The 115,343-nt window shown below is 56.6% G+C and carries 92 protein-coding genes and 1 tRNA gene (1 of these 93 only partly in view); 54 read left to right on the top strand and 39 right to left on the bottom strand.

Features of this window, described 5'->3' with window-relative positions:
• The 3 genes from fliS to DC28_RS12225 form a co-directional block, all read left to right on the top strand.
• Positions 1-203: the 3' end of a flagellar export chaperone FliS gene (gene fliS / locus DC28_RS12235; RefSeq protein ID WP_156104675.1), read on the top strand. Its footprint begins 223 nt before the window's first position; only the last 203 of its 426 coding nucleotides appear in the window; its start codon lies off the left edge, out of view; the stop codon is at positions 201-203.
• 19 nt (positions 204-222) lie between these two features.
• The gene (locus DC28_RS16555; RefSeq protein WP_037549026.1) at positions 223-681 is read left to right on the top strand and encodes a hypothetical protein; all 459 of its coding nucleotides are present in this window, start codon (positions 223-225) and stop codon (positions 679-681) included.
• A 99-nt stretch (positions 682-780) separates the two neighbouring features.
• Positions 781-1,800 (top strand): oxidoreductase, encoded by a 1,020-nt coding sequence (locus tag DC28_RS12225; RefSeq protein ID WP_037549024.1) that lies wholly within the window; start codon positions 781-783, stop codon positions 1,798-1,800.
• Between the two features lie 80 nt (positions 1,801-1,880).
• On the opposite strand, the gene DC28_RS12220 is transcribed toward DC28_RS12225, so the two are convergent.
• Complete coding sequence (locus DC28_RS12220) at positions 1,881-2,966, bottom strand: mechanosensitive ion channel family protein (RefSeq protein WP_052078851.1); 1,086 nt, start codon at positions 2,964-2,966, stop codon at positions 1,881-1,883.
• Positions 2,967-3,019: 53 nt separating this feature from the next.
• On the opposite strand from DC28_RS12220, the gene polA reads away from it, so the two are divergent.
• From polA to DC28_RS15800, 3 genes are read left to right on the top strand one after another with little or no spacing between them, the layout of a single operon-like run.
• Positions 3,020-6,013 (top strand): DNA polymerase I, encoded by a 2,994-nt coding sequence (polA, locus tag DC28_RS12215; RefSeq protein WP_037549022.1) that lies wholly within the window; start codon positions 3,020-3,022, stop codon positions 6,011-6,013.
• A complete protein-coding gene (gene coaE / locus DC28_RS12210) occupies positions 6,010-6,750 on the top strand; it encodes a dephospho-CoA kinase (protein ID WP_162180236.1) in 741 nt (246 codons plus the stop codon). Before polA ends, coaE begins: the two co-directional genes overlap by 4 nt.
• Positions 6,729-7,634: an SPOR domain-containing protein gene (locus DC28_RS15800; RefSeq protein WP_052078850.1), complete on the top strand. Its 906-nt coding sequence runs from the start codon at positions 6,729-6,731 to the stop codon at positions 7,632-7,634. The genes coaE and DC28_RS15800 overlap by 22 nt, the downstream gene beginning before the upstream one ends.
• A 3-nt stretch (positions 7,635-7,637) precedes the next feature.
• Here DC28_RS15800 and DC28_RS12200 read toward each other — a convergent pair whose 3' ends face one another.
• Positions 7,638-9,881, bottom strand: a complete 2,244-nt coding sequence (locus tag DC28_RS12200; RefSeq protein WP_037549017.1) for an LTA synthase family protein — start codon at positions 9,879-9,881, stop codon at positions 7,638-7,640.
• A gap of 153 nt (positions 9,882-10,034) precedes the next feature.
• On the opposite strand from DC28_RS12200, the gene DC28_RS12195 reads away from it, so the two are divergent.
• From DC28_RS12195 to DC28_RS12185, 3 genes are all read left to right on the top strand, one after another.
• Positions 10,035-11,279 (top strand): metal ABC transporter substrate-binding protein, encoded by a 1,245-nt coding sequence (locus DC28_RS12195; RefSeq protein WP_052078849.1) that lies wholly within the window; start codon positions 10,035-10,037, stop codon positions 11,277-11,279.
• Positions 11,280-11,310: 31 nt separating this feature from the next.
• Positions 11,311-12,120 (top strand): metal ABC transporter ATP-binding protein, encoded by an 810-nt coding sequence (locus DC28_RS12190; protein WP_081942181.1) that lies wholly within the window; start codon positions 11,311-11,313, stop codon positions 12,118-12,120.
• 66 nt (positions 12,121-12,186) lie between these two features.
• On the top strand, positions 12,187-13,053 hold the full coding sequence (locus DC28_RS12185) for a metal ABC transporter permease (RefSeq protein WP_202962975.1): 867 nt from the start codon (positions 12,187-12,189) through the stop codon (positions 13,051-13,053).
• 70 nt (positions 13,054-13,123) lie between these two features.
• Here the strand turns inward: DC28_RS12185 and DC28_RS12180 are convergent, their stop codons facing one another.
• Positions 13,124-14,962 (bottom strand): ATP-binding cassette domain-containing protein, encoded by a 1,839-nt coding sequence (locus DC28_RS12180; protein WP_037549014.1) that lies wholly within the window; start codon positions 14,960-14,962, stop codon positions 13,124-13,126.
• Positions 14,963-15,124: 162 nt separating this feature from the next.
• Between DC28_RS12180 and DC28_RS12175 the strand changes: the two genes are divergently transcribed.
• From DC28_RS12175 to DC28_RS12165, 3 genes are all read left to right on the top strand, one after another.
• Complete coding sequence (locus tag DC28_RS12175; RefSeq protein ID WP_037549012.1) at positions 15,125-15,853, top strand: TetR/AcrR family transcriptional regulator; 729 nt, start codon at positions 15,125-15,127, stop codon at positions 15,851-15,853.
• A 37-nt stretch (positions 15,854-15,890) separates the two neighbouring features.
• Positions 15,891-16,757 (top strand): hypothetical protein, encoded by an 867-nt coding sequence (locus tag DC28_RS12170; protein ID WP_037549010.1) that lies wholly within the window; start codon positions 15,891-15,893, stop codon positions 16,755-16,757.
• A 109-nt stretch (positions 16,758-16,866) separates the two neighbouring features.
• Entirely contained in the window at positions 16,867-17,703 is an 837-nt protein-coding gene (locus DC28_RS12165) for a TspO/MBR family protein (RefSeq protein WP_052078847.1), read from the top strand.
• A gap of 70 nt (positions 17,704-17,773) precedes the next feature.
• On the opposite strand, the gene DC28_RS12160 is transcribed toward DC28_RS12165, so the two are convergent.
• The 6 genes from DC28_RS12160 to DC28_RS15785 form a co-directional block, all read right to left on the bottom strand.
• Positions 17,774-18,292, bottom strand: coding sequence for an ASCH domain-containing protein (locus DC28_RS12160; protein WP_037549007.1), 519 nt, complete (start codon positions 18,290-18,292; stop codon positions 17,774-17,776).
• The gene (locus DC28_RS15795; protein WP_081942175.1) at positions 18,289-19,341 is read right to left on the bottom strand and encodes a GNAT family N-acetyltransferase; all 1,053 of its coding nucleotides are present in this window, start codon (positions 19,339-19,341) and stop codon (positions 18,289-18,291) included. Before DC28_RS15795 ends, DC28_RS12160 begins: the two co-directional genes overlap by 4 nt.
• A gap of 142 nt (positions 19,342-19,483) precedes the next feature.
• Entirely contained in the window at positions 19,484-20,473 is a 990-nt protein-coding gene (gene epsC, locus DC28_RS12150; protein ID WP_238565818.1) for a serine O-acetyltransferase EpsC, read from the bottom strand.
• Between the two features lie 9 nt (positions 20,474-20,482).
• Positions 20,483-21,931 carry a VWA domain-containing protein gene (locus DC28_RS12145; protein WP_037549005.1) on the bottom strand — a complete coding sequence of 483 codons (1,449 nt, stop codon included), beginning with the start codon at positions 21,929-21,931 and terminating at the stop codon, positions 20,483-20,485.
• Between the two features lies 1 nt (position 21,932).
• Positions 21,933-23,537 carry an AAA family ATPase gene (locus DC28_RS15790; protein WP_162180235.1) on the bottom strand — a complete coding sequence of 535 codons (1,605 nt, stop codon included), beginning with the start codon at positions 23,535-23,537 and terminating at the stop codon, positions 21,933-21,935.
• A 75-nt stretch (positions 23,538-23,612) separates the two neighbouring features.
• Positions 23,613-25,598 carry a methyl-accepting chemotaxis protein gene (locus tag DC28_RS15785; RefSeq protein ID WP_081942174.1) on the bottom strand — a complete coding sequence of 662 codons (1,986 nt, stop codon included), beginning with the start codon at positions 25,596-25,598 and terminating at the stop codon, positions 23,613-23,615.
• 120 nt (positions 25,599-25,718) lie between these two features.
• On the opposite strand from DC28_RS15785, the gene DC28_RS12130 reads away from it, so the two are divergent.
• Both DC28_RS12130 and DC28_RS12125 read left to right on the top strand, forming a co-directional pair.
• On the top strand, positions 25,719-26,291 hold the full coding sequence (locus DC28_RS12130) for an NUDIX hydrolase (RefSeq protein ID WP_037549136.1): 573 nt from the start codon (positions 25,719-25,721) through the stop codon (positions 26,289-26,291).
• A 64-nt stretch (positions 26,292-26,355) separates the two neighbouring features.
• On the top strand, positions 26,356-26,796 hold the full coding sequence (locus DC28_RS12125) for an acyl-CoA thioesterase (RefSeq protein ID WP_238565817.1): 441 nt from the start codon (positions 26,356-26,358) through the stop codon (positions 26,794-26,796).
• 206 nt (positions 26,797-27,002) lie between these two features.
• Here the strand turns inward: DC28_RS12125 and DC28_RS12120 are convergent.
• Positions 27,003-27,074, bottom strand: a tRNA-Cys gene (locus tag DC28_RS12120).
• 180 nt (positions 27,075-27,254) lie between these two features.
• On the opposite strand from DC28_RS12120, the gene DC28_RS16025 reads away from it, so the two are divergent.
• Positions 27,255-28,322, top strand: coding sequence for an NAD-dependent epimerase/dehydratase family protein (locus tag DC28_RS16025; protein ID WP_063135621.1), 1,068 nt, complete (start codon positions 27,255-27,257; stop codon positions 28,320-28,322).
• Here DC28_RS16025 and DC28_RS15780 read toward each other — a convergent pair.
• The 4 genes from DC28_RS15780 to ndk all read right to left on the bottom strand — a co-directional run bounded on the left by DC28_RS15780 (position 28,319) and on the right by ndk (position 32,969).
• Positions 28,319-28,903 (bottom strand): TetR/AcrR family transcriptional regulator, encoded by a 585-nt coding sequence (locus DC28_RS15780; protein WP_052078842.1) that lies wholly within the window; start codon positions 28,901-28,903, stop codon positions 28,319-28,321. The genes DC28_RS16025 and DC28_RS15780 overlap by 4 nt on opposite strands.
• A 112-nt stretch (positions 28,904-29,015) precedes the next feature.
• Positions 29,016-30,098: an NAD(P)H-dependent glycerol-3-phosphate dehydrogenase gene (locus DC28_RS12105; RefSeq protein WP_037548999.1), complete on the bottom strand. Its 1,083-nt coding sequence runs from the start codon at positions 30,096-30,098 to the stop codon at positions 29,016-29,018.
• The gene (locus DC28_RS12100; protein WP_052078841.1) at positions 30,095-32,536 is read right to left on the bottom strand and encodes a M3 family oligoendopeptidase; all 2,442 of its coding nucleotides are present in this window, start codon (positions 32,534-32,536) and stop codon (positions 30,095-30,097) included. The genes DC28_RS12105 and DC28_RS12100 overlap by 4 nt, the downstream gene beginning before the upstream one ends.
• Complete coding sequence (gene ndk / locus DC28_RS12090) at positions 32,517-32,969, bottom strand: nucleoside-diphosphate kinase (RefSeq protein WP_037548996.1); 453 nt, start codon at positions 32,967-32,969, stop codon at positions 32,517-32,519. The genes DC28_RS12100 and ndk overlap by 20 nt, the downstream gene beginning before the upstream one ends.
• Positions 32,970-33,041: 72 nt before the next feature.
• Between ndk and DC28_RS12085 the strand changes: the two genes are divergently transcribed.
• The gene (locus tag DC28_RS12085) at positions 33,042-34,541 is read left to right on the top strand and encodes a S1C family serine protease (protein ID WP_037548995.1); all 1,500 of its coding nucleotides are present in this window, start codon (positions 33,042-33,044) and stop codon (positions 34,539-34,541) included.
• A gap of 67 nt (positions 34,542-34,608) precedes the next feature.
• Here DC28_RS12085 and DC28_RS12080 read toward each other — a convergent pair whose 3' ends face one another.
• The 6 genes from DC28_RS12080 to pyp all read right to left on the bottom strand — a co-directional run bounded on the left by DC28_RS12080 (position 34,609) and on the right by pyp (position 41,829).
• Positions 34,609-35,655, bottom strand: coding sequence for a patatin-like phospholipase family protein (locus DC28_RS12080; protein WP_037548992.1), 1,047 nt, complete (start codon positions 35,653-35,655; stop codon positions 34,609-34,611).
• Between the two features lie 17 nt (positions 35,656-35,672).
• A complete protein-coding gene (locus DC28_RS12075) occupies positions 35,673-36,113 on the bottom strand; it encodes a Crp/Fnr family transcriptional regulator (protein WP_037548989.1) in 441 nt (146 codons plus the stop codon).
• 12 nt (positions 36,114-36,125) lie between these two features.
• Positions 36,126-39,143: an adenylate/guanylate cyclase domain-containing protein gene (locus DC28_RS12070; RefSeq protein ID WP_037548986.1), complete on the bottom strand. Its 3,018-nt coding sequence runs from the start codon at positions 39,141-39,143 to the stop codon at positions 36,126-36,128.
• A gap of 47 nt (positions 39,144-39,190) precedes the next feature.
• A complete protein-coding gene (locus tag DC28_RS12065) occupies positions 39,191-39,778 on the bottom strand; it encodes a DUF6657 family protein (RefSeq protein ID WP_037548984.1) in 588 nt (195 codons plus the stop codon).
• 361 nt (positions 39,779-40,139) lie between these two features.
• On the bottom strand, positions 40,140-41,375 hold the full coding sequence (locus DC28_RS12055) for an AMP-binding protein (RefSeq protein ID WP_052078839.1): 1,236 nt from the start codon (positions 41,373-41,375) through the stop codon (positions 40,140-40,142).
• A gap of 76 nt (positions 41,376-41,451) precedes the next feature.
• Positions 41,452-41,829, bottom strand: a complete 378-nt coding sequence (pyp, locus tag DC28_RS12050; protein ID WP_037548978.1) for a photoactive yellow protein — start codon at positions 41,827-41,829, stop codon at positions 41,452-41,454.
• A 65-nt stretch (positions 41,830-41,894) separates the two neighbouring features.
• Here pyp and DC28_RS12045 point away from each other — a divergent pair, with 65 nt between their 5' ends.
• Positions 41,895-43,556, top strand: a complete 1,662-nt coding sequence (locus DC28_RS12045; RefSeq protein ID WP_052078838.1) for an HAL/PAL/TAL family ammonia-lyase — start codon at positions 41,895-41,897, stop codon at positions 43,554-43,556.
• Between the two features lie 101 nt (positions 43,557-43,657).
• Here DC28_RS12045 and DC28_RS12040 read toward each other — a convergent pair whose 3' ends face one another.
• The 8 genes from DC28_RS12040 to DC28_RS12005 form a co-directional block, all read right to left on the bottom strand.
• Positions 43,658-44,317: a 5-formyltetrahydrofolate cyclo-ligase gene (locus DC28_RS12040; protein ID WP_037548976.1), complete on the bottom strand. Its 660-nt coding sequence runs from the start codon at positions 44,315-44,317 to the stop codon at positions 43,658-43,660.
• A complete protein-coding gene (locus DC28_RS12035) occupies positions 44,307-45,887 on the bottom strand; it encodes a hypothetical protein (protein ID WP_037548974.1) in 1,581 nt (526 codons plus the stop codon). Before DC28_RS12035 ends, DC28_RS12040 begins: the two co-directional genes overlap by 11 nt.
• Entirely contained in the window at positions 45,881-46,669 is a 789-nt protein-coding gene (locus DC28_RS12030) for an outer membrane lipoprotein-sorting protein (protein ID WP_037548971.1), read from the bottom strand. The genes DC28_RS12035 and DC28_RS12030 overlap by 7 nt, the downstream gene beginning before the upstream one ends.
• 68 nt (positions 46,670-46,737) lie before the next feature.
• Positions 46,738-48,012 (bottom strand): ABC transporter permease, encoded by a 1,275-nt coding sequence (locus DC28_RS12025; protein WP_037548969.1) that lies wholly within the window; start codon positions 48,010-48,012, stop codon positions 46,738-46,740.
• Between the two features lie 18 nt (positions 48,013-48,030).
• Complete coding sequence (locus DC28_RS12020) at positions 48,031-49,392, bottom strand: ABC transporter permease (protein ID WP_052078837.1); 1,362 nt, start codon at positions 49,390-49,392, stop codon at positions 48,031-48,033.
• 9 nt (positions 49,393-49,401) lie between these two features.
• Positions 49,402-50,106, bottom strand: a complete 705-nt coding sequence (locus DC28_RS12015) for an ABC transporter ATP-binding protein (RefSeq protein ID WP_037548966.1) — start codon at positions 50,104-50,106, stop codon at positions 49,402-49,404.
• A gap of 139 nt (positions 50,107-50,245) precedes the next feature.
• Entirely contained in the window at positions 50,246-51,520 is a 1,275-nt protein-coding gene (locus DC28_RS15775; RefSeq protein ID WP_052078836.1) for a slipin family protein, read from the bottom strand.
• Positions 51,521-51,529: 9 nt separating this feature from the next.
• The gene (locus DC28_RS12005) at positions 51,530-51,997 is read right to left on the bottom strand and encodes a GntR family transcriptional regulator (RefSeq protein ID WP_238565816.1); all 468 of its coding nucleotides are present in this window, start codon (positions 51,995-51,997) and stop codon (positions 51,530-51,532) included.
• Positions 51,998-52,492: 495 nt separating this feature from the next.
• On the opposite strand from DC28_RS12005, the gene DC28_RS15770 reads away from it, so the two are divergent.
• Both DC28_RS15770 and DC28_RS11995 read left to right on the top strand, forming a co-directional pair.
• The gene (locus DC28_RS15770; RefSeq protein ID WP_052078835.1) at positions 52,493-53,440 is read left to right on the top strand and encodes a hypothetical protein; all 948 of its coding nucleotides are present in this window, start codon (positions 52,493-52,495) and stop codon (positions 53,438-53,440) included.
• Positions 53,437-53,961: a zinc ribbon domain-containing protein gene (locus DC28_RS11995; RefSeq protein WP_037548964.1), complete on the top strand. Its 525-nt coding sequence runs from the start codon at positions 53,437-53,439 to the stop codon at positions 53,959-53,961. The genes DC28_RS15770 and DC28_RS11995 overlap by 4 nt, the downstream gene beginning before the upstream one ends.
• Positions 53,962-54,000: 39 nt before the next feature.
• Here the strand turns inward: DC28_RS11995 and DC28_RS11990 are convergent, their stop codons facing one another.
• On the bottom strand, positions 54,001-55,719 hold the full coding sequence (locus DC28_RS11990) for an alpha-amylase family glycosyl hydrolase (protein ID WP_052078834.1): 1,719 nt from the start codon (positions 55,717-55,719) through the stop codon (positions 54,001-54,003).
• Positions 55,720-55,856: 137 nt separating this feature from the next.
• On the opposite strand from DC28_RS11990, the gene DC28_RS11985 reads away from it, so the two are divergent.
• The 5 genes from DC28_RS11985 (at position 55,857) to DC28_RS11965 (ending at position 62,608) form a co-directional block, all read left to right on the top strand.
• Positions 55,857-56,855 carry a LacI family DNA-binding transcriptional regulator gene (locus tag DC28_RS11985; RefSeq protein ID WP_037548962.1) on the top strand — a complete coding sequence of 333 codons (999 nt, stop codon included), beginning with the start codon at positions 55,857-55,859 and terminating at the stop codon, positions 56,853-56,855.
• Positions 56,856-56,897: 42 nt separating this feature from the next.
• On the top strand, positions 56,898-58,199 hold the full coding sequence (locus DC28_RS11980) for an ABC transporter substrate-binding protein (RefSeq protein ID WP_037548959.1): 1,302 nt from the start codon (positions 56,898-56,900) through the stop codon (positions 58,197-58,199).
• Positions 58,200-58,352: 153 nt separating this feature from the next.
• Positions 58,353-59,465 (top strand): carbohydrate ABC transporter permease, encoded by a 1,113-nt coding sequence (locus DC28_RS11975; protein WP_238565815.1) that lies wholly within the window; start codon positions 58,353-58,355, stop codon positions 59,463-59,465.
• Positions 59,465-60,463 (top strand): carbohydrate ABC transporter permease, encoded by a 999-nt coding sequence (locus DC28_RS11970; protein WP_238565814.1) that lies wholly within the window; start codon positions 59,465-59,467, stop codon positions 60,461-60,463. Before DC28_RS11975 ends, DC28_RS11970 begins: the two co-directional genes overlap by 1 nt.
• Positions 60,464-60,475: 12 nt before the next feature.
• A complete protein-coding gene (locus DC28_RS11965; RefSeq protein ID WP_052078833.1) occupies positions 60,476-62,608 on the top strand; it encodes an alpha-amylase family glycosyl hydrolase in 2,133 nt (710 codons plus the stop codon).
• Between the two features lie 399 nt (positions 62,609-63,007).
• On the opposite strand, the gene DC28_RS11960 is transcribed toward DC28_RS11965, so the two are convergent.
• The gene (locus tag DC28_RS11960) at positions 63,008-64,132 is read right to left on the bottom strand and encodes a GntR family transcriptional regulator (protein ID WP_037548957.1); all 1,125 of its coding nucleotides are present in this window, start codon (positions 64,130-64,132) and stop codon (positions 63,008-63,010) included.
• Positions 64,133-64,436: 304 nt separating this feature from the next.
• On the opposite strand from DC28_RS11960, the gene DC28_RS11950 reads away from it, so the two are divergent.
• The 5 genes from DC28_RS11950 to DC28_RS11930 all read left to right on the top strand — a co-directional run bounded on the left by DC28_RS11950 (position 64,437) and on the right by DC28_RS11930 (position 70,533).
• Positions 64,437-65,765, top strand: coding sequence for an ABC transporter substrate-binding protein (locus tag DC28_RS11950; protein ID WP_052078832.1), 1,329 nt, complete (start codon positions 64,437-64,439; stop codon positions 65,763-65,765).
• 66 nt (positions 65,766-65,831) lie between these two features.
• A complete protein-coding gene (locus DC28_RS11945) occupies positions 65,832-66,797 on the top strand; it encodes a carbohydrate ABC transporter permease (protein ID WP_081942171.1) in 966 nt (321 codons plus the stop codon).
• Positions 66,794-67,627 carry a carbohydrate ABC transporter permease gene (locus tag DC28_RS11940; protein ID WP_037548951.1) on the top strand — a complete coding sequence of 278 codons (834 nt, stop codon included), beginning with the start codon at positions 66,794-66,796 and terminating at the stop codon, positions 67,625-67,627. Before DC28_RS11945 ends, DC28_RS11940 begins: the two co-directional genes overlap by 4 nt.
• Before the next feature lie 4 nt (positions 67,628-67,631).
• Positions 67,632-69,338, top strand: coding sequence for a glycoside hydrolase family 43 protein (locus DC28_RS11935; protein WP_037548948.1), 1,707 nt, complete (start codon positions 67,632-67,634; stop codon positions 69,336-69,338).
• Entirely contained in the window at positions 69,331-70,533 is a 1,203-nt protein-coding gene (locus tag DC28_RS11930; RefSeq protein ID WP_202962974.1) for an endo-1,4-beta-xylanase, read from the top strand. Before DC28_RS11935 ends, DC28_RS11930 begins: the two co-directional genes overlap by 8 nt.
• Positions 70,534-70,738: 205 nt before the next feature.
• On the opposite strand, the gene DC28_RS15765 is transcribed toward DC28_RS11930, so the two are convergent.
• A complete protein-coding gene (locus tag DC28_RS15765; RefSeq protein ID WP_193382282.1) occupies positions 70,739-71,260 on the bottom strand; it encodes a GNAT family N-acetyltransferase in 522 nt (173 codons plus the stop codon).
• A gap of 231 nt (positions 71,261-71,491) precedes the next feature.
• On the opposite strand from DC28_RS15765, the gene tkt reads away from it, so the two are divergent.
• The 8 genes from tkt to DC28_RS11880 all read left to right on the top strand — a co-directional run bounded on the left by tkt (position 71,492) and on the right by DC28_RS11880 (position 82,457).
• Entirely contained in the window at positions 71,492-73,474 is a 1,983-nt protein-coding gene (gene tkt / locus DC28_RS11920; protein WP_037548946.1) for a transketolase, read from the top strand.
• A gap of 370 nt (positions 73,475-73,844) precedes the next feature.
• Complete coding sequence (locus DC28_RS11915) at positions 73,845-74,624, top strand: alpha/beta fold hydrolase (protein ID WP_037548944.1); 780 nt, start codon at positions 73,845-73,847, stop codon at positions 74,622-74,624.
• Complete coding sequence (locus DC28_RS11910; RefSeq protein WP_037548943.1) at positions 74,621-75,310, top strand: response regulator transcription factor; 690 nt, start codon at positions 74,621-74,623, stop codon at positions 75,308-75,310. Before DC28_RS11915 ends, DC28_RS11910 begins: the two co-directional genes overlap by 4 nt.
• Positions 75,307-76,461, top strand: coding sequence for a sensor histidine kinase (locus DC28_RS11905; RefSeq protein WP_037548940.1), 1,155 nt, complete (start codon positions 75,307-75,309; stop codon positions 76,459-76,461). The genes DC28_RS11910 and DC28_RS11905 overlap by 4 nt, the downstream gene beginning before the upstream one ends.
• Positions 76,462-76,553: 92 nt before the next feature.
• Complete coding sequence (locus DC28_RS11900; protein ID WP_037548937.1) at positions 76,554-77,351, top strand: ABC transporter ATP-binding protein; 798 nt, start codon at positions 76,554-76,556, stop codon at positions 77,349-77,351.
• Entirely contained in the window at positions 77,351-79,363 is a 2,013-nt protein-coding gene (locus tag DC28_RS11895; RefSeq protein ID WP_037548935.1) for an FtsX-like permease family protein, read from the top strand. Before DC28_RS11900 ends, DC28_RS11895 begins: the two co-directional genes overlap by 1 nt.
• A 58-nt stretch (positions 79,364-79,421) precedes the next feature.
• Positions 79,422-80,900: a hypothetical protein gene (locus DC28_RS11890; protein WP_037548933.1), complete on the top strand. Its 1,479-nt coding sequence runs from the start codon at positions 79,422-79,424 to the stop codon at positions 80,898-80,900.
• 402 nt (positions 80,901-81,302) lie between these two features.
• Positions 81,303-82,457 (top strand): glycosyltransferase, encoded by a 1,155-nt coding sequence (locus DC28_RS11880; RefSeq protein ID WP_037548927.1) that lies wholly within the window; start codon positions 81,303-81,305, stop codon positions 82,455-82,457.
• Between the two features lie 69 nt (positions 82,458-82,526).
• On the opposite strand, the gene DC28_RS11875 is transcribed toward DC28_RS11880, so the two are convergent.
• Complete coding sequence (locus tag DC28_RS11875) at positions 82,527-86,801, bottom strand: PKD domain-containing protein (RefSeq protein WP_037548924.1); 4,275 nt, start codon at positions 86,799-86,801, stop codon at positions 82,527-82,529.
• Between the two features lie 97 nt (positions 86,802-86,898).
• Here DC28_RS11875 and DC28_RS11870 point away from each other — a divergent pair, with 97 nt between their 5' ends.
• The 9 genes from DC28_RS11870 (at position 86,899) to DC28_RS11830 (ending at position 96,633) form a co-directional block, all read left to right on the top strand.
• Positions 86,899-87,621 carry an outer membrane lipoprotein-sorting protein gene (locus tag DC28_RS11870; RefSeq protein WP_156104674.1) on the top strand — a complete coding sequence of 241 codons (723 nt, stop codon included), beginning with the start codon at positions 86,899-86,901 and terminating at the stop codon, positions 87,619-87,621.
• 418 nt (positions 87,622-88,039) lie between these two features.
• On the top strand, positions 88,040-89,068 hold the full coding sequence (locus DC28_RS11865) for an ABC transporter ATP-binding protein (protein WP_037548919.1): 1,029 nt from the start codon (positions 88,040-88,042) through the stop codon (positions 89,066-89,068).
• Positions 89,043-89,915, top strand: coding sequence for an ABC transporter permease (locus DC28_RS11860; RefSeq protein ID WP_037548916.1), 873 nt, complete (start codon positions 89,043-89,045; stop codon positions 89,913-89,915). The genes DC28_RS11865 and DC28_RS11860 overlap by 26 nt, the downstream gene beginning before the upstream one ends.
• Before the next feature lie 3 nt (positions 89,916-89,918).
• Positions 89,919-90,770 (top strand): ABC transporter permease, encoded by an 852-nt coding sequence (locus DC28_RS11855; RefSeq protein WP_052078830.1) that lies wholly within the window; start codon positions 89,919-89,921, stop codon positions 90,768-90,770.
• A gap of 185 nt (positions 90,771-90,955) precedes the next feature.
• Positions 90,956-92,290 carry a sensor histidine kinase gene (locus tag DC28_RS11850; RefSeq protein ID WP_156104673.1) on the top strand — a complete coding sequence of 445 codons (1,335 nt, stop codon included), beginning with the start codon at positions 90,956-90,958 and terminating at the stop codon, positions 92,288-92,290.
• Positions 92,291-92,314: 24 nt separating this feature from the next.
• The gene (locus DC28_RS11845; RefSeq protein ID WP_037548913.1) at positions 92,315-93,004 is read left to right on the top strand and encodes a response regulator; all 690 of its coding nucleotides are present in this window, start codon (positions 92,315-92,317) and stop codon (positions 93,002-93,004) included.
• 194 nt (positions 93,005-93,198) lie between these two features.
• On the top strand, positions 93,199-94,503 hold the full coding sequence (locus DC28_RS11840) for an ABC transporter substrate-binding protein (RefSeq protein WP_238565812.1): 1,305 nt from the start codon (positions 93,199-93,201) through the stop codon (positions 94,501-94,503).
• Positions 94,504-94,593: 90 nt separating this feature from the next.
• A complete protein-coding gene (locus DC28_RS11835; protein WP_037548911.1) occupies positions 94,594-95,502 on the top strand; it encodes a carbohydrate ABC transporter permease in 909 nt (302 codons plus the stop codon).
• 3 nt (positions 95,503-95,505) lie between these two features.
• Complete coding sequence (locus DC28_RS11830; RefSeq protein WP_037548909.1) at positions 95,506-96,633, top strand: carbohydrate ABC transporter permease; 1,128 nt, start codon at positions 95,506-95,508, stop codon at positions 96,631-96,633.
• A gap of 393 nt (positions 96,634-97,026) precedes the next feature.
• Here DC28_RS11830 and DC28_RS11825 read toward each other — a convergent pair whose 3' ends face one another.
• The gene (locus DC28_RS11825; RefSeq protein WP_037548906.1) at positions 97,027-98,214 is read right to left on the bottom strand and encodes an ROK family transcriptional regulator; all 1,188 of its coding nucleotides are present in this window, start codon (positions 98,212-98,214) and stop codon (positions 97,027-97,029) included.
• 267 nt (positions 98,215-98,481) lie between these two features.
• Between DC28_RS11825 and DC28_RS11820 the strand changes: the two genes are divergently transcribed.
• A complete protein-coding gene (locus DC28_RS11820; protein ID WP_037548903.1) occupies positions 98,482-100,785 on the top strand; it encodes a substrate-binding domain-containing protein in 2,304 nt (767 codons plus the stop codon).
• Here the strand turns inward: DC28_RS11820 and DC28_RS11815 are convergent.
• Together DC28_RS11815 and DC28_RS11810 are read right to left on the bottom strand one after the other, a co-directional pair.
• The gene (locus DC28_RS11815) at positions 100,763-101,620 is read right to left on the bottom strand and encodes a M14 family metallopeptidase (protein ID WP_037548900.1); all 858 of its coding nucleotides are present in this window, start codon (positions 101,618-101,620) and stop codon (positions 100,763-100,765) included. The genes DC28_RS11820 and DC28_RS11815 overlap by 23 nt on opposite strands.
• Positions 101,621-101,635: 15 nt before the next feature.
• Positions 101,636-101,920, bottom strand: coding sequence for a metal-sensitive transcriptional regulator (locus tag DC28_RS11810; protein ID WP_037548897.1), 285 nt, complete (start codon positions 101,918-101,920; stop codon positions 101,636-101,638).
• A 71-nt stretch (positions 101,921-101,991) separates the two neighbouring features.
• On the opposite strand from DC28_RS11810, the gene DC28_RS11805 reads away from it, so the two are divergent.
• The 3 genes from DC28_RS11805 to DC28_RS11795 all read left to right on the top strand — a co-directional run bounded on the left by DC28_RS11805 (position 101,992) and on the right by DC28_RS11795 (position 106,014).
• On the top strand, positions 101,992-102,720 hold the full coding sequence (locus tag DC28_RS11805; protein ID WP_037548895.1) for a type 1 glutamine amidotransferase: 729 nt from the start codon (positions 101,992-101,994) through the stop codon (positions 102,718-102,720).
• Between the two features lie 167 nt (positions 102,721-102,887).
• Positions 102,888-104,291, top strand: a complete 1,404-nt coding sequence (locus tag DC28_RS11800) for an MATE family efflux transporter (RefSeq protein ID WP_081942169.1) — start codon at positions 102,888-102,890, stop codon at positions 104,289-104,291.
• Positions 104,292-104,379: 88 nt separating this feature from the next.
• The gene (locus DC28_RS11795) at positions 104,380-106,014 is read left to right on the top strand and encodes a methyl-accepting chemotaxis protein (protein WP_052078829.1); all 1,635 of its coding nucleotides are present in this window, start codon (positions 104,380-104,382) and stop codon (positions 106,012-106,014) included.
• Between the two features lie 139 nt (positions 106,015-106,153).
• On the opposite strand, the gene mvk is transcribed toward DC28_RS11795, so the two are convergent.
• The 4 genes from mvk to DC28_RS11775 all read right to left on the bottom strand — a co-directional run bounded on the left by mvk (position 106,154) and on the right by DC28_RS11775 (position 110,889).
• Positions 106,154-107,173 carry a mevalonate kinase gene (mvk, locus tag DC28_RS11790; RefSeq protein ID WP_037548890.1) on the bottom strand — a complete coding sequence of 340 codons (1,020 nt, stop codon included), beginning with the start codon at positions 107,171-107,173 and terminating at the stop codon, positions 106,154-106,156.
• Positions 107,174-107,236: 63 nt separating this feature from the next.
• On the bottom strand, positions 107,237-108,229 hold the full coding sequence (locus DC28_RS11785) for a GHMP family kinase ATP-binding protein (RefSeq protein ID WP_037548888.1): 993 nt from the start codon (positions 108,227-108,229) through the stop codon (positions 107,237-107,239).
• Positions 108,219-109,508, bottom strand: coding sequence for a diphosphomevalonate/mevalonate 3,5-bisphosphate decarboxylase family protein (locus DC28_RS16465; RefSeq protein WP_037548886.1), 1,290 nt, complete (start codon positions 109,506-109,508; stop codon positions 108,219-108,221). The genes DC28_RS11785 and DC28_RS16465 overlap by 11 nt, the downstream gene beginning before the upstream one ends.
• A 1-nt stretch (position 109,509) precedes the next feature.
• Positions 109,510-110,889: a hydroxymethylglutaryl-CoA reductase, degradative gene (locus DC28_RS11775; protein WP_081942165.1), complete on the bottom strand. Its 1,380-nt coding sequence runs from the start codon at positions 110,887-110,889 to the stop codon at positions 109,510-109,512.
• Positions 110,890-110,952: 63 nt separating this feature from the next.
• Here DC28_RS11775 and DC28_RS15760 point away from each other — a divergent pair, with 63 nt between their 5' ends.
• From DC28_RS15760 to DC28_RS16550, 4 genes are all read left to right on the top strand, one after another.
• The gene (locus tag DC28_RS15760) at positions 110,953-112,095 is read left to right on the top strand and encodes an SDR family NAD(P)-dependent oxidoreductase (protein ID WP_052078827.1); all 1,143 of its coding nucleotides are present in this window, start codon (positions 110,953-110,955) and stop codon (positions 112,093-112,095) included.
• Positions 112,095-113,471 (top strand): hypothetical protein, encoded by a 1,377-nt coding sequence (locus tag DC28_RS15755; protein WP_052078826.1) that lies wholly within the window; start codon positions 112,095-112,097, stop codon positions 113,469-113,471. The genes DC28_RS15760 and DC28_RS15755 overlap by 1 nt, the downstream gene beginning before the upstream one ends.
• 224 nt (positions 113,472-113,695) lie before the next feature.
• Positions 113,696-114,586: a VIT1/CCC1 transporter family protein gene (locus tag DC28_RS11760; protein WP_037548884.1), complete on the top strand. Its 891-nt coding sequence runs from the start codon at positions 113,696-113,698 to the stop codon at positions 114,584-114,586.
• A 134-nt stretch (positions 114,587-114,720) separates the two neighbouring features.
• The coding region (locus DC28_RS16550; RefSeq protein WP_238565811.1) for a hypothetical protein at positions 114,721-115,343 on the top strand (623 nt) is incomplete at its 3' end.

Here is a 115,343-nt window from a genome sequence, read left to right as displayed (position 1 = left end):
AGGGGGGCGATTTCGCCCAGGGAATGTTCAGCCTGTATGTTTGGTTCAATGAGCAGCTTCTTGAGGCGAATATCCAGAAGGATCCGAAACCGGTACAGGTTGTGGTAAACCATCTTACCGAGATACGGGAAGCCTGGGCGCAGATTGCCGGAAAGGTAGATGTGAAACCCCAGGAACGACCCGGGGTAAGCATTCGGGGGTAGGCTGAAACGAGGAGGAACCATGACCTTGACGGATAGACAGATTGATCAGCGTATTGCCCTGTTGAAGCGTTTCCGCAAGATGCTGGAACAGCAGCGCGAAAAATTCTCCCAGTATTTAGGCGTGTTGGATCAGCAAGAGGCTGCTGTTCAAACCGGAGATACCGAGAAGGTAGCCCAGCATGCCATGATTGAGCAGGAAATACTCCGGGATATCCTATCCCTGCAAAAGGTTATTGATCCCCTTCAGGATATGTATCATCAAGCCTTCCCCGGGGGGGATGAGCAGATACACCAGCTTCAGAACGGGCTTGAGCGCCTACGGGATCAAGTTCTCCAACGAAATGAGGAGACCAGAGCCTTTCTTCACAGGAAAAAACAAGAACTTCAAGAAAGAATCGCTTCCCTGACCATTCCCAAGACCAAGCGGTCGGTGTATGCAGCCCAGTCGACGCCAAACCTCATAGATATTTCCCTCTAGGTTCGAAAAAAATCTTCCGAGCAAGGTTATTGCAAACATCATTTGCCATTGTCATCCGCGAGAATGGAAAAAAGGAACTACTTTTGAAGAGGAGTACACATGCCCACCTTGTTTGAACCAGTTTCACTTGGAACCATGAAATTACGGAACCGCGTTATTATGGCCCCCATGTGTATGTATTCCTGTCCTGAAAAGGACGGAAAAGCCGGGGATTTTCATGTGATGCACTATGCAGCTCGGTCATACGGCGGTGTTGGTCTCGTCCTTCTTGAGGCAACGGGGGTTCATCCCCAGGGCCGGATATCCGAGGAGGATTTAGGACTCTGGCAGGAAGATCAGATTCCCGGACTTCAACGGGTTGTCCGGGCAATCCATGCAGGCGGTGCCAAGGCAGGCATTCAGCTAGGCCATGCTGGACGGAAAAGTCGGGCCACTCCTGACCCGGTTGCACCGAGCGCCCTCGCATTTAACGCTTCCTACCCACAACCCAGGGAGCTCAGTCCCGGAGAGATTGAGCAGATTGCCGGAGATTTCGGTTCTGCAGCGCGCAGAGCGGTGGAAGCCGGGTTTGATTGTGTGGAGATTCACGGTGCCCATGGCTACCTCATTAGCGAATTCTTATCCCCTCTATGCAATCGTCGCCACGATGATTACGGCAGAGATAGGCTGCTATTCCTGGAACGGGTACTGGATAACGTCCGCAGATCGGTGCCCGAGGGCTTTCCCCTTATCCTGCGGATCAGTGCCGAGGATTACGCCCCGGGGGGAAACAACCCAGAGACCCTTGGAGAGCTTCTTGGGCAGGGGATCTTAGACCGCTACGGGATTTCTGCCCTCCATGTGTCCAGCGGCGGTGTTGTAGACAGCTCCATTCAACCCTACCCCGGTTATCAAATTCCCATGGCAGAAACGATTCAGGAATGCACCGGCGCGCCGGTTATTGCCGGTGGACTGATCCAGAGTCCTGAACACGCTGAATCTATTGTGGCCCAGGGCCGCGGTGAATTTATATTTCTCGGCAGGGCCCTGCTTCGGGACCCCCATTGGTGTTTGAGGGCTGCCCACGAACTCGGAGCCGAGATACCCTGGCCTACTCCATACCGGCGTGGTCGGTTCTAGTCGAACGTCTTCGGTAAAAACCGGTAAGCCGCGCCGGAGATTACTGAGCCATCCGGGTGATGAATGAACTCAGTGTGCTGTCACTGGCGGGATTGTTCATCCTGGCGTGCATCAATTCTCTCCTGAAGAAGCGATTGTTGTTTTGATTTGGTCTTTAGTTTCTCATCAATTTTTTGGCGTTCATCGGGAGATTCTGCCTGCTTTTTTTTCTCCTTCAAGGCTTCAATGTTCTTGTCGAGTTCCTGGTAGTCTTCCTTGAGCTCCTCTAAATCCGCGGCTTCCTCGGCCTTATCAAAGGTTTTTTCTTCTATGGACTCTTCCTTTTTCTGGGGTGATTCAACTGTCTTTTCCTTCCTGGAGGTATCCTGGGGAAGAATTCGGGTATGTTCCTCCTGGAGCCGTCTGGTGACGAAGCTCGGAGATACAATCTCGATACCACGATTGTGCAAGGAATCAAGCATAGCCTTTTTCAGGTCGGATTTTGCAGTCAGAATCCGGGTATAGTCCTCTAAAAAACCGTATACCCGGTATACCACCGCATGGTCCAAAAGCTCTTCAACATACACAAAACGTTCCTTGAGCCCGCATGATTGGGCAGCATGCTTCAGGGCCTCTTCTACCGTCAGATGATGGCAATCGTACCCCAATGATACCGGTGCGGAGATAAAGCTCCCCTCCTTATTCACTACCCGGAGGCTGTTCTGTATCAGGTAGAGGTTGGGTAGATTGATAACATCTCTGGTGATTATCTGGATCTGGGTGGTAAATAACCCCTGCTGGAAGACTCGGCCCCGGGTCTGTTCTACCTCGATAAAATCACCGGGCCGGAAGGACCGGGAAAGACGCAACATAATTCCCGCCATAGCGTTTCCCATTAGGTTAGTGGAGGAGAGCGCTATTACCGCGCTTACCAGTATACCCAACAGGCTCAGAATCTGACCTCGGGCTTCGCTGCTAACCGGAAGGACCAAAACGGCTATAAAAAAACCCAGAAGAACCATGGCTCCAGTAATTACCTGCCGGCTATAAGGACTGATCTGTTTTTTCCTGCCAATCCGCCGGGTTACCAGAATAAGAACCATGGTGAGCAGAGCGGTGATGAGCAATCCGAGGTAGGGAAGCAGGGCTCGGCCGATTCCGCCTAAACTGTTTATGATCGAGTTCATGACCTAAGTATGATTCACTGTACCCCCGGAAGGCAACGTGGTATTCTTTTTTTATGAAACCTCTGTATATCCTTGACGGCTATGGAATAATTTTCCGGTCATATTTTGCTTTTATTCGGGCCCCCCGGCGTGCGCCGGATGGGAAGAATGTTTCAGCAGTGTTCGGCTTTTTTCGGACTCTCCTGAGTCTCATGAAGGAATACCAACCGGAATACTTTGTGGTGGCCCTCGACTCCAGGACTCCCACCTTTAGGGATGAGATGTATTCCGATTACAAACAGAACCGGGATGAGACTCCCCAAGATCTGAAGGATCAGTTTCCCGTGATAGAGCAGGCTATTTCAGCTTTTGGACTGCCCCATATCCGGGTTGACGGCTTTGAGGCTGATGATCTGATGGCTACCCTGGCACGTCAAGCCCGGGAGGAACATCGGAGTTGCTATATCATCTCCAGCGATAAGGATCTCATGCAGCTCGTCCAAGGAGAGGTGCAGATGCTCAGGCCTACCACCAAGGACGGTCTGATCACCATGGACCGCCAGGGTGTGTACGATGAGAAGGGCGTATGGCCCGAGCAGATCATTGATTTTCTCTCGCTTGTCGGCGATACCGCAGACAATGTTCCCGGAGTAAAGGGAATCGGAGAAAAAACCGCAGCCAAACTCCTCGGAGAATATGAAACCCTGGACGGGATTTATCAGGCCCTGGACAGGGGCGATATTTCCGCCAAGGGAACTGCAGCTAAGCTTCAGGAAGGCAGAGATGCTGCCTACCTTTCGAAGAAGCTCGTTATCCTGGCCGATGCGGTGGGACTCCCGGAGGACGCCGGAGATTTCCATTTGGGGAGGCTGAACGCCGGGGCCCTGGCAGAGCTCCTACTGCCCCTGGGGATGCGTAGTCTGTTGAAGGACATCGGCGTTGTAACAGGCCAGGATCTATCCAATTTCGAACAGAGCTTTTCTCAGGAAGGGGGGCAGGGAGTTCTGGGGGGTTCTGTTCAGGGTGATGGAAACCCTTCGGCGACAGAGGTCTTTGCCCAGGCAAAGGCGGATCATCCCGGGGTTAGCTCCGCCGATCCGGGAAATCCGGCAAAAGATACAAAGCCGTCCGAACCCGAGGGCGGGGAATCTTCGGCCGGCGGCCCTGACGAAGAGAGCGCCTGGAATCCCGACTGGATTGCCCCTGCAGATGTTCCCGGTGGGATAGATAGCCCTGAAATCCAAAGCCTTGCACGGGACCTGGCAGGCAGGGAATCCTCCTATGAATTACTGACCGAGCTTTCGGAACTGGATCGTTGGATTGAACTGCTGCGTCAGGCGGGAGAGTTTGCCTTTGATTGTGAAACCACAGGGTTGGACAGTCTTCAAGCAGAACCCCTGGGATTCAGTTTTTCCCACGAGCCTGGGAAGGCCTGTTATATTCCCCTGGAGGGCCCCCAGGGCACTGTCCTGCCCCCGGAAGAGGTCCGTTCTCGACTGAAGACCTTGTTAGAGGATCCGGCGATGCGGATCGTGGGACAAAACATAAAATACGACATGAAGGTTCTGGATCGCTGGGGGATTCGGTTTACCCCATACTTCGACACCATGGTGGCTGCCTGGGTTCTTGAGAGTGCCAGTAACCGCTTCAATATGGACGATCTTGCACAACAGTATTTTGGGTACACGACCATTCACTATAAAGATCTCCTTGAGTCCGCAGGACTAAAGAAGGATACCCCCTTTTCTCAGGTGCCCCTGGATCAGGCTAGTACCTATGCAGCCGAGGATGCTGATATTACCCTCCGTCTTTTCCGGCTCTTCAAGCGGCTCCTAGAGCTGCGGCATTTGGACCATTTGTTCTTCTCCCTTGAAATGCCCCTGCTGCCCATCCTATCCCGGATGGAACAGGAGGGGATCGGCTTGGATGTCCAGGCTCTGCAGAATTTTAGCCAGGAACTGGGTAACCGATTGGAGGATATCCAGGGTGAAATTTTCGAATTGGTTGGGCATGAGTTTAATATTAATTCCACAAAACAACTGCAGACCGTCCTTTTCGAAGAGCGGAAACTCCAGCCGATCAAAAAAACAAAAACAGGGTACAGTACCGATACCTCAGTGTTGGAAGAACTCGCCCAGGAAGACCCTGTGCCCCAGCGGATTTTACAGTACCGGGGTCTCACCAAGCTGAAAAGTACCTACGTGGATACCCTGCCTCAGCTCATTCACCCCGAATCCGGCCGGATTCACACCCACTTTCTCCAACACGGCACGGCTACAGGACGCATCTCCAGCAAGGATCCGAATCTTCAAAACATACCCATAAAAGACGAGGAAGGCCGGAAAATCCGCCAGGCGTTTGTCGCCAAACCCGGGCACATCTTTGTGTCCGCCGACTATAGCCAGATCGAATTGGTGGTCCTGGCCCATATGGCCAAGGACCCGGGATTAATCCAGGCGTTTACAGAGGGTGTGGATGTGCACCGGGCCACGGGATCACTCATTTTTGGCGTACCCGCAGACCAGGTTAGCCTGGACCAGCGGCGAATAGCAAAGACCATCAATTTCGGCGTGATGTACGGCATGAGCGCCTTCCGACTGAGCCGGGAACTAGGCATACCTCGGAAGGAGGCAGATCATTTTATTAAAACCTATTTCAAGACCTATCGGGGCATTAGCAGGTTCATCCAAGATCAGTCGGATCTGGCCCGGCACTACGGGGGTGTGTTCACCCTTTCAGGTCGGTTCCGGCGTATTCCTGAGATCCGCAGCAAGAATAAGGCCGAGCTGGCCGGGGCAGAGCGGATCGCTGTGAATACCCCCATCCAGGGCAGTGCAGCTGACATAGTCAAAACCGCCATGCTGAAGGTAGAGAGGAATTTGAAGGACCGGGGCCTCAAGAGCCGCCTTATCCTCCAGGTTCATGATGAGTTAATCCTTGAGTGTCCCCGAGATGAGGAACAGGCCGTACGGGATATGCTGCTTCAAACCATGCCGAAGGCCCTGGCCCTGGATGTCCCTCTCCAGGTCTCGGTGGAAAGCGGAACCAGGTGGGGGGATATGCATTGAGCTCCTTCGCTCGGATACATCAGCGGTTGGTAGAAGAAAACAGACGTTTTGTTGTGGGTATAACCGGAGGCTACTGTGCCGGAAAATCCCGGCTGGCCCAGTGGATCGTGCAGGAGGGGGCCCGTACCCAAGGTACCCGAGGGAGCAGTCAGGCCGAGTCGTCCGGGCAAGGGGGAGTTTCTGAGGAACCGATTCTGCATATTGAGGTAGATCATCTTGGGCATCAGGCCCTGGAACAGCAGGCCTCCAGGGTTGAGGCTGCCCTGAGGGGGTACTTGGACCCAAATAACCAGGGACAGCTGTTGGACCCCCGGGGCGGTATAAACCGACGGGCTCTGGGTGGCCTGGTGTTTTCGAATCCCCAGGCCCTGGCAACCCTGGAATCCATAACTCATCCGGCCATGGTGGAGCTGGCCAGGAAACAGATTTCCGACTATCCAGGCGGGTTAGTCCTGCTGAATGCGGCCATCCTATTTAAAATGAACCTAGAATCGCTCTGTGATACCGTTGTATGGGTGGATGCACCGCTTTTGGTTCGTTTTTTCCGGGCTCTGGAACGTGATAACCTGGGAATCAGGCAGACATGGCAAAGATTTATGACCCAGGGCAGAATGAAATCTCAACTTCCCCGGGAACAGGCCGATATTATATGTGTATCGAATTGGGGAGGGACGGGAGGACTCCGAAGGGCGGGAAGAACCCTGGCAAAAACACTATGGAACAGAATCGAAGCTTAATAATAATACTTTCGGTCACCTTTATTCTGATTGTCTTCTTCGGCATCGGATTGTGGCTTTTCTATCCCCAGCGGGACGGTGCTCAGCAGATCGCCTCTACCGATACCCTGGTGGAGTACCTTCGTGGGGGTAGCGGGGATCAGGGTGATTTGAATGAGGATACTCTCCAGAACGGTACCTCCAGTTCGGTTAATCTCCAGGAACAAGACCCCCAGGGGATGACCGGTCCGGAAGACCAAGCCGCGGATACCACAGAAGCCGGTTCTGCCCAAGAACCCTCCCTGGTCACCAAGGGCGGTGAATTTGAAATTATCTACGGGGTTCGGCCCCAGGCCTCCGCAACCGCCGGCTCTGAGGCAGGCCGGGAACCAACCCCGTCCACCCGGACCGGGCTGGAGACAGACGCATTAGAATCCCCTAGAAGCCCAGCCCAGCAGCAAGGAACGACCCCGGCACCTGCCCAGCGCAGCCCCGCCAGGGAACTGGGCGCAAGCTCCCAGGAAAGCCAGGGTGCAACCTCCACCGCCAGAACCTCGAGCCGACAATCCTCCTCCGCAGCGCCCGCAGCAGGGACCGCCGAATCCCGGCAGGTCTCAGATTCCGGGAAGGGTCAGGACACGGGCCAACAGCGGGCTCAGCTGACCGAGTACTGGATACAGGTGATTAGTTCGCCCAGCCGCGACCGGGTTGAACAGGTGTATGAGGAATTGAAGTCCCATGGCCTTGGCGGAAGAATCACCACCAAGCTTATCGACACTACTACCTACTATCGACTGCGTTTCGGACCCTACTCAGCGAAACCCGAAGCCGAAAAGTTCCTGGCCTGGATACGGGCGATACCCGAATTCAGCGAGAGCTATATCTCCCTGGAGTACCGCCAGTAGGGCTCATGGACCGATCCCATAACCGCCTAACCGAACAGCCCGGGTTGTGCCCAAGACCGCCCTCATCCGGGAGATCTGGGCTACCCGAATCTCCTGGGAGGGGCGTAGATTCCTTCGCTGTATCGCCAGCAGCTCGGAGCTGAGAAACACCGTTTCCCGGGGATTCCCATCCACCAAAACGGTGCTGAACTCCGTGAATCCCTCTCCCCGAATGTAGACGGTGTCGTCATCCATGCCGGTATTCCTGATCCTGATCCTGCCAAGCCCCATCCGGAAGTTTCCTGAATTTCTGGAATATCCGGCAGGCTCTCTGGGAGAAATTACTTCTCCAGCCGGGGCTGTGTTCATGGAGGTTAGCCCGAGAGGGCTTTCCTGGCCCGGAAACCCGCCGGCTCTAGGTACCGGCCCGGGATTACCATCGGGACCGGTTTGCCCCCTGGGGGTGCTCCGGGCTGCCGGAGTACTCCAGGTCGGTTGAGCGTGCCCGTTGAGCAGGGAGTATCCCACCAGTTGCAGGGTGGGGAAGAGCTCTTCGTGACCGGCATACCGGTGATGGATTCTGGGAACGATACCGAGGCGCAGCCCTCCATAGCCCAAGGCACGGGCCCCAAGCTCGTAGGCTGCCAGGGTCGGGTGTTTCAGCCCGTTCCGGCTGTCCATCGGGTCGGAACGGGGATCCCCAGGATCCGAATCTTCAGGCAGGCTGTTTGGGTGGGGCATTTGCTCCCGGGACACCAGGTCAGGGTGATTCGACCAAATGATGTACTCGGTGTGATGGTCATTTCCGTCGGTCAGGTGGGCATCGGTAATCCCCATCCCCGGCAGGTGATCCCCATAGAGAACCAGGATAACCGGATTAGGACGGTTCTCCAGGGCCCGGGTGAGCCGGCTGATGAACCCGTCAATATCCCGCAGTTCGTTCACAAAATACTCAAAACCGTCCCGGGACAGGTCTTCGGGAAACCGGGTAACGGAAATTCCCCCAGCCGGGGACTGCCAGGGCTCGGGATACTTTCCGTGGGCCTGGACGGAAACCCCGAAAATAAAATCAGGCCCGGAACTATGGTCCAGGATATCCATGATTTCCGGGAACAGGCTCTCATCCCTGGCCCAATCATGCTCGTTGAAGCTGAGATTCTGCATGTACTCCATGGATATAAAGCCGTCAAAGCCAAGATGTTCGTAGACCACATTGCGATCGTAAAAATTACCCGTATGGTTGTGCAGGGCATAGGAGGTGTAACCCACCCCTGCCAGGTCCGCGGCGAGGCTCGGCAGGCTGCGATCTCGAAGGGTGGAGTTATAGGGATACTCTCCCGGAGCGAAGAGACTCAAGGGAAGGCCGGTAAGCACCTCAAACTCGGTATTCACCGTCCCACCGCCTATCACCGGGACAGAAAGGTAGCCCGACGGGAAGTCTGCCATCAGTTTTCGGAAGGTGGGGATGGGATCTTCCGAGAACTCGGCCCCCTTGATCCGCTGGGGTACAAAAAAACTCTCCAGTTGAAGGAAGATGATATCCGGTTTTTCCGAGGGGATTCTAGGGGGTGTGGAATGGGATATCTCTTCTAATACTCGCCACACGGCCTCTTCGGAGTAGTCCTGGGGTCTGTCTATTCCCCGCTGGATGAGATTTTGAGAGAATCCCAGAACAAAGCCCTGTTCGCGGTAGAGGTCGCTCACTGATTCCTCTCCGTCCCGGGTGATCTGGGATGCTTCTATGCCCCGGGATCCTCCGGCAATAACAAACACGCCGCCCACCGCCGCTGCAACAAGTATCCGCAGATAGGGAACCGGAATGTTTCTGCTGCGCCTGAAGGCAAATCCCAGGGCTATGAGAATTCCTCCCACGGTGATCCCCAGGAGCGCAATATGAAGGGGCGTGTAATAGACCAGGGCAATGTCGAAGGTCGTGCGCAGTAGGAGAAAATCGGTGGCTAACAACGGACTGGAGCGTAGAGCCAGTAGAATCCCGTTTACAATTCCGAGGCTTGCCCATAGTACCGTAATGACCGAAAGCACAAAGACCCGCTTGGAAAACAGCAGTCCTATAGACATGGTGAGAAAAATGATTCCGACATTTATGAAAAAGATCAGGGGTTTTTCCACCATGCTGGACAACCCACCCAGCCACGATTGCTGATTAATGCACTCAATGAAGAGGGTGAGGAACAATGACAGACCAAAACTGATCCGGATGGGCCGATGGTGGATCCATGATACTAGGGCTAAGCTTACTCGATTCATATTGGAAGGAACTATAGCAAACTTCTGCTATAATCTCCAGATTTCCCTGGAATAAGGCCAGGACCGTAAGAATAGCAAACATGCTGTTGACTAACTACCGGGAACCGGCTAAGGTAATACAAAATAATACCAACACAAAGGGGTGACCATACCATGATACATATCAACCGACGTAAACGACTGCACCGGGACAACACAGAAACCCGGAGGTCCTATTCTTCTACGAGTAGAAAGACCGGGCAGACGGCCCGGGACGCTTGGGCAGGGAAGGGGATCTGCATTGTCCGCGGATTTTTAACGGTTATGCTCCTGTTCCTGGTAAGTCAGGGACTTCTCTGGGCTGGAAGCCAAGGGGAATCTCCCTCTCACGCCCAGGAAACCGGGACGGCCAGTCACCCAGAACCGGGGCAGCTGAATCCGGACTCGTTAGATGAATTGTTATCCCGGTTGGATGTTATTTCCGGCTCGGCCAAGGATCTTCCTGTACAGAATACCAGGCTCTCGGTGGTCGCCAGTACTACCATCCTGGGAGATGTGGTACGCCAGGTAGCGGGTGAGGCCGCGGATGTCCACGTGATTATGCCTTTGGGGCAGAATCCCCATAGCTACGAGCCTACGCCCCGGGAGCTGGCCCGGATCAGCAACGCCCATGTGGTGTTTGTCAACGGATTTGGGTTGGAAGAACAGCTGGAAACGCTTATCCAGGGGGTCACCCCGGGGCCGGTCGTTTCTGTCTCCTCCTGGATTAACGCTTTGGAGACCGAGGATGACCACGACCGCGAGGATGACGGAGAGCACCAAGGAGAAGAGAACGACCACGAGGATACACCGGACCAGGACGCAGATGATCATCACGGGGTGGATCCCCATGTGTGGTTCAGCCCGAGAAATGTGATGTCCTGGGTTGATGTCATTCGAGAGGTGCTGATAGCTGCTGATCCAGCCCGGGCCCAGCAATATAGGAATAACGCCCGGATCTACCGGGAGAAGCTGGCTGCCCTGGATCAGGAAATACTAAATGCGATAGAGGGAATCCCCCGGGAACGCCGGTTGCTGGTGACGGGGCATGATCTATTCGGGTATTTTGCCCGGGATTATGGATTCCAGGTTGTGGGAGCCATTATTCCCTCGGTGAGCGACCAGGCTGAACCCAGTCCGCGGCTGCTTTCGGAGCTGGTCCATCTCCTGGAGGATTCCCAGGTCCCCGCAATTTTCGTGGGCGGGACTGAGAGCCAGGCACTTCAAAATCTTGCCCAAGCCCTCTCCAAGGAAACCCAGGGTACGGTGCGGGTAATGCCGACCCTTACCGGATCGCTTTCGCCCCCAGGGCAACCCGGAGACAGCTATCTCTCCTACGTACGGTACAATATCGCACAAATTGTCCAGGGATTACGGTAACAGAGTGGGAATTTCCCGGTATACTACCCCTATGAAGGCTCATCGGACACCCAGGTTTCCCCTTAAATACGGGGGGAACTGCCGGATTGCCCTAGACGGGACAAGTCCGGCGCTTCAAATCCGAAACCTCTCCTTTACCTATCCCCAGGGTGATTCCCCGGTGCTCCAGGATGTGAATCTGGACATCCAGCCCGGGGAGCGTATCGCCCTGGTTGGCCCGAACGGGGCCGGGAAAAGTACCCTGCTAAAGCTCATTGTGGGACTTGAGGCCCTGCAAACCGGGAGCATCCTGGTCTATGGCAGCCCGGCGCGGATATGTAGGCACCGGGTGTCCATTGTGCCTCAGCGGCAGAGTGTGGACTGGCGGTTCCCGGTTACGGTGCGTCAGGCGGTGCTCATGGGCCGGTATGTTCACCTCGGATGGTTTAAAAATCCTACCAAGGACGATTATCTGGCTGTGGACCGGGCCTTGGAACAGATGAAAATTACATCTCTGGCCCACCGCCAGGTTGGGGAGCTGTCAGGGGGCCAACAGCAGCGGGTGATGCTCGCCCGCACCCTCGCCCACGATGCAGAACTCCTGTTACTGGACGAACCCCTGAACCATGTGGACATTAAAACCCAGGAACTGATCTTTCACACCCTGGAAGCCCTGTCTACCCAGGGGAAAACAGCTATAGTCAGCACCCACGATCTCGGGATCTTGAGCGTCCATTTCTCCCGGGCCCTATTCGTCGACCGGGCGATCATTGCCGATGGTCCCATCGAGGAGGTCTTGACCCCCCAGACTATCGCCCGGGCATACGGCTTTGAATTCCATCAGGAGGATCCCCGGTTATGAGATCCCTCCCCCTATGCTCGATCATCGGTGCGGCGACCGTCTGCGGCCATAGAAAGGAGCTATCCATTGACCTCTGACCCGGGTGTGGTATCCCAAATTTGGCAGTGGCTCGCTGAGCCCTTTCTGTTCTCCTTCGTGGCCCGGGGGCTTGGCGCTGGAATCCTGGCTGCCCTGGCCTGCGCGGTACTCAGTGCCTTTGTGGTGTGGCGGGGCATGGCCTTCATGGGTGATGCCGTAGCCCATGCGGTGCTTCCAGGTATCGTCCTGGCGTATGCCCTGGGGATTAGTCTCTTCTGGGGAGCCTTGGGTGCTGCCCTGCTGGCGGTGGTGGGCATAGGCGTACTGTCCCGGGATGGCCGCTTAAAGGAGGATACCGCCATCGGCGTCCTATTTTCCGGCTTCTTCGCCCTGGGTATAATCATGCTCAGCCGGGTCACCGCCGGTCAGGATCTGAGCCATATACTTTTTGGGAACATTCTGGGGGTTTCTCAGGGTGATTTGATTGCCATGGCCATCGTAGTGGTGCTGGTGGTAACCGCCGTTGCGGCCTTTTTCAAGGAGATCCTGGTAACAAGCTTCGATCCGGCCCATGCGGTGGCCATCGGACTATCACCCTCCCTCATTCGCTACGGGCTTCTTCTCCTGGTTGCCCTTACCACGGTAGTAGCCATCCAGACGGTCGGGGTTGTGCTCGTTTTGGCCCTCCTGGTAACCCCGGGAGCAGCGGCAAGTCTGTTATCCAAGGGGCTGGGCCGGATCATCGCCCTCTCCGTGGGGTTCGCCTTGGCAGCCACCGTTGTCGGGTTTTACGCTAGTTACTATGCCGATATCCCTTCAGGTGCTTCGGTGGTGGTGGTGTTGAGTCTAGAATTTCTCCTGGCTTTTCTTATCTCCATCCTCCGGAACAGGGGGCGGAAGAGGAAGATGGAGTAGATCGTGCGCTAAAGGTTGTAACCTTCGGTGCTGACGCCCCTAGCTGTGGTGTATCCCTGGGGGCGATGTACTAGTCGCCTCCACGTTCCTCGAGGAACTGCCAACGATCATACCGGCGTTCTAAGTCAGCCTGGAGGGTTTCTAACCGGGCGGTTGCCTGAGCGACCTCGTCACCCTCACGACGGTAAAACTCCGGGTCGGCCATCACCTGGTGAAGCTGGTGAATTTCCTGCTCAAGGGCGGCGATGGTTTCGGGTAGAGAGGCAAGTTCCTGTTGTTCTTTGTAACTACGTTTCGTTTTTCTATCCCGGGGGCGGGTATCGCCTGGGGATTTTTTCTCCTTGGTACGGGCGGCATTCTCTCCCGGGTCATCGGCCTTGTACTGTGCTCTCCAGTCTGAGTAGCCCCCCACATACTCCTCCACGGTTGAGTCCGGAGTAAAGACAAGACAATCGGTAACGATATTGTCCAGAAACTCTCGGTCATGGCTTACCAGGAGTATGGTACCCTGGTATTCACTAAGCAGATCCTCAAGGAGATCCAGGGTTTCCATATCCAAATCGTTGGTTGGCTCATCCAAAACCAGCAGGTTTGAGGGCTGGGTGAAGAGCTTTGCTAACATCAAGCGGTTCTGTTCTCCGCCGGAGAGAATGTTCACCGGGCTCTTCGCCCGATCCGGATCAAACAGAAAATCCTGCAGATAGGCATTGATATGCCGGGATCTGCCCCCTACCACAACGCTGTCATCCCCGCCGCTGAGGTTCTCCAAAAGGGTTTTCTCGGGGTTGATTAGGGATCTCATTTGATCAAAATACAGGGGCCGGAGATTCGTTCCGAGTCGGATGGAACCGGTATCGGGTTTGAGCTTCCCTAGGATGAGTTGTATCAGGGTGGTTTTGCCGCAACCATTGGGGCCGACAATGCCCACCCGGTCCCCCCGCATGATGGTCGTGCTGAGGTTTTCAATCACCGGAGTCTCCCCAGAACCCTGTTCCGAGTATGCAAAGGAGACGGCGGTTAGTTCGGCCACCAAATCACCCGAAACCTCCGCTTCTTGGGCTTTCATGGATACCTGGCCAATCCGGTTCCGTCTCAATCTGTATCGTTCCCGCATCGCCATGAGGGCCCGGACCCGGCCCTCATCCCGGGTTCGCCTGGCTTTAACCCCCCGGCGTAACCATGCCTCTTCTGCGGCCAGGCGTTTATCGAATTTTGCTCGCTGTTGTTCTTCCGTTTCCAATAAGGCCTGTTTGCGGCTGAGAAATTCATCGTATCCGCAGTCGAAGCTGAAGAGCTGACCGCGGTCAATCTCTGCAACCCTGGTTGCCACCGTCTTCGCAAAGGCTCGATCGTGGGTGATCAGGATAAGGGTTGGTACCTGTTTTCGAAGGTATTCCTCCAACCAGAGGACTGAGTTGATATCCAAGTGGTTTGTAGGTTCATCCAGGAGGAGAATATCGGGTTTTTTGGCGAGTATCCGGGCTGTCATTGCGCGTCTTCTGCCGCCTCCGGAAAGGGTTCGGTACTCAGCCTCGGGGTTCACCCCCAGCTGGGTCAGGAACCTTCGGCTCTCGACCTCCGACTCGGAGGAGATTCCGGACGGGCTGCCGGGTTCTTTCCCCTGATCCGGTACTTCCTCAGAGGAAAGACAGAACTCCAGACATGTTCCCGTAAAACCCTCGTCAATTTCCTGGCCTAACAGTCCGATGACCCTGTCTCGGCTCCTCGCTACCAGCCCGCTATCCGGTTCCAGCAGTCCGGCCATGAGTTTGAGTAGGGTGGACTTTCCGGTCCCGTTACGCCCGAGAAGGCAGAGTCTGTCACCCTCCTCTATATGCAGGGTTATCCCGTCGAACAGGGCTTCGTCTCCGAACCGTAGTACCACATCTTTTACACTGATTACTGCCACAGAGCCTCCGGGCTGACTATACCGGATTTCCCATACCGGGGAAACCTCCCGGTGTTGACAAAGCCGGATACCCGTTGTAGATTACCACTGGTAATTACCAGTGGTAATGATATTGGAACGAAACAATGAGCTCAAGGCTATCGTCCTGTATTTGGGGGCTGTATGACAAAGAAGACAAGACCGGGTACCGCTCGGGAAGATTTTGTAGCTGCCGTGCTTACTCTGATTGATAACGGCCTAGGATTTCGGGATTTGAATCTCCGCAGGGTAGCGCGCCAGGTGGGATGTGCCCATACGAATGCCTATAACTACTTTGCTTCCTGGGAGGAGCTGCTTTGGTTCAGTCTCAAGGGAGCTATGGAGGGCCTCTTATGTGCTGCGGGTCTCCCGCAAAACCCTGGGTCCCTATCTAACCCGGAGCTACTGAACCATATCCGTTCCTTCCCGGGCCCCGGAGAGAAGGGGAGTCTCTTCGAGGTATATGTGGACTTTGCCTACCGCCATCCCGGATGGTACCGACTTATCTGGCTTGATCCCATGGGAGGAGAGCCGCCAGAGGAGATTTTACCCCTGCTTCATGCCCCAAGCCGGCTTTTCGGCTGGTGGCTGGAACACTGGATGACTCCCCCTTATTCGGTAGGAACCTCTGATATGTCGGGGGACGAACACCCGCAGCATCCACAACCCCTGGCAGTCGAATCACCTAAACCGGAACCTGCAGAAGGGCTTCCACCATGGGTACTAGAGCGGGGGCGGATACTCCATGGGTACATGCATGGGGAATTAGCCAATATGGTTACCGGCCGGAGCCCGGAATTAACCAGCCCGGGAATGTCCCGGATCCTGATAGCGAGAATCATGGACCTGTATACCAGGTTAAATACAAAATAGAAGCGGGCACTATACCAAGGTGCCCCAGGAGGATGACATGAGGAACTATAGAACAATGAGCATTCTTACCCTGGCTATTGCCATCGGGGCTGTCTGCGCCGCGGCCGTGGGTATTTGGGCCCCGGGAGGCGAGGGGGAATTCATCCATGAGAGTATCCGGGGGGAGCAGATTCGTATCTCCGGCACCGGGTTGTATCAGCACATGTCCTGGGATGTGGCGGTCCAGGGTATTGCCCAGGATTATGTTACCGTCTTTTTCGCGGTTCCGGCTCTGTTGTTGGGATTGGTATGGACCCGGCGGGGCGGGATGGTGTCCCGTCTCGTACTGACCGGGACATTGGGGTACTTTTTTGTTACCTATCTCTTTTATCTCTGCATGGGCATGTACAACTATCTCTTTTTGCTCTATGTAGCCCTGGCGGGAATGTCGTTTTTAGCGCTGCTGATGAACTTGCTGGAATTCGACCTGCATCGGCTTCAAGAGGTGATCCATCGTGGAATACCGGTCCGGTTTCCAGGCGTCTTTTTAGTCATAAACGGCATTAATATCGCCTTGTTGTGGCTCATGGCCATTCTTCCCCCCCTACTCGACGGTACAGTGTATCCCGAGGGATTGGATCACTACACAACCATGATTGTTCAGGGATTGGACCTGGCCCTGTTGCTGCCCCTCTCTATTATCTGCGGTGTCATGCTCCAAAAAAAGCGGCCTCTGGGCCTACTAGGAGGGGCGGTGTATCTGGTGTTTCTGGTATTTTTGATGAGCGCTCTGACTGCTAAGCTGGTGGGAATGAGCATAGTCGGGGCTCCGGTGATGCCGGCCATCATCCTGATACCCCTGACCCTGCTGGTAGATATCTCCGCTGCTGTGTGGCTGCTTCGCGGTGTGGGCAGGCAAGCCTAGGCTGGTACGCATAAGCCACGATTAGGGGGCCGATGGAAAACTCGTGCCTCCTTCTGGGGAATATAGTACTATTGAAGTAGTGGAAAACGGAAAATCCAAGGAGGCATACATGGCCGAACAACAGACATCTCGAGCGCTCTTATCTGCCCGAATCTGGGCATTCCTGGCGGGGATATCAACCATTCTAATGATAACCATTAATGTGTTGGCCAACGCCCTGCCCCTGAACGATCTTAATACCGGTGAGCTATCGGACAGACTACCGAATCTCTTCGTTCCCGCGGGAATAACCTTCTCTATATGGGGGTTGATTTACATCCTACTCATCGGATTTTCGGTGTTTGCCCTCCTGCGTCCGGAAAAAACAGCAGTCATCACCCCGCTGTACACCCTCACGTCCCTACTCAATATTGCATGGATTTTTTCTTGGCATTGGCTGCAAATCGGGTTGTCTCTGGTCGTTATGGTAGGGTTGTTAGCTTCGCTGATTCTCATTTACCGTAGGCTCCACCCCGAACCGAACAGCGCCATCAGGGTACGGGTGTCTGCACCGGAATTTTGGTTAGTATCCCTGCCGTTTTCTGTTTATCTGGGCTGGATTACTGTTGCAACGGTGGCGAATATCACCGGTTGGCTGGTATCCCTGGGCGTAACCGGGGGGTCCTTTGCTCCCCTCATTACCATAGTGGTAATTGCAGCGGTGTTGGGTATTGGATTGATCTCGGTTCTTCGCCAAGGTGACTGGGGCTATTCCCTGGTATTGATTTGGGCGCTCTCGGGGATAGTCATCAAACGTCTTTCCCAGGTCCCCGGCAATCCAGAGGTTGGCTATGCTGCTGGTCTTGCCGCCCTGGTCATCTTGGGAGGAATGCTCGTAAAAACCCTCCGTATGAGGAATGCCCATGACAAGGTCCGGGCCGGCGAATCCACCCCTGGGGATGAATGACGATCCTAGTGCGCAAAAGGTTGTAACGTTTGACCCCGGAGACACCACCCATGGGTGGAAATCTAGGCTGCTACACTATACCTGGTATCGGGAACACCAGCTGGAAATCCTGGCAGACCACCTTCATGGTGGGATCCGGTTCCCGGCGGAGTTCCCGGCATTCTCTGGTAAAAAACTCCCAATGCACCCGGCGCCAGAAGTCCAGAGATCCGTCTCCCTCTCCCTCCCGGCGGGCAAAATCCTCGGGAACCTCCTGAAAGGGTAGAATCTGAACCCTGGTGGTCCGGATGATACATCGGGGTGTGTTGCTCCCGTCAGTGATAACGTGGTAATCCCCGGGGGTAGGCAACGCCTCTCCCTCGGCCTCGTAGCTCCAAAACAGCCCTGCGGTAGCCTGCTTCTTACCATTCATGACCAACTCAAGCAGTTCATCAGCCAGGGGCGGGCCGTCCCCGAACCCCCAAATCTGGAAGGGCTGGGAGTCGGCCTCGGCCTGTACGGAATTTCCTTCGGTGCCGGAGGGGGTTCCTGTCACCCTTTGGTATTCCTGCCAAAGACGGACAGCCTTTTGGATCTGCATTGAGTTCATGGGGCTTTCCTCAGGGTTGTCATGGTTTCCTCGAACCCGAAGCGCTGGTAGAGGCCGTGGGCATCCGCGGTACTCAGGAGGCCCGTCAGCCCCGTCAGATCGGGATGCCGGGTAATTTCCTGACAGAGAGCCTTTCCTAGACCCTGAGCCCGGAATTCCGGAAAAATCACCAGGTCACCGACCCAGTACATGGTAGCCCCATCGCTCACTACCCGGGCAAATCCTGCCATGGATCCCCCGGGGTCAAGCACGATGAAAACCATGGTCGAGCCCTCCAGGGACCTCTGGAAAACCTCCCTGGTACGCTCCCTAGCCCAGTAGCTCTGCTGAGATAACCAGGTATAGAGCTTCTCCGTATCAATATCCCCTGGATCCTGGGAGATCCTGAACCCCTGGGGTATCTGGTAGGTTTGGGGTGATTCCGATGCCCCGGGAAGAACCTGGCCGTTCTGCTGCCGGGCAGGGGCATATCCGGGAAGAACGTCCCGGTATTTGTTTGCTGCCGTGCTGGCGTAAAACTCCCGGGCAAACACCCCCATCCTGTACATATCCTGCCATCTTCCGTCTCTCAGACCCTGCTCTCTGAGCTTTCCTTCCACCCTAAATCCGCAGGCCCGGTAGCAGGCTACCCCGGGACGGTTGAAGGTGAACACCAGGAGCTCCACCTTCCGCAAACCCATCCGGCTAAAACAATAATCCAACAACAATGCCAGGGCTTGGGTACCGATTCCTCGGCCGTGGTTCTTGCAGTCGGCAATGACAATCCCGAGGGTGCCAATTCCCGAGGTCCAATCGATGGCTGAAACGTCAATCTGGCCAAGGTAATCACCGGTTTCTTTTTCCGCGATAATCCAGAAAACCGCATCATTGCCCCCGTAGGTTAATACGTACTGCAGGAAGGATTCCGTACGCTCCAGGGTATGGTTTCCCATGAAAATGTTTGACAACCCCCGGGTTACATCCCCATCCAGGGTGAATTGATTGATCTGTTTCAGGTCGTCCTTGCGGTACTCCCGGAGCATGATGGTTTTTCCAATTAGTCTCGGCATAGTAATCAGAGTACCCGTTTCGTATCGGGGTTGCAAGAATTTTTCTTGGAAGCGCCGGGAGGGACGATGGTAGTTTCGGGGATGTTACAAGGCCGAGTTCAACCTCGGCGGGGAGAATCGTAGTGTAGGGTGCCGCCGAATCTTAGATCTGGAAGTCAGGGATGTAATCGAAACTGTTCATGGTAATGTAATCACTGGCCTTGTTGTAAATTTTGCTGCCTGCGGGTACCGAGCTGGTAATCCACACGTTTCCGCCGATGGTTGATCCCTTTCCGATGACCGTTTTTCCGCCCAGGATGGTTGCCCCGGCATAGATGGTCACATCATCCTCGATGGTGGGATGGCGTTTGGTGCCGGCCTTTTCTTTCGCCACCGAGAGAGCCCCCAGGGTTACCCCTTGGTAGATCTTCACATGGCTGCCTATTTCGCAGGTCTCGCCGATGACAACCCCCGTGGCGTGGTCTATGAAGAACCGTTCCCCGATCTGCGCCCCGGGATGGATATCAATTCCCGTTTTGCCATGAATCACCTCGCTCATCATCCGCGGAATGAGGGGAACCCGGCGGACCCATAACTCATGGGCAACCCGGTGGATCATTATCGCCTCCACCCCGGGATAACTCAGGATTACCTCTTCTCTGCTTCGGCTGGCGGGGTCTCCGGCGAAGGCGGCCTCCACATCCCCCTGAACCAGCCCCCGAAGCCGGGGAATCTCCGTAAGTACCTCCATGGCAAGCTGTTCGCTTTCCTTCCTGCACTGGTTGACCTCTTTGCTCAGACTATGGTGAATACAATAGCTCTCGCCGTTCAACCGGCGTTCGAAACAGAGGCTGCGGGTTATCTCTGTGCTCAGGTTCCGAATAACCCGGTTGAGTTTCTCCGCCGTAGTAAACTTAAGGTTTTGAGGATCCAGGGCCTCCTCTGTTTTGAACCCCGGGAAAATGAGGCTCTCCAAATCGGATATGATGGTCTGAATGCCGAGTCTGCTGGGCAGGTTCGGGCCGTCCAGGTGGTTTATTCCCCCGATATCCCGGTAGCTTTGAAGGAAGGCATCGGTTAATTCGATAATCTGCTGGTTCATGGTTATAATCTGTGCATCCCTGGGGAGGGATGTCAAGGTTCTTGACCTCATTCCGGTGAACTAACTCGTCTCTTCGATTCCTTGAGCTGCGCCGTGACGGGTAATTCGGAACAGCCAACGGCTGTCGAAGAGGTTATAGCTGTCCTCGATGGGAAACTGACCGATGGACAGGGCATGAACCCGGGTACCGAATTCCTCTTGAACAGCCCGTAATTTTCCGCTTTTTTTAATCATTATCTTGGGTACCCGGAAATCTGAAACGATTAGAAGGTCCGCACCCTGCCAGCCCTTGGTACGGATTGTGGAAATCGCCTCCTCCAGGGCGGGGCGTAAATCTGTTCCGCCCCGAAAGCTGTGCTGAAGGAACTCCAGATAATCCTCTAATCCCTGGGGCTTTCCCTCCTCTCCCCGGGGCTGGATAAGCCTGGCTGTGGCGACATCCGAAAAACTAACCAGGCAGACCCTTCGTCCCTTGTTGATGGCCCGGCGGAGCACCGCCAGACTCAGGGCCTTGGCAACCTGCTCCGGCTGGCCCGCCATGGATCCGGAGGTGTCTATGCAGAGAATAAAAGGCCCCAGGCGCTGTTCCCGGTTATCAACCCCGAATATCTGCCGGGGGGGATTCTTAGGGGGAATCCTGGTCTTATATTCGTACATCACCAGGCGTTGCTCTGCATAATCCCGTACAAACAGGCCTCCGGTGGCCGGGTTCGCCAAAAAGGAGAGCTCCCGGGGCAGGAGATCCTCCAAGCTGCTGCCCTGGGTAATTCCCACCAGTTCGCTCTTGCCCAGGGCGGTTTCTGGTTCATGGAGGATGTCCGGGGGGTGCTTTTGGGGTGGAAGAGATTCTACTGCCCGGCGGCCCAGGCTATCGGTGAGCTCTTGAATACTCGGGTGGAGAGAAAGCATAGCTGCTGCATCTTCTAGGGTGTCGGAGGGGAAGCGCTGCCAAACCCCGGGTTCCAGGTCCCAGAGTCCCGAGGACATACCGAAGGCGTTGCGCATACTCTGGCTGCTCTTGCGGTAGAGCATGGCGGCAGCAGTCAAATCCTCTAAATACCGGGGCAGGCTCCGGAACAAGACCCGTATCAATCCCCTGCGAATACCCTCCACGAGGACCGCTTTTTTCCGGTCCAGAGCGAGGGATTTCCGGGCTCGTTGGCTGATGGATAGATGGGGGTCGGTTACCAGGGCCTGTTCGTCCTCCAGTTGGTGGTGCAGGGTGTGGATGTGGTCTGTCAGACCCGAGGTATTAAGGATTTCACCGATGTAGCTTACCGTATCATGGGCGGTACGAATGACCGCGTCGGGATTCTGCCCCAGAGCCTCCCGAATCTGGCTGATCCAGGGCTGGAATGCCTGAAGCACCGGCTGGTAGAACTCTGCTTCCTCGGAAGCCGAGGCCCCGGGAGGCTCCTGGGAGAACATGCGTATGAGATTGTCTTCCAGAAAAATCCGAGCCGGTTCAGGCAGGGGAAGCTCGTCATGGGCAAAGGGACAGTGGTGCACCCTAGTCCCTCCAGGCGGTACGGGAATTCAGGTACAGGTCCAGGGTTTCGCCGAGGATGGAAAAGTCCCGGGCCAGGTCGACCAGGGGGGCATCCAGGGTCTGCAGCTCCTCCCGGGGGGTGAAGAGATGCTCGCTGATCTCCTGGGACAAATCCCGTCCCATGGAATCAATGGTCGCTAGGGCTTGAAGCACCTTGCTGCGGTTCTCCTTCAGGGTTTCCTTCCAGGATTCCAGTTGCGGTGTCCCGTTCATGGAACCCAGGATCGTAGCGAATTGCTCCGGCGTTTCGGGACGAAACATCCGGGGCTGCACCTCTATGGTGCCCCTGATCTCCCTGGCGTCATCGAAGCGGATAACCAGTCCGGGACTGTTCCCGGTACTGCCCCGGGGACAGAGTCGGCCCCGGAGGGTGGACTGCAGCCGTCCCTGGTGGTGGACGAAAATCTCAGCATGTTGTTCCCGGGGTGATTCTTCCAGAATCGGTTCGGCGTCGGGCCGCCAAATGCGAAATTCCCGGTCTGTCGTGGTCTCCGCCGATTCTGCTGAATCCTCGGAATCGGGCAGAAACCGGTAATACTCTCCATCGATGATCAGCGGCTCGTGCACTTGGTAGGTGCCCTGGTCAGCCAGGGTCTGTTCTATCTCCTGTAGCGCTCCCCGGCAGCCCTCCAGTTCTCTCATCAGGGGTCGTTGCAGTTCCTGGAGACTGCGGGAAACCGCCTGGTTGATAAGTTCACCCATGGTCTCGGCCTGGTCGGGAGTCTCCCAGAGGCAATGTTCCAGGAGGAAACAGTCCGAGAGTCCGATGCTGTCTCGTCCGTTTGCTAGGGCGCTCGCTTTTAGCAGCCGCAGGATCTTTTTCCAGCGCCGGTCAGAGCTGGGGTGGTCAGCCGCCAGGGCGGACCGTACCTGGTAGAGCAGGTTGGTTATGACAGGAGGCAGGGTAACCTCGGTGGATTGGGCCTGGAAGGTTTCCCATTCTTCCCGGGTGATTTTAACCTCCGGGGGCACCGGGTCGGCATAGGGATCTTCCTGATCCTGGAGAAAATCCAGGAAACTCTGCTGTTCGGTTATGGGATGTACCTGGAGGCGGATGAGAAACCGGTCCCAGAAGGCCGCCGTTTCCTCCCCGGGATGCAGGCTGTTGGATGCTCCCATGAGGAGTTTCATGGGGATGGTGAGTTCCTCGGTGCCGTTGCGGTACCTTTTTTCATTCATGGCGGTGAGCAGGGCGTTTTGAATGGGTGGGCTGGCATTCCATACCTCATCCAGGAAGACGATGTCCGCATCCGGCAAGTAACCGGAAACCAGCCGCTCGTAGCGGTCTTGGTTCGTCAGCCGCTGGATGGACACGGGTCCGAATAGTTCATCCGGGGTGGAGAACCGTCCCATGAGGTATTCAAAGGCCCTGCCGTCCCTGATGCAGTATTTAAGCCGCCGGGCGATCAGGCTCTTTCCCACCCCCGGCGGACCCAGGAGGAATACCGATTCCCCTGCCAGAGCCCCCAGCAGACTGAGCCGTACGGTCTGATCGCGTTCGTAGAGATTTCTGAGGCTGTATTCAATGAGGCTTTTCAGCCGGGTGTACCAATGGTTTTTCTTCATCAATCCCATTGTAGCCTAAACTCTCCGGCCTTGGAACTCATCCCCCCATGGGGATGCATTCTTCATTCTTCCGGGTTATTCCGAATCTCCGGAATCATCTGAACCGCCGGAGTTCAGCCGGTGATCCGCCAGCAGCCCGGGGGTAGTTTTTCCTGTCTGGGCTTCGGTGTGGAAGAAGGAGATCATCTCGCTCAAGGAAATTGCCTGGGCAGCCAGTTCCTCGGAAGCCGAGGCCAGCTCCTCGCTGGAGCTGGAGGTCGACTGGGCGACGGTATCCAGGTCGGAGAGCGCTCTAGTAATCTGGTCGGTACCTGAGCTCTGCTCCCTGCTTGCTGCACTGATTTCCCTGACCAAATCCGCACTCTTTCGGATTTCCTCCACCAGGGCAATGAGTTTCCCTCCGGTATCCTCTGCGCTGCGGACAGACTGCCCGGTCAGGTCGCCGATCTCTTCCGCCGCCTTACCGCTGCGCTCGGCGAGCTTGCGTATTTCCGAACTAACTACAGCAAAGCCCTTGCCGTATTCACCCGCCCGGGCGGCTTCAATGGCCGCGTTGAGGGCCAAGAGGTTGGTCTGCCGGGCAATTTCACCGATAATACCCACCCGCTCGGAGATTTCCTTCATAGCCTGAACCGTTTGTTGGACCGATTTATTGCTTTCTTCGGCGTTCCTCTCCACGGTGGTGGTAATGACCTCGGCGGTTTGGGCGTTTTGGCTGTTTTGATCGATGCTGGCCATCATCTGCTCCATGGAGCTGGAGATTTCTTCGGTGGTTGCGGCCTGTTCGGTGGCACCCTCGGAAAGTCCCTGGGCGGCGCTGCTGATCTGGTTGCTCCCTGAGCTGAGCTGGGCAGCAGTATTCTGAATCCCCGAAACAATATCCCGGAGTCGCGCCGCAGTCCCATCCATGGCTCGGGCCAAATCGCCGATCTCATCCTGCTGGGTACTGTGAACCTCCAGGTCCAGGTTACCCTGGGCAAGCTCGTCCATGGCATTCTTCCCAGCGGTGATGGTGCGAATGAGCCCCAGGGCAATGAGCACTGCCGTGAGCACCGATACCCCCAGAATAACCAGGGTTATGATGATGTAGGTAACCACACTGCCTCGGATCAGGGTTGCTAAATTATTCCGCAGTTCTACAGCGCGGTTCTCTTCGAGTTGTACCAACCCGTCAATATCCTCCCGCATACCTTCAAAGGTGGAGGTGTTCTGGGCGCTAATCTGGGACCGCCGGGCAATATCATCAATGGACAGAAGCATCTCTTCAAAGAACCGGTTATTTTCCCTGCGGTAATTCGCGAAATCCAGGGTGAACTCCGCCACCAGACTGGCGCCCCCCTGGCCGATAATGGCAGCAGCCTGATCGATTCTATCCCGGGTCTGATCCAGATTTTCGGTATTCTCCTGGTGGAGGGCTTCCAAATCGGCGCGGGTTTGGGCGTCTACTGCCTGCAGCTGGGTAACCAGGGCCTGATAGATATCGCGGTCTGCATTCAGCACCAGGGACTGGGCGGATTCTAAAGCGAGGCGGCGTTGTAAGGAGATACCCTGATTCTGGAGAGCTGTGTCCACCAACTGGCCGAGTTGGTCAATGATAGCCCGGGTTACCTCAAATGATGAGGCCGCGTTCCTTGCAGCGGTTCGGGCAGCCCGGATCTCCTCGGCGGAAGAACTTGAGAGGCCGATAATGTCCCGGCTATTGGCCCGCCAGATATTGTATTCTCCCAGGAAGTCTTGGTATACCCGGGCCATTTCCTGATCGTGTCCGGCCTTGGTGCTGTCCACCCGCTGGAGTACCTGGTCCAGATTTTCGGTGCTTTCCCGGTCGATGGCCTGAAGCTCCGCGGCATCTATGGTCGCGGCGGCCTGCAGTTCATTCAGGTAGGCCTGGTACGCATCCCGGTCGGCATTGATCAGAGCGGCCAAATACTCTTCAACCCTACTGAGTTCGGTGCTGATGTCCTGGATCCGTATGAAGCTGAAAAGCCCCACACCCAAAATTGCAATCAGTCCGGCCAGGGGTAAACCGACCATGGTCATGAATTTTCCGCGGATTCTCATACTAGAATGCTAATGTATTCCCTGGATATCCGCAAATTTTTCCCCCAGGGCCTGGTTTTTCTCTTTTCAGGGTGATTTCACTGCTTGTTCTACCTGGATCACCCGGGCTACCATGCCCGGATGGAAGATACCTCCCGTTTACATTGGACAGAGATTCGTCGCCGCAGGGTGTACACCTCCCCGATTCTGACGGTCCTGGAGGCCCGTCATCGGAATATCCGGGGGGACGAGGGTGATTTTACCCTGGTGGAAAGCCCCGACTGGGTGAACGTCATCGCCATAACCCAGGATTCCCGGGGCAGACGCTGCTTTGTCATGGTCCGACAATACCGGCACGGCGAGGGGCGGCTTGCCCTGGAGTTTCCCGGGGGACTTGTGGATTCCGGGGAGTCTCCCGATGATGCAGTGCGCCGGGAGCTGACGGAGGAAACCGGGTATACCGCAAAACAATGGACTACCCTGGGCTCGATGAATCCGAATCCAGCCTTTATGACAAATCACCTGCATTGTTACCTTGCCGAGGATCTGGAAACACCCGGCGGCCAGAACCTGGATCCCCTGGAGTTGCTGGACGTGGAGCTTGTGCCGGAGATTGAAATCCTCCAAGGCAGAAGGGACGATTTTTTAGTGAACGGCGTGATGATGATTCCTCTATCCTTATATCAACGCTACCGGGAGCAGAGGACCCTCTGATAGAAATGCTAAGTTCGGAAATGAAGAACGATGGTTCTGTCGTTTTGCGTACTATATGAAGGAGATGCAGCATACCATGAAGGATTGGATCTTTGAAGTTACCTTGGATGTTCGGGATTATGAACTGGATTCCCAGGCAATAGTGAATAACGCAACCTACCTGAACTATTTTGAGCACGGACGCCATATGTTTATGCGTACCATCGGCCTGGATTTCGCCGAGCTTCATACCCAGGGCATTGACCCCGTGGTGGTGAATATAGAGGTGGATTACCGTCAGAGTCTGCGTTCCGGCGACCGCTTCTCCGTCCGTCTCAAGGTGGAACCGCGGGGACGCCTGAGATACCGGTTTACCCAGCAGATTGTACGTTCTTCCGACGGGGTAGTTATGGCTGATGCCCGTATTACCGCCGCCACCCTGGTAAACGGCCGTCCCGGCCCCGCGCCCATGATTCAAGAGGCTGTGGAGAAATTCTCAAGTCATGAGGCTGAAAAAAGGCGATAATCTCCAGTCGGTGTAGGTCCAGGTTCTGCTCCAGGGGAGGCCGAGCTGCAGGATGCCAGGCCTTGCACCTAGAAACGAGGACCAGGGGTGGCTGCCGGGGTTTTAGATCGCGCTGCTTGGGGGTCCCTCCGGTCTGGATAGAAAAAAAGCCAGCCTCAAAAAGGCCGGCCTGTATATAAACCGTTCCGAGAGGAACGGAAAAAAAGAGGCGCCGACCGGATTCGAACCGGTGCATGAAGGTTTTGCAGACCTCTCCCTTACCACTTGGGTACGGCGCCGATGTGGGCATAATATACACAATTCCCGGGGTAGTGACAAGCCGGGGCTTACATCTCTTTTCCACCCTGGGAGGGGTTCCGTCTAATCTATGCCGGGTGATGGGGTTATCCTGGAATTTCTGTTCCTTCCGATGTATAATAAAGAATGAATGTTCGTTCAAAGTTGGAGAGGAGGGCGGTATGACACTGGTGATAACCGGAGCGGGTGGATTGGTGGGTCGGTCGGTGGTGCGTCAGGCTCTCTGGGATGGCTACCGGGTGCGGGCGGTAGAGGTCGCCAACCGCCGTTCCCGAGGGAGTATCAGGCGCCTGGGGCGGTTCGCCCGGCGTCTTGAGGTCATGCGCAGTCTGCCGAAACACAGCCTGCTCCAGATTTTTTGGGGCTCGGTGACCGACTATGGGGTTTTGGAAAAGGCTGTAGCAGGTTGCCAGGGGGTGATTCACCTGGCTGCCGTGATTCCCCCGGCTTCGGAGAGTCATCCAGCCTTGGCGGAGGCCGTGAACGTGGGGGGCACCCGGACCCTGCTGAAGGTGCTGGAGGCGATACCCCGGAAACAGCGGCCCGTATTGGCCTATGCCGGATCGATAGCGATTTATGGTGATCGACGGGGAACGGGGGAAATACGGGTGGGAGACCCGGTTTCTCCGGGGAACCGGGATGGGTATGCGATCCAGAAGGCTGCGGCTGAGGACCTGGTTCGCCGTTCGGATGTGGATTGGCGGGTGCTACGGCTGACCTATGTGGTAAGCCCTGAGAAGCTGCAGCGGGATCCCCTGATGTTCGAGATGCCCTTGGATACCGATATTGAGATTTGCCATGCTGACGATGTTGCCCGGGCCTTCATACGAGGGGTGGAAAACCCCGCCGGCAGCCGGAAGATTTTTAATATCGCCGGGGGGCGGGATTGCCGAACCAGTTTCGCAGCCTACCTTACCCGGATGTTGGCCTATTTCGGAATGGAGGGGGCGGTTCTCCAGAAGAATGCGTTTTCGACGGCAGATTTTCACTGTGGATTCATGGATACCCGGGAGGGCCAGGAGTTGCTGGGGTACCAGCGCGTTACTCTGGAGGAGTATTACACCATGGTGGGAGAAAGGACACGAAGGATTCGACCCTTGGTGCGGCTGTTCCGTGGTGCCTTGCTGCGAACCATGTGGAGGAAGTCTCCCTATCTTAGTCCGGTTCGGCGAGAGGGCGGGGGACAGAAAAAAGGTCTTGTCCTGCCGGTGGCAGTAAAATCACCCTAGGAAAGAGCGAGTTCACGGTGAATGAGGTCTCGGATGAAGCTGAGCAGATCCGCCTGGGAGATGCCCAGGGGGGTTCGGGTGCAGAGTCTGGCGGCGTTCATGAGTCCGAGAAAATAGATAATTATTGCCGTCCGAATTCTGGTTAGGGCCGGGTCGGCGGAGGAGAGTTCCATGAGGCCGGCTTCTTTGCGGAGGTTGAGAACCAGGGTGATGAGGCTGTCGATTTTTTCGTCTAATCGGGAGATTTCTAGACCCTCGCTGAGGATGATTGAGATGAGATCCGTGTCCTGAAAGAGCCGGGGGAGTACGCTGGACACCAGAATCTCGAGTTGGGCTTCCAGGGAGGCTGCTTGGGTGAGTTCCTGGTCCAGGGCGGTTTTAAGGTCCTGCCAGCCCTCTTCGATGATGGCTTGGAGTATTTCTTCTTTGGAAGGGAAGTACGTGTAGATGGAGCCTACGGGGATGGCGAGCTGGTTTACCAGTTGGCTGACACTGGTGTTGTGAAAGCCCTGGCGCGCGAAGAGGGCCTTGGCGGTGGTGAGAATGAGTTGCCGTTTTTCCTGATCCTTGGCGCGGGCCATGGTGCCTCCTTTTCCAGCCGTGGGCTGTGTTCTTTCTGGCCTCCCCGGGGGTACCGGCCGGGTGAACCGAGGGGTAACGGTTCGGTTCTGGCGGGGGGTCGGGGGAGGCTGGTCAGGGAAAATCTACATGGAAGTCCAGCCGGGCGCCGGTCAGGCTTGCTAAGATTCCCCGAGCCTCGTCCATGGGGGTATTTTCCTTGTTCAGGATGCGGAATACCCCGCTGCTTATGGGCAGTTTCAGGTTCAGCCGTTCCGCCAGTTCCTTGACGTTGGCCACAGCCACGGCGCCTTCGGGAAGGTAGCCGAGTTCCTGGAGGTTGCTGAGCAGATCATCGATGGAGGAAAAGGGTTCCAAGATGTGCTTCAGGACGATTTCCCGGCCGAAGCGGCGGTTCCGGCCGTGGATGGAGCGGCAGGTAACGTCCAGGTCGCCAACTCCTGCGATGGAGGTGAAGGTTTCGGGATGGGTGCTGCCCATGGCCCGGGCGATGGTCTGGATTTCGTTTAGACCCGCTGCAAGGAGGAGGCTTTCGGTGTTATCTCCCACGGTTCCTGAGAATTCCTTCATAGCATCCATAATGCCGAAGGCTATGGCGACCACGTTTTTTACTGCGGCGCTGATCTGTACGCCGATTACATCCAGGCTGGAGAAGACCATCAGGGTTTCGGAGTTCAAGAGTTCCCGGAACCGGATGGAGTTTTTGGGGTTCTGGCTGGCGGAGATCAAACCGGTGAGCTTGCCCCGGGCGACCTCCTCGGCGTGACTCGGACCGGAGATGTACACGAGGTTGCCCTTGTAAAATCCAGGCAGGTAGTCCTCCATGGTCTCCAGGATGAGCCGGGGTCCGCGTTGGGTATGGACGAATCCCTTGGTGAGCACTCCCAGGGGGGTGTGCCCCTCGGCAATGTTTGGTACCGTGACGATTTGCCGGACTGCGGGCAGCAGGTAAAGGGATGGGGTGGAAAAGATGACAAAATCCTTATCCTGGGCCACGGCCCGGATATCCCTATCGGCCGTGAGGTTGGCCGGCAGACTTACCCCGGGCAGGTACAGGTTGTTTTCCTGCCGGGTGTTGATGGAGTCCACCAGTTCCTGCTCGTAGGCCCATATCTGAACCTGGTGCCCTTTTTCCGCCAGTATCTTTCCGATGGCCGTGCCCCATGCACCGCCGCCGATCATGCCGATTGATTTCATGTTGATCCCTTGGTGAAGATGTTCACAAAATTGACTATAGCAGAAAGTCCCTGATTCCAAAAGTCCGGGGTTTCTATGGAGAAGCCTGCCGACTTACAGACATCCACTGCGTTGGCACGGCCGGTTTCTACCAAGATGGTCCGGTAGGCTTCCGGGAACTCTCTGGGGTTCTCCTTATACTGGGCGTAGAGTCCGAGGCCGAAGAGCTGTCCGAAAGCGTAGGGGAAATTATAAAAAGCCAGTTCAGGACTGTAGTAATGGCCCTTTACTGCCCACATGTAGGGATGCAGTTCTTCCTGGTTGAGTCCCGGGCCGTAGCTGTCCTTCTGAGCCTGGACCATGGCCTGGCAGAGCTCGTCGGGGCTCAGTTCACGGTTCTTTCGGGATCCAAAGAGATTCCGCTCAAAATAAAAGCGGCTGAGAATGTCTACGATCACCTGGGTGCTCTCGGAGAGAATGCCCTCGATGAGGCTCAGACGTTGGAATCCCCCTGAATTCTCAATGGCAGTGTTATAGATAATGGTTTCACAGAAGATGGATGCGGTCTCCGCCAGGGTCATGGGGTAGCTGCGCAGGAGCTGGGGCTGGTCCCGGAGCACATAGCTGTGATAGGCGTGGCCGAGTTCGTGAGCCAGGGTGGAAACACTGGAAAAACTGCCGTCAAAGTTTGCCAAGATACGGCTTTCTCCGGGCTTTGGCAGATCGGTACAGTAGGCGCCTCCGATCTTTCCCGGGCGGGGCCGCGCGTCGATCCACCGGGACTCAAAGGCCTTTGCAGCAAAGTCGCCCAGGTCCTGGCTGAAGCCCCGGAAGGTTTCGATGATGAAATTTCCGGCCTGTTCATAGCTCCAGGTGCTGGGAAAGGACTGATCCCGGCCGCTGTTCCGGGGTGGGGCGGGTTCAGGTGAGTCCGGGGCCTTCAGGGGAGCGAAGATGTCGTAAAAGGAGAGGCGTTCCAAGCCGAGCAGCTCCGCCTTCTTCTGGAGGTACCGGTGGAAGTCGGGCAGGTGTTGTTCCATGGCTGAAATCATGGCATCCAGGGTTTTCCGGGTTATGCGGTTAAGGGCTACCGAGCGGTCCAGGGATTCTTCATAGCCCCGGCGCGAATCAATGCTTATAGAAAATCCCTTTACCCCGTTTATGGCTGCCGCCATGGGTATTTCCACCTGTTTCCATGCCTCCAGCTCAAGCTCGTAGGCCTGTTTTCGAATTCGGCGGTCCGGATCGAAGGCCAGGGATCGAAGCTCGATGACGGTTTTTCGCTGGGGTTGATCGGGTTGTTCTACAGAACCTGAAGGGTCTTCTGCCCTGGATCCCTCGGCGGAATCCCGGGAAGAGGCTGGGGCGGCGGGCGTTCCCGGCGTTTTATCCGATTCACCCGGGTTCTTCCAGGGCATGGAGAGGTTGGAAGAAATTTGTTGCTGCAGCCGGCCCCAGGCCTCACCGCCGGAACGGTTTAGATCAGCAGCGAGGTCTTCCAGCTCAGGGCTCATCTGGTGCTTCTGTTCCTCCAGGGCCTCTTCCAGAACAAACCGAAAATCGGCAAGTCCGGGGGGAAGATCCGCCAAGCTCTCACGAATGGCCCGGGATACCTCCCGGGCCTGGGAGGCTCCACGGCTCGACCCCGGGGGGTCCGCCAACGCCCTGCCGAAAAATCCCCGGGAACAGGCCCGGGCGAGGCTGTTGCGGAACACCACCTGGGCCGTTTTTGCCGGCACCACCATGGCTTCCACGGCGTTCAGTTCCGCCATGACGGCACTGTCTCTGGTATCGGTGGAGTACCGGCAATAGAGATAGCTTTCCAGGGTTTCGTCCAGGGTGGCGATCCGGGCCTGAAGATCCAGGCACTGGGTGAGCCACTCTACAGCCCTGGTTTGGGAGTCCGGTTCCTCGGCAAAGACCTTACTGGCCCGTTCTATGAGCTCCCGGAGCTCTTGGATATCTCCTTTATACTGAGGGCTGTCGAGCCCGGGGTACACCGACTCCAGCTGCCAGAGCTGGGGATCCCCGAGGTCGGTCACATCACCCAGAGGGCTCTTCAGGGTTCGGTTTCCCCCGGGGGACCCGGCACTATACCCGGCCCCGGAGGCACCGGAAGCGGAACCCGAAGCACCGGAACCGGAGGCACCGGAACCCGAACCGGAGGCACTGGCGCCCCCGGAGGATGCCATGGGGGAAGAGACGACCCCCGTTCCACCAGCTCCCCCAGAAGCACCCGCAGCCATCCGGGGGCCGCCACCTGCGGCATATCCGAGCCCTCCGCCGCTGCTGCCGGATACCCCAAGCCCGCCGGCGCCCCCGGCTAATCCGCCGGACACTCCGCCGCTGCCCGCGACTAAGCCGCTGCTGCCGGATACCCCAAGCCCGCCGGCGTCCCCGGCTAATCCGCCGCTGCCCCCGGCAGTAAAAGCCGGAGACTTAGTAGATCCATTTATCATTATCGTCCTCGTATTCGTGTATTTCCTGGTCTGTAAAAAAGAGGCCTATTTCCCGCTCGGCACTCTCGGGAGAGTCCGATGCGTGGATAACGTTTCTATTCATGATCTCCGAAAAATCCCCCCGGATAGTCCCCGGAGGCGCCTGGTCGGGATTGGTAGGACCGCAGAGTACCCGCAGCTGATGGACAGCATGTTCCCCCGCCAATACCATCGCCAACACCGGTCCACTGGTCATGTAGGAAACCAGCTCCGTGAAAAACGGTTTATCCTGGTGTTCAGCGTAATGCCGCTCTGCCAGGGGCTTGTCAATCACCATCATTTTTAGGGCAAGAATCTTCAACCCTTTGCGATCAATCCGAGAAATTATATCGCCGGAAATCCTGCGCTGCAGCACTCCTGGTTTAAGCATGGCAAAGGTCCGTTGATATGACATAGTACCGTCCTTTCGCAATTATTGATATTTCTTACTACTATAGCATAGGATACCAGGGAAAAGGATGGAAAGATGGTTATATACCCGAGGGGCCGGTACGGCGGTAGATGGTTTGTTTTTTTTGGGGTGTTTCTCATGCTTGGACTCTCCCCCCTGGCCGGGCAGACCCGGGATCTGCGCCTAATACCCGGAAGCCCAGCCCAGGGTAGCCTGGAGTATACCGTCACGGATATGCCCTCCCAGCGGTACCGGATCTCCATCCCGTCCACCGCCTACGGCGTGCGGTTTTCCCTCTCCGGCGCCCGGGCGGATCTGGATCTTGCCCTCTTTAACGAAAACGAGGAGCTGGTGGTCTATTCCGAGACAGAACGCTACAACGAAGAACTGTACCTGTCCCGGCTAAACGAGCCCCGGATTGAACCCGGGGTCTACTGGATTGAGGTCAGTTACCAGTGGAACAAGCCTCCCGCCTGGGAGGGGAGAAGCCGCCAGCTGATACCCTACACCCTTACCATGGATATCATCCGGCCGGAATCCCGATCGATGCTTCAGCCGGGCCAGCCGGTACACGGTTCACTGGAACCCGGATCGGGAATGATGGCTGCCTACGAGGTAACGGTGCCCCGGGGAACCCGGACCCTCCGTATCGACCTAAACGGATCCCAGGCCGACGCAGACCTCTACGTATTTATCGGGGGGCTGCGGGCGGATCCCTATGAGGCGGAATACCAGTCCCGCTCCTACAGTTCTACAGAATGGCTGGTACTAGACGCCCAGGAGGACCGGACCATCCGCTACGGAATCATGGTCTTGGCGGCCATGGATGATGTGGGGGCAGATTTTACCCTGGAAGCAAGCCTGGGGGATCAGGCGCCGGCCCGGTTGTTATCCTATCCGGCCCTTCCCCGAGGCGATCAGTTCCCGGGGACCGCCAACCCCGGAGACCTAACTCGGCAGCTCTACGCCACCGTTGAATTACTAGACGAGTTCGGAGGCGGTTCGGGGTGCATCGTATCTCCCGATGGGCTCATTCTTACCAACTACCACGTGGTTGAAGCCTCCCACCTCATGGGGACGGAGGTATTGGTCAGCCTCAGTCTGGACCACCGTTTTCCGCCCCAGGAACTGTTCAAAGCCGGGGTAGTGGCAGTCGATCCCGCCCGGGATATCGCCCTGCTGCGGATAACCTCGGGGCTCTACGGACAACCCCTGCCCGATCCCTTGAATCTACCCTACCTGAGTTTGGGCAACCCCGATGACCTAACCCTGGGGGAGGAGCTGACCTTCATCGGCTATCCCCGGGTGGGCAGTCTGGGTACCCGGACGACCATTACCCTGAGCCGGGGGGTGGTCAGCGGCTTTGAGAACCGGGGTGATTTTGGGGCCATCATCAAGACGGACGGCGAGATTAATGCGGGAAACTCCGGAGGGGCAGCCTTGAACCACCGGGGAGATCTGGTTGGGATGCCGACCCAGGTCGTGCGGGGCTCCTCCGAGGGGAGGATTGCCTTCGTCTATCCCGTTTCCCTGTTACCGGAGGATTGGGTTACCATGATCACCGGATCCAGGTAGCCTACGGACCAGCAGGTGGGCGAGTCTGCTCCTTGGGCTACTCCTTGGGCTGCTGGTGGAAATGGGCCTAGGCTCGCTTAAGAAGGTTGATTATGCGGGTGAGCTCGGGTTCGGAGCTGGCGATGATTTTTTCTACAAACTCTTCCAGGCACTCGATATTTCGGGGGCTGGCATCGTCAATCCGGGCGCTGCAGCCCTCCAGGGCGCGGTCCAGGCGGATATAGTCTACATCCCTGGCACGATCCAATTGGTAGGTGGCCAGCTGATTCTGGGCGGAGTTCATCATGGTGAGCAGGGGGACGCCCTTCAGGGGGTTGATCCAGTCTAGGAAGCCCCAGCGCTGCATCTGGTCGTACTCGTAGCTGCGCTGCTGCCGTCCCGTTCCAAGGGATACAATGACAAAGCGTTTTGCCAGGGGGAAAATCCGCTTCGCCTCGTAGTAGGCCAGGAGGGCGGGATTGTTGGCAAACACCGCACCGTCCACCATGGTATACTCCAGGTCCGGCCGGTCTACCGGACTGAGCTGGTGGGGCTCGAAGTAGGTTGGAGCGGCGCTGGTGGCCCGGAGAACATCCCGGAGGTAGAAGTTTTCCTTCTTATCGATCCGGGCCTTGGTGGTCCGGAAAAGCTGCATGGACATTCGGGTGGTGTCGTAGGCAGTAATCAATACAGGACAGAGGGTTTGACGCAGGGTAAGGTCGCCCAGGATGTCCCGGGCGATGGTTTCTAGTGCCTGGGTATCGTATTTTTCGGTAAACGCCTGGGCAAGGTTCCTCCAGCGGTGGAATCCCCGGGAGGGAAAGATAGACTCTCCCTGTTTCCGGTAGAAATCCACCAGGTTCATGATGCCCAGTTTCGGTTCCGGGCGGCGGCGAGTCAGCCAGGAGAGCAGGTTTGATGCCGGAGGGGTTTCGGTATCCGGAGCCGTGAGCCCCAGGGCGATCAAGCCCCCGGTGGAGGTGCCCGCGACAAGGTCGAAGATCCGGGCAAAGGGTTTCTCCTGCCCCCGGGCCTCAAGATTCTGTTTGATGTGATGGAGAAGCAGGGCCGGAATAATGCCCCGGATACCGCCGCCATCAATGGACAGGATGCGAACCGTTCTTCCTGGTAACATGGCGACGATCCTACCGGTTATTCACCCTGGGCCTTGAGCAGCGCCTCGTTGGTCTCCCGAAAGCGTTTAGCCAGCATGGGGAGGATTCCCAAGGCCACCTCGGGATGGGCCTCCAGAATGGACTGAAAGCTCCAGCTTGAGAGTACAAGACATTGAGTCGCCTCCAGAGCCTGGACACTTGCTGACCGGGGAGCACCGTCAATAATGCTCATTTCCCCGATAAACTCTCCGGGACCGTGTTTTGCCACATCAATGATGGTTCCGTCTGTGCGGGTTTTAATGACCTTCACCAAACCGCTCTCGATGATGAAAAGCCCAACTCCCTGGGTTCCCTGTTCTACCAGGTACTCTCCGGGTGCAAAATCCCGGCGGGTACAGGCCTTGTAAATGGTCTTGAGGTATTTCGGGTTCAGAGCCTTAAAAAGTGGTACTCCCTGGAGTACTTCAAAGTCGTTCATACTCGTATTCTGTCATGACCGGGTACGGCTTTCAAGACTTTTCTGAATTTCTGCAAAATTTCTCATTCCCAGGAGGATTTCAACGCCCCTCTCTCCCTGGAGGTTTTCCAGGGTACGGCTCCATAGCTCCTGGAGCTCCTCCTCCGGCCTGGGCTGGCAGCCGGCAGGCAGGTGGATGGCCCTGAAATAGCGGTACTGAATGGTGTCCAGGGGATCCAAGTACATGCCCTGGCGATGGATATGCTCTGCTTCAATCAGATAAAACTCAATCTCCTTCTGATTTCCCCGTATGACGGCCGTTTCCAGAAGCACCATGAGCAGGGTAAAGGCGGGGTGGAAGGCCGAGTGCCGCAGGGCCAGGGAGAGGGTTTCCCGGGCGACTGCCTCGGCCTTCTCGTATTCTCCCAGACAAGCCAGAACCTGGGACCGTCCGGCTTCAGCGCTGAGCAGATCGAAATCGTTTTGGGTCCTAAGGCTGTAGAAGGCTGCCTGGTCGAGGTAATCTCCCGGGGCGAAACCCAGAAGGGAGTGCCGGGCGAAGGCAGTCCGGGCGCTGAGGCGTGCCCGGGTGGCTGCATCCTGGCTGGGAGATTGGATAATAGCCGGAGCTACCGACAGAAACTGCTCCAGATCAAGACGGTTCCATGCCAGACTCGCCATAAACCGCTCCTTGTAGAGGGGAACATCCGAATCCTGGAAGGTATCCGGCAGGGCAGCCAGACGGTCCTGGGCATCCCGGTACAGCCCCTGAATTTCAAGGAATTCTATCCGGGCGAAGTCGGCGGCGAACCGGATGGCTGGGACATCCCGGGCGGTTTGATCAAGCTCATCAAGGAGCTCCTGGGCCCGGTTCACAGAACCCCGGGCGGTTTCCATACCCACAAGAATGTGAAGCAGGTTTCCCTGGGCGGGGTGCTCGGGGTTGCTGCGGCGGTAAAAATCCAAGGCCTTCATGCCGCAGTAGGATGCCTTATTGTACCGGAAACTTTTCGCATTATACCCGGTTAACAGGTGGTAGGCCCGGGCTGCGGAGGGCAGATGCTGGCGGGATATAGCGGTGCTGAGGATTTTTTGTACGATGGTGTCGGCCTCTTTGGTGCGCCCGTTATTAAAGAGAATAGCACAACGGCTGAACTGGATGCTCAGCTGGGTATCCAGATCATCCCCCTGGAAGGTTGATTCCATGAGTTCAAGATAGGGCAGAAAATCCAGGTTCACGCTGCGGTCCGGAGCGGTCTTTAGTACGTCCAAGGCTTCCTGGTAGGCTTCACTCCTCACAAGGTGGTGAACCAGCCGGACCGGATGGGGATGATCCTGCATTCTCATGCGGGCAGCGATGAGGCGGTGCAGAATACGTTTGTTGTAGTTTAGGAGACTGTTGTATATCGCTTTTTTCTGTACATCGTGGCGGAAGTAGTAGATGTCGTTTTCCTGGGTGATGATATCCTGCTGGAGGAAGAACTCCAGGGCCCGGGTTACTAAACCGGGATCCCCCTGGGTCTGGGTTTGCATCCACTGGGCATCAGCCAGGGAGAAGGAATGGTTAAACACCGATAGTTTCTTTAGCAAATCCCGTACATCATCGTTATAGGTGCTCAGCTCTGCCAGATACACGTTCTGTACCGTTGACGGTACCTCCACGGGATTCTGTTCTTCGTGGTGTTCCGCCATGTACCGGATGTAGCTCTGGAGGAACAGGGGATTGCCCCCGGCGCTGGTCAGAATTCGCTGAACATCTTCGTGTTTGAGAGGAAGCTGGTATTGATCCTGAAGATGCTGAATCAGAGCCTGGGCGTCCACCGTCCCCAGAGGCGGAACCTCCCGGACCTCGATGTCGGGAAAGAGGGAGCAGATATCCTCCCCCGGGTGGCGGTCGGTGAAGAGGAAGAAGGGAAACTGCTGACTTTGACGGATGTAGAACCGGAAAAACGCCATGCTTTGGGGATCAATGAAATCGGTATTGTCGACGAAGATGATGGGCTGGTAGGGCCCCGGGGTCGGGGTACTGAGGATGGCCCGGAAGATTTCCGTGAGCATGGGCAGGTAGTCCCCCGGCGCCTTGTCCTTGGAATGCAGCTCCAGGGTGGCGGGGAAAGCCCGGGCGGAGGATTGGGGGATCCTGTACTGGTGTTCCAGGGCGGCGGTGATCTCTTCGGGGGCGCTGTCCGGGGAGAGGTGCAGGGTGTTGATGATGCTGTCGGTGATGACGGCGAAGGGGCGGCTGCGGAACTTGCGCGCCCGGGCGTGGAGGATCGGGGCCTGGAAGTCGGGGAAGGCCCTGAGTTTACTGATGATGTGTTTGGCCAGGGCCGTTTTGCCCGAACCGGGCTCTCCTTCCAGGAGAAATCCCCCGGGGGATGTACCGTCAAACCGAAGGTATGCGGTCAGAATCTCGGATTCCAGGTCGGTGTTGCCGAGGAAGAACCGTTCATCTTTAAGGGAATGGGGGCTGCGCCCGAGAATCTTTCGGGCTGAGATCAGGTCGCTGATGCCCTTGGCCTTGATCTCCTGGGGCGGTGATACGGCGAACTCCCCGCCGCATTCCTGGTGGGTTTGTTCGCTTACCAGAATGGTTCCCGGGTCGGCGGCGCTCTGTAATCGGGCGGCAATGTTCATGGTGTGGCCGGTCACCACGGTGTGATCACCCCGCTTCCCCGTGGTGATGAGGCCGGTGTGAATTCCGGTCCTGAACCGCAGCCCCTGGTTGTGGGTGGTGAAGCCCTGGTTCAGCCGGCGTACAACCTGGTAAAAATCCAGGGCTGCATGTACAGCCCGTACGGGGTCGTCCTCATGAATTCTGGGGGTGCCGAAGACTGCTACCAGGGCGTCGCCGATATATTTTTCAACCGTTCCTTCGTGTCGCCGGATGATCTGCTCGAAACTGGAGAATACCGTATCCATGAGTTGCTCGGTTTCTTCTGGATCCAGGTCCTGGGAGAGCCGGGTGAAGTCCTCCAGATCGGTGAACAGGACGGTGACATTCCGCCGGTCTCCCTGTTTAAGATGCCCATGGTTGCTTTGGGTCTGCATTCAAATCCCCCTAACTCCTGAGGTTCCGCCCCCGTATCGGGAAGCGCTTACAGGCCGGTGAGGGTCTGAAGCTGGCTCCGGGCTTGATCCACCATTTGTTGGTACTGTTCTTCCAGTTGGTCCAGGTTTTGTTTGAAGTATTTCTGGAACTCCGGGTCCTGTTCCGGGGTTAGGGTTACCTTACGGCCGGTCTGTTGGGCAAGCTGCTGCTCCTTCTGCCGGAGAACCGGGGTATACTGCTGGACCACTGCGTTGTAGAGCTGGTCACGGTCCTGGAGGTAGCGGTCAAAGAGGCTCTGGAGCTGATCCATGATCTGGGTTGCCGCCGAGGCTTCCGCTCCAGTGGCGATCAGGGCCCGGGTTACAGCGGGAAGGTCATGGAGGGCCGCCTCGGTCTGGGGAAGCTGGAGCCGGGTCAGGGCGGTTTGGAACAGGCCTCTTCGCAGCTGTTCCTGATCCTCTTTCGGGGCCTTGGTGATTTCCTGAGCGGCGTCGAAGTCCGGGGAATCGTAGATTTGGGAAAATAACCGCATGCCCCGCTCTTTTGTTTCTTTCGCCCTGAGGGAGGCTTTGTCGCTGGCGATATCCTTGGTTCGTTCCAGGGCCAGATCGAGGGCGCTTTTTATCATTGCCATAGTGGTGTCCTTTTAACGTGGTTACAGGGGCCTCGTGCAAAGGTCTCTTGCAATAGGATAAGGATTCTCCTGTATTGGTTAACTATACCAAAAATACCGCGTATCGCCCACCGAAAACAATGGGGCCCGGGGTGGGTAAGGGGCCTTGGTAGGGATACCGGTTCTGTGACAGGAGGGCGGTTTGGTAGGGATACCGGTCGCCTGACTGGAGGGCGGTCCGGTGGTCCTGTTCGGGGCGGCGATTGCTCGGGCGGCGGGCGGTCCTGGGTGGGTACGGGCTCGGTAAATTCGGGCTGGGGAAGGAACGGGGCCGGGGGCACATTCAGGGATAGGCAGGTTTAGCTCCGGCGGATGGTGATGACTACCAGTCCTGCTCCTTGCCCATGGCATTCGCGGGTATTCGCGGGCCGAAGCTGTACTTGGCGGGGCGGCTGGTTCCGGGCAGGCGGGATGCCGCCCAACTCCGGAGGCGTTGTTCCGTTTCTTGGGTTGGGGCGGCCGGGTCGGCGGGTACAATGAAGGCCTTCAGCCGGGTACCCCCGGGGGTCTCCATGGGCCGCACCCGGGCTGCTGATACCAGGGGGTTGGTTTCCAGCTGCCGGGCGATCTCCCGGGGGAAGACGTTGATTCCGGAAACCTGCACGGCTTGGTCCCTGCGTTCGAGGGGCCGCAGGGTGGTTCGAGTGTCCCATTCCACCAGGTCGGGAAGGTCCGCCGGTTCCTCCAGACCCTGCCTGCTCAGGCTTTGACCATCCGGGGATGGAGTCCAGTAGGGCAGGAGGGTGAAGCTGTCTTCAGCCCGCTGCCTGTAGGCTATACCTGAGGTCTCTGATGAGCCGTAGACCTCCATCCAGGGGATGGGGCCGGAATCGAGCCACTGCGCAAGTTCCCGGTCCAGGGGTGCGGTAGAGGTGAGTACCATGCCTTGTTTTGGGGCTGAGGGGGATCGGGTGTGCCAGCTGCGGATGAGGTTGGGAATGGTTACTAGTATCTGACCGGCATCTAGGTTTAGAGATAGCCCGCTGAGGGGCCTTACGGGGATATCTAGGGCCAAGGGAAGTAGGATGGTGAATAGAAAGCCGTAGATGTGGTTACTGGCAACGGTGGATAGAATTTCTCGGGGAGGGCCCTGGCCGGCCTTGGAAAGGCTTTTTGTTACGGTCTCGGCCAGGTGATCCACCTCTTCCTCCAGGAGCCGGGTGCGGTGAGCTACCGCTTTGGGGAGTCCGGTGCTGCCGGAGGTAAAAAATGTGAGTTCCCGGTCATAGTGTTGAAGGCTTGTTTCAACGAGTTCGGACCAGTCCTTGAGACTGGGTTTTGCCAGGAGCATATCCTCAATTCCCACCCGGTGAATATGAAAACTTTCCGCCATCATGCCCGCGAGGGTTACCAGCTCCAGGCTGTCCATGAACCAGGGGTCTGCATGAAAGGATGTTGTCCAAAGCTGTTCCCGGTTTTTCTGGGGGATACTCAGTCCGGTTTGGGGGGATGTGTTTCCGCCGGTTTCGTTTCCGCCCCCCTGCCCCCGAAGCGCAGCAAGGTGGTAGGTAACAAAATCGAGAACAAAGCGTTCTATCATGCTTCGGGGCAGTTTCATGGGGGGTCCTCCCGGGGGTGATTCGGCGATGGCAGACCCCTTTTGAGCAGGGGTCGCCAGGTGCGGGGTCTAGGTACTAGATACGCTTTACGAAGATATAGTAGCCTTCCCCGATCTGGGCCTTCATCATGTGGACCTTTACCTTGGTAGGCTGCATTTTATAATCAAACACGTATTCAAACATGGTGTTCAGCTCATTTTTTGCCACCCCGTCTTGAAACTTTCCGAAGAAACCCGGCTGGTTGGTACATGGTGCGACCTGGGTAAAGAAATTTTTCCCGATTACCTCTTGGGGATCCCTGCCGGTGATAGCTCCTTCAGCCTGGTTATAGGAGAGGATTGTACCGTCTTTGTCCAGTTTGATTGCTCCAAAGGCCAGGTCGTCTATCTTTCCGTCTCCGAGTTTTGCCATGACGTTTCCCATATCCTGGGATCCAAAGTTAATTACTTCCATATTTTTTCCTCCATACGGTAGTCTTATACCTAAGTATAGGTACAAATATAGGTATAGGGGGATAAATGGTCAAGGAAAAAATAGCAATTTGTGATAAAAAAATCACATTACGTGAACTTTACCGGGTGTATACCCGGGGGGCGGAGTTGGTCCTGGATGCCGAGGTCTTGGAGAAGACTCGGAAATCCAGGCTTCTCCTTGAGGATCTGGAACGTCGGGGAGAGGCCATTTATGGGGTTACCACCGGGTTCGGGGCCCAGGGCGACCTGCATATTCCGCCCCAGTGGCGTTCAGCCCTCCAGGAAGGGGTTATAGAGTATCATGGTGCGGGGGTGGGGCCGGTTCTGGATGAGAATATGTCCCGGGCTGTCTTTTTTACCCGGATAGTGAGCCTCTGCCGCGGCGTATCCGGAATCCGCCCGGAGCTCCTGGAGCATATGGCGGCGGTCTTTAATGCCGGTATCGCACCGGTAATTCCCAGCCGCGGGAGTGTGGGTGCCAGCGGCGATCTTACCCCCCTCAGTTACCTGGCGGCGGTATTGGCCGGGGGGCGACGGGTTTGGTATCGGGGGGAGGTGAAGAATACCCGGGAGGTTTTCGAAGAACGGGGAATTCAGCCCTGGAAGTGGGAGATGAAGGAGGGTCTGGCGTTGATGAACGGCACAGCGGTAATGACAGCCCTGGCGGGGGTGTACTGGTGCCAGACCGAGAGCCTTGCTGCCTGGGCCGATGCCTGCACGGCCCTGGGAGCTGCGGCCTTGAATACCCCCCGAGAGCCCTTCGAAGACTGGGTGCATCGGCAGAAGCACCATCCCGGACCCCGAACCTCCGGGGAGATCATCCGCCGCCGGGGCGGTCTGGATCCTACTCCCATCAGCGACCCGGCCCGGCCTAGCCACAGGATAGCAGATACCCCCAGCGACCCGGGCTTTCGGGAAAGTATGCGCCGGCGGTCCAGTAATATACAGCCCCGATACAGCCTGCGCTGCGCCCCCCAGATGAACGGGGTGCTCTGGGATACCCTCCAGGCTATCGAACCCTGGATAGAAGATGAATTGAATTCGGCTAATGATAATCCCCTCTTCGATACCCTGGACCGCCGGGTCTACCATACCGGTAACTTCTTCGGCGGGCATATTTCGGCGGCCTGCGATTACCTGCGCATCGCCCTTCCTACCACCACAACCCTGATGGACCGTCAGGTCCAGCAGCTCCTGGATAGCCGGGGAATCCTGCCCGATAATCTGGTTCCTCCCGGGGAGGAGGGGGTCGGAGGGGGTGATGAGGATCCCTGGAATGGACAAACCCGTCAGGGGCCGCGCTTCGGCCTCAAGGCCCTGGGGATTACGACCAGCGCCCTGGCCGCAGAGGCGCAACATACCGCCGGACCGGTTTCGGTCCTCACCCGTCCTACCGAGAGTCAGAACCAGGATGTGGTTTCCATGGGGACGGTTTCCGCGTTGAAGCTTGGAGAGGCCCTGGACCTGGCCTACCTCTGTGCTGCCCACGGGCTTGCCGTTGCGGGTCAGGCCTGGGAACTGCGGTTTGGGTCATGGCTGGCTGTTTCCGGGCTGGGCTCAGATTCCGGCACAGGACCGGGATCGGCCCCGGCGCTGGTGGACTGGCTTCGGGAACGGGTTCCCTTTGTGGAGGGGAACAAGGAATTGGGGATGTCCTTGGAGTGCCTGACAGCAGATATGCGGATCCGGGACAGCCGGGATATCTGATGCTGAGGACTTCGTGCCCGGCGTCACAGGTCCCGAGCCGCCGCCGGGCTTTTCGGTACTGCTTGGGTGGAGCCGGGACCAACGGGCACGTCGGTGGGCGACTAGGCTGGTGTTCGAGTAAACAACCCCTGGGGAACCAGTGTAGCATCCACCAGCTGGTCGTAGGTGTCCACGGGAACGGCCCGCTGCAGTTGGAATGAGAGACCCATGGCAAGGAAATAGAGGGCGCCGGGGTAGTCTTTCCGCATCCGGAAGATGTAGTGGTCGTAGTAACCGCCCCCCCGGCCCAGCCGCCGGCATGATCGGTCGAAGGCAAGTCCGGGGGTGATGCAGACCCAGGGATGGGGAGTGCCGGCATTGGAATCACCTAAAAAATCCAAAAAATGGTTCTGGACCAGTTGCTGAGGATCGCTGGGAGGTTCGAGCATCCCGTAGGGATGGGGTTCCAGGGATTGGGTAGCGCCGTCCCAGAGAAAAAAATCCATCCGGCCCCGGCCCGTCAACCGGGGAAGGGCCACGGGTTTACCCGAACCCCGGGCGATCTGGAGGATACGGTCCGTAGGGAACTCGTCCTCCATGGAGAGGTAGCAGAGGATGCCCGGGGCCTCCTGCCACTGGGGCAGGCGCAGGAGCTGGGGCAGGAGGAAGTCCGCCTCGGAGTCCCGGCGCTGGGGAATGGTAAAGAAATCCTCCTTGGCGGCCTGGATCCGGTTTCGGAGCTGTTGTTTGCGGGTTTTTATGGTGTCAGTATTAGTAGACATAGCGTACTCCCAGGGTTAAGCGAAGATCCGCCTGGGGCGCGCCGGGTTCCATGATTCCCCAGACGAGCTCCCCGGCCTTACCGCCCAGGTGGGCCAGGAGGGTTGTACCTTGGAAGATTTGCCAGGAGAAACTCAGGTTCCAGTTTGCCCAGGGGTCTTCCAGGGGGGCAGCGAGGCCCCGGACCGATAGAGCCATGGTTTGATTCATGGCGAGGGTGAGTTCGGGATAGAGGTATAGGATCTCGTCAGGCTCTGCCCCGGGGGAGATGAGGGCTTCCAGTCGGTAGGATATACTTGATTCTCTGCCGAGTTTTAGAATGTCGTAGAGGCCTGCGGAGATTCGCATGTCCCTGGATAGGGCCGCAGTCGGGTCGTCCTGGTCAGCCTGGGATGCTCCGGGGCCGGGAATGGGCAGGGTGAGGCCGGCGAAGAGATTGGTGAGGAGATGCCATTGGGCGGAGATGCTCAAGGTATGGTGCTGCCAGGTAAAGCGATATGCGGTTTCGGTGTTTACCGGGCCCAGGGGGAGAACCAGACGAAGGGCGGCCTTTCCCTGGGATAGGGGAGGAAAGAGCTGCATCCCCGGGTTGGAGGTGGGGTCGGTCCCCCCAGAGACTGCCTGGCCTGTGGCTGCGAACAGCTGGCTGGAGAGAGCTGCCAGGGTATTCAGGGCGGGCAGTACCGCCGCTACTTCCAGAATACTGAAGGTCCCGAGGCTGAAGGTGAGGGCGGTTACCCAGTCGGCATTGCTCCGGAGCTCTTCGGACTGCAGATCGGCTGTGAGATCGGTGCTGCCGTGGAGCAGGTCCCCGGCATTAAAAAAGAGTCCCTGTCCCCAGGCAAGGCGGGTTTTACCGATGGTAACCGTGAGGGGTGAAACCCGGAACTTCACCCAGAGCCGGGATACATCCACAAAACTGAGGGTTCCCAGGGTCGCCGAGAGCCGTATTTCAGCCCGGACATTCCGGTTTCCCCGGGAAGCGAAGCCGAGCTCGGCCTGGGCGCCGGGGTAGGCAGACCAGCCCGGGGCGGGCAGGAGGGACCCCCCTCCGGGAGCCGCCTGGGGGCCGAGGTCGGCCAGAGCCTGGTCGTACTGGATGGAGGACAGGGCGGTTACCTTGGCTGTAAGGGTTTGCTCTGCGCCCAGGAACCGCGGACTGATCCCCATGAGAACCGGAATCAAGAACAGTACTAGAATCCGTACTGGGGAGGGTGAGAGACGCCCGCCCTGGACCCCGGGGATTTCCATAGAATTGGCCCGATGCCGGGTGGGAATCCTGGGGAGCTCATCGGGGTCGCCTTGATGGCCGGCCTGCCCCACCATCCCGGTTCTGTGGAGAGTCCCGGTTCTGTGGAGAGTCCCGGTCCGATGGAGAGTCCCGGTCCGATGGAGAGTCCCGGCCCGGCGGAGAGTCCCGGCCCGGCGGAGAGTCCCGGTCCGATGGAGAGTCCCGGCCCGGCACCCCCCTGGAAATCCCAGGGCCGCCATGACCATGCCAAGGAGGGGCTGGGGTGTCCGCGTCGAGCCTGCCCCGGGTGATCCGGGATGAAGAACCTGGGGGGCTACCATGAGAGTTCCTCCAGACTGAAGATGCCCCGGGGGAGGGTGAGGCCCAATTCGATTTCCAGGATCTCGAATTCCGTGGAGCTGTTGGTTTTCAGGGTGTCGCGCATGGTAGTCCGGGATGGGAAGATCTTTCCATCCACCTCCATGGTTTCCAGAACCTGCATCTCCTTTAGGAGCCGGCCGGATAGGCTGAAGCGGTGGGATTGCAGGGTTACAAAATCCCGGGTGTCTATCCAGACAATCTGCTTCGGGTACGCCACGCTGGAGTTTTTAGCATCCATTTGTATCTTGTACGCCTCCCGGCCATCCAGGGACTCGGTTCCCAGGAGGGTGAACCGGTAGGTGTCCAGGAGATCCCGGCCGCCGGTCATATCCTCGTAGCTAAAGTCCGAGCCCAAGAGGCTGTCCCGGAGAGCGCTGCCTTGGATGCGGATAATCTCCGCAGCGTCGGGGTAGTAGAGGTAGAGCTGCCCCTGGGTGCGCAGGACCTTTTGTCCCTCCTCCTCCACGCTGGTGAACTCCAGAAGCATATCCTCTTCTCCCTGGGACCAGGCCCGGAAGGTGCTTACCTTGCTTCCGAAGCGGTCCTCGATGGTCATCCGTCCCCGGATAAAGGAGGTTTCGTGAACCTCGTTATTTTGGGTCCTTCGGATTATCTGTTCGGCCGTCAAATTCGCCGGGGTTCCGGCTGCCCGGGAACCTGGGCTTGTTTGGGTAAACCCGGGGGTGGTGCCCGCCAGGATGCCGCCAAGGAATATCGTTAGCAATAGTAAAAGCCGTTTCATATATGTTCTCCTTATAGAGTGCACAACCTTGTGTGCACTATCATTTCCGTACACCTGTCGGTCCAGGATCAACCTTGGTACCGCAGGGCCTCCACGGGTGCAATACTAGCCGCTCGGCGGCTGGGAAGCAGGGCAGCTAAGGATGCCACCACAATGGAATACAGGGTAACCAGCAGACTGGTTCCCAGGTTGTATTGGGGATAGATGATCCCTGGAATATTTATGCTCGTACCGCTCATTGCCTCGCTGAAGTCCAGGCCGATACTCTGCAGGGGGATTACTACCGCCGTACCCAGGGTAAGCCCGCCCAGGGCTCCCATGACGGCGATAAAGAAGGCCTCCAGAAAGAACAGCCCCACAATCTCCCGGCCTAACATCCCCATGGCACCGATGGTACCAATCTCCCGGGTCCGCTCGAACACCACCATCATGGTGGTATTTATCAGAACGGTGCTCGCCAGAATGAAGAATACGAAGGCGAAGACCGCGTAGATCAATTCGGCGAGCCCCAGAAAGGTAATCAGCATATCCACACTCTCCCAATCCAGGATCTCAAGGCCGGCTCGGTCAGCAGTGTAGGCAAGACCAACCCCATCACCCTGATCGTCCCCCAGGGAAACCAGGTTCTGAATTTCCCTGGAGAGGGCCCTGGCTTGGGACTCGTCGGGAATACGCAAGAGAATCTCGGTTACCGCATCGCCCATTTTTACTAGGCCGCCTGCAGCCTCCAAGGGAATGAGGACGGTGGTTCTGTTCAGACTGGCCAGGGGGAAGGTTACAATGCCGGACACGGTAAAACTCATGGCGTTACTTGCCCTACGCATGGTCTGACCTAGGAGCGTAATGGTATCGCCCACCCCGAGCCCTAGATCCTCGGCCAAGCCCGGACCTATCAACGCCTCCCGGCTGCCGGTCCGGGGAACCTCACCCTGGGTTATATAATCCCCGAGATTCATGTAAGAAATCTCCTGGGGAAAGCGTACCCCCAGGGCCTGAACCGCGGTGTTCTGATCCTCCCGGTAGAGGCTGGCGGGAATCCGGATTCTCGGCGAAAGCTGCGCCTCGGGGTACCGGGATTCCAGGGTTTCCAAGAGGTCTTGGTAGTTTGTCACCCGGAGGTGTAGGGGATTCAAATGCTCGTTATCCGAATACTCGCTGTGTCTGATCCGTACATGTCCGCTTACATACCGGCTGACGGTGTCGCTGTAATCCTTCTTCATACCCCCGATGAGGGCAAAGAGGAATACGATGGCCATGGTTGCCACAGCCGTTGCCGTACCGGAGAGGATGCTCCGGCGACGGTTTCGATTTATATTGCGCAATGCCATTGTTTGAATGTTCATAATCTACTCCTTACCCGCCTACTCATCCCGGAGACAGTCGGTTATCTCCATATCCAAGGCCCGTCGGGTGGGGAAGTATGCCACGACCATGGTCATGATCACGCAGAGCGCAAACCCCCCGATCATGGCGGCAGGATGCCATGCCCCGTACATTACCCCTGATAGCCGGTACCCGATGTCTATATCCCGGAGCATGAAGGAAAAATCAACCCCGATGTAGGTGACGAAGGCCACAAGAAGCGATCCCATCACCAAGCCGCCCAGCCCGCCGAGAATGCCGATCCCACCGGCCTCGAACAAGAAGTTCAGTCTGATATCCCCGTCCTTCATGCCGATGGCTCGAAGGGTACCCAGCTCCCGGGTTCGCTCAAAGACAACCATGAGCATGGTGTTGGATATTCCCACTGCAGCGATGATGAACACCAGAAAGAGCATAAGCCCCGAGCCCTGGCGCTTCGTGGATGACATGGCGATGTAGTCTCTGGCGATTTCCTGCCAGGGATACACCCCGAGACCGCCGTTCACCCCGGATAGATCCTCCTCCAGCTGGGCTGCAGCGCTGTAGGTATCCGCCCGGTCGGGCATCCGGATGTTCACCTCGGTAACAGCACCCTGCATCTGGAGCGCCCGGTCGGCGGTTCCCAGGGAGATGAACACCGTCCCCCGGTTAATCATCGGATTGGGACTATTGAGGATGCCCTGGATCTCCAGATCGATGGTCTGGTAGAACCCTTCCCGGGTCCGGGTAATCAGGGTGATGGGATACCCCACTTCTGCGCCCAAATCCTCGGCCAGCCACCGCCCTATTAGGGCACCCGGCAGCTCGTCGGACAACCCTTCCGTCCCGGTTTCTCCGGGGCTGCCATCCTGGGCGAGGCCCTCCAGACCCGGTCCGGACAGAGGACCACCCTCCTCAATGGTCCGGGACAGACGGAAAACCTGATCATCCCGCTGGGGATCAATGGCGTACACCCGGACCTGCATGCTTCCGTCGGTGGGGAAGGGGTCCTGGCGCACCGCTAAATCCGCCCGGAACACCGTCCGGGGGGCTGCAGGATACCCCAGCTCTTCAATCTCCTGAATAACCCGTGCGGGCTGGGAAATCACATGCTTGAGCTCCAAGCGCTCCCGGTTTTCCCAGTACTCGGGATTATGCACCCGGGCTGAGCTGGTTTCATACCAGATCAGATTCCGCTCGGAATCCAGCTCCGCACCCAACAGCCAGGCATCAAGAAACAGATACATGGACAGCCCGAAGGCGATTGCGCTGGCGGTAATAATGGTTCGTTTTTTATGCCGTGAAAGATTCTTCCATGAAAGGGTGAAAATAAACCCCAGGGGGGTCTTATGGGTATTGGGTTGTTTGGCTGATGTCTTCATACCTGCCTCCTAATGAACCCGTGCCGTTTCGGCCTCGGCCCGGCGCTCATCACTCTGGATGAGCCCGTCATGCAACTGGATAAGGCGGTGGGCATACTGCATCACCATGGGATCGTGGGTGCTGAATACGAAGGTTGTGCCGTGGCGCTTATTCATATCCTCCATGAGCTTAAGGATGTCTTCCCCTGTTTTGGAGTCCAGGTTCGCCGTGGGCTCATCCGCCAGGACGATACTGGGCTCTTTGACCAAGGCCCGGGCGATGGCGACGCGCTGCTGCTGCCCCCCAGAGAGTTTGCTGGGAACCCGGTCCTCCATGCCTAAGAGCCCTACCTCATCCAGGATGGCCCGGGTCCGGTCCCGGATCTCTGAATCCGGTAGACCCAGGAGATTCAGTGCCAGAGCTACATTCTCGAAACCCGTCAAAACCGGAATGAGATTGTAGGTCTGGAAAATAAAACCCAATCGTCGCCGGCGGAACAGTGCCAGCTGATCCTTGTTCAGCCGGGACACATCCTGGTCTTCCACCTTCAGGGTTCCGCTGTCAGGGGTGTCGATGCAGCCCATAAGGTTCAGCAAGGTCGATTTTCCGGATCCCGAGGGCCCCGCGATGGATAAAAATTCCCCAGCTCCGATGTCCAGGTCCACACCTCGCAGCGCCTTTACAACGGTTTCGCCGCTGTGGTATTCTTTTGTAAGATTTCTTACAGTAATCATAAAAACCTCCAGGTTTATCGTCCTGTCCCGGGTGGCCGCCCAGGCTGGGACGTTTTTTTTTCTTGGTCTTAGGGTGATTTTAATGCTTCCAGGTCGGCTGCCCGGGGGTGTACCCTAATCTCCCCGGCGAACCCCGTCCTTAGGTATGCTCCTTTCCGGCGGCTCCTTCGGCCCCCTTCTCCCCGTCGGAGGCCTCTCCAGGCGGTTCCTTGGAAGGCTCCGGGGCCCGGGTTGTCCGGGATACCTCATCTGAATCCGACACCCCGGTCTCAATAGACGGGGAAGCCGGATCCTTCCCGGCGCCGGTCTGTTTCGCTAAACCGGTAACCCCCATAACCGAGCCGAGATTCATATGCTCCAGGGCCCCGGAGGGAAGCAGCACCAGACTGCCCCGGGCCTTCATCCCGTCGTACACCATATTCATAGCCCGGAGGTTCAGAGCCTCGGGATTGTGCCGGTACACCTCGGCAGCCTCGGCGAACTCCGAGGCTATTTCCTTCTCCGCCTGGGCCAGGTAGTGCCGGGCCTGTTTTTCCCGTTCCGCCTGGGCTTGTTTGGACATGACATCTTCCAATTCCTGGGGCAGGAGGATGTCAGTGAACTCCACACTCAAAATAGTTATGCCCCATGGGTTGGTTTTAGCATCCAGGATGGTTTGAATCTCCCGGTAGAGGGTCTCCCGTTCGCTCAACAGGGTGGTAAGGCTGTATTTGCCGATGCTGTCCCGCAGGGCCGTCTGGGCAGAGAGGGTTACCGCTTCCATGAAGTCCTCCACCTCCAGGATTGCCCGTTGGGCATCCCAGATCATCCAGAACGCCAGGGCATCCACATGTACCGGAACCGTATCCCGGGTGAGAATTTTCTCCGCGCTGAAATCTGTAACCCGGATCCGGGTATCCACGAAGGCTGCGCAGCGGTCGATCAGAGGAATCAGGAATACCGGTCCAGGACCGTGCACCTTCCGGAAGCGGCCCATCCGCAGGATGACTACCTTATCCCACTGGAGCACAATCTGGAGAGACGGGCCGGTCAAACAGGCCGCGAGCACACCCAGAATGAACAGACCGTCCCCGGGGCTCAGGGTGTAGCTCAGGACGGTCCAGCCCGATGGCAGGCTTTCCGGCCCGCTGGCGGTAAAAAGGCTGATCTGCGCCAGGAGCAGGGCGGGGATGATCGCCGACCAGGTTGGAATGACCAGGTACACCAGGGCAGCCATGACGACTCCCAACGCGCCCCTAATAATGAGCCCCTGGGGGGGGATGTTCGCCACCAGGACTTGCAGGATGGCGAAGGACGTTAGAATCACCATCATCCAAAAGAAGGAAAAGATGCTGAACTCAAAGTCCTTTGCCCGCTTCGGTTTGGCGGGATTTTTAATCCGTGAAAACAACTGCTTTTGTCCGAATATGACCATAGGGGCCTCCTAATCCTCCTGGTTCTCGATCCGCTGGATGGCCTCCACCAGTTCCGAAACCTGAAATCCGTAGGCCCGGGCCTTGGTGAGCATTGAACGGGTAATCTCCTCCAGCATCTGCTCCCGTTCTACCTGGCTAATCTCCAGCTTCCGGTCGCTGATGAAGGTACCGGTGCCCTGCTGGGTGGTCACAATGCCCCGGATCTCCAATTCGTTGTAGGCTCTGGCCGCGGTGTTTGGATTAATCTGCAGGTCTACCGCCAGGCTTCGAACCGTGGGCAGCTGATCTCCCGTGGACAAGCGTCCATCGGCGATGGCCATTTCCACCTGCAGAATGATCTGCTTGTAGTAGGGCACGCCGCTTTTGGGATCGAGGCTGAAGGGAATATCCTGTTTCTGCCGTTCCATAGCCACCTGGCCAACCTCCCTGGCGGATTCATTGAGGGTGCATAGCCCGCCGGAAGCCTGGTTCTGCATCCGACTGGCGAGGGACGGTATTGCTGGTTTTTTTTAGTTACCCTCACCCGTGGTTCTGCACCCTCTTTGTACCAGTGTACTAATGTATTATTGTATTAATTGATTAGTACAATTTAGGTATAAACCCTGATGGCAAGGTTGTCAAGGGTTTTTTCAGAGTGTGCAAAAGGTTGTACCATGGCACCCCGGGGACACCACCCAAGGGTGGACTTTTAGATGGCTCCGCTATACCTGGTGTGGTTTTCAACCTTTTGAGCGCTACAATCAATATCAGTCCAAAGGGGTGCTCCCTCTCATGTTAGGCGCATCCACAACGTCGCTGGAATGAAAAGCCCCCGCATCCGGTGCTCCCTCTCATGTTAGGCGCATCCCTCGCCGATGACGGCAGATACCTCGCGGTACTCGGTGTTCCCCTTCATGCCAGGAGCATAATCCCGGGGGTCTAGGCATTTTTCTTAATGCGGAATCCGGCCCGGTATGGATAATGGATACTGTATGAATCATCAATGTCCCTTCTGCAGTGTACCGGTTAATCGCAACGATTTTTTTTGTCACTCCTGTGGAGCAGCCCTCCAGCGATACGGGGGTATCACTCTTTCTGACAGTCTGACCCTGGGATTACGAATAGCAAATTTCGAACTTCGGTTTTTTTCAACCCAGCCTCTGGTGGTTACCGATCAGTTGGAGCGACCCGTTTTCATCGTCAGTACGGAATTCAGCCCGGGGGATGGCGGCTCGGCCTCCGGGCAGCCTGGGGGTCAGGATCGGGGCTGCTCGGGTTCTGGTTCCGGATATGCCTCGGCCTCCGGGCAGGCGGTTATCCAGGCAGGGAGCGATTCCGATCCCCGGTATGGTTCTGGACACGGTTCTGGACACGGTTCTGGACACGGTTCTGGACACGGTTCTGGACACGGCGTGCCGGGGGGCTGGGATGGATTTTCGGTGAACCGGGCCATGGGCCGGGAATCCGGGGAACTGATGTGGCGGTGCCGGCCCGGATTGGATGATCGGGGCGCATATTGTTTAGAGGTTAGCGGCGGGCAGGATCAGGTTTTCGGATGGATTTACCTGGATAGTCTGCAAACAGCCTCCTGGGGGGGGTACCGGGGAGGTTTGGAGATGCGGGACGCCCAGGGTCGCAGGGCCGTATGGAGGGGTTTGCAGCTGCTATCGGTGCGCCGGGGGTTGAGCAGGTGGCTGAGTTTTCCCCGGTCCTCCATTGCTCCCGGTCAATTTCACGCGAAGGCCTTCACCCTCCAGCCGGCAGTCAGCGGCCGTCTCTACCGTCCGTTCTTCAGTCTCGCAGGGGTTGACCAGCTGGAGATGGTGTTTGATCGGCAAACCGTACTTAGTGCGTTCTTTTTGCAGGGACTCCGTCCTGTCTTCGCCCCGGCTATGCCGGTGGCTCATGCTCAGCCTGAGATTTCCATGGTAAAGATATGAATTCGAGAGTCTGTCCCATCTGTCAAGAACCGGCCCTGCCCCCAAACGCCCAGTACTGTCCCCACTGCGGGTCTCAGCTTTCTACAGTCACCCCGGCCAGGCCCATCGTAAAACCGAGTTTATGGCCTGTTCTGCCTATTGTCATCCTCGCCCTGACGGGGGGAATGCTTCTGATTACGGGTATGCAGCATGATGATTGGGTATTCGCGGTGCAGAAATCGCCCACAATTGAGAATCCCGGCCGCCCCTTTGGCCGAATCATTGAAACCGTGATGCCTGGAGCCCGGTGGCAGAGTAACCCCATTGACCGGTCCCATTCCCGGGTAACTATAGAAGGAAGAATCCGGAATAATCCCGACCACGTCGAGATTGAGCTTCTCGTGTTCCGTTCTACCCGGGATGCCGAGCTGGAGATTATCCGCAGCGGGGTGTACATCGAGGGAGTGCCCCTCAAGGGGCGGGAGATTGATGAGTTTTTCAGCGATCTCACCGCCCTTGACCGGGAATTCTGGATTCCCTAGGGCTTGGGTCCTGGGCTCAGCGCCTGGGTTGCGGCCGGATCAGCTTCGTACCGACCAGAGGAATCCCAGGGAGCCGAGGGTATGGGTAGCGGGATCATGGTTGTATGCCGCCAGAATCCGGCTGTCCCCGGTCGATCCGAGGGGCTGGGGCTGTTCCGAGAGGTTGTACCAGAGATGAAGGACAGTGTTTTGGTACTGTTTTACGATGAGCAGTAGGGGGGCGTGGCCGGTTTCAAGGGTCTGGTCTCCCAAGGCAAAGGCTGGCTCCTGCCTCCTGGCATGGATGAGCTGGGATAGATGGTTGTAATGCCAGTGCTCCGGGGAGGCTGGATCCTTCAAGGCCTCTTCGATGTGAGGCCAATCCAGGGGGCCTCGGACCAGGTTCCGGCTGTCGGTGTATCCCGTACGCTGGCGCCATTCCAGATTGAAGGCCTGGTTATTCGGGGTTAGTACCTCATCACCGTAGTAGATAACCGGTGTCCCCGAGAGTCCGAGCAGCAGGGCATGGGCCAACAGGACCTTCTGGGGGGTCTCCAGAAGATTGATTAGTCGGCTGGATATGCCCTCTCCCTGGCGGAAATCCCAGGACGGATCCTTGCAATAATAGTCGTAAATAGTTTCCCGCTCCTGGGGGGTTACCATCTCCAGGGTAAGTTCGTCATGGCAGCGCAGGAAGGTGAACCACTGGGTGCCCTGGGGGGTTTGAGGTGTAACCTCCGGACTGAGCACCCGTTTTATTGCCTCCCCGTTTCCCTCGGCTAGGCTCAAGAAAAGCCGGGGCATCAGGGGGAAGTGGTAGGCCCCCTGGCATTCATCCCCTTGGCCGAAGTAGTCCACCACCTGCCGGGGCGGCTGGCAGGCTTCTGCCAGGAGCAGGGTGCCGGGTTTGGCAGCCTCCACCGCGGCTCGCAGTATTTTTATAATCATGTGGGTGTTGGGATGGTTTTCGGAATCGGTGTCTGCATCCTTCCAGAAGTAGGGAGCAGCATCCACCCGAAAGCCGTCTACTCCCTGGTCGATCCAGTATAAGCAGGCTTGGATGACCTCCCGGAGCAGCCGGGGGTTTTCGTAGTTTAGATCGGGTTGATGGGGGTAGAACCGGTGAAAGTAGTACTTTCCTACCCGAGGCTCATATTCCCAGTTCGATTCCAGCATTCCCTTAAAGATGATCCGGGCTTTTTCATGCTCCTCTCCGGTATCCGACCAATGAAAGTAGGAAAATTCCGGGCTTTCGGGCTGGCTGACGGCCTTCTGGAACCATGGGTGGTCGATGCTGATGTGATTCAGGGCGATATCGAAGATTACCCGGATTCCCTTCTCGTGGGCAGCCTGGAGGAAACGCCGGAATTCCGCCTGGTGCAGATCCCGGGGGATGCTGTCGGGAAACAGCCCCGGCCGGATGGAATAAAAATCCGAAACATCGAAGCCCTCATCCCGCATGGGGCTGTCCAGGATGGGCAGCAGCCAGAGGCAGGTTACCCCCAGATGCGCCAAATGATCGAGCTTTTCGCTCAGGCCGGTGAAGGTCTTATTGAAGTGCTGGGTATAGAGGGCATATACCACGGCTTCCTGGTACCAGGCCGGTTCCTGGCCGGAGCTCAGTTGGTGCTCGTGGACGGCGGAGATTTCTCCGGTATCGTACTGGCTGGCACTGGGGTGGAACCGCTCGAGTTCGGTCTTCAGGTGGCGCAGTTCTTCCGCCGCCCCATTGGAATCCCCATATACTGATTCCCAAAGCTCATCGATGCTGTGATTCATAAGGCCTCCTCCTTGGTGTATACGCCTGTTTTATTGGTAATTCTGTAAAAGGTTGAAATTTCTCCTTGACAACCGGTGAATCTAGCTTATCATGAAAATAGCTTTTATGAAAGCACTTTCATAACGAAGGAACGGGGATGAACAAGCGGGCGACCATCTATGATGTGGCGAAGACAGCGGGGGTTAGTATCAGTACGGTGAGCAGGGTTTTGAACTCGCCGAACCTGGTCAATGAAAAAACCCGCAAGGATGTTCTGGCCGCCATGGAGGATCTGCAGTTTGTACCCAAGGCGGAGGCCATTGCCCGGGCACGGAAGCATCTAAACCGGGTTGGGGTTCTGACCCCCTTTTTTACCGAGGCGTCCTTCGTACAGCGTATCAGGGGCATCTCCGATGCCATGCTGCCCAGCCGGTATGAGCTCATTATCTATACGGTAAAGAGTCCTGAGCAGCTGGCGGAGTACCTGGACATGCTGCCCACAGCGAACCGCTTGGACGGGCTAATCATCTTGAGTTTGAGCATCCCCGAGGATACCAGAAAGCGGATCAAGCAGGTGAACCTGCCCACCATCTTTGTTGAGACGGGGTTTGACGAGTTCAGCTGTGTGGATATTGATAATCACCGGGGGGGCTGGATTGCTGCGGATTTCCTCTGGAATAAGGGATACCGGACCCTGGGCTTTGTGGGGGAGTATTCTTCCATGGAGTTTACCCTCAAGGCCACCGAGCTGCGGTTGGACGGTTTCCGTCAGCGGCTTTCCGAGGAGGGTATCGAGCTGGATGAGCGTTTTGTGCGTACCGGGGAGTTCGCCGAGCATTCCGTGGAGCGCTGGATAAAGGAGCTCCTGGAACAGCCCGAGCGACCCCAGGCCCTATTTGCCAGCTCGGATATTATCGCCGCCAAAATCTTAAAGGAGGCGGCGCAGCAGGGCATCCGGGTTCCCCAGGAGCTGGGCGTTCTGGGCTTTGATGATCTTGATATGGCTGAGTTCCTGCACCTGAGTACGGTCCGTCAGAATCTGGACGCCTCAGGACGGTTGGCAGCGGAGTTGCTGCAGAAACACATTGAGACCCCGGATTACCCGGCTCAGAAGGTGTTTCTTGAATTATCGGTAATAGACCGGGGCAGTTGTTAGTTCCGGAAAAAAGTAAGGACCTATACATACGAGGAGGTAGGTATGAAGAGGTTAGGTAAGGCGATTATTTTGGTAATGATCGCTGCACTTCTGGTTCCCGCAGCCCTTTTTGCGGGAGGACAGGGTGAACAACAGGCTCAGCCCAGCGCTGAGGCACAGAAGACGGTTCGGATTTTCGGCGCTTTCAGGGCGGAAGAGGCTGCACGCTTCCGTGAGGCACTTAAGCCTTTTATCGACCGTACTGGTATCAATGTAATTTACGAGGGAAGCCCTGAGTTTGAAACCCAGATTCTGGTTCAGGCTGAGGCCGGTACTCCCCCGGACATTGCCGCCCTTCCCCAGCCCGGACTTATGTACAATCTGGCAGGCCGTGGGTATCTGAAACCCCTGCCCCAGAGCGTGATCAACCGGATCGATGCAAATTACACCAGCGCGTGGAAAGATCTTGGCACCTACGAGGGCAATGTATACGGTGTATTCCACCGGGTAAACGCCAAGAGCTTTGTTTGGTACCCCAAAAAAGCCTTCGAGGCAGCCGGGTATGAAATCCCCACCACCTGGGACGAACTCCGGGCCCTGACCCAGGAAATCGCTGCTGACGGTATCGTTCCTTGGTCCATCGGAATGGAATCCGGTGCAGCCACCGGTTGGGTCGCCACAGACTGGATGGAAGACATCATGCTGCGAACCGCAGGACCTGATGTATACGACCAGTGGGTGAACCATGAGATTCCCTTCAACCATCCTGCTGTTCAGCGGGCTGCTGAGATTATGGCCGAGCTGTGGATGGATGCTGACTATGTACTGGGTGGACCCACCAACATTCTTACCACCAACTTCGGGGATGCAATTTCTCCCCTGTTTACGGGAAATCCTCCCCGGGCCATGCTGCATCGCCAGGGTAACTTCATTACCAGTTTCATGCCCGAGGATGTTCAAGCAAACCTTGAAGAAGAGGTCGGTGTATTCGCACTTCCCTCCATCGATGAACAATGGGGAACACCTGTACTCGGCGGTGGCGACCAGTTTGTAATGTTCAGCCAGCGTCCTGAGGTTGTCCAGGTAATGGAATTCCTGACCACCTGGGATTCTGCCAAGTCATGGGCCCAGGCAGGTGGAGCACTCTTCCCCCACCAGGACCAGAACTTTGATGACTACGGTTCTTCTCTGGAAGCAGATCTTGCACGGATATTGGTTAATGCTGAAGTATTCCGCTTCGATGCATCCGACCTGATGCCTGCTGAGGTTGGTGCCGGAACCTTCTGGACTGGAATGGCTGACCTGGTTAGCGGTGTGGATATCTCTACCGTTCTGACCCAGATCGAAAGAAGCTGGCCCCGGTAAGTATCTGATTCTTTCCTGATCCGGTTCGAGCTAATCGGGCCGGACCGGGATGAGATCTACCAGGCTTATTCGAAGCCAGCCAAGCTGCCCAATTCGGTTCCATCGCCAGCAAAACGAGTGACCGGATTGGGCTTTCTTTTTAGGAGTTTCATCATGACTGATTTTAATATGAGCGACAAGTCGGATTCTCCGGTACAGCGTATACTCAGCTGGGTTGCCAGGCTCGTGGTGAGTTTCGCCGTGCCCCTTCTTGTCTTTGTGGTTTTATACTTCGGATTCTTATTCCTCCGAGACAGCAATGCGCCGCAGATTGTGATTACCATTAGTGCAATCATATGGGGGGTCGGCGGGGCTGCTGCACTCTATTGGGTGACCAACTGGGTTATTCAGCGTACCAACGGCATCTGGCGTAAAAGGCTCACTCCCTTTATGTTTGTCGGCCCGGCCATTGCTATCCTGGGCTGGTACCTGATGCTGCCCACCCTGCGTTCCTTCTACCTGAGTTTCTTCGATCGGGTGAGCGAGAACTTTGTGGGGCTGGACAACTATATCTATGTGTTTACCGACCCCACCATGCAGACTGCCTTTGTGAATAACCTGCTTTGGCTCGTAGTCGGCACCGGGGGGAGCGTACTTTTGGGACTCATTATTGCCCTGCTCGCAGACCGCTCGGGGTTCGAAAAGGTTGCCAAGGCCTTCATCTTTGCACCCATGGCTATTTCCTTCGTCGGTGCAGGGGTTATCTGGAAGTTTATCTATGCCTATCAGCCCCCGGGATACGAGCAGATCGGCTTATTGAATGCCATTGTGACCTCCTTCGGGGGTGATCCTCAAAACTGGATTGTCATGCGGCCATGGAATAATATCTTTTTGATCTTCATTCTGATTTGGCTGCAAACCGGCTTCGCGATGGTGGTGTTATCCGCAGCCATAAAAACGGTACCCAATGAGTTGTTGGAGGCTGGGCGGATCGACGGTGCCGGGGAAATCCGGATTATCACCAGCATCATTGTTCCCAGTATCAAGGGTTCCATCGTTACCGTGTCTACGACCATCCTTCTGATTACGTTGAAAATATTCGACATTGTGTATTCCATGACCAACGGATTGTACGGGACGGAGGTGTTGGCGAGCCAGCAGTATAAGCAGATGTTTAAGTTTCTTCACTACGGACGCGGTTCGGCCATCGCCATAATCATTCTACTCGCGGTTACACCGGTGATCTGGTACAACCTCAAGCAGTTCGGAAAACGGGAGGTATTCTAATGAAGCGCTTACAAGTACTCATGTCAGTGGAATCCACCGCTCCCGTGGAAAAGGAAGAGCAACTCGGAAAAAAGATCGTACTGAGTAAGCCAAAGAGCCAGAGGCAGAAAACCCTGGTTCAGAAAATTCTGGTGAACGGATTCCTTGCACTTATTTGTATAATCTGGACCCTGCCGACCCTCGGGGTGTTGGTAACCAGTTTCAGGGACCGCGATGAGGTAGTAACCAGCGGTTGGTGGACCAGCTTTTCGGATCCCGGGGCCTTTACACTGCGAAACTACGAGCAGGTGCTCGCCGGGCAGGATTACTCCTACACCCGGGCAGACGGCACTGTTGTCTCCTCCAGGGGCGACAATATGCTTAATAGTTTCTTGAACAGTATCACGGTGACCGTACCGGCGGTAATAATTCCGATACTTATTGCGGCATTCGCGGCCTACGGTTTTGCCTGGCTGGATTTCCCCGGAAGGAAGATTCTCTTTGCGACCATCGTCGGATTGTTGGTTGTTCCCCTGCAGATTGCCCTGATTCCTATTCTCCGGGACTACATGGCAATTGGGCTGAACGGTAGTTACCTGGGAATTTGGTTGGCCCATACGGGATTTGGACTAGCCCTGGCCACCTATCTGCTGTTTAACTACATCTCCACCATTCCCAGGAGTATCATGGAGAGTGCGTTTTTGGACGGGGCAAGTCACTTTACCACCTTCACCCGGCTGATCCTTCCTCTTTCCGTGCCGGCATTGGCGAGTTTCGCAATTTTCCAGTTCATCTGGGTCTGGAACGACTTGCTGGTAGCCCTGGTGTTCCTCAGCGGTGCCGGAGAGCAGGTTGAGGTAATAACCCAGCGGCTCTTGAACATCGTCGGAACCCGGGGGCAGGACTGGCATCTGTTAACCGCCGGCGCCTTCGTCAGTATGGCTCTGCCTCTGGTGGTATTTTTCGCCCTTCAACGGTTCTTTGTCCGCGGACTCATGGCCGGATCGGTTAAGGGATAAGGAGCTAGTATCATGGAACGAGATGCCCATGCAGCCCTCGGGCTGCTGGAGCCGGTCATCCAGGAAGCCTTGGGAAACCTGCCGGTAAAACACCGGCAGGCCTTTTCCCAGAGGATGCACCGGTACTTTCCTCAGTTATTTCCTCGATTGTTTGAACTCTACGGGCACCGTTGGGATTTTTATTTTCATTTAGAAACCCTGATCCGCCGTCTGGCGGAGGGCTGGCGGAACCGGGAGGCGGATCTTAAAAAGCTGGATTACCGGCGGGAAGAAGATCCGTACTGGTTTAGGTCTCAAACCATGGTGGGGGCAATGCTCTATGTTGATCTCTATGCCAAAACCCTGGAGGGGTTGAGGCAGCGGATAGACTACCTCAAAGACATTGGAATCACCTACATCCACCTGATGCCCCTGTTTAAGGCGCCTGAGTCCGAGAACGACGGCGGCTATGCTATTTCCAGCTACCGGGAGGTTATGCCAGAGCTGGGAACCATGAAGCAGCTCCAGGAACTCGCTCGAGACCTGCGGAGGGACGGGATAAGCTTGGTACTAGATTTTGTGTTTAACCACACCTCCCATGAGCATATCTGGGCCCGAAAGGCGAAGGAGGGAGATCCGGAGTATCGGGACTACTACTTTGTATTGGAGGACGAGGGTGAGGTTCAGGAGTACAACCGGACCCTGCGTGATATCTTCCCGGACGTCCGGAAGGGTAGTTTCACCTATGAGCCTGAGATGGAGGCTTGGGTTTGGACGACCTTTAATAGTTATCAATGGGATTTGAATTATCAGAATCCGAAAACCTTTACCGCCATGGTAGAGGAGATGTTATTTATTGCAAACCACGGCGCCGAGGTGCTGCGCCTGGATGCCCTGGCCTTCACCTGGAAGGAGAAGGGGACGGGCTGTGAGAACCTTCCCAAGGCCCATACCCTGATTCAATGCTTCCGTCTGGCGGCCAAGATTGCCGCGCCGGCTATGGTGTTTAAGAGCGAGGCCATTGTGCACCCTTCTGAGGTGGTGAAGTACATCTCCTCCACGGAGTGCGAGGTCAGTTACAATCCCTTGTTGATGGCGCTGTTGTGGGAGAGTCTGGCGACCCGGCGGGTGAATCTGTTGGAACATAGTTTACAACGCCGCTTCGGTATTCCCGGGGATTGTGCCTGGGTCAACTACGTCCGTAGCCATGATGATATCGGCTGGACCTTTGCCGATGAGGATGCGGCGGAGCTGGGTATAAACGGGTATGACCACCGCCGGTTTCTTAATGATTTCTACACCGGAACCTTCGAGGGCAGCTTTGCCCGGGGGGTTCCCTTTCAATATAACCCCTTGACGGGAGATTGCCGGATCAGCGGGACTGCCGGGAGCCTGACCGGGTTAGAAATGGCCGTCCGCCACAGCGATCCCGATAGTGCCTCCACCGAGGCCGGGTATGCTGAGCAGCGCATGCTGTTGATTCACAGTATTATCATGGCCATCGGGGGGATCCCCGTTTTATACCTGGGAGATGAGTTAGCCCGGTTGAATTGGTACGGCTACACCTCGGAAGCAGGGAAGAGCAAGGACAGCCGGTGGGTGCATCGCCCGGCCTTTGACTGGGATTTGGCTGGCAGAACCCTGTCGAGCCTTGGACTGCCCGTCCCCGGGGACGGGGCGGCTGGTCAAACCGACGGGGCGGCTGGTCAGCCCGGCGGGGCAAAGAACCAGAACCAAGGGACAGCGATCCAAGCCGGCGGGCCAGCCGAGCAGCACACCGGCGCCAATGCTGGTTCCGGGTCAGAATACACCAGCGCCAATCCCCTGGAGGACTCTCCGGTGTTCCACAAGGCAAGTGAATCCGTTTTTCGAAGTCTCAAGCGGATGATTGAGCTGCGCAAGTCTCTGACGGTGCTCGGCCAGGGCGAAACCCAGGTGCTATCCTCGGGAAACCAGCATGTGCTGGCATTCCTTCGGAGCGGTGATGCCCGGCAGCTCCTTGTTCTGGCAAATTTCAGCGAAAATCCTCAGCAGGTCCGGGTAAACCTGTTGAGGCTGAACGGTCTTTACCCGAATCCCCTTGACCTGTTGGCAGAGGAGCGAATGGCCCTCACCGAGGATACTATTCTTCTTCAGCCCTATCAGGTATGCTGGCTCGTGCCCTGACGTTGTCTGGGTATGGGCGGTAGAACCCCCATGCTTTGGGATCCGATGCCTCTGGTAGGGTGTCGGATCCCTTTTTTGTTCCTTGTATAGTGCGCAAAAGGTTGTAACTTTTTGCCCTGGTGACACCATCCCTGGGTTGGTTCCCGAACTGCGCCACTAGAATATGGCGTAGTTTACAACCTTTTGCGCACTACATATTCCTGGTAGCGTTCCGGGCCGGAAGGCGATCGGGTGGGTACGCTGCTATGTTCCCGGATCAGCCGCGGCCGGGAAAGCTCATCCCCGGGCTGCAATTGATGTGCAACCAGCACCGGCGACGGCCAATCGTAATCTCCTCTACCGGGAGCGTACGCTTGCAGCGAGTAGTCCGCACCGGGAACAGCCAATTTCTGCTCCGGTTCAGTCGCCCTTGTACAGACCGACGCTCTTCCGTTCTACCAGTACCGGCTCAAAGACCATCTTCATATGCAGCTTCGGACTTCGAGGCTCCATCTCCGAGAGCAGAATTTTTGCCGCCCACCGACCAAGTTCATATTTCGGGTGCTCGAAGGTGGTCAGGGGCGGATACATGAGGGCCGAGGGGCGGTAGTTATCCACGCTGATTACCGAGATATCCTCGGGAATCCTAAGGCCCGAATCCTGGATGGCCCGGTACCCCTGTTGGGCGGTCTGGTCATTAAAATAAAAGATAGCCGAGGGCCGGGAACCCGGATGATTGAGCAGCTCCATGGTCGAATTGTAGGCAACCAAAATGCCCGGTTCTTCATCCTCCAGGGTGTATTGGGAAACCCGGGCGGGATCGAAGGCGATGCCGGCCTCTGTCAGGGCTTTTTTATAACCCGTAAAGCGGTCGTGACCCGCCTGGACATCGGATTTCATGATGTAGCCGATCCGGCGGTGGCCCCTGTCCAGGAGGTACTTTGTGGCTTGAAATCCCACCATTACATCATCCATGGAAACCGTTGAAACCATTTGATTCGTAATGCCCCAATGGGTGGTAACCACGGGAATAGTCAGGCGGCGGATGATCCTGCTCAGGGGGTGGGATTCGTTGATCTGCAGGTTCTGGGAGGGTTCGATGATGAGCCCCTTAACCCCCTGTTCCACCAGGCGCTCTACAGACTCGGTTTCTTTCGCGTGGTTCTGGTTGCATGGGGCAATGGCCAGGGAGTATCCTTCCTTCGCCAGGGTTTCTTCCATCCCCTGGATGATTTCCGGGTAGATGTATCCCATGAAGTTAAAATTGACCAGCCCGATGAATCCTTTTTTGGTTTTAGGGTGATTCGCCTGCTCGGGAACCTCGGCAATGCCCTGGTAATAGGTGCCGCTGCCCTGGCGCTTCACAATAATCCCCTGGTTTGTTAACAGCTCCAGGGCTTGTCGCACCGTAGTCCTGCTGACCCCCAGAGATCGGGATAACTCATTTTCTGTGGGGAGCTGTTGACCCGCCTGGTATTGTTCCCGGTCGAAGGTATTGGCAAGCTGATCCCGAACTGCAATATACTTAAGTCGTTGGTTCTTCATTGTATGGTTTATCCTATACAAATATCATACAAGTTATTCTGTTTTTGGGGAAGAAGAACCGGGGATTTTTCCCCGATTCGGGGGAATCGGGGAGGCCTGCCCGCTAAGCGGCCTTTCTGAGCCCCAATGTAGGGGGGATAACCGGCCTGCCAGCCCGAATAATCCCGGAAGGTTGAGTTGGCGAGGCATTTCACGGTCGGAAAACGGAAAAAAAATCTTTACGGGACAGTTGTCCGGTGTTACGATGAAACAAATCAGTAAATGTATCATTGTTGTATGATACAATATACCAAAGGAGGTAACCATGAAAATGGTTCGGGTATTAACTGCTGTACTGCTTAGCCTCGCTCTGGCAGGGATAGGTTTTGCGGGCGGTCAGGGTGAACAGGCTTCATCCACTGGTGATGCCGACAGCGGGAAGTTGGTTGTCTGGTCATTCACCGATGAACTTGGGGGAATGTTGGATAAGTTTCAGGAATACTATCCTGACATTGAAATTGAGTTCACTGTATTTCCAAACGAGGACGAGGTGTATCTCAACCGGATTAACAATACCATGCGTTCCCGGAGTGAGCTGCCCGATGTATTTACCGGTGAGCGGGCATGGTTCCGCCAAATGATCGAGTCAGGCTACTGGGAGCCCCTTTCCGGCGCACCCTACAATGCCGAAGAACTCATGGACAACCTGGTAGAGTATGTACCGGATCTTTCTCGGGACGGACAGGGTCGGATTACCGCGCTGTCATGGCAGGCAACCCCCGGTGGACTCTTCTACCGCAGGAGCATCGCCCGGGATGTATTGGGCACCGATGACCCCGAGGTGGTTAGCGAGTGGACCAGTAGTCTGGACAAGTTCTATGAGCTGGGCGAAATGATCAAAGAACACTACAGCGGTGAAAAATTCCTGCTCTCAGGATACACCGACATGTCTGAATTCATTTATAACCGGAGAACCGAACCCTATCTCCAGGGTGATAAGGTCGTAATTCCGGCGACCCTTGTTGAGTACATGGAAGTTGCCAAGGAAATGCGTGAGAACCGGATCGAAGCAGGCGCCGGAACATGGTCACCTCCCTGGTTCAGCTCCATGGCCGATGGAAGCGTATTTGCCTTCATTCTTCCCACCTGGGGTCTGCACTACGTCCTAAAACCCAACGCCGAACCCGAAGCCAATGCCGGCGAAGCTGAGTTCAGCGGAGACTGGGGCCTTGCGACTCCCCCTGCCTCTTACAGCTGGGGTGGTACCTGGATCGGAATCAACCGGAACAGCAAAAACAAAGAGCTTGCATGGAAGCTTGTGAAGTTCATCGGAAGCAATCCCGAGTTCCAGGAATTCTGGGCCAAGGAAACCGGTGACTTCGTAGCTAATATGGATGTAATCGAAAAGATCAAGGGTGATTTCTCCGAGCCCTTCCTGGGCGGTCAAAACCACTATGCCTACTTCGCAGAAGAGGTTGAGAAGATCGATGTTTCTTTCATCGGACCGTGGGACTTCCAGATCCAGAATGCCTGGGGCGATGAGGTGGAACTCTATGCCAACGGCCAGAAAACCCTGGATGAGGCCATTGAATCCTTTAAGACTGCGGTAATGGATATTATTCCGAATATTACCGAGGTTGTAGTAGAACGCTAAGCTAAGGCGTACCTTCGGCGGACTGGCTTCGGCCGGTCCGCCTTTTAATTTCAAAAGGAGGCACCTATGAGTCAACGGGTCCCTGCCGGCCCGCCAGCGGCTGCACGATTCGACCGTCCACCTCGTCTGGGCTTTTTTTCAAAACGGGGAAACAAGGGGTATCTATTTATCGCCCCGTTCTTTCTTGCCTTTTTAACCTTTCAATTGTATCCCATTATCTCAACCTTCGTATTGAGTCTCCAGACTCCCATAAACATGTACGAAAACGAGTTCATTGGACTGGGCAACTATCAGCGGCTGTTTACCACTGAGTTATTCTACCAATCCATCGGGAATACCTGGAAAATCTGGCTCATGAATTTTATTCCCCAGGTGGGCTTTGCCCTGTATCTGGGGGTTGTCCTGACGGACTATAATATCAAAGGAAAAGAGACATTCCGCACCTTTTTCTTTCTTCCTAACCTGGTCACCGCTGCCTCCATCGGGGTTCTTTTTGCAGTGCTTATGGATTGGCGCTTTGGAACCCTGAACATGATGCTCATGCGGATCGGGATCATATCCGAACCCATCAACTACCTGACCATCCCGGGGGTAACCCAGGCCACGGTTTCCTTCATCCAATGGTGGCAGTGGTTCGGATACACCACCATCATCGTCATGGCCGGACTCAGTGCCATGGATACCGAGTTGTATGAGGCTGCCTACATTGACGGGGCCGGTCGGGGACAGGTCTTCTACCGTATAACCCTGCCCCTCCTGCGGCCCACCCTGGCGTACATCATGGTTACCTCCCTGATAGGGGGACTGCAGATCTTCGACATTCCCCGGGTTCTCACCAACGGACGCGGAGCACCGGATAACGCCCTGACAACCATGGTCTTGTACCTCTACAACCAAGCCTTCAGGAACTACAACGTGGGTTACGCTGCGGCCCTGGCCTACGTACTCTTCATCATGATTCTGATTCTATCCGTCCTATCCTACCGAATGCTGCACTACGATGGGAAACCCAAACGAGGGGGTAGCCGATGATTATCGAAAAACAGAGCCTAGCAGGAAAAATCGGACTGTACACCTTCCTGGTCGTTTTGGCCTTCATCTGTGTACTGCCGTTTTATATGATGGTGATTAACTCCACCCGGAGCAATGTGGAGATCTCTCAGAATGTCTGGGTAACCCCCGGCCAGGATCTGGAGGAGAACTATGAAATCATCCAGGGGAAGGTGAATATTTGGCGAGGTTTTCTATCCAGCTTCATCATTACCGTTCCTTCAGTGGTGCTCTCAGCCTTCTTTAGTGCGCTAACGGCCTACGGGTTTGCGAAGTTCCGCTTCAAGGGCCGGAACATACTGTTCTGGGTAGTCCTAGGCACCATGATGATACCCCAGCAGCTCGGACTCATCGGATACTATGATCTGGTGGTGGGGTTGGGTCTCATAGACACCTATGCTCCCCTGATTCTTCCCATGATCGCCAATGCGGGAATGGTGTTTTTCGTCCGGGCCTACATCGAGCAGAGTGTCAGTGACAGCCTCATTGAAGCTGCCATCATCGACGGGGCCGGGGAGTTTTACATCTTCAACCGGATCGTCTTTCCCCTGGCTATGCCCGCGGTGGCCACCATGTCGATCTTCACATTCATTAACAAATGGAACGATCTCATAACCCCCATGATTCTTCTCCACTCCGCAGAAAAGTTCCCCATGCCCCTGGTTATTTCTAATATTCGGGGACTCTATGAGGCGAACTACGGAGCGATCTACCTGGGAGTGACCATATCGATCATCCCCATCATCCTGGTGGTGGTGTTCTTTTCCAAGGCGATCATCAGGGGACTAACCATTGGCGCCGTAAAGGGGTAACAACATGCCGACCATACATAATCCAATCCTCCGGGGATTCAACCCTGATCCTTCCATTTGCAGGGTAGGGGAGGATTTCTACATCGCCGTAAGCACCTTCCAGTGGTTCCCCGGGGTGTTGGTCTACCATAGCCGGAACCTGGAGACCTGGACCTTGGCGTCCAGGCCCCTCCAGCGCAGGAGTCAGCTGGATATGGCGGGAAATCCGTCCTCCGGGGGGATCTGGGCACCCTGTCTAACCCATGCCGAGGGACAGTTCTGGCTCATCTACACGGATGTGAAGAACTGGGCTGGTTCCCCCCCGGACCACGGAAACGGATTCAAGGACACCCATAACTATCTGGTTACCGCTCCGGACATCCAGGGCCCCTGGAGCGAGCCCATATACCTGAACTCCAGCGGTTTTGACCCGAGTCTCTTCCACGATGAGGACGGGAAAAAATACCTGCTAAACCAGGTATGGGATTACCGGCCGGGTCATAACAGCTTTGCAGGCATCGTTCTTCAGGAATACGACCACCGCCGCCGGCGTCTGGTGGGCCCGCGATCCAATATTTTCAGCGGTACGTCCATCGGGGTTACCGAAGCGCCCCATCTCTATAAGCGGGGCGATTATTATTACCTCATGACCGCCGAAGGCGGCACCGAGTACGCCCACGCCGTCACCCTCGCCCGGAGTAAAAGCCTGACCGGCCCCTACGAACTCCACCCCCAGACCCCCTTGCTCAGCTCAGTACGGGACCGCCAGGGCTTCAGGGAAGCAAGAAAAGAAGCCAGGGATGAAACCCCCTTTCTGTTCCCGGGGCTTCAAAAGGCAGGCCACGGCAGTATGGTTCCCTGGCAGGGCGATGAATGGATCCTGGCGCATCTCTGCGGACGGCCCCTGCCGGGCACTCAGCATTGTCCCCTGGGTCGGGAAACCGCTCTTCAGCGTCTAACCTGGCGCGAGGACGCCTGGCCCTGGCCGGACGAACCTGGCTCCCGGACAACCGTAGAGTTTTCCCAGCGCCCCGGCCTCGCCAACACAGCCAAAAAAAGCACCAGGCAACCCGGAATCTACCAACCCGACGGGGTTCAGATTCACCCCCGGATATGGCAGGAGGATTTCAACGCCCCGGGCTGGTCCAAAGAGCTGCAAACCCTGCGCATTCCCGCAGATGATCGCTACGACATCCGTTCCAGACCCGGTTGGCTTCGGTTAACCGGCGCCGAAAGCCCCACCAGCCGGTTCCGCCAGAGTCTCCTGGCCCGGCGGGCCCAGAGCTTCCGCTGGCGGGGAGAAACCAAACTCAGTGCAGTACCCGAGGATTTTCAGCAATTCGCCGGTTTAGTGGTCCGTTACGATGAAGCCACCCAGTACATTCTCCGCATACAGGGCGATGGACAGGGCGGTCAGAGCCTGGGAATCATTGTCTTCGATCAACAGCGTATCAACCTGCCCTTGGCGGAACAGGAGGTACCGGTCGACGGATCCCAACTATGGCTAGCGGTCCGAATGGATTACCGAACCCTGCAATTCGAATGGAGTCAGGACGGTTCAGCCTGGCAGACCATCGGCCCCGAATTGGATGCCTCAAAACTATCCGACGAGTACGCCCATCCCATGGGCTTTACGGGGACCTTCCTCGGCCTGGGATGTTTCGACCTCAGCGGCCGTTCCTTTACCGCCGACTTTGACTACCTAACCTACCAGGAGGAAGACCATGACTAACCAAACCCCTCGGGGCGGATCTCGCCCCAAGACCAACCGGGAGCACGGAACCTGGTTACGAGCGTGCAGGAAACCCCGGGGTGTCGCCCCCTGTCCGGTAGCCCAGGTGTGGGTGGTGTTTGGGGTGATTTTGCTCCTGGCCTCATCCATGATGGGCTGTGCAACCCAGGAAGCCTCCCCATCGGCGTCCCAGGCCGGTTCCGGCGGTCTGAATGGGGTGTTTTCCGAACATTTTACCATCGGCGGCGCGGTTAATTCCTCTACAGTTCTCGGGTCTCGGGAACTAATTGTGAAACACTTCGGAAGCCTTACGGCAGAAAATGAAATGAAGCCCATGGTCATCCACCCGAGAATGGGCTCGTGGATACCCTACGGCGCCGATGAGATCGCCAACCTTGCCCGGGAACACGGTATGGGCATGCGAGGCCACACCCTGGTATGGCATCAACAGACCCCGGGCTGGTTCTTTTCCAGCATGGGGGCCCAGGCCAGCCCCGAGGTACTCCTGGAGCGCCTGGAGGATCATTTCACCCGGATGCAAGACCGGTACGGCGATGTGGTCTATGCCTGGGATGTGGTGAACGAGGCCATTTCTGATGCTCCCGGGGAGTTCCTTCGGCCGTCCCCCTACCTGGAGATTCTCGGGGAGGATTACATCGAAGAGGCCTTCCGATTAGCGAAACGGATCATGCCCGATGCAAAACTCTACTACAACGACTACAGCGTACTGGATCCGGCTAAACAGGATAAGATCTACACCCTGCTCTCCGGGCTTCTGGAAAAGGGGGTTCCCATCGACGGTATCGGATTCCAGGGTCACTGGAACATCTACTTCCCCGACTCCCGGACCCTGGAACGGGGAATCCAGCGCTTTGCAGCCCTGGGACTGGATGTACAGATTACCGAATTAGACGTCTCGGTCTACCGGCATGAGGACCGGGCTACCCGCCTCAAGGAACCCACCCCGGAGATCCTGGAGCTGCAAGCCGACCGGTACAGGGAGATATTCCAAACCCTGGTCAACAATTCCCAGTACGTCAGCAACGTGACCTTCTGGGGGGTAGCGGATGATAAAACCTGGCTGGATAATTTCCCGGTCAGCGGTAGGAAAAACTGGCCCCTGCTCTTTGCCGAGGATCATAGTCCCAAGCCGGCGTATTATGCGGTTGTCGAGGCAGCCGGGGGGAATCCTTGACCGAGTGCCGGGGTTCCGATACCACCATGCTCTGAGGTTCCGGGCTCCGACGTTCCCGAGTTTCGGGGCTCGGCAGGCACCAGTCGGATTACCCCGGGGGACACCAACCTAACCGAACACCACCGGGAAGCTGCACTGCTGTCCGGTGGAATTCCCACTCCGGGTTTTCTGCCCGGGGTTTTTTTGGATCATCGGCCTGGGTAGGCTACACCTCAGCCAGGGATCTTCCCATGAACAGCAGGGTGTACCCCTTGCCGGGCTTGGGGTGTTCGAAGGTAAATCCCACAGCCCGGTAGAAGCCGGGGTTTTTCGCCTCGGCGGTGGTAATCAGATGCACCCCGGGGACTCCCTCATGCTTCAAATCCCGGCAGTAGGCCTCAATGAGTTTCCGGCCGATGCCCTTACCCTGGCCCTGGGGATGCACGTTGATGTGCAGGTGGGCAGGGTAGTCGGCGAAAAATGAGGTGAACAGGTCTAGGCCCGGAAAGTCCAGGACGGACAGGGCTTGGGTGCTGTCCGGGCAGCCGAGGAGATATCCCAACACCACGCCGTCTTCCTGAGCGGTATATACCCACTGGGGGTAATGCTCAAGGTATCCTCCGGCCCAGCGGTTGTAGTAGATCTCCCGATCCCGGTCGGATTCAAAATCTGACCGCTGGGCGGTGAGCCAGAATACCTCGGTTATTCCCGGTTTGATTGCCTCTGAAAAGCCACGCTGGATAGTCATGGTAAAAGTGTAGCACCATCCCGGGGATTTGGTACAGGATATTCTCCTTCCGGGTAGCCCGAGGTATTTCGGGATGTCGGGCATGGGAATCACCTTAAATATGTACCTGAAACGTCAATATGGTATATGCATCGCCAGTTGTGTGTATTGGTTCCGGAAGTAAGGCGGATAAGATAGGACCTACAAAGGTATAGACGTTACGGATCACGCAAACATAGAAGGGGAACGACCATGGGAGAGATTCAGATAGAAGAGATCGGACGGCTGGCGGCAAATATCCGCGTACTGTCGGCGGATGCGGTTCAGAGGGCGAATTCCGGACACCCCGGCTTGCCCCTGGGGATGGCGGAGCTGGCTGCTACCCTGTATACCCGGGTGCTGCACCACTACCCCGGTGACCCCCAGTGGGCAGGACGGGACCGGTTTGTCTTGAGCGCAGGGCACGGTTCCATGCTTCTGTACTCCATTCTGCATCTCTGCGGCTATGAGCTTTCCATGGAGGAGCTGACCCAGTTCCGGCAGTACGGCTCCAAGACCCCGGGGCATCCGGAATTCGGGGTTACCCCCGGGGTTGAAACCACCACGGGCCCCCTTGGACAGGGGCTGAGCAACGCCGTGGGCATGGCCATGGAGCAGGAGCATCTGGCTGCCCGGTACAACCGGCCCGGTCACGAGATCTTCTCCTACCATACCTACGTCTTGGTCGGGGACGGTTGTATGATGGAGGGCATTACCAGCGAGGCTGCATCCCTGGCAGGCCACCTTGGTCTCGGTAGGCTCATCTGCTTCTACGATTCCAATGCAATTACCATCGAGGGTTCTACGGAGCTTGCCTTCAGCGAGTCCGTGGCGGACCGCTTCCGTGCCTACGGCTGGCAGGTCCTGGAGGCTGATCCTTACGATTCCACCTCCATCCTGCGGGCGGTTGACCAGGCTAAGGCGGTTACGACCCGGCCGAGCCTTATCGTGCTACCCTCCATCATCGGCAAGGGTGCGGAGGGCCTGGAGGGCAGCCATAAGGTTCATGGTGCTCCCCTGGGTGCCGAGGCTGTTGCAAAAATGAAAACCAAGCTGGGCTTTGATCCCGCAGGTGAGTTTCAGGTTTCTGCAAAGGTGAGTTCCCACATTCAGTCTCTTCAGGGGGGCTGGAAAGCCAGTTGGGATGATTGGAATGCCCGGTTAACCGCCTGGGCAGAGGCCTACCCTGAACTTGCCAGGGAATACCGGAGTCTTGATAGCCAAATCCCCCAGGCAGAGGTAGCCTGGCCGGATTTTGAACCAGGAAAGAGCATCGCCACCCGGAAGGCCAACGGGGCGGTAATGCAGGCTGTAGCCCAGGCCTATCCCGGTCTTTTGGGCGGCAGCGCCGACCTAAGCCCCTCCACCAATACAACCCTGACGGAATACGAGGACTTTTCCCCCCAGAACCCCCAGGGCCGGAATCTGCATTTCGGCGTCCGGGAGCACGCCATGGCCGGGATCATGAACGGTCTGGCCGCCTCGGGTCGGCTGCGCCCCTTCGGCTCAACCTTTTTAACCTTTTCCGACTATCTCCGGCCCTCCATCCGCCTGGCCGCTCTTTCAAAAATCGCACCGATTTACGTCTTCACCCACGATTCCTTCTACGTCGGTGAAGACGGCCCCACCCACCAGCCCATCGAACACATCTGTTCTCTCCGGGCGATTATAGACCATGTGTTGATCCGCCCCGGGGACGCCCAGGAATGTATTGCAGCCTGGCAGATCGCCCTGGAGATCCGGGATAAGCCGGTATCCCTGCTCATGACCCGCCAGAACCTGGAGGTCTATCCCAAACCCGAGGGCTGGTTGGAACTGGCCCGCCGGGGCGCATACCAGGTGCACCAGACAGGTTCCGGCAGCCCGGATCTTACCGTGTTGGCCACGGGGAGCGAGGTGTCTCTATCCTTGGAGTCGGCCAAACTCCTGGGGCTAAACATACGAGTGGTGTCCATCCTCAGCCTTGAGCTTGTCGGATCATGGTCTTCCCAGGAGCAGCAGGCTCTTTTCGGACCCTTGGACCGGCGGGTCGCCGTGGAAGCCAGCCGCGGCATGAGCTGGCATGCTTACATTATTCCCGGAAACACCTACGGGATTGATAGCTACTGTGCCTCTGCTCCCGGTGAGGTTGTGGCCGAAAAGATCGGTTTTACGCCCCAGGCCCTGGCGGACTGGCTGGCAGAGAGGGCAAAATAACCCGAGGCAAAATAACCGGGGCGAAATAACCGGGTATCCGGCCTTGGGGTAGCGCTGGCGGCATAACGAGGGGCAGGCGTTCCGAGAGAGCGCAATGGCCGGTACCCCTTTGATAGTGCGCAAAAGGTTGTAAACTACACCGGATATAGCGGGGTTGCCCGGATTCAGGCTCCAGAGGTAGCGTAGTGAACTGGGAAAGTTACAAGCTTTTGCGCACTAAGTACCCCTTTGCCCCGGCGACCCTATCCCTGGATCGCTTTCCGGTTTGTTCCGCTGCATAGGTGTAGTTTGCAACCTTTTTCACCCCACAAAGCCTGTCCATCCTCGATTCCGTTTACAAGCCCCGGAGCGGGGTATACTATGAAAACCCATGACCCCCTTACTCATTTTGCTCCATAACGGATTCGAAAATGCCCGGACCTGGCTGCCCCTGCTTCCCGAGCTTGCCCGGGATTTCCGTCCCCTGGCCTTCCACCGGAGGGGCTACGATCCGGGTATTCCCCTGGCTAAACCCGAACAGGACTGGGTCGTAAGTCTCCATCCCCCGGTGGATCCCGGGGACCCCCGGGCGGTAGCCCAGTCCATTCCCCAGGACACCGTGGAAGACGGAATTGAGGAGCTGGCAGAGATCGTACAGACCCATGCGGCTCCCGGGGAGCAGGTCCTGCTCTGGGGGCATTGCCTGGGAGGCGCCATTGCTCTGGGCTACGCTGCCCGGAATCCCGGCAGGGTGGGGGGGATATTCGCAGAGGCTCCCGGCCTCTACTCGGACCGGGCCCTGGCATCCAAGGCAACCTGGCTGCTCTGCGACTTTCAGGAATTGCCGGCTGCCTACCAGGACTATTTTACCGCCATGCACGGCCCGGAGCGAGCATCCATTCTCTGGCACAGTATCCGCAGCCATACCGCCAGCTACATCATGAATCCCCGGTATAGCCTGCTTAATGAGATTGCCGGGCTCAAGGTTCCGGTAACCCTTTGGCAGGGCGATCGGGACGTGTATTTTTCTCCCGAATATCTGGAACCCGTGCTCCGGGCCCTTCCCCGGGGCAGGAGTATTATCGAGCCCGGAGGACTTCACGATCTCCACGCCCAACACCCTCAACGCGCCCTGGAACTCGCCCGGATGGCCTTGGGTGGGGTGCAATGAAGTACCGTCTAGCGATTCTGGAGGATGATGGTGCCCTAGCTGAACACCTCCGGAGCCTTTTCTCGGAATACGGGTACCAGGTAGAGTGCTTTTCTCAGGCAAAGGATCTGGTTGCCCAATGTACACATCGCCAGTTCCATTTGTTTCTTCTGGATGTGAACCTTCCTGGACCGGATGGATACTGGGCATGTAATCAAATTCGGGGGCAAACCACCGCCCCTGTCCTGTTTCTTAGCTCCCGGGATTCCTCCATGGATGTGGTACATGGGCTTTCGGTGGGAGGCGATGACTATATTCCCAAGCCCTTCGAATTCCCGGTACTTCTCGCCAAGGTTCAGGCATTGCTCCGGCGAAGCTACGAGTTGGCGGAGACGGCACCGGGAATCTTATCCTGGGCGGACCTCAGGTTAAACCTTGCGGGTGACTACCTTTATCACGATTCCCATCTGGACACACCCGTCCAACTCAGCAGAAACGAGGCTCGGATACTACAAGCCCTGATGGAGGCTCAGGGCGGGGTAGTATCCCGGGATGCCCTCATTGAGGCACTCTGGAAGCGGGATGCGTATGTGGATGATAATACCCTGACAGTGAACGTTGCCCGGCTCCGGCGGCGGTTAGAACATCTGGGATACCGAGGATCTCGGGTGGAAACCTGTAAGGGCGAAGGGTACCGGTTGGTATGAAACCCTGGTTTTTTGTGGTTGCCCTGGCCGTTCTGTTTGGGCATGGACTTGGTGCTCTTTACCTCCTGCTGCTTGCAGAAACCGTCGAACTACATCCGGTATTGCTGTATGCCCCGCTCCTGAGCGGCGGCGTTTCACTCTTCGGTATAGTTCTGGCCCTTATCTTACGCTACCGGATAAACCTTCAGATCCTCCAGCGATTCAATCTCTCCCGGGCAGATGCGGCTTCGGGAAAGACCAGCAGCCCGGGAATCCTAGACCTTGTGTGTACCCCTCCGGAGAGCTTGGCCATCCGGGGATTAGAAAGACTCCAGGATGATTTCAATGCCCGAATGAACCATCAGGTCTTGGCTCACCAGGAGTACACCGCCGTCCAAGCGCGGTTAATCCATGATTTGAAGCAGCCCCTCTCCACCTTATCTCTGGGGCTCAGCAATCTGCCCCCGGAATTCAAGCAGCCCCTGGAGCAGGAGCTCATCCGGGCAATTCAAAAAAGCGATCAAGCCCTTTTTGCTCTGCGAAGCCGGAGTTTGCATGAGGACTTTCTCATTCGGCCGGTGAACCCGGAACATCTGGTGCGGGCGGCAATCCGGCGCCGGGTAAAGGAATGCATTCCTAAGTCCATCCGGGTGACTTTTTCGCAATTCCTGGATGGACTTGATTTCGCTGAAACTGAAGAGCTGAACAGCCCCCAGCTTCCGGGGTGTTTGGTGGACGCCAAGTGGTTCTCCTTTATGGTAGACCAGGTTCTCATAAACGCCGTAAAGTACAGCCCCCCGGGTCAGCCCATTGGGGTGGAAATACGGTACTCCCGCAATGCCGATACTGCCGGCATCACCGTGAGGAATACTGCACCAAATCTCACTACATCAGATCTTCCGCGCCTGGGTCGCTGGGGATACACCGGCTGGGCGGACCGCACCACCTCTGAACGGCTGTCCGAGGGAGCCAAACAGGAAATGGATCACCATGACGCCGGTGTACCCCAATCCAGCGGGATCGGCTTGTACCTCTTGAAACGTATGGCAAAGGCAATGAATATCGGCGTTACCATGACATTGGAATCCCCCCAAATCTTCCGATTAACCCTGGAGCTACCCTTAGACGGAGGATTCTACGGTGTCCATGGGCCTGCTCCGACATCCAGGTGACACAATTGTAAGATTATTCCCCGGGTTTGTAAGGATGGAGTGGGGATGTTCAAGCGTCCGGGGTGGTAGATTTCCGAGAGGAAGGAGCACCTATGGCACTAGTAGAAATTCGAGATCTCGTAAAAACGTACCGGGCAAAACAAAGCGGGGTAAGTACCCCGGCTCTTCAGGGAGTCAGTCTTGAACTGGAAAAGGGAAGCTTTACCGCCCTTATGGGACCCTCCGGGGCAGGGAAATCCACCCTGTTAAACTGCCTGGCTACCATCGACCGGGCTGACTCCGGAGAAATTCGGATCAGGAATCGGCAGGTTCATGACCTTCGGGGTAGTGAGTTGTCGGCGTTCCGTACTACAGAACTTGGTTTTATATTCCAGGAAAGCAGTTTGCTGGAGACCCTCAGCGTGGCCGAGAACATCATGTTGCCCCTGACCCTGCAATCTTCCCTGGACAAAAAAACCCGCCGCGACCGGGTCCGGCAGATCGCTGAGGATCTGGGTATCGCTGATATCCTGGACAGGTATCCAGTGGAGGTGTCTGGAGGGCAGGCCCAACGGGCTGCGGTGGCCAGAGCATTGGTAGGAAACCCGGCCCTGATTCTGGCAGATGAGCCCACCGGAGCCTTGGATTCAAAAAACGCCCGGGATCTCCTAAACCGAATACAGATTCTCAAAGATCGGTATCACTCAACCATTCTCCTGGTAACCCATGATCCCCTAGTGGCCAGCTTCGGCGATCGTGTTATCTGCATAAAGGACGGACGACTCTTCAGCGAGGTAACCCGGTCAAGCCAGCCGAGGGAAACCCTCTCCCAGGGCAGCGAGGATCTACGCCAGGTATTTTTTAACCGGATTATCGCCATGTTGACCACCTTGGAACAGGGGGTAGTCTAATGCCCAGAAATGCCAGTATAGCTGCCCTAACCTGGGCTTCCTTTAGACGCCGCATCGGACAGTACAGTACCTACGCCTTCAGCGCAGCCATAGCAATCATGGTGTATTACATATTCGCAATTGTTTTTTCCAGCCCGGAGGTTACCTCGCAGATTGACGAAAATCTCCGGTTAGAGGGGCTCTTCCGGGGATCCGCCGTTATAGTTGCCGTGTTTAGTGCGGTTTTTCTCTGGTACGGCACCATTATTTTTACCGGCCAGCGGAAGCGGGAGTTCGCCTTGTACCGCCTCCACGGGATGTCCAGACCGGTCCTATTCGGGATCATTTTAGGCGAGCAGGTTGCTGTGGGACTTCTCGCTTCGGCGATCGGTCTGGGTGGAGGCGTGTTGCTCAGCCGGTTCTTCCTCGTGATCTTTCAATCCCTTACCGGAATCCCGGGAGTCATTACCATTGGACATAGCCTCACCGGATTCTTTGAGGTAACAGCCGTCTTCCTCCCATTTTTTCTTATAGCCGGTATTCTATCATTCATCACTGCCCTCTTGACGCCGGTAAGAACCCTCTTTCATAGCCAGCGGAGCATGCAAGGCCGCCCCCGTCCCCCGAAATTCCTCTCGGTCCTCGGCGTTGGGTTGGTAACCATTGGATATGTCCTCAGTACCCGAGTTACCATGGACACCATCTTACAGCTTTTCCTTCCCGTGGTCGGTATAACTATAGTGGGAACCTTTCTCGTCTTTCAGGGTATCCATGTCGCCCTGGCTTCCTGGTACCGCCGCAGGGGGAATACTCTAGGGGATCCCGTGCTGATAAGCGCTGGGGGAAACCTCATGTTTCGCCGTAAAAATTACGGTCTGGTGTTGGCTACCGTCGCAGTCATGAATGCCATCGCTATTACCGGTATCGGGGTGCTGCTGGTCTTCTACAGCGATGCTACCTCGGTGCGGGAACAGATGACAAGGCTCTCTCAGGTTGACATAGCCTTTGAGATTTCTGGGGATTCCGATGTTCCCGGGCCTCAGGAAATTCCCGAGACTGCCATGCAGCCGAACCTATCCACTCAAATCCTGGAATTCTCCTCTCCCGCAAGCCAATTCCCAGACAGCCCGGAATCCGCTGCCTGGATCGTTTCCCGCAGTCAGATTGAAAACCTTCTCTCGGTTCAAGGCGGCACGCTTCCTCCCATCCCTCGAGGCACCCTGTTGTTCTATACACGGCCCCCATCCGATCAGCCTGCCTCCCCGGGAACCCTGCCGCCCGAGGTCCTGGGACGGGTTCAAAGGTTCATTGAAACCCTGGCATGGCAGGATGCGCTTCCCCTAGACCCCTCCATGGTTATAACCAAACAACTCTTACCTCAATGGATTCTCGGGTCTACCCTGGCGGTTATGTCAGATGCCGATTACCAGGTTCTGACGGAGAACGGGTTTTTTCGAACAAACAAGTATGTTGCTACAATCCAGGCCGTTCCAGCAGGTGCCGCGGCAGTACAGACGGGAGAAGACCCCGAGGGAATCAAGGCTCTGCGGAAGGTGGACCGGGTCATGGAGCAACGGTTCTCCCAGGAGTGGATTGATGGGGAGTACTTCTCCCTGAGTCTTGGGATGGATGAGTTCTACCGGTATGTGGGCCTGTATTTTTTTATCATACTGTTTATGGCCCTGGTGGTGTTTGCAGGAAATGCAGGGTTAGTGTTCTTCCGGAGCATAACCGATGCCTACACCGCCCGACATCGCTTCATTCTCATGCAGAAAATCGGCGTTTCTGTATCCCAGATACGGGCTATTGTTAGGGCGGAAATAATACCGGGATTCTACCTGCCCCTCCTGGTAGGGGGTGTTCATACCGCCTTCGCTCTTCGGGTGTTAGAGTCTGTTCTGGGCCTCTCGGTCTGGGGAGCCTTTATCGGCCTTTCACTGGGGTATGTAGTGCTTTTCGGCATCTGTGCCCTGGCAGCCTCCCGGGTGTACCAAACCATCGTCCTTCCCCAGGAGAAAATCCCTGGCGCGTAAATCCCGCCAAAAAGAAAAAGAATGGCAGTTCCGGATCAAGGCTGATACAATCACAGCCATGAAAACCCCGGGACTGCCCCCTTTTTTTAGCGAACTCCTCCGTTCCTTGATCACCGGTTTCCGCGTACCACCCCTGGTGGTATTACTTCTCATAGGGCTCATGGCAGCCCATCACCTCCCCGGTCAAACCAGTCTGAGCCCCCGCCTGTGGGCTTCCGGTGAGCTCTTTTCCCCGGTGCCTAATCCGAAAATTCCCGTCGAGGATCAAGCCGAAACCGATCCCACGGTGCTCTATCCCCGGGCGGGACTCGACGTCGATCTGCTCGGCTACTCGGATTTCGCCAGCTTCGAAGCCAGGCTTACCGCGCAAGTTCCCATTCTTCAGTACAATCCGGTAAATAACAAGGTTACCTACCAAGGCTCAACCATGCCCCAGCTTAGCCTGTCCCGAACCCTTGGAACCCTTTTTCTAGGTGATTTTACTGCCTTCTGGCTCGAATACGGTCAGGATTCGGGGTTTTATAGCTCCGGTACCCAACCGGCTGTTCATAATAAGTACACCGACATCACCCGCCAGGGCATGGATGCCCTACTGTCCGGGAACGCCGAGACACTTTTCCCCCGGCTCCGTATCGGTACCGATCTGTACCATGGCCCCCTGACCGTCAGGCTCTGGGTGGATCCCCTGCGCCCCCCGGCTTTCCGGCCTTCCATCGATTCGCCCTGGTACCCTGCCGACCAGTTTGATAGGTATCGGGAGGAATTCGATGCACCGAATCTATTAGTCGTGTACCAACCCGAACCTGAGTTCCATGACCAGGAATACTCCTACAGCGATCCCCGGATTCATTCCGATGATCTTTCCTTCGGACTGGACCTGTCCACCCGGTACCGGGATCTGGAATGGTTCCTCAGGTGGTATTCCGGCTGGAACAACCGTTTTCAGTACCGTCCGGCTCTGGATATCTCAAACCCAAACCAGCCCAAGGTGAACCTGACCCAATACCTTCACCGCGCTGATTTTATCGACACCGGATTCCGTCTTACCCATGGCGCGCTCCAGGTGTACTGGGAGGGATCCATGAGCCCCAATGCCTTACGGGTATCCGAGCCGGTACTTGATGAAACCCTCCTTCGCTTGGAAACCGAGGTTGTGCAAGCAGCCCAGTTAACCCATGCGGGCGGATTCCTTTGGAACACCCCCTGGCCCGGATTCTGGATTACCGGGGAACTAGGGCTATTCCACTATTTCGGCGACCCCGAGCAGGTTGATATACCTGATTTCTCCCGTACCCTCATGATTGCCGCGGACTACACCTCTCCCCGGGGATTCATCATGCGGGCCGGCAGCTTGTATGATCTTACCCGCTACCCCGAGGTACAGGGAGCCGCAGCCCTAGCCCAGATCGGCTACACCGGCCCAGAAGGGCTCGAGGTGCTTCTCTCCATTCCCTTCATCTTTGCCCATGACGCCCATCCCCTGGCATACTATTCCCGGTTTTTCACAGCCCGGCTGGATATTGCATTGGTGTTATAATCATAATCCGGTGCCCGAAGCCAAAAACCCGTCCCGGTGGAAATCCCGGGTTCCCGAGCTGGGGTGCCTGCCTATTGCACTAATCGGTGCAAATTCCCGCCGGTTGCCCTATTACCCCCGAAAATCGGAAAAAGCCGCTGTTTTTTTTGAAATCATCAGATTTTAACCGAACACTGGTATACCAATAGAGAATCGGGGTAACATCCCGGTCCCGGCGTATTGTTACAAGCAACAATCCGGGGAACCCAGTTCCATGGGATCGGGATAATTCTATTTGACCCCGATCTTGCATTGGTACTATCTTTTGTCCATTGAGATGATCGGGATGGTACATTCCCGTACACCCGGTGATCTGCAATACCAACCAGAATTCCCTTCGGGGAATAGGGTCTCGAGGATACCATGAAAAAAAAGATCATTTTCGCGATGATCGAGGCGGGCGGCGGCCATAAGAGTACCGCCCTGGCAATTGCTGAGAGCTTACAGCTTCAGAGTCAAGATACTTACGATATACAGGTACTGGATTTCGCCCGGGCGGTGGGTGCTCTGCATTTTGATGCCGAACATAAAAAGATGTGGCAGAACATGCTTCGTAAACCCCTGCTTACCCGGGTCGGCTACGCCCTTCAGGATTTTTTCGGAGCCATCATGCGCTTCGGCGTCCTGAAATGGGCCGAGCAGTTCGTGGATGCTGCGGAGAAGTGGTTCCTGGAGAACCCCGTGGATATGTTCGTGGCCACCCATTTTCTGAATGCAGCCGTGGCGATCGAGGCCAAACGCCGGAATCCCGATCTGACCTTCCCCATCGTGCATTTTTTTGTCGAACCCTTCCACCTGACCTCCACCGGGTTCTGGCCCGAGGTTGATCTCATGGTGGTAGGTTCCGAACGTGTCCGGGACCGCGCCGTACATCGGGGTATGAGCGCTGATCAGGTGATTCTGGCCGGCTATCCGGTCCGCCCCAGTTTTTTTGATATTCCCGGTGATTTGACTGCTCTTAAGAAGGATCTGGGCATCCAGGATACCAAACCGACCCTGATCATCAGCTCCGGTGCAGAAGGGCAGGGCAAGCTCCGGGCCTTTGCCAAAGCCCTGGTTAAGGCAGACCTTCCCCTGAACGCCCTGGTAATCTGTGCGAAAAATGAGGAGCTGAAGGCCGAGTTGCACACCTGGCAGCCGTCCTGTCGAACCCTGAACCTCATACCCCTGGGATTCGTATCCAATATGAACGAGCTAATAGCAGTCTCGGATGTGGTGGCTGCCAAGGCAGGACCGGCCAGTGTGTTTGAAGCGGTCTTTCTTAAAAAACCCGTCTTTCTCTTTGACTTCGTAGCCGGCCACGAATGGGAGAACATCCGCTTTGTTCAGCGCCAGAAGGTAGGCTGGTTCACCCCCTCACCCCGGGGTTTTGTCCGTCACCTCAAAAAGATCCTAAAAAACCCCCACATCCTGGACGATGCTAAAACCCGCCTGGAGGCCATGGAGTTCAAAAACGCCTCCCACGCCATCGCCCGAATCCTCCAGGACTACCTGCAAAAAACCATCTTTACCCCGTGATGCGCTAAAAAAAGCCCGGGGCCAAAACCCCGGGCTTAGAATTACTGACGTTATATCAGCACTATCTGCCTATTCCTCAAAGCCGTAGGCATCGGTTCTTAGGTAGTCATCCAAGTCATCCGCAACGGGATAGGGATACCCGCCGAATACCGTATACTCCTCGGCATGAACCCCCAGGGTTCGATAGTATGCCTCATCCCAGTCGCCTTCATAGGTTTGTGGAAAATCGGTGTAAAACTGCAGATTTACAGATCGATACCCCATATTGACCACTGCGCTTGCCCCTTCCAGGGTTATTGCATGGGCATACACTTCGGAAGCAGAGCTTGCGTGTACGAGAGTGATGCCCATATCTTCTACCCAGGTTGCATCACCGAGGTTGGGCAGCTTGTCGATAATGTACTGGTAGTTGGGGGATGTCTCAGGGGGCAGTACCAGGGTAATGGCCTCGGCGGGCAATGACATATCCAGATCGTCCCACTGTACGGGTAGTTCCCCCCAGTAGCCCGTATCAGAGGTCAACAAGGTGTTCATGTAGGGCTGAATACTCGAGGGAGACCCGCTGAAGTAGGGGGTGGTGGTTCCCAGATCGGGGACCCAAGCCGTGGATGTTGAAATTTTCCATACGACCGAAGGATCGAAACTGTACTCCGTACCTAGTTCTGTAGTTGCGATGGTATGCTCTACTTCAATCGGCGTTTCAGAATTGAATATCTCCCATTGATACCGGATTGTAGCGGTGTTCTGACCCCGGGGAATTACCACCAGCTCTGCCTGGCCGTTCTCAATCATCCCCATGGCGTCATTAATACTGTAGTTGGAGCTGTTGAGTATCTCATACCGCCCGCCTGCATATCCGTCGAGTCCGGAGAGGGATAGGTAGGCAGCTAGATCGGTGAAGCGTCCGGAGTCATCAAATCCGGCGAGAACTACCCGTTGGGGGAGCGTTCTCGGGGAGAGGAAGTAGCTGCCCGTGGATCGGTAACGATCTATGCCGACTTTAAACTCTTCACCCTGGGGGGTCATACTGTTCCCAGTTGAAGAATCCGAGCTCCAGGAATAGATCCGGATCTTTCCGTTTTCTTGAACAACGTACTGACTGCCTTCAGGTAGGGACGGATCTACAAAGTCACCATAGGTTAGGGCTCCCCCGAAACTTGCGTCGGGCATCCGGGTGTAGTAGCTCTTGGCAGGATCAAAGGTCCCGGTTTCTTGGATCCAGGTTTGGCTACCCTCATCGAAGGTGTAGAAGAGGGGTTCAAGGTTCACATCCAGCTCGAAGAAGGCCGACAGGCCGCTGAAGGGTGCCTCAAAGTATTTCCCCGGAAAGATGTAGGGGGTGTGTAAAAAAGTATACTCAGATCCACCGGTTACTGATCCGTCGGAATCATAAAAAGTACCTGTCGAGGTAGCCCATTCAGGAGCGGTTGGCCAGTTGCTTTCATCGGCGTAGTAGCTGTAGGCCGCCGTCTCTCCCCTGGGGAGGCTGTACACGGTACTTTCGCTCGTATAATACTCCCCGGTTTCCCAGTCCTGGGATTTCCAGCTGTAATCCTCGAAGGATGTGAACAGTTCCGCAGGTACTGCTAGTCCGGTATCGGGATTCACAAGGCTGGCAGCTACCTTCTTACCCAGGATGGAGTGGCTGGTAAACATATTCGTGAAGTCCTGGGGGGTGTATGTTGAGTCAATCATGCTCAAGAACACCGAGTCGGGTTGCACGGTGTAGGCATCCCCGTCGGCCGAGCTGCGTTGAGCCAAGGCCGCCATGGCTGATTCAACCTTTTGGAAGGCTGAGACGAGAAGGTTCTTCGCCAGGGCAAGATCCGCTAACCCGGTGGAACTCAGGGTAAAGGACTCGGCGGTAAAGGGGCTCTGTCCGATGGAATCCAGGTAATCGTAGGGGTCCGGAGCCTGGCTCCCCTCGGGCAGGATGAACTGTTCCTGTTCGGCACGGAAGTAATCCAGGTATGCCTGGTAGGCTGAACGGTTGATGCCGAGCCTGTATGCTCTGGTCATGGTAACCATGCTATTGAGGATCTCCAGCTGGGCCTGGAGCAGCTGCAGTTCGGGGATGCCCAGGACAAAGTCCATGGGGGTCTGCCCGTCCATGGATGGCCAGCCCGAGTTCAGGGCCTCATCGGCGGTGGCAAAAACCCAGTCGTAGCTGATGGCGATGGTGTAGGCAGGATTGTCAGCCAGTTGATCGGTGGAGAAGCTGTCCAGTGTCTCGGTAACTGCTGCCAGGGTAGTTCCCAAGGCCTTGGATAGAGAACTAACAGCTGCGGTGGGCATGGAGTTGGACCGGGCGTTCTTCAGGAAGGCGATGAACTGTTCTTCGAAGTCCACTACACCATCCCCGTCCAGATCGGACTGGCCGTCGATGGCGAAACCTGTTATCGGATTTGCCATGGTGGCAGCTTCAAAAACAACCGTTTTTACATACCCGGTCAGTCCGGCCATGGTTGTGGGATAGTTCTGCACCCCGAACTGCTCTAGAAGTTCCTGGGTATTGGGATCCACAAACACCGTGGTCAGGGTTAGCAGGGCCTTGAGGGCTGCGGCTTTACCGACCTCGGGATTGGTAATTAGGAGGGAATCCAGCTCGCTCAGGGCGGCGGCGATATCGGGGAATACCCACGTATCCTGGGATTCTCCTGAAACATTGTACCGGAGGTGTCCGATAATGCTGTCCCAGGCCTGATCGATACCAGTTTCATCCAAGGGTGAGGGATTCGGATCCTCTGCAACAGAAAATGATGTGGAGGCGTACACCGGATCAGCCATTCCGTCGGTGACCATGAGCTGGAGGGTGTAGGTTCCCTCCTTGGTAGCCAGGAAGGATACGCTTCCCCCGTCGGGGTAGCTCAGAACCGGCGGTACAACCCCCGGATAGGCAGTCAGACTCCAGCGGACCTGAAGGTCGTTCCCGTCTACATCTGAAATAGTGGCGCTCACAGAAACAGTCTCGCCGGTTATAAATTGGGCCGAGGGGGGTGTGATACTCACCGTAGGAGCATGGTTTTGGGCCAATGCAACCCCGCTGTTTACACTCTCCACCAGAAGGGTATCTAGGGAGTCTGTATTAATGGTGGGATCGGCTTCCTTCAACGCTGTTTTTGCTGCTTCCACTAGGTCGGTTACCGGGACGTTGATGACCTTGGATACAGCCTCGGAAACCTTGGTGGAAACCGTCTGGGATATATCTGATAGGGACTCACCGATGGCACCGGGTTCTTCAGCGATAACAGTGGCCACTGCGGCAATGGTGGTTTTCAAAATAGTCTGGGCGGTGGTGGAGGTATTGGCCATGACCTCGGAGATACCCGATGCAACCTGGCCGATTATTTCCTGGGTACTTATCAGGATGTTCTGTCGTCCTCCCGCCCGGGAGATGGCCGCAGAGCCGGAAGCGGCTCCCTTGGCAATTTCCGAGGTAACCGAATCAGTTGGAACCCCAGTAAAATTCTGGTTTCCTCTGCTGGCGCCCCGAGAAATGGCCTTGACCAGGAGGCCGTTTTGTTTGCCGTCGGTTTCCAGGTCGCTGTTATCGATGGATCCTACAGCAGCGCTGGCTGCCCGTACTGTTTGCTTGATGAGTTTTTGAACCTGTCCGGGACTCGCGTTGTTGGAGATGGCTGCAATTCCCTCTAACATTCCCTGAGCAAGATTCTCTACTACTTCCTGCATTTGGGCTGTGTTCAGGGCCAGACCGTTGTCGCCCAGAATGGTAACCATGCCGTCGGAGGCTTGGGCGGCCGCCCGTTCTTCAGCAGCATCGTCCAGAGGGAGGGTATTCAGGCTGGCATGAACTTTCTTTGCAATCTCTTTGAAGAGGTTGTTTAGGTCCCCAGTGATGGCCCGCATAGGAGGGCGGACTGCAGCGGCTGAACGGCTGCCAATCCGGTTCCCCAGAAAATTCGATGGTTCAAGGGCTGCCGCTACCATACTGTTTTCCGCAATAATGCCGTGGGCGGCTTCTATAGCGGATTGGCCAGCCCCGAGGCTATTCGAACCCAGTCCCTGGCTGCCTAATATGGCATCCAAGGCCGTGGGAATGACCAGATCCGGATCGTTGCTTCCGGATAGATCCTCAGAAAGCAAAGCTGCTTGACCTGCCTCAGAAAGAACAGAAACCTGGGCTTCCGTAAGGGTAGGGGTCAGATTTTGGGTCAGAGTCTTAACCACCTGAGCCTGGTAGGCTGTTAGACTTGGCTCTGTTGGATTTTCGGTAGGATCCTCGGTGGGATCGGGTTCTGGGAATGGCTCCAGCGGGCAGGCGGTAAAGACCAGCGCCAAAGCAATGAATAAGAATGAGAGTACTACTGAAGTTCTTCTGTTCATTCTTAGCTCCTTGTGTAGAATGTGTAATACCAGCGAGGGTATAATATTTGAGTATACCACAGCCTGTTGGTTATTGTAGAGATTTAGGAGCAATAATGTGAAAAAATTATTATTAGTAATGATTACTATTTTAATAGTCTATGGCGCCTTAGGGTATTCCCAGGAAGCGCTTTTTGGTACGAGACCGTTTATCCAGCTCTCTATTGAATTCTCCACCATGGAAGCGGGGAGGGAGACCAATCGCACCGTAGTGCTGTACAGCAGAACCGAGGCAGGAATAACGGATGTATACACCCGGGTAGAAAACCCAACCTTTCTCCGTAATCTGCAGTTCCTCAGCCTCGGTCGCCAGGCTGGGCAGCCCGAGCAATGGGTCAGGACAAGTTCGGGGTTGCGACGACTGCCTCAAAGCTCCCAGGGTGAGGCGCTTTTTAGCTCTGCAGTGGAGAATACGGACATCATTCTTCCCGTTCTGAATCCTGTACCCAAGGAATCAGCCGCTCTGCCCCCGGAGTTTTCTCACTTGCAGACGTACCAGGCTGAGAGCTTCAAGTTCTTCGAATCCCCGGACGGTCTGCGCCGGTATTATAAGGGAGAGCAGTCGGGGCTAATCTATGGATTCGATGTGTATGAGTCCTCGGGTAACCGGGTTAAAACCTACCGGGTTCAGGAAATCCAGGTCGTCCAGGGGGAGGTGTTACCCAGCAATGCTATTATGGAGGATACCCGATCCCGGAGGACTACCCGGCTGACCGTGGAAGAAGTTTCGTTCCCTGGAGTCATACCCGCCAGGTTTTTTAATCCCCAAGCCCTTCGGTAACGGCGGGGCACAAAAGGCTGTAGCGATGCCCTAGAGCAACACTACTCCAGGGTCCGGAGAGCAGAAGAACTTGGTAACTCTTGGGAAGTGAGGACCTTTTGCACACTATCTTCGTAACTATTAGGTCGTCCACCCTTGCAAAAACCTCCACCATGGGCTATTCTCCCGATAAGCTGAATGCGAGAGGGCGCCTAGGGTTCCTGGTTTTGCCATAGGGGTGAAACTGAACGGTCCGAGCGGTGCCAACCGTCCGTCGGGCGGTACACCCCTGGGAGAAAAGCCCGGGGAGGGAGTCTCGTTCTTACGGGTCTCCCTGGCGAAGGGGTTTGAGGCGTTACAATCGCCCTCCTCAGGCTGGAATCGCGCCGCGCATCTACAGCTCCTTCCCCCGGGAGGCCCCGTTTGAAGAGGGGGCCCCATGGATCATATCCACGAAGCGGCAATTCAAATTCATCAGTTAACTAAAACCTACCGGACACGGGTTCCGCCCAAAGGGGCTGCAGCCCAGGTGCGGGGTCTATTTAAGCCCGAGTACCGGGAGGTGAGGGCGGTGCGGGGTATCGACCTGGAGATTCCCCGGGGAGAGTTTCTGGCATTTCTGGGGCCCAACGGCGCCGGGAAATCCACCACAATTAAAATGCTCACGGGCATCCTCCGGCCCAGCGGGGGGGATATTCGAGTATTGGGCTTGGATCCCCAGTGTCAGCGGATGCAGCTTGCCTTCCGGATCGGCTCGGTATTCGGCCAGAAGAGCCAGCTCTGGTACCACCTGCCTGCCTCGGACAGCTTCGAGCTCCTGGGGGCTGTGTACGAGGTGGAGCCCAAGGTGCTTGCCAGGCGGATCGGAGAGCTGCGGGAGGTTTTTGACCTGGGTGATTTTATTGATACCCCGGTACGGAAACTCAGTTTGGGCCAGCGGCTGCGCTGCGAAATCGCTGCAAGCCTTATCCATCAGCCCGAGATCCTCTTTTTAGACGAGCCCACTATCGGCTTGGATGTGGTGGTGAAGCAGGAAATCAGAACCCTCTTATCCACCCTGAACAAGGAACACAATACCACCATTCTTTTAACCAGCCACGATATCGGAGATATGGAAAAAATCTGCCGCCGGGCGGTTATTATCCATCACGGTACCATCATCATCGATGAGAGCATCAAAACCCTGAAGCACCAGACCATGGGTAAAAAGATCGTCGGGGTACGCTATTCCCGACCCCTGGATATCCGGGTACCCGGCCTCGAGGCGGTGAAACGTACCGAATCCAGTGCGCGGTTTGAGGTCGATACCCGCCGGATTCCCGTTCGTGACGTGGTGGGGCATCTGACCGCCCTGGGGCCTGTGGAAGACATCACCATTGAAGATGAACCCCTGGAGACCCTGATTGCCGATATTTACCGGAGCCGGAACGAGGAGGAAGGCCATGCAGCCCTTACGCGGCCTCTCTAAATTGGCAAAATATAACAAGGTAGGCCTGGTGAGTCTGAAAAACACTCTGATGTATCCCGGGGAGTTCTTTGGGCCCGGGATCACCTTTGCCATCTTTGTATTCGTCTTCAGTCAGCTCTACGGTGCTGCGGTTCCCCCCGGTGAGTCCCTGGCGGGATACACCCGGTATAGTCTGGTTTGGTACTTCCTGGCTGCGGAGCTGGCGGTGTTCGGCTTCGGGCGGATGTTTTTTACCCAGGCTCAGGAGGTTAAATCCGGCCAGATTGCCTATGCCTTGGGGCGACCCTACAGCTATCTGGGCTACCAGGCTGCCCAGCTCCTGGTGCCTGCTATGGTCCAGGTCTTGTACTTGGCAGTCCTGGGGGTGGTCATTGCCCTGGGCATAACGGGACTGCAGTTTGGAACTCCGGGGCTGGTCGCAGTCTCCGACTGCTGCTCGCCCATGCATCCAGGGCTGGTCTGGCTTGCTAAGGGCGGGTTTACGGCTGCGGCCCTGGTCTTATCCGGGTTCGTCGCCTTTTTTAGCCAGACTGCCCTGGGGCTCACGGCCTTTTGGCTGGAGGAGAACCGGGCCTTCTATTGGATCTATCAGAAGCTCGCGTTGATCCTGGGAACCCTGGTGCCCCTGGAGTTTCTGCCCCAATGGCTGTCCCAGGCTGCCTGGTGGACACCCTTCCCGGCTATGGCCTATGTGCCGGGCTGGGCGTTGGGAGTGTACCAGCCGGGAATGGAGGAGCGGATGCTGGGGCTCTTGGCAGCTCAGGCGGGATGGGTTGTGGTTTCGGGGCTGATCTGTCTGGGCCTGTTCCGGGCGGGCAGCCGGCGGGTTGCATTAAACGGAGGATAGCGTATGAACCAGAGGCATGAAAATCACCCTAACCCCGAAGGCAGGAACGGGGTGTCTATGAGGGCCTATCTGCGGCTTTTCCGCAAGTCCCTGGGGCTGAATCTGAAGGGGGCCATGGAGTACCGGGGCAATTTCCTGCTCCAGGTCTTCGGCATGGTGCTCAACAATCTGGCGTTTTTGGTGTTCTGGGATGTGTTGTTGGGACGCACCGGGCCTCTGGCGGGCTACGGGTTTTCGGATATTCTATTTCTCTGGGGGGTTACCAGCGGAGCCTTCGGGCTGGCGCATATTCTGTTCGGGAATATCAGTTATCTGGGGGAGATCATTCGTAATGGTGATTTAGATGTGTATCTGCTCCAACCCAAGGGGGTGTACCTAAACTTGCTGACCAGCCGGTCGATTGTCTCGGCCTGGGGAGACCTGCTGTTCTCCTTGGTGGTGCTGGCTTTTGCTGCCGGGCCCTGGGGATTACCGGGAATCAGCCGCTACGGCCTCGGGTTGGTGTTGGTGCTTTCGGGGTCCCTGGTTTTTGCCGGGGTGTTCTCCATGGCGGAGAGTCTGAATTTTTTCCTGGGAAATGCCCGCACCCTGGGGCGCAGTCTCTGTGAGCTGCTCCTGACCGCCTCTCTGTATCCCGAGGGTATCTTCGGGTCGGGGATGCGGTGGTTGTTTTACTCCCTCATTCCCGCGGGGTTTGTGGTGTACCTGCCCCGGCAGGCATTCCTGGAGCTAAACTGGGCTATGGTGGTACCCATCAGTGCGGGGTGTTTGGGGTATTTTTTGCTCGGCGCATGGGTCTTTCACCGGGGTCTGAGGCGTTACGAGTCGGGAAACCTGGTGGGCAGCCGGGTGTAGGGTTGCGGGGTTCTAGGGTCCGCGCTCTCGGGTTGAATTCGGTAGTGCGCAAAAGGTTGTAACGTTTCACCTCGGCCCCACTACCCCTGGGTAAAATCTCGGATTGCTCCGCTACATATGGCGTAGTTTACAACCTTTTGCACACTACGGTTGTGTTTTAGCACCGGGGTGGTGATAATAAAGGGGTGTTGAAGGGTATGTTCGGCCGGTCCATTCTTTATCAGGCCAGTCCTCTGCTGCCTGGGATCCTATTCCTGGTTCATCTGCTGGGCAATCTCGGTGTCGGGGTTGTGCTGTTTCTCCGGTTTCAGGATGCATCGGCGGCGGAGTACTTCTGGGGGACCATGGCGGGGTTCGGCGGGGTAAACCTGGTCGCCGGGTTAAGCCTCGGGTTCATACGGCGCGCCTCGGTATTGAGGGCTGTTTTAGCCCTGCGGCTGGTTCTGGTGGTGCTCTTGGCTTATACCCTGGCAGATGCCCTGGAGGTTACCGCCGTACTTCTGGGGATTTTTTTGGTGGATGCCGGAGTCTGCACGGCCCAGCCCTGGGGGTTTCTATTGGGGACGGCGGCCCTGGTGCTGGGCGGTCTTCCCGGCGGGTTGGACGGGATTTTCGGAAGGAATCTGCTGGTTGCATCCCCTGGAGTACCGGGCTTGTGGTCCGGGGGGGCGGGGTTCGGGATTCTTCTCGGGGTGATTCTCATGCTTTCCGTTCTGGCGGGGGGACTTCTTCGCCGGTACAACTTCATAAAAAGACTGACAGACCAGCAGGAAACGAATCTGCAACGCCTGAGCGAGTTCAACCTGAGTCTGCAAAGCTATGCCCGCCGGGCGGATGAACAATCTGCGGAACGGGAGCGCCGGCGCATCAGCCGGGAGATCCACGATATTTCCGGATACATCTTCACCAACCTGATTGCCATGATGGATGCCACCATGAGCCTCGGACCAGATGCGGATATTTCCCGGGTTCACGCCACCCTCATGACTGCCCGAAAACAGGCTCAGGAAGGGCTGCGGGAAACACGGACGGCCCTGCGCCGCCTTCGGGAGGTTGATCCCTACGGCGACAAGGGTCTGCGGATGATCTATAAGATCGCCGGGGTGTTCCAACAGGTCACAGGTACCCGGGTGGAGCTATCCTTCGGCAATCTGCCCCTGAGCTTTGATACCGAGTTAAACCGCAGCCTCTACCGGATCGTTCAGGAATCCCTGACCAACGCCATCCGCCATGGAAAGGCGACGGAGGTGGGAATGCAGTTCTGGATTCATGAGGAGCATCTTATAATCACCATTCATGATAATGGCGCGGGAGCCAAGGAGATTACCAAGGGTATCGGTTTGGCGGGTATGGAAGAACGGCTTAAAGAGATGGGAGGCAGCATCAAAGCCGGGAACGCCCCGGAAGGCGGCTTTACCCTGACCATTCGAATCCCCCTGGAACAACAAGGAAGTACCTACCGGGCCCGAAAACCCGGCCAGCATCTGGAACCTTCCATGGACAGTTTTGCAAATACCTAATGCCTGGATTACACTGGAGAGAGCATGAGTAGTTCCGAGCCGAAGAGTTCCATCCTCATTGTGGATGATCAGCATTTGTTCGCCGAAAGCCTGAAAACCTTTATTACCAACTACGCCGAGGATCTGGAGGTGGTGGGGATTGCCGGAAACGGCAAGGAGGCTCTGACCATGGCCTTGGAGCTCAAGCCGCAGATCGTACTCATGGATGTGCATATGCCGGTGATGAACGGCGTTGAGGCAACCAAGGCATTGCTTCGCAAACACCAGGATATGCGGGTTATCATGCTTTCCACCTACGATCAGGATGAGTATGTGTCCCAGGCCCTGCGCCACGGCGCCTCGGGCTATCTATTAAAAGATATTTCACCCACGGAGCTCATCGCCAGCATCAGGGCCCTGCGAAGCGGGGTTATGCAGATTTCTCCCCAGATCGCCACTAAATTAATCCAGGGCCTGCACGACGACACCCGGCCTACCATGCAAAAAATCGCCGAGCGCTTCGAATGGTTCGACAGCCTTACCAAGCGGGAGCGGGAAATTTTTGCCCTCATCGCCACGGGGTACGATAACGAACAGATTGCTGAGAAGCTCTGTATCGCCGAACAGACGGTGCGTAACCATGTGAGCATTATTTACTCCAAGCTGGAGGTTCAGGACCGGTTCCAGATTATCCAGCTGGCGAACAAGATCCAGTATCATGAGGACGGCCTGTAAAAAAAACCGGTTTAGGCCAAAAAAACCGAAAGTTTTGTTTGACAACTCACCCAGGCCATGGTAATCCTAAAGTATAGTTAATTGGAAACTCCAATTAATAAGCCGTCATTGATGTACTGACGGCGAAAACAAGGCAAAACGGGCGTCCATAAAACCAATTCTGTGGGCGCTCAGGTATCTGTAAGGAGGTACGTATGAAGATTCGAAGAATAGCAATGTTCGCAATTGCTCTTCTCGCGGTAGCCGGACTGGTATTTGCCGGCGGCGACCAGGAAGCTGCCAGCTCCGGTAGCGGTAAGGTTGTGGTAAATACCATGGCTTACGGTAACAACTCCAATGCCGAGGGTGTTAACTGGCAGCGGATTGTAGATGAGTTTGAGGCAGCCAACCCCAACATCGACATTCAGTATGAGCTTCTCTATGATGAAGCATATCACCAGAAGGTAACTGCCCGTCTCGCAGCCAACGATGTACCCGATCTGGCGTACATGGGTGCTGATGCTCGCTGGGGAGCTCCCTGGAAGGAAGCCGGCCAGCAGGTTGACCACACCCCATGGATTGATCCCGCTTACTACGACATGAACCTGATTCCCCCCATGGGACCCAACGGAGAGATCTACGAAATTCCCCTGGGAACAAGTAACATCACCACCGTTCTGTTTGTAAACGAAGCATTGATCAACGATCTCGGCTATGAAGTACCCAGCACCTACCAAGAGTGGGTAGCCCTTGTACCTGCAGCCCGGGAAGCTGGACTTGATGTATGGTCCATCGACGGTGCCGACGGTTGGGCATGGGGAAGCTGCTTCATGTCAGCAGTTATCGCTCGTATGTCCGGCGATCCCCAGTGGGTAAGCAAGGCTGTTGCCGGTCAGAATAGCTTCACCGACAAGGTATTCGTGGACTCCCTGGCCTTCATCGACCGCGCAGTTTCCGACGGTGTACTCTCCGAGAACGCTGTCCTGGTAGACTACGGTCAGAACATTGCTAACTACGCCAACGGTCAGGCTCTTGCCATGATCCAGGGTCAGTGGGTTGCCGGTGATATCGCTACCTCTTCTCCTGAAGTTGCTGAAAACACCCTGCTTCTGCCCTTACCCAAGCTGCCCGGAGAAAAAGCTGCTACCGCTGGTTCTGTAGCTGCTGCAATCCAGGTTGGTTACGGTCTTACCAAAGACGGTGCATCCGATCCTGCCGTACGTGATGCTGCTCTGAAGTTCCTCCGGTACTTCTACAGCCACGAAGAAACCACCCAGAGACTGTTGGATGGTGCCATCGTTGCTCCGATTCTCAAAGACTTCGTAGTACCCGATGAACTGGCTACCATCAACAAGCAGAAGGTTCAGCTTGCTCAGACTGCTCTGAACACCGACGTTATCGACGCCTTCCTTGCCGGAGCCGCTAACGACGCTCTGAACGCTGGTATGCAGAAGATCGCTTCTGGTGCATCTACCCCACAGGCAGTTGCTCAAGAAGTTCAAGGTCTGCTGAACAACTAGAGTTTCAAGTGTTGGTCCGGGAAGGGATCCGGGTTTACAATAGAAGTAAATCCGGTACCCCTTCCCGGGGTATTTTTTAGGAGTTAAAACGTGCAAAAAAAGAGAAATCTGGCAGCCTTTATCTGGATGGTGGTTCCCGGACTCGCCATCTACCTGTTGATTGTCGCCTATCCAATTGTGTATTCCGTGTGGCTCAGTTTTACTAATTTTAACCCCAACGCCAGCGGCGAATGGAGCTATGTGGGGTTTGATCTGTATAAACAAATGCTCTCAGACCCATGGTTTTGGCACGCATTGAAAAACAACCTGATCGTAGTGGCGGTATCGGTCTTTGGTCAGATTCCCATTGGTTTTATTCTTGCCTACATCCTCTTCCGGGAGAAGGTGAAGGCAAGGGGTTTCTTCCAGTCCATGGTCTTTCTGCCCCACTTCTTATCCATGATTGTTATTGGTATTTTGTGGAAGCGGATGTTCCAGGCGGATGGACCGGTGGCAATGCTGTTACAGCTGCTCACAGGAGACCCGACTGCCCAGTTTACCCTCATGTTGAGGGCAGAAACTGTCATGATACCCATCGGGTTTGCCCTGATTTGGGTGTACACCGGATTCTACATGGTTATTTTCCTGGCAAACCTTCAGAAGATCGATACCGGTATGATTGAAGCTGCCATGATCGACGGTGCCACTGAGCCGCAAATATTTACCCGGGTTATTGTGCCCCTGCTTTCCGGTACCATTCTTGTATCTGCCATACTGGCTATTGCGGGGTCCTTGAAGGGGTTTGAGTTGATCTTCTCCATTACAACCCAGGGATTACAGAGAAATAACGCCATGGTACTGCCCATTTATATGTACCAGACGGCCTTCCAGGATTACACAAATCCGCTGCGTTTCGCTTACGGATCGGCCATTTCTAATGCCATCGTGGTAATCAGCGTGGTGATGATCGGCCTGAGCAACTGGATAGCTAAAAAAATGAACGCCGGGGAGGAGTATTAAACCATGAGTGAAGTAAGTTTGGTTCAACCAAAAAAGGTTAGGAAGGTTTCCCCCGGACAGGTTATCAGCCAGGTTTTGTCCTATACGATCTTCATCCTCTGGGCAGCCATAACCATCCTGCCGCTGTTTTGGATGGGATACTCTTCCTTTAAATCTAACGAAGAGCTGACAAGGGATACCTTCGCTTTTCCCAGTACCCTCTTTAATGCCGGGGATCATAAATTCCGGGTAATCCCTTTAAGCCTGAATGTCCGCGTTCCGGCTGAATTCAAGGACACCATTGACGACCGGGTTATCCTGGAGTCCACCAGCATATCTCCCGGGCGTAGACTCTTTGTATTCTACCCCCTGCGGTCGGAGTTACCCCAGGAAATCGCCAATATCCAACCCGGCGACATCATCACCGGGGACCAGCTCCATGGTTCCATGGAGAGGAAGATCGGCTGGGAGCTGTTTTTATACAACTACAGCAATGCCTTTGAGCGAGGCGGATTGGGATTCAAGTTCATGAACAGTCTGTTGTATGCCGGGCTTTCCACCTTCCTTATTATTCTGTTCGCATTGATGATCGGATTCGCGGTTTCGAAACTGGGAATGCCCAAGTTATCCAATGCCGTCACAGCTTTGGTGGGGGTGGGATACCTGATTAGTATCAACTCGGTCATTATACCCCTGTACCTCATGCTGAGCTCCATCGGACTGACGGATACCAGGGTAGGGATTATCCTGGTGTACACCGCCTTCGGATTACCCCTGGCCACCATGTTGACCAGCCAGTTCATTAAGGGTCTGCCGGATAGTTTGATCGAATCGGCGTACATTGACGGTGCTTCGGTGTGGAAGATGTTCACATCCATTATCGTGCCCATGACCACGCCGGTTATCGTGACGGCAGGGATTATCAGTGCCTTGGGAATTTGGAATGAGTTCCTACTGGTTCTAGTCCTTGCAAGTTCTGAAACGACAAAATCACTTCCTGTCGGGGTGTACTCCTTCTCCAGTCTGACAGGAACGGAATTGGGTTGGCAGTTAGCTGCCCTGGTTATCGCCGCCGCACCGGCAATGATTGTCTATTTTGCCTTCAATAAGCGGATTACCCAGGGGGTAGTGGGGGGTGCAATCAAGGGATAAGTTGTTCCCCGGCGGCCTGAACGCTCCGTAGTTCGGGTTTCCGGGTTCCTTGAACCCCATAAACCGCAGTCTCGTGCCTCCTCCTGGGGCTGCGGTTTCCTGGATCGGTTACCATACCTTCGGTGTATAGCGGCCTTTTTTGGACGTTCCCATGCCCTGTGAATTACGTCAGGGCGGGAACGTCCTTTTTTTGCTTCCCTATAGCCAATTTCTGGAGGATGAAATGGTTATAGTGTGCAAAAGGTTGTAAACGGCACCAGATATAGCGGTGCAACCTATAAGTCCACCCATGGGTGGTGTCGCCGGGGTCAAAAGTTACAGGCTTTTGCGCACTATCGAAGGTTTTAGGGGGGGTGATGGAATCATAAAGGCGGGACTGTTTAATTTACCGTATTAGCTCCGAGCCATATGACCGAGGATTAGATCGCGGATGCGTCCCGATAACCCGCCGTCCTCGTGGTGGTAGTCGGGGATGCCGAACAAGGTGTCCAGAATAACCGCAGCAGATCCCACCGCCACAGCAAGATCACCGTAGCTGGAGTTCAGCAGGGGTAGATCCCGGGCTATGCTCATTTCATAGGACCAGTTCTCTTTGATGTAGTGATCCAGCAGAGGGATGAACTCCGAGGAATAGCGTTCCATTCCACCGCAGATAAAGATTCCGTTCAGGTTGAGGGTGTTCACCAGTAGGGCGATCTGTCGTGCCAGCTCGGAAAAGATCTGCTCCCGCACCCGGGAATCGCTGGCGAACCGGGTGAGATCTGCCTTACTTACCGAGAACTGTCCCTCAGTTTCACCGGCCCAGAAGATGCTCCGGAATTCTCCGGCGAAGTTATCGGTACCATGGTAGACCCGGCGGCCGAAGGCCAGGCCGATCCCCACAGAGAAGGCGTCCACATGGGTGGTTTCCTCCAGGGGTATGGCCGGGGGAATCTCCCCCAGGAGGGCTAAGAAATTGGCATGGTTATTGTAATCTGAGTTGTTCAATTCAGCCCAGGCGCAGGCATTGGCATCGTTCTCTATCAGGATGGGCAGATGGTGAATTTCTATCAGCTGTTCGGCAAGGTTTTGGGGTTCGTATATCTGGAAGGGAATGGAGTATAAGATACGACCCTTCCGAACATCTACAATCCCGGTCAGCCCTATGCCGATGGCGATGACCGGAAGGTTCAGGTTTTGGGCCTGGGAGCAGAGGTTTGTGATGAGGTCGGAGAGGGCGGGGGTTATGGTTCCCGACTGCACCTCTTGAACGCCGCTGAAAGAGTGCAGTATGTCACCCCGGAGATCGCAGAAAACAGCCCGGTAGGATTCGGGCCGGAACTCAATGCCAACCACAATACCGAAGCCGTTTTTAATCCGCAGGTATGTCGGGCGGCGTCCTCCCCGAGGTTTTGATTCTCCCTGTTTCCATTCCTCAATGACCCCCGTTTCCAGGAGCTTCTGGGTTGCGTCGGTAATGGTAGACTTATCCAAGCTTAGGCGTCGGGCAATATCCGAACGACTGATGCCCTGTTCCTTCCAGATGAGGTGGAGTATGCGGGAGATGTTCAGCTTATTCTGGGTCTGCTTGCTTATGAGCATGTTACACTCCAGGTGGTATCCGGGACATCAGGTAAGTTGGAACTACCAATAAACTAGGGTATCACGGGTCTATGTGACGGTCAAATGATTTATTGAGTGCGCAGGATGAACCCGTTTTTGACTGAGCCCCCTTCTTTGTACACCCAGGGAAGCGAATTGTCTATCCTAGTTGCAGGGATGCATGTGTCAAACCCCATCCTGGTCGGCCCCGGTGAAAATCGTTATTGACAGACTTGCAATCCCCATCTAGTCTTTTAACAGATACCTATGTCAAAAAATACCCTTCGGGTCGCCGTCATTGTACCAACCCTCCTCTTTAAAATTGATCAGGAGATTTGTATTCCTGCGGTTCGTGCTCTGGAGAAGGTTGGGATTCAGGCTATCGTTGTGTCCGGCGGGTATTTCTCTGCCCAGGGGTATGAGGATGAACCCGGCGTCTGGATATATGAACGGGTTCGGCAGTTAGATGTTCACGGGTTCCTGGTGTACTCCGGAGGCCTGGGGTACGCCTCCGGTCCGAAGAAGATACACCGGTTTATGGCCGCCCTGTATCCGCGACCCGTGGTTAGTATCGGGATGTCGTTTCCAGGGGTCCCTTCGATTTTGGCGGATAACTACACAGGAATGCACGATCTGACCCGGGAAATAGTCTCCAAGTGGGCTGGAGAATTACATAACCGCCCCTGCGCCTTTGTGCTTGGGCCTCAGGATAACCAAGAGGCGCAGCACCGGTATCAAGGTTGGCGGGATGCCCTGCGGGAGGTTTCCATGGAGCCCGCTGATCATCAGATTGTCCAGGGTGATTTTACCGGCCCCGGGGGACAGCGGGCAGCGGACGCCCTCCTCAACAGTACTGAGCCCTTGCCGCGATTGGTGTTCTGTGCCAACGATCTTACCGCCTTCGGGGTTATCTCCCGGCTGCGGGAGGCGGGGTTCCGGGTTCCCGAGGATGTAGCTGTGGCCGGCTTCGATGATTTTGAGTATGCCGGGGCCTTTCAGGGGGGATTAACCAGCGTGCATTATCCCGCCCGGGAAATGGGACAGCTCGCTGCTGAGCATATGCTCACCCTTCTGGACGGCAGTGAGGCCGAAGAGATTTCCGTGGCGGCCAGCCATCCGGTCTACCGGGGGTCCATGCCCGCTAGCCCCGGGGGCTATGATCCCCAGCGTGTAGAGGATGTGGAGAGCCTGCGGGCAATGCTCCATGAAGAAATTAGTATCCGGGATATGCAGCATAGCCGCATTTTGGTGGATCAGCTCTTTTTCAAACAGGAGGATTTAAACGCCCTGTTTTCCCAAGCGGGGCAGCTCTTGGATCAATCCGGGATCAGCCGGCTCTGGTGCTGCCGGACCCTCGAGCCTGTAGACCGCGATCATCTCCTGCAAGTCCTCAACGAATCACCCCAGGAACTGCCTATATACCTCGCAGAGACGGTTTCTATTTCTGACTACCGTCGCTATCCTGGAACGGAACGCCCTTCACAACAGCAATTCCCGGGCAACTCCATGGAGTTTATCGATCCCCGGCAGGTGCTCCCCGAGGAGGAGGATTTATCCGACGGCCGGAACTCAGCCCCCGTCCTGGTGCCACTGGGGGTAGGGAATGAGGTGTACGGCTATCTGGTATGTATGACCGATGTACGGGTTATGGGAATTCCCGAGACCATTGGGCTTCAGGTAGCTGGGGTTATGAAACGGTTGTGGATGGTGGAAGAAGCCCTGCGAAGGCAGCGGATTTTAGAATCAACCCGGGAACAACTGGATAGGGCGGAACGAATCGCCGGTCTCGGGCGGTTGGTCGCGGGAATCTCCCATGAGATCAATACCCCGATTGGATCCGGATTGACCCTAGCGACCTTTCTTGGAGATCGTATTACCGAGATTCTCCAGCTGTTCCAGGAGAACCGATTGGGGCGGAGTGAGCTTGCGCGGTTCTTGGACCAGGCCGGAAATGCAGCCGAGGGAATGACCGAGAGTCTGAATAGAATTGTTGGCCTGATGGAGAATTTCCGGTCCCTGTCGTCGGACGTGACTAACCAGCTCAAGCGCCGGTTCATGATTCGGGGGGTTATCGAGAATGCCATTATTCGGTCAATAGCCCAGGACCGCGGCCGGGTGGATCTGCGGGTGAGTTGTTCTCCGGGGTTGGACATGTACGGTGATCCGGAGGTCTTCGATGCGATTGTGAGCCGGTTGGTGAGCAATACCCTGGAACACGGTTACAAGCCAGATCAACCGGTTCGCATTTTGGTGAGTCTGCGCCATGCTTCCCAGGGGCGGCTGGTATTCCGCTACCGGGACTACGGGCGCGGATTGACCCACGAGGAACTTCAAGGGGTGTTTGAGCCGTTTTTTACGACCCGGCGTGGCAGAGGGAACACCGGTTTGGGGATGTTCATCGTTCACACCCTCACAACCCAAGCGCTGCGGGGATCCATCCGGATAGACTCACGCCCCAAGGGCGGCCGGGGAATTTTGGTAACCATCTTCTTCCCCCGCCAGACCCCTGGATCCTCAGCAGAATCCCTGGAACTGGCCCAAACCCTGGTTACGGCCCGTAACCCTGAATAAAGCCCTGAATGACCTGCCCGACCCCGCTTACATGCTCCGAAAGATGGGCCTGCCACGGCGGTTCGATGCTGTCCAGTTCTACATCCAAGGCTGCAATGCCCTGTTCGCCCGCCCAGCTCAGAAACTCCCCGGGAACCTCATATTCATCCCAAGCGGTGATGACCTCAAGATCGGTAAACCGTACATAATCATTGGCCGCCTCCAAGGCCTGGGGTACCGGAACATGTCCCGGGCTGTATGCGGGCTGAACGATGCCGGGTTTCTCCTCTAAGAACCGGTAGGAGTGGTAGTTCACCACCAACAGCTCGGGATGCTGGGACTGCAGGGCCAGCAAAAAATCCCGGAAAGCCCTGGTCTCGGGTTCCGAAAAGGGCCGAGGACCGCCAATACCCCGGTATGATGAGTCAGCGAAGGACACATTGGGTTTCCAGGATTGGCTCTCCCAGTTTCGGTTGAGATCCACCATGCGGGCGTTAAACCGGCTGAGAACCCGCTCCCCCTTCCACTGGTTCTTGGAGAGCTCAAAGGAATCTGGATTCAGATTGTGGATGATGTACACCGAAAGCTGGGAGGGCGGGGGGTAGAGGCTGAAAAACAGGCGAAAAAACTCTCCTAACTCTACGGTGTTAGCCTCGAAGGCACCGTGGATGCCGTGGGATAGGACCAGTGCCTTAGGCCCCCTCCCAAAACGGGTTGCCTGGATGGGTGTTCCCATGGTGCTGCTTCCCAGGATAAGGCTGGCGGGCCGGTTAGTGAGGGCAGGGGGTGCTAGGCTGTCCGGGTTTGAAAAGAGAAGAATTGCCAGGGTCAGAAACAGGGATGAGAGCTGAACCATACCAGGTACCCCCGGTTACCCGTGTTTGCGGAATTTTTTCATCACCTCAAGTACCTCTGTGATCTTCTCCTGCCGATCCTGGTTTGAACCTCCCCGGATGGCATCGGTGACGCAGGTGTTCAGGTGGTTTTCCATGACCTGATCCTCCACCGCCCGCAGGGCAGCGGTGATGGCCCGGGTCTGGGTAAGAATATCAACACAGTACCGGTCATCTTCGATCATCCGGCTTATACCGTTGATCTGGCCCTGGATCCGGGTCAGGCGGTTCTTCAGTTTCTGTTTTTGTTCCGGGTTCATCATGGCAAATTCCACTATACCAAAGCCCCTACTTCGGGTCTATACTGGCATGAGTCATATTAAGGAGGATGGGTATGACTGAGGGTTCAGGAACGGTATATATCATTCAGCATGTTGACTTTGAGGGACCGGGGATCATTCCGGATCTCCTGGAGGAGGCTGGGTATCCCTGGCAGATCCGCAGGGTCTTTGACGGTCAAGCCCTGCCGGAATCCCCGGAGCTGGCTAAAAGTTCGGGGCTCATTCTGATGGGCGGCCCAATGAATGTTGATCAGACCGAAACCTATCCTTGGTTGACCCAGGAAATGATCCTTGTCCGCCGGGCGATCCAGGAACATCTTCCGGTGTTGGGAATCTGTCTCGGAGCTCAGATTATTGCTGCCAGTCTCGGTGCTGAGGTTCAGCCCATGGAGGAGCCTGAAATCGGCTGGTTTCCCGTGTCCGGGTACCTCTGGGGCCAGATGAAGGAGCAACAGGTCTTGCACTGGCACGGACAGCGGTTCAGTATTGCCTCGGGGGCCATAAATCTGGTACAAAGCAAGGCTTGCAGGGAACAGGCCTTCCGGCTGGGCAGCAAGGTTCTGGGACTGCAATTCCATCTGGAGGTGGACCGGCAGGGTTTGGAGTCTATGATTTCCCATAGTCAGGGTGATTTGAATGCCTCCGGTTCATGGATTCAGTCCCCAGACCAGATCCGGGACGGATATGCTAAATGGGCTTCTTCCTGCCGAGACCAGCTCGGCCGTGTGTTAAACGGATTGTTTCCTGTAAAGCAGAGACTCTACACCCGGGGCTGGGGGTAGGCTCATTCCGTTTGCGCACAAACCATTTGATTGTGCGCAAAAGATTGTAAACTACACCAGATATAGCGGGGTTGCCTGGGTTTCGGTCCCAGAGATAGCGTCGCGAGCTGGGAATGTTACAAGCTTTTGCGCACTAAGAAACCATTTCTTAGGCTTTGAGGTACAGTATGACAGACAGACAGTACTCCGTTGATCCGCCTTCCTTCAGGAAGTTGGTACGGATCGGTTTTCCCATGATCGTATCCCAGGCATCGGAGACGGTTAATCTCTTTGTTGACCGGCTGTTCCTGTCTTGGCTGGGTAAGGAACATCTAGCAGCCGCCATGAGCGGGGGCCTTTCCTCCTTTGTGTTCGGAAGCTTTTTTGCCGGAATCGTGGGGTACGTAAACGCCATTGTGGCCCAGTTCTACGGGAGCCGGCGCTACGGCGCCTGTGTACAGACCATCGGTCAGGGGTTCTGGCTGTCTCTGTTCTTCTATCCCCTGGCTCTGGGGCTTATTCCCCTGGTACTGCATTCCTTTACCCTGGCAGGGCATAGTCCGGTACAGATCGCCTTGGAATCACGGTACTTTACCATCCTTATGTACGGGTCGGTGTTCCTGTTCCTGCGGAATGTTTTTGTGGGATTTTTCCTGGGTATCGGGAAGACCGGGGTGGTGATGCTGGCCAATATTCTGGGTATGGCCATCAACATCCCCTTAAACTACGTACTTGTCTTCGGTGCCTTCGGAATTCCTGCCATGGGTATGGAAGGAGCCGCCTTGGGGACCCTGGGGGGCAGTCTGACCATTACCCTGTTTCTGGGAATCGCCTACCTGAAGCATCAGATGTATCGGGACCACCGCAGCTCCGGGGTCTGGCGTATCCGGGGCAGGCTCATGAAGAAGCTGCTGCGCTTCGGGGTGCCCGCCGGGGCCGAGCTTTTTATTAATGTATTTGCCTTTAATGTGTTCCTCCAGCTCATGCACAGCTACGGGACCGATGTGGCTGCCGCGGTAACCATCACCTTCAACTACGATATGGTGGCCTTTATTCCTATGGTGGGATTGGGCATTGCCACTACCGCCATGGTAGGGCAGCACGTCGGGGCAGGGGACCCCGAGGGGGCGAAAAAGTCGATTTTTCTGTCCCTAAAAACCGGATATGTGTATGCAGGGATCATGTCGCTGCTCTTCGTCTTCGGCGCCCCAGCCCTGGTGAGTACCTTTACCGGGGGAATGGCGGGTGAGGATGCGGGGGTCCGTGCCCTGGCTGAGGTTATGATTCGCTTGGCTGCTCTCTATACCCTGGCAGATATTACCCAGCTGGTTTTCAGCGGAGGGCTGCGGGGTGCTGGGGATACCCGCTGGGTTATGGTCCTATCCGGGGTCCTGCACTGGATCATGGCGGGCATAGCCTTGCTTATGATTCGGGTGTTCCGGGCGGATCCGATGCATGTCTGGCTGATGTTCATCGGGTTTGTTCTTACCATGGGGATTGCAATGTTCCTCCGGTACCGAAGCGGGCGCTGGAAGGATATTCCCCTGGTTGAGGATGATCATGAGATAGACAGCCTGGCCGAAGTCGAATAACTCAAAAATCCCCTTGTTTTTTCCCTACATACCACAATTAGGCTCTATACTGGATGTATAGAAACAGAACCAGAATCAGGAGCGACCTATGAACCTACTACGAAAGATGAGCATTGCCGGCCGGTTGGTGATGCTTATAGTACTCTTTTTTGCAGCCATCCTGGGGGTGAGCTTTGCCGCCCTCGTTGGACTGTGGAGCGTCCGGGATAATAGCTCAACCACCCTGACGGAGACCATGACCTATTTTCAGCGCCAGAAGCTGCAGATTGCCGTTGATGGGATGGCCGAGGCCCTGGCGGTCATAGCAGGATCAGCTGCTACCCAGGAAGAGGGTGATGAGCGGATGCGTCAGGCCATCCGGGACTTCCGTTTTGAGACCGATGATTCGGGATACTACTTCTTATATGAGAATACCACCGTTGTGGGCCTACCCCCGAATCCGGCCTTGGAGGGTCAAGACATCGGGGACCGTACCGATCCTGACGGGGTTTACTACGTTCGGGAACTGGCTGCGGCAGCCCAGCGGGGCGGAGATTTTGTAGAGTACCAGTTCGAGAAACCCGGGGCCGGGGTTCAGCCCAAACTCTCCTACGCTACCATGGTACCCGGGACCCCCTACTGGCTCGGTACAGGGATCTACATCGACAATATCGAAGCCGCCCGGCTTGGTATTGAGGATGCAATCAACCAGGTGATCCAGAGAATACTGTGGCAGCTCGGCATTATTTTGCTGGTCGCCCTGGGGGTGGTGGTCTTGCCCCTGAGCATTGCAATCCGCCAAAGCATAGTTAAACCCATGACAAAGGCGATGGATGCCGCGAATTCCGTTGCCCAGGGCGACCTGACCGTAGTGTTGGAACAGGGATTTTCCGATGAGGTGGGTACCCTGACGGACTCTCTGGCGCAGATGGTAAGCAGCCTGAGGCAGATCGTTGAGGATATTCAGAATTCCACCGGGGAGGTGGATTCGGGGAGCCACCAGCTAGCAGAGGCTGCGAACGAGATCAGCGAAGGTGCTGTAAACCAGGCCAGCGCTGCAGAAGAGGTTTCCAGTTCTCTGGAGGAGATGAGCGCATCCATCCAACATAACGCCGAGCATGCCACGGAAACCGAGACCATTGCGAAGAGTAGCGCCGAGATTGCCACCCAGAGCGGAGATGCAGTACGAAAGACCCTGGATGCGATGAAAAACATTGCCGAGCGTATCCAGATCGTGGAAGAGATCGCCCGGAATACTAATTTATTAGCCCTGAATGCTGCCATTGAAGCCGCGAGGGCGGGGGAGTCGGGCAGGGGATTTGCCGTGGTGGCATCGGAGGTCCGGAAGCTGGCGGAAAGGAGTCAGCGTGCAGCCGAGGAAATCGGGGATCTTTCGGGTTCCAGTGTGGCCATTGCGGAACGCGCCGGGGAGTTACTGGATAAGATGGTGCCCCAGATTGCCAGGACCAGCGAGTTGATCCAGGAAATTTCCCATGCCAGCCGGGAGCAGGACGCCGGGGTGCGTCAGATCAGTACGGCGGTGGATCAGCTGGACCGGACGATCCAGCAGAATGCCAGCCATTCCGAGGAATTGGCGGCAACCGCAGAGGAGCTGACCGGGCAGGCCCGAAGCCTCCGGGAGATTGTAGCCTATTTCAATACCAAGGACGGGGACGGGGCAGGAGAACCCCTGCTGCTAACCCAGCGGTCCAGGGGCGAATCCGGAAGCCGTACCCGGGGTTAGATGATAACCACGTTTCAATAGGATAGGTAGTGCGCAAAAGGTTGTAAACTACCCCAGATTTAGCGGCGCCACCCCGGGTTCGACCCCAGGAATAGTGCCGTCGAGGGGCAGAGTTACAACCTTTTGCGCACTATGAGTTCTATATGAGGGTCAGGGGGGTCAGCAGGTCGATACCCGATTGGCGGGCATAGTCATTCAGACCGCCAGCGATGTCGGCAGCTGATTCCTTGTCTCTGGCGAGGATGATAAAGGTGCCGCCGCCTCCGGCGCCGCTGAGTTTTGAACCCAGGGCTCCCATGGTTTCAGCTTTGGTCAGGATTTGGTCTACCTGGGCTGTGGATAACCCCAGGGACGAGAGGATCTGATGGGCGCGGTTCATGGTCTGACCCAGGGTGACCCGGCTTGCGGCTGTCCATTGATCCCAGGGGGTTGGGGTTTCCAGGAGTTGAATAGCCCGGTGGGCGCAGTCGCCCAGGTGCTCCATAGCTTCTTCGGTATCCGGATCTTCCTTAATCATGGCGCTCCGGATGGAGGAAACCAGTTGTTTCGTGCTGCTCTGCCGGGGCAGGGCTCCGATGAGCAGGGGTAGCCCCGGATCGGCCAGGGGCAGAACGTCGGGCAGCTGACGAGGCCGGGGGAAGAGCGCCAAGGTTCCTTGTGAAAGCGCCAGGGCAGTATCAATTCCCGATGGGGTGCCGTGGAAGACGTGTTCCAGCTCGTTGGCGATGTACCATAGGAGGTGGAAGCGCCGTTCCTCGGGGCTCCAGCCCTCCAGGTGTTCGGTCTCGGGGAGCAGGGAGAGCAGACCGGGATGGTCCTCACCTGCCAGGGAGAGTAAAATCTGGGAGAGGGCTCCGCAGAGGGCCGCAGATGATCCCATCCCTGCCGACACCGGAATGTCGCTTTCCACATGGAAGGTGCCTCCGGGCAGGGTGAAACCGGGGACCAGACGTTTCATGGTGGTGACGAGCTCTTGGGATGCCTCGGGGGCTAATTCCTCCAGGTAGGGCAACCGAAGATCGGTGCTTTGGGGCTCGGGAATCAGGGTAACACTGCAGGTTTTTGATAATCCGCAGCCCAGGGCTGGATGCCCGTAGACCGCTGCATGCTCTCCGAACAGGAGAAGTTTACCCGAAGCCCTGCCGACTATCTGATCCATAATTCTTTTTTCCTCCGATACGTGATCCTATCATACCCCAAGCCGGGAAGGTTGGGCCAGGGATTATCTGTCCGAGGGAGAGAATCCTTTAGCCCGGATTACCTGGAGTCCCCGGGAACTTAGTTTCAGATTCCCCGGTTCCTCCTCCTGGGAGAAGAATACCCCCAGTTCGTTCCCGGCTCCCGATGCCTTGTAGTAGATATGCGGCCAGGGAGGGGGAGGGATTTCCGCAGACCTGCCGATGGTTCTCCCGAGTTCTAGGGATAGGGAAGCAAGGTTTTCAGCCAGGGGTTGGGCAGTGTTCCAGGTGGCGGCCTCGGTGAGGGCCCTGAGGAGATGGTTATGGTCCTGGATAAGGGCCTGGTGTTTACTGGGGTGGCCGGAAACCCACCGGGTGTAGGCTGTAATGGAACCCGGGGTAGCAATCTCCTCGGGGCCGGGATAGCTTCCAAGATACGGCAGCCAGGGTAGATGGCATGACGTCCATTCTGGCTGAGCCCCCCCGGTGAACATCCCGGTTCCCCCGAAGCAGCTGGCTGCCACATCGTAGCCGCTTCCCCGGCCGCCTTGAAAATGCCGGTGGGCATCCAAGGCCCGGGGGAAGACCCGGGCTGGATCGGCACCCTCGGGGTGGTCAGAGATAATCATCAAGGCGGCGGTTAGGGCAACGGCCGCAGCGGCGCTGGAGCCGAATCCCCGTTTTCGGTTGTCGGGATAGACAAACTCCCTGGTATCCAGGGTAAGGCGCCAGCCCCGGGTGACCGGCGGGTAGCCCAGGGTCCTCCACACACTGTGGAGCAGGACCGGTTTTGTATTGTCCAGGGGATCATCGCTCCGGGTATCCAAGAACCAGCTCCTGCCCGGCCCGTGGGTTTCCATCTTCCCTTCCAGGATTATAAGGCCCGGGCTGGATTCATGGATGGGATCGGCGGTCAGTCTTGCGTAGACCCCCGGTGCGGCAGCAATGCCTAATCCCCCTTCCTCGAGGATTACATACTCGCCGAAAAGCAGGATGTTTCCGGGAACCGTAAGTGTGAGCGCCGGCTCATGATGCATGACTGAACTCCAATCCCCGGCCTGGCTTGCAGACCACGGGTTCAATGGCCGGGAGGGCGGAGGAAAGGCCGTGGAGCACCTCCTCCAGATCGGCTGCGGTGGTAAGGAGTTTGACCTGGGGACCGGCATCCATGGTCTCCCACACCTGAAGGCCTCGGGTTCGCAGATCCTGGGCCAGCCGGATAATCTGCAAACTGGCAGGCAGCCAGTACACCACCGGAGGATCCGCGGAAAACATGGTTGAGAACATCCGTAGATACGAAAGCTGTGTTAGGCGTCCCAGTTCAGCCGGATCGGCAGCTAGGAGCGCTTGGATGGCTTTGTCGGTTTGTTTCGGGGCGTCCTGAAGCCATGCCTGGTAGTAGGGGCTGGTATCCCTGGTGCGGTTCATTGCCTGGCGGCTTGAGAGGGGTTTCTGGTCCCTGGTGAGTCTCAGAAGTACGATGCGGAAGTCCGGCCAAAACGCCGGAGGCGCGACCGGCAGGGCTTGTACGGCCCCTGGGGGGAACAGGGTGAAACCGCCGAAAATGGAGCGGCTGGCTGAGCCTGAGCCGGCCCGGGCTATCCGGCTGAGTTCCAAGGTGTCCGGTAGTCCCGTGAGTTCTGCGGGCCAGGAGGGGGTGCTGAGGTGATCCCGGGAAAGGGTCTGGAGGATTTCCAGGGCCGATCCCCCCGGGGCGGCCTGGAGACTGGTTTGAATCTGATTTTGCAGTTCCCCTTCCTGGGTAACCAGGGCGGTGTACCAGGTCGGTCGGAGTTCCGGCCGGATCAGGGCAGCCACAGCGGCGCCCGTCAGGGCTGCGAGACCGCTGGCGGAACTGGCGAGACCCGCTGCGGTGGGAAAGGTATTGCTGCTCTCGGCCTGGAAGACGGGGACCTGGGAATCGGGGATGGTGAAGGCCCGGGGGTTTTCACGGCGCCAGGCGGCAAAGCGCCGGCGCAGCAGGTTGAAAAAATCCCTGAACTGTTCCACCGGTTGGGCTGTGCCGTTAATAGAGATGCTGTCCGCGGCCCCACCGGGGGTTGACGTGCCGGGGTTCGGGGCGGGGGGGGGTGTCGGAAGCTCCGGGGCAGCCGGGTCAGCAGGGGCGGCAGGGGTGCTGAAGAGGGAGACCTCGGTTCGGGTCTCAATGCCCTCCAGGGTTACGGCGAGGCTCGGGGTGGCGGGGATGTTTCTACCGGTGTAGGGATCACCCTGGCCCAAATCTTCCTTTCCCCAGTATTTCATCAATGCCAGGCTTGGCCTGGCGGTGCAAACCGCGGTGCTGGTGGATTTCACATTATCCGTCCTCTTGAGATTGTTTTGCCGAATCGGATTTCGGGGTCTGGCCTGACGTTGAGGGCTGGCCGGATGCCGAGGGAGATTCGCTGCGCATTTCCCCGAGAATCGCCTGGGCGGTGGCCCGGTTGAATACGCCTTCCCGGGCGATTCGCCGCTGCAGTTCGGGAATCTCCGGCCCCCGGGCACCCACGGCGAAGGCTAACCGCCCGGCGTGCAGCCGCATATGGCCGGCCTGGATTCCCTCCCCGGTAAGGGCCGATATGGCAGCGAAATTCTGAGCCAGGCCGAGGGCGGCGGCGAAGCGTGCCAGGCCCTGGGCATCGGGGTTTCCCAGAATCTTCAGGGCTGCCTGGGCGGCGGGATGGAATCCTACTCCTCCGCCCACGGTAGCCAGGGGCAGGGGAAGCTCAATCTCCCCTACTAAATTTTCATGATCAATCCGGTAGCTGCTCAAGGAGCGGTAGTGGCCGTCCCGGGCCGCCCAGGCGTGGGCTGCGGCCTCAATGCCCCGGGTGTCGTTGGCCGTCGCCAGGGCCAGCGCACTGATACCGTTCATAATACCCTTGTTGTGGGTCACCGCCCGGGCAGGGTCGGTATCCGCGACCCGCCAAGCCCGGAGTATCCGCTGCGCCAGGGGCATGCCGTGAAAATCGCCCCGGCTGAGGGCGTGCAGGGGAAGCACAAACCGGGCCCCGGCTAGACGCTGGTCGGCGCGGTTGGTGAGAATCGCCATGAGAATCTCACCCCGGGTAATGGCGGCGATCCGGGGCTTGAGGGCCTCCATGCAGGTGTTGATCAGGTTTGCCCCCATGGCATCCCGGACGTCCAGGTGGACATGGAGGCGAAGGGTTTCGCTCTCGGGGAGCCAGGCGGCGATCATACCCCGGTAGCCTCCGCCGCGCCGGGTCATGGGCTCTAGGATGGGCTGGAGAATCTTGGCAAGCTCGGGCTCATGGCGGTTCAGCTCCTCGGCCAGGGTCTCCTTGTTCCGGTGATCATCCGGAGGAAAGACAACGTACACCTGGCCGGTCATAATAGGCTTGTGGCCCCAGGTGGTAAACCCGCCGTACCGGGCGATCTGGGCGGCTGCGAAACTGGCGGCAGCGATGACCGAGGGCTCCTCGGTGGCCATGGGAATGGAGATCTGTCTGCCGTCTATCAGGAACCCCCGGGCAATACCCAGGGGCACGGGCATGATGCCTATGGCTGTTTCGACCATTACATCCGCCAGATCAAGGATCTCGTCCCGGGCCTGGGTGGCATTCAAATCACCTTGAGAAAAGTCCAGGCCCTGATCCTCTGCCAGAACGGCCCGGCGCTGCCGGATGGTGAGCTTACGGAATCCCGGATCGTCCATGGATTGCGGCCTTGGTTTCATGTCCTGCTCCTTTTGCCTATACTACTATTGTACTAGAAGAATATGAGGGGGAAAAGCGAGACCATGAAATTGGCAATGATTACCGGCGCCAGCAGCGGTTTGGGCCTGGCGATGACCGAAGAGCTTCTTGCCCAGGGTTGGTATTGTATTACTATTCAGCGGTCGACCCGGGGGCTTGAGGGTTTATTGAAGGAGTATGGGGTGATTCAAATGCCCCTGCCAGATTCCCGGCGCCAGGGAAGGGGAGCCCTGGAGGTGATACACCAGGACCTGAGGGATTGCGCCGCCCTTCCGGAATTCCTGGAGGGGCTGTACGCCCGGGTGCTGGACATCCTGGGAACCTCCGGGAAACCCGAGGCCCTCTGGCTGATCCTGAATGCTGCGACCCTGGATCCCGTTGCGCCCCTGGCCCAGGCGGATTCCAAGGCCTTGGAGAACCACCTCTCCCTGAATCTCCTGTCACCCATGATCTTCATCTCCGCCTTCGAGCGGATCTTCGCCTCGGTGGCGGGCCGGGCGGGCTTCGCCGGGGCTGGTGTGAAGGAGTCTTCCCCCGGCGGGTCGGGTGCACCGGGTGGCCTGAGGCCGGATTCCACCCGTCCCCAGACCGGGGGCGCCCTGAGGGCAGAATCCTCCCGCCTCGGACCTGACCGAGCCTCGGGCCCCGGCGGGTCGGGTGCACCGGCGGATTCGGCGTCTCAGAGCGAAAGGGCACCGGGAGTGCCGGGATCTGTCCGGGATGCAGGTTCGGGGGCGCCGGGGGCATCCCAGGAAGCAGGCGCGGGGGCGCCGGGGGCATCCCGGGAAGCAGGTGCAGGGGCACCGGGGGCACGGGCTGAAACCCTCCGGGTGGATAAACGGATTATTGCGGTGAGCAGCGGAGCGGCCCTCCATGCCTATCCGGGCTGGGCTGCATACTGCGCCAGTAAGGCCGGGCTGGACCAGGTGATGGATGCGGCGGCCCAGGAGGCCGGGGTCAGCGGTTCCGGAACCTTCTTCCGTGCTATTGCTCCCGGGGTGGTGGATACCCCCATGCAGGAGGTAATCCGCTCCCGGGGGCCCGAGCAGTTCCCCATGGTCCAGCGGTTCCGAGATCTGTACTCCACCGGAGGGTTGAGCAGCCCCGCCCAGGCGGCTGCCAAGGTGCTTTCTCTGGCAGCCCAGGGGAAAGAGGGCTATCTGCGCCTGGATGTGAGGACCGCCTGATGGATTTTAAAGATGCCTTCTGCCACCAAGGGGCCCACCGGCTGGAACAGCTTCTCTTGAGTATTGGGGTCGGCGGTACCGCATGCCCCCCGGAGCCGGGAATATCGAAGACCGTTAACCCTGGATCATCCCGTACATCCTCGCCGCCAGGGGCCTCCGGGGAATCCAGCGAGGTTAGGGAGGTCAGCCGTTTGGGTAACCCCGAGGCGGGTGCATCCGACCCTGCTTCGCCGGGGGAAGCCGGAGCGGGGGAATACACTGTGGTGCAGCCGGGGGAAGCCGGAGCGGGGAGCCGGGCTGGGGAATCCGGGGGACTGGCCCAGGAACTGATCCGCGGGTTTGGGAGCCGGGAGCTTATGGACCGCAGCAGATTGGTAACCCGGACCCTGCTGGACCGGGTGCTGTCCCGAAGGCCGGACCGGGCTGCCGAGCAGATTTTCCACATCTGTGAGGGGTGGGCGGCCCCGGGGCAGGGGTTTCAGGGGATGGAGTTTTGGTTCATGGCGTTTTTGGACTGTATTCCGGAGTTGTTCCGGGAGGATCCCGGGGTGGGGTTGGAGCATCTCCGGGAGCTGACGGGGTATTTTTCGGCGGAGTTTGCGGTTCGGCCCCTGATTCTCGCTGATCCGGCCGGGGCGGTGGAGCGGATGACCACATGGACCGGTGACTCTCGGGCCTCGGTGCGCCGCCTGGCCAGCGAGGGATTGCGGCCGCGGCTGCCCTGGGGGATACGGTTGAATCCCTTTATTGAGAATCCCAGCCCCCTGATTGCCCTTCTCCGGGGGCTGCGCTGTGATCCCGATGAGGCGGTGCGGCGGTCTGTGGCCAACAATCTGAACGATATTTCTAAGGATCACCCTGAATTCTGTTTGCAGGTATTGGATGCGTGGACCCGGGAGTTTTCCCCCCGGGGCTGGCAGGGTCTAGGCGATGAGGATCGGCGGTTTATTCAGCATGCGGGAAGGACCCTGGTGAAAAAGGGGCATCCGGGGATGCTGGAACTCATGGGATTCGGGGTTCTGCGAGGGGTGAGGGTACATGCCGGGGCTGCTGAGCCTAATCCCGTTCCGTGGCAGGGCCGGGTGAAGGTCTCCTGGGGGTTGAGGGTTGGGGATGATGCGCCCGAAGAACAGCGGGTGGCCGCTGATTTTGTGATGCATCGGATGACAGCCTCGGGAAGATGGTCTGCCAAGGTCTGGAAGGGCCAGGTTCTGACCCTGATACGGGGGCAGGAGATTGAGGTTGGAAAGGAATTCAGTTTTGCTCCGGTAACCACCCGGCGGTATTACCCCGGAACGCACCAGATAGAGCTGCAGCTCAACGGTCAAGTGTACCCCGGGCCGGAGTTTGAGCTCTCGGCTCCCGGGGCAGAGTAGCCGGGCACTATTAGGAATCGCCCTGGAGTCCCCCGGCATGCCGGGCAACATCGGTAATTGTAACTGCCATTTCTCTATTTTGACATAAAAATGAAGCCTTGGGCAACGGACAGGCTGGTCTCTTAGGGTGATTCCCATGCTCCCGGGTAGCCCCCCTCCGGGCAGAACCGTCCGGGCATGGGAACCTCCTTGACCCGCGGCCCACCCGGAGGTACTCTATCGGTATGGAAATCCAGAAAGAATTTAACGACCTCGACGCAAAAACCCAGCGGCTCATTCTGACGGCCCAGAGCTTTGAGCTAACCGAACACGACATCTACCTGCGGATTGCTCGGAAAACCAAGGACCCCCAAAACCGGCAGATTCTGGAAAAAATCGCCGATGACGAGCTGCGCCACCACGATTTTTGGGCTGAGTATACCGGCCGGAGGGTCGGCAAGGCCTATCTGCTTGCTCTCTTCTACTATTTCATCGTGCGCATCTTCGGGCTTGTGTTCGGGTTTAAGCTCCTGGAGCGTGCCGAGGAGCGGGCCCAGGTAAACTACGCCGACTTGGGTAAGATTGTTCCCGGTGCCCTGGAACTGCAGAAGGACGAGGACCGCCACGAACAGGAGCTCCTGAATATGATCGAGGAGGAGCGTCTGGATTACGTGGGTTCCATGGTTCTGGGCTTGAACGATGCCTTGGTGGAGCTCACCGGCGCTTTGGCGGGGCTCACCTTCGCCATCCAGAATCCCAGTATCATTGCCGCTTCGGGGCTTATAACCGGCATTGCGGCCAGCTTTTCCATGGCTGCCAGTGAATTCCTGTCCAAGCGCGCCGACGGCGAGCCTAATGCCGGTAAGAGTGCCATCTACACCGGCCTGGCGTACATTGTTACGGTAGTGCTGCTCATTCTGCCCTACCTGCTGCTTTCGAATCCCTTCATCAGCCTGCCCATCACCCTGGCCATTGCCGCATTGATCATCCTGGTATTCAACTATTACCTGGCGGTAGCCAAGGATCTGGACTTTAAAAAACGCTTCTGGGAGATGTTCGGTATCAGCATGGGTGTGGCCGTCTTCAGTTTCGGCATCGGCTTCTTGGTGCGGATTATCTTTAAGGTAGATATTTAGGTTGCGAGTTCCGGTTCGCCACGTGAACAAGATGTAGTATTGTGTTTTCTGCGGGGACAAGCGTCATAGACCACAAAGCCCTGTGGCGCGCGAATTTGTACATCTCCGAACAGTCCTCTGATGATAATCCTGTGGTGGATTGGAACAATGAAAATCCCTGGGATGCCCATCCTGATTACAAAACGAACCCTGAATCCGCGCCCTGGTGGTGGGACGAAAGCTATGGGGTAAATGACTGGCAAGAAAGTCAGGCGTACCATACCCCTGCTGGAACGGTTGCCGGGGGGCAGGTGATTAGGTTCAGTGGGTTTTCGAGTATTAGAAGTGAAGGGCGTACCGACCGTGTTGCCTATGATTACCCGATTCGCTATGGAACTCCCCAAAAATGGTATGGGGCAGTGGATACACCGATTGAATTCCAGCAGCATATGGAGAGCCAGCGGGATGCGATAGGTGAGTGGTTCGGGGAGTTGGGTCTGAATAATCCAACACCGGTAGGACTTGCAAATGAATTCATTCAGCAGCTAGAAACCTGGAATCAGACCTCAGCCCCGGCTGATGACTGGAGAAATTACGTTCCGGCGAGCTGGGGAGGTTTTCCTCCTGGAGTTAGTGACCTGAGTACCAAACCTTATTTACCTGGGCTCGGGTTGGTTACTACTGCTTACAACAACAATATGAAAATAAGTGCTGGTCAGGCATCTACCATTGCTGCTGATATGGTAAATGGAGAAACCCTGCGATGGGCACAGCTCAT

Source organism: Spirochaeta lutea (genome assembly GCF_000758165.1).
Lineage (GTDB): Bacteria > Spirochaetota > Spirochaetia > DSM-27196 > Salinispiraceae > Spirochaeta_D > Spirochaeta_D lutea.
Note: the sequence above shows the minus strand (reverse complement) of the source record. Positions and strands in the feature narration are given on the sequence as shown.

Bases quoted from the DNA above. Each gene is read 5' to 3' on its own strand.
- DC28_RS11775 (WP_081942165.1), bottom strand. From the start codon at position 110,889: ATGAAACCAAGGCCGCAATCCATGGACGATCCGGGATTCCGTAAGCTC.
- DC28_RS11845 (WP_037548913.1), top strand. From the start codon at position 92,315: ATGAGTAGTTCCGAGCCGAAGAGTTCCATCCTCATTGTGGATGATCAG.
- DC28_RS12030 (WP_037548971.1), bottom strand. From the start codon at position 46,669: ATGAAACGGCTTTTACTATTGCTAACGATATTCCTTGGCGGCATCCTG.
- DC28_RS11945 (WP_081942171.1), top strand. From the start codon at position 65,832: ATGAGTCAACGGGTCCCTGCCGGCCCGCCAGCGGCTGCACGATTCGAC.
- DC28_RS16025 (WP_063135621.1), top strand. From the start codon at position 27,255: ATGACACTGGTGATAACCGGAGCGGGTGGATTGGTGGGTCGGTCGGTG.
- DC28_RS12020 (WP_052078837.1), bottom strand. From the start codon at position 49,392: ATGAAGACATCAGCCAAACAACCCAATACCCATAAGACCCCCCTGGGG.
- DC28_RS11990 (WP_052078834.1), bottom strand. From the start codon at position 55,719: ATGAATCACAGCATCGATGAGCTTTGGGAATCAGTATATGGGGATTCC.
- DC28_RS11940 (WP_037548951.1), top strand. From the start codon at position 66,794: ATGATTATCGAAAAACAGAGCCTAGCAGGAAAAATCGGACTGTACACC.
- DC28_RS11985 (WP_037548962.1), top strand. From the start codon at position 55,857: ATGAACAAGCGGGCGACCATCTATGATGTGGCGAAGACAGCGGGGGTT.
- DC28_RS11890 (WP_037548933.1), top strand. From the start codon at position 79,422: ATGAAAACCCCGGGACTGCCCCCTTTTTTTAGCGAACTCCTCCGTTCC.
- DC28_RS12075 (WP_037548989.1), bottom strand. From the start codon at position 36,113: ATGAACGACTTTGAAGTACTCCAGGGAGTACCACTTTTTAAGGCTCTG.
- DC28_RS11795 (WP_052078829.1), top strand. From the start codon at position 104,380: ATGAACCTACTACGAAAGATGAGCATTGCCGGCCGGTTGGTGATGCTT.
- DC28_RS15790 (WP_162180235.1), bottom strand. From the start codon at position 23,537: ATGAAGAAAAACCATTGGTACACCCGGCTGAAAAGCCTCATTGAATAC.
- DC28_RS12015 (WP_037548966.1), bottom strand. From the start codon at position 50,106: ATGATTACTGTAAGAAATCTTACAAAAGAATACCACAGCGGCGAAACC.
- epsC (WP_238565818.1), bottom strand. From the start codon at position 20,473: ATGAGGTCAAGAACCTTGACATCCCTCCCCAGGGATGCACAGATTATA.
- DC28_RS15800 (WP_052078850.1), top strand. From the start codon at position 6,729: ATGGAACAGAATCGAAGCTTAATAATAATACTTTCGGTCACCTTTATT.
- DC28_RS11950 (WP_052078832.1), top strand. From the start codon at position 64,437: ATGAAAATGGTTCGGGTATTAACTGCTGTACTGCTTAGCCTCGCTCTG.
- mvk (WP_037548890.1), bottom strand. From the start codon at position 107,173: ATGGATCAGATAGTCGGCAGGGCTTCGGGTAAACTTCTCCTGTTCGGA.
- DC28_RS11815 (WP_037548900.1), bottom strand. From the start codon at position 101,620: ATGGTTCAGCTCTCATCCCTGTTTCTGACCCTGGCAATTCTTCTCTTT.
- DC28_RS12220 (WP_052078851.1), bottom strand. From the start codon at position 2,966: ATGAACTCGATCATAAACAGTTTAGGCGGAATCGGCCGAGCCCTGCTT.
- DC28_RS11820 (WP_037548903.1), top strand. From the start codon at position 98,482: ATGTCAAAAAATACCCTTCGGGTCGCCGTCATTGTACCAACCCTCCTC.
- DC28_RS12160 (WP_037549007.1), bottom strand. From the start codon at position 18,292: ATGAACTCAATGCAGATCCAAAAGGCTGTCCGTCTTTGGCAGGAATAC.
- DC28_RS11760 (WP_037548884.1), top strand. From the start codon at position 113,696: ATGGAAATCCAGAAAGAATTTAACGACCTCGACGCAAAAACCCAGCGG.
- DC28_RS12035 (WP_037548974.1), bottom strand. From the start codon at position 45,887: ATGGTAGCCCCCCAGGTTCTTCATCCCGGATCACCCGGGGCAGGCTCG.
- DC28_RS12080 (WP_037548992.1), bottom strand. From the start codon at position 35,655: ATGTTACCAGGAAGAACGGTTCGCATCCTGTCCATTGATGGCGGCGGT.
- DC28_RS11970 (WP_238565814.1), top strand. From the start codon at position 59,465: ATGAAGCGCTTACAAGTACTCATGTCAGTGGAATCCACCGCTCCCGTG.
- DC28_RS12100 (WP_052078841.1), bottom strand. From the start codon at position 32,536: ATGATAAATGGATCTACTAAGTCTCCGGCTTTTACTGCCGGGGGCAGC.
- DC28_RS11915 (WP_037548944.1), top strand. From the start codon at position 73,845: ATGACCCCCTTACTCATTTTGCTCCATAACGGATTCGAAAATGCCCGG.
- DC28_RS15755 (WP_052078826.1), top strand. From the start codon at position 112,095: ATGGATTTTAAAGATGCCTTCTGCCACCAAGGGGCCCACCGGCTGGAA.
- DC28_RS11825 (WP_037548906.1), bottom strand. From the start codon at position 98,214: ATGCTCATAAGCAAGCAGACCCAGAATAAGCTGAACATCTCCCGCATA.
- tkt (WP_037548946.1), top strand. From the start codon at position 71,492: ATGGGAGAGATTCAGATAGAAGAGATCGGACGGCTGGCGGCAAATATC.
- DC28_RS16555 (WP_037549026.1), top strand. From the start codon at position 223: ATGACCTTGACGGATAGACAGATTGATCAGCGTATTGCCCTGTTGAAG.
- ndk (WP_037548996.1), bottom strand. From the start codon at position 32,969: ATGTCATATCAACGGACCTTTGCCATGCTTAAACCAGGAGTGCTGCAG.
- DC28_RS11860 (WP_037548916.1), top strand. From the start codon at position 89,043: ATGCAGCCCTTACGCGGCCTCTCTAAATTGGCAAAATATAACAAGGTA.
- DC28_RS12130 (WP_037549136.1), top strand. From the start codon at position 25,719: ATGGAAGATACCTCCCGTTTACATTGGACAGAGATTCGTCGCCGCAGG.
- DC28_RS15785 (WP_081942174.1), bottom strand. From the start codon at position 25,598: ATGAGAATCCGCGGAAAATTCATGACCATGGTCGGTTTACCCCTGGCC.
- DC28_RS12170 (WP_037549010.1), top strand. From the start codon at position 15,891: ATGAGGAACTATAGAACAATGAGCATTCTTACCCTGGCTATTGCCATC.
- DC28_RS12040 (WP_037548976.1), bottom strand. From the start codon at position 44,317: ATGTCTACTAATACTGACACCATAAAAACCCGCAAACAACAGCTCCGA.
- DC28_RS11910 (WP_037548943.1), top strand. From the start codon at position 74,621: ATGAAGTACCGTCTAGCGATTCTGGAGGATGATGGTGCCCTAGCTGAA.
- DC28_RS11905 (WP_037548940.1), top strand. From the start codon at position 75,307: ATGAAACCCTGGTTTTTTGTGGTTGCCCTGGCCGTTCTGTTTGGGCAT.
- DC28_RS12200 (WP_037549017.1), bottom strand. From the start codon at position 9,881: ATGAATCGAGTAAGCTTAGCCCTAGTATCATGGATCCACCATCGGCCC.
- DC28_RS15760 (WP_052078827.1), top strand. From the start codon at position 110,953: ATGAAATTGGCAATGATTACCGGCGCCAGCAGCGGTTTGGGCCTGGCG.
- DC28_RS15795 (WP_081942175.1), bottom strand. From the start codon at position 19,341: ATGCCGAGACTAATTGGAAAAACCATCATGCTCCGGGAGTACCGCAAG.
- DC28_RS11875 (WP_037548924.1), bottom strand. From the start codon at position 86,801: ATGAACAGAAGAACTTCAGTAGTACTCTCATTCTTATTCATTGCTTTG.
- pyp (WP_037548978.1), bottom strand. From the start codon at position 41,829: ATGGAAGTAATTAACTTTGGATCCCAGGATATGGGAAACGTCATGGCA.
- DC28_RS11980 (WP_037548959.1), top strand. From the start codon at position 56,898: ATGAAGAGGTTAGGTAAGGCGATTATTTTGGTAATGATCGCTGCACTT.
- DC28_RS11960 (WP_037548957.1), bottom strand. From the start codon at position 64,132: ATGAAGAACCAACGACTTAAGTATATTGCAGTTCGGGATCAGCTTGCC.
- DC28_RS15770 (WP_052078835.1), top strand. From the start codon at position 52,493: ATGAATCATCAATGTCCCTTCTGCAGTGTACCGGTTAATCGCAACGAT.
- DC28_RS12005 (WP_238565816.1), bottom strand. From the start codon at position 51,997: ATGCAGAACCAGGCTTCCGGCGGGCTATGCACCCTCAATGAATCCGCC.
- DC28_RS12175 (WP_037549012.1), top strand. From the start codon at position 15,125: ATGACAAAGAAGACAAGACCGGGTACCGCTCGGGAAGATTTTGTAGCT.
- DC28_RS15765 (WP_193382282.1), bottom strand. From the start codon at position 71,260: ATGACTATCCAGCGTGGCTTTTCAGAGGCAATCAAACCGGGAATAACC.
- DC28_RS12125 (WP_238565817.1), top strand. From the start codon at position 26,356: ATGCAGCATACCATGAAGGATTGGATCTTTGAAGTTACCTTGGATGTT.
- DC28_RS11900 (WP_037548937.1), top strand. From the start codon at position 76,554: ATGGCACTAGTAGAAATTCGAGATCTCGTAAAAACGTACCGGGCAAAA.
- DC28_RS11895 (WP_037548935.1), top strand. From the start codon at position 77,351: ATGCCCAGAAATGCCAGTATAGCTGCCCTAACCTGGGCTTCCTTTAGA.
- DC28_RS12055 (WP_052078839.1), bottom strand. From the start codon at position 41,375: ATGAAACTGCCCCGAAGCATGATAGAACGCTTTGTTCTCGATTTTGTT.
- DC28_RS12085 (WP_037548995.1), top strand. From the start codon at position 33,042: ATGGTTATATACCCGAGGGGCCGGTACGGCGGTAGATGGTTTGTTTTT.
- DC28_RS11965 (WP_052078833.1), top strand. From the start codon at position 60,476: ATGGAACGAGATGCCCATGCAGCCCTCGGGCTGCTGGAGCCGGTCATC.
- DC28_RS12045 (WP_052078838.1), top strand. From the start codon at position 41,895: ATGGTCAAGGAAAAAATAGCAATTTGTGATAAAAAAATCACATTACGT.
- DC28_RS11975 (WP_238565815.1), top strand. From the start codon at position 58,353: ATGACTGATTTTAATATGAGCGACAAGTCGGATTCTCCGGTACAGCGT.
- DC28_RS11800 (WP_081942169.1), top strand. From the start codon at position 102,888: ATGACAGACAGACAGTACTCCGTTGATCCGCCTTCCTTCAGGAAGTTG.
- DC28_RS12190 (WP_081942181.1), top strand. From the start codon at position 11,311: ATGAAGGCTCATCGGACACCCAGGTTTCCCCTTAAATACGGGGGGAAC.
- DC28_RS12070 (WP_037548986.1), bottom strand. From the start codon at position 39,143: ATGCAGACCCAAAGCAACCATGGGCATCTTAAACAGGGAGACCGGCGG.
- DC28_RS11830 (WP_037548909.1), top strand. From the start codon at position 95,506: ATGAGTGAAGTAAGTTTGGTTCAACCAAAAAAGGTTAGGAAGGTTTCC.
- DC28_RS15780 (WP_052078842.1), bottom strand. From the start codon at position 28,903: ATGGCCCGCGCCAAGGATCAGGAAAAACGGCAACTCATTCTCACCACC.
- DC28_RS12225 (WP_037549024.1), top strand. From the start codon at position 781: ATGCCCACCTTGTTTGAACCAGTTTCACTTGGAACCATGAAATTACGG.
- DC28_RS11810 (WP_037548897.1), bottom strand. From the start codon at position 101,920: ATGATGAACCCGGAACAAAAACAGAAACTGAAGAACCGCCTGACCCGG.
- DC28_RS12105 (WP_037548999.1), bottom strand. From the start codon at position 30,098: ATGAAATCAATCGGCATGATCGGCGGCGGTGCATGGGGCACGGCCATC.
- DC28_RS12195 (WP_052078849.1), top strand. From the start codon at position 10,035: ATGATACATATCAACCGACGTAAACGACTGCACCGGGACAACACAGAA.
- DC28_RS12065 (WP_037548984.1), bottom strand. From the start codon at position 39,778: ATGGCAATGATAAAAAGCGCCCTCGATCTGGCCCTGGAACGAACCAAG.
- DC28_RS12025 (WP_037548969.1), bottom strand. From the start codon at position 48,012: ATGAACATTCAAACAATGGCATTGCGCAATATAAATCGAAACCGTCGC.
- polA (WP_037549022.1), top strand. From the start codon at position 3,020: ATGAAACCTCTGTATATCCTTGACGGCTATGGAATAATTTTCCGGTCA.
- DC28_RS15775 (WP_052078836.1), bottom strand. From the start codon at position 51,520: ATGGTCATATTCGGACAAAAGCAGTTGTTTTCACGGATTAAAAATCCC.
- DC28_RS11855 (WP_052078830.1), top strand. From the start codon at position 89,919: ATGAACCAGAGGCATGAAAATCACCCTAACCCCGAAGGCAGGAACGGG.
- DC28_RS11995 (WP_037548964.1), top strand. From the start codon at position 53,437: ATGAATTCGAGAGTCTGTCCCATCTGTCAAGAACCGGCCCTGCCCCCA.
- DC28_RS11930 (WP_202962974.1), top strand. From the start codon at position 69,331: ATGACTAACCAAACCCCTCGGGGCGGATCTCGCCCCAAGACCAACCGG.
- DC28_RS11880 (WP_037548927.1), top strand. From the start codon at position 81,303: ATGAAAAAAAAGATCATTTTCGCGATGATCGAGGCGGGCGGCGGCCAT.
- DC28_RS11805 (WP_037548895.1), top strand. From the start codon at position 101,992: ATGACTGAGGGTTCAGGAACGGTATATATCATTCAGCATGTTGACTTT.
- DC28_RS11785 (WP_037548888.1), bottom strand. From the start codon at position 108,229: ATGCATCATGAGCCGGCGCTCACACTTACGGTTCCCGGAAACATCCTG.
- DC28_RS12165 (WP_052078847.1), top strand. From the start codon at position 16,867: ATGGCCGAACAACAGACATCTCGAGCGCTCTTATCTGCCCGAATCTGG.
- DC28_RS11935 (WP_037548948.1), top strand. From the start codon at position 67,632: ATGCCGACCATACATAATCCAATCCTCCGGGGATTCAACCCTGATCCT.
- DC28_RS11840 (WP_238565812.1), top strand. From the start codon at position 93,199: ATGAAGATTCGAAGAATAGCAATGTTCGCAATTGCTCTTCTCGCGGTA.
- DC28_RS11865 (WP_037548919.1), top strand. From the start codon at position 88,040: ATGGATCATATCCACGAAGCGGCAATTCAAATTCATCAGTTAACTAAA.